General features: G+C 48.4%; 74 protein-coding genes, 1 tRNA gene and 2 pseudogenes. 35 read left to right on the top strand and 42 right to left on the bottom strand.

The window, feature by feature from the left end:
- Window positions 1-527 precede the first annotated feature (527 nt).
- The 4 genes from BWI93_RS28540 to topA all read right to left on the bottom strand — a co-directional run bounded on the left by BWI93_RS28540 (window position 528) and on the right by topA (window position 5,663).
- On the bottom strand, window positions 528-1,448 hold the full coding sequence (locus BWI93_RS28540; protein WP_094809054.1) for a S8 family serine peptidase: 921 nt from the start codon (window positions 1,446-1,448) through the stop codon (window positions 528-530).
- 113 nt (window positions 1,449-1,561) lie between these two features.
- On the bottom strand, window positions 1,562-2,146 hold the full coding sequence (locus tag BWI93_RS28535; protein ID WP_094809053.1) for a S8 family serine peptidase: 585 nt from the start codon (window positions 2,144-2,146) through the stop codon (window positions 1,562-1,564).
- A gap of 112 nt (window positions 2,147-2,258) precedes the next feature.
- Window positions 2,259-2,942 carry an NAD-dependent deacylase gene (locus BWI93_RS05040; RefSeq protein WP_094809052.1) on the bottom strand — a complete coding sequence of 228 codons (684 nt, stop codon included), beginning with the start codon at window positions 2,940-2,942 and terminating at the stop codon, window positions 2,259-2,261.
- A gap of 213 nt (window positions 2,943-3,155) precedes the next feature.
- A complete protein-coding gene (gene topA / locus BWI93_RS05035; protein ID WP_094809051.1) occupies window positions 3,156-5,663 on the bottom strand; it encodes a type I DNA topoisomerase in 2,508 nt (835 codons plus the stop codon).
- Window positions 5,664-5,944: 281 nt separating this feature from the next.
- Between topA and BWI93_RS05030 the strand changes: the two genes are divergently transcribed.
- Together BWI93_RS05030 and BWI93_RS05025 are read left to right on the top strand one after the other, a co-directional pair.
- Window positions 5,945-8,212, top strand: coding sequence for an aconitate hydratase (locus BWI93_RS05030; protein ID WP_094809050.1), 2,268 nt, complete (start codon window positions 5,945-5,947; stop codon window positions 8,210-8,212).
- Window positions 8,213-8,818: 606 nt separating this feature from the next.
- Window positions 8,819-9,640 (top strand): universal stress protein, encoded by an 822-nt coding sequence (locus tag BWI93_RS05025; RefSeq protein ID WP_094809049.1) that lies wholly within the window; start codon window positions 8,819-8,821, stop codon window positions 9,638-9,640.
- A gap of 215 nt (window positions 9,641-9,855) precedes the next feature.
- On the opposite strand, the gene BWI93_RS05020 is transcribed toward BWI93_RS05025, so the two are convergent.
- Window positions 9,856-12,339: a PIG-L family deacetylase gene (locus tag BWI93_RS05020; RefSeq protein ID WP_094809048.1), complete on the bottom strand. Its 2,484-nt coding sequence runs from the start codon at window positions 12,337-12,339 to the stop codon at window positions 9,856-9,858.
- A gap of 212 nt (window positions 12,340-12,551) precedes the next feature.
- Here BWI93_RS05020 and BWI93_RS05015 point away from each other — a divergent pair, with 212 nt between their 5' ends.
- The 3 genes from BWI93_RS05015 (at window position 12,552) to BWI93_RS05005 (ending at window position 18,501) form a co-directional block, all read left to right on the top strand.
- Window positions 12,552-12,815 (top strand): hypothetical protein, encoded by a 264-nt coding sequence (locus tag BWI93_RS05015; RefSeq protein WP_141217357.1) that lies wholly within the window; start codon window positions 12,552-12,554, stop codon window positions 12,813-12,815.
- Between the two features lie 590 nt (window positions 12,816-13,405).
- A complete protein-coding gene (locus tag BWI93_RS05010; protein ID WP_094809046.1) occupies window positions 13,406-16,909 on the top strand; it encodes a SusC/RagA family TonB-linked outer membrane protein in 3,504 nt (1,167 codons plus the stop codon).
- An 11-nt stretch (window positions 16,910-16,920) separates the two neighbouring features.
- On the top strand, window positions 16,921-18,501 hold the full coding sequence (locus BWI93_RS05005) for a RagB/SusD family nutrient uptake outer membrane protein (RefSeq protein ID WP_094809045.1): 1,581 nt from the start codon (window positions 16,921-16,923) through the stop codon (window positions 18,499-18,501).
- Window positions 18,502-18,563: 62 nt separating this feature from the next.
- Here BWI93_RS05005 and BWI93_RS05000 read toward each other — a convergent pair whose 3' ends face one another.
- The 6 genes from BWI93_RS05000 to trpS form a co-directional block, all read right to left on the bottom strand.
- Window positions 18,564-20,435: a CocE/NonD family hydrolase gene (locus BWI93_RS05000; protein WP_094809044.1), complete on the bottom strand. Its 1,872-nt coding sequence runs from the start codon at window positions 20,433-20,435 to the stop codon at window positions 18,564-18,566.
- A 142-nt stretch (window positions 20,436-20,577) separates the two neighbouring features.
- Window positions 20,578-21,132 carry a 50S ribosomal protein L25/general stress protein Ctc gene (locus BWI93_RS04995; RefSeq protein WP_094809043.1) on the bottom strand — a complete coding sequence of 185 codons (555 nt, stop codon included), beginning with the start codon at window positions 21,130-21,132 and terminating at the stop codon, window positions 20,578-20,580.
- 42 nt (window positions 21,133-21,174) lie between these two features.
- Window positions 21,175-22,116, bottom strand: coding sequence for a ribose-phosphate pyrophosphokinase (locus BWI93_RS04990; protein ID WP_094809042.1), 942 nt, complete (start codon window positions 22,114-22,116; stop codon window positions 21,175-21,177).
- Window positions 22,117-22,226: 110 nt separating this feature from the next.
- Window positions 22,227-22,646 carry a DUF2147 domain-containing protein gene (locus BWI93_RS04985; protein WP_233207741.1) on the bottom strand — a complete coding sequence of 140 codons (420 nt, stop codon included), beginning with the start codon at window positions 22,644-22,646 and terminating at the stop codon, window positions 22,227-22,229.
- A complete protein-coding gene (locus tag BWI93_RS04980; RefSeq protein ID WP_094809041.1) occupies window positions 22,643-23,191 on the bottom strand; it encodes a phosphatase PAP2 family protein in 549 nt (182 codons plus the stop codon). The genes BWI93_RS04985 and BWI93_RS04980 overlap by 4 nt, the downstream gene beginning before the upstream one ends.
- 93 nt (window positions 23,192-23,284) lie before the next feature.
- The gene (gene trpS / locus BWI93_RS04975) at window positions 23,285-24,253 is read right to left on the bottom strand and encodes a tryptophan--tRNA ligase (RefSeq protein ID WP_094809040.1); all 969 of its coding nucleotides are present in this window, start codon (window positions 24,251-24,253) and stop codon (window positions 23,285-23,287) included.
- Window positions 24,254-24,591: 338 nt separating this feature from the next.
- Here trpS and BWI93_RS04970 point away from each other — a divergent pair, with 338 nt between their 5' ends.
- Together BWI93_RS04970 and trxA are read left to right on the top strand one after the other, a co-directional pair.
- The gene (locus tag BWI93_RS04970; protein WP_176454136.1) at window positions 24,592-25,266 is read left to right on the top strand and encodes a DUF2461 domain-containing protein; all 675 of its coding nucleotides are present in this window, start codon (window positions 24,592-24,594) and stop codon (window positions 25,264-25,266) included.
- A 209-nt stretch (window positions 25,267-25,475) separates the two neighbouring features.
- Window positions 25,476-25,798, top strand: a pseudogene (gene trxA / locus BWI93_RS04965) (thioredoxin).
- 129 nt (window positions 25,799-25,927) lie between these two features.
- Here the strand turns inward: trxA and BWI93_RS04960 are convergent.
- The 6 genes from BWI93_RS04960 to BWI93_RS04935 form a co-directional block, all read right to left on the bottom strand.
- A complete protein-coding gene (locus BWI93_RS04960; RefSeq protein WP_094809039.1) occupies window positions 25,928-27,130 on the bottom strand; it encodes an aspartate aminotransferase family protein in 1,203 nt (400 codons plus the stop codon).
- 24 nt (window positions 27,131-27,154) lie between these two features.
- Window positions 27,155-28,348, bottom strand: a complete 1,194-nt coding sequence (locus BWI93_RS04955) for a hypothetical protein (RefSeq protein ID WP_094809038.1) — start codon at window positions 28,346-28,348, stop codon at window positions 27,155-27,157.
- A gap of 29 nt (window positions 28,349-28,377) precedes the next feature.
- Complete coding sequence (locus BWI93_RS04950) at window positions 28,378-29,190, bottom strand: type 1 glutamine amidotransferase (RefSeq protein ID WP_094809037.1); 813 nt, start codon at window positions 29,188-29,190, stop codon at window positions 28,378-28,380.
- Between the two features lie 107 nt (window positions 29,191-29,297).
- Window positions 29,298-30,398 (bottom strand): carboxylate-amine ligase, encoded by a 1,101-nt coding sequence (locus BWI93_RS04945; RefSeq protein ID WP_094809058.1) that lies wholly within the window; start codon window positions 30,396-30,398, stop codon window positions 29,298-29,300.
- A gap of 200 nt (window positions 30,399-30,598) precedes the next feature.
- Window positions 30,599-31,555, bottom strand: a complete 957-nt coding sequence (locus tag BWI93_RS04940; RefSeq protein WP_094809036.1) for a RimK family alpha-L-glutamate ligase — start codon at window positions 31,553-31,555, stop codon at window positions 30,599-30,601.
- Between the two features lie 46 nt (window positions 31,556-31,601).
- Complete coding sequence (locus tag BWI93_RS04935) at window positions 31,602-32,306, bottom strand: esterase family protein (RefSeq protein WP_094809035.1); 705 nt, start codon at window positions 32,304-32,306, stop codon at window positions 31,602-31,604.
- Between the two features lie 285 nt (window positions 32,307-32,591).
- Between BWI93_RS04935 and BWI93_RS04930 the strand changes: the two genes are divergently transcribed.
- Window positions 32,592-33,353 (top strand): esterase family protein, encoded by a 762-nt coding sequence (locus BWI93_RS04930; RefSeq protein ID WP_255157731.1) that lies wholly within the window; start codon window positions 32,592-32,594, stop codon window positions 33,351-33,353.
- Window positions 33,354-33,637: 284 nt separating this feature from the next.
- Window positions 33,638-36,199, top strand: coding sequence for a DUF5686 and carboxypeptidase regulatory-like domain-containing protein (locus BWI93_RS04925; RefSeq protein ID WP_176454135.1), 2,562 nt, complete (start codon window positions 33,638-33,640; stop codon window positions 36,197-36,199).
- Window positions 36,200-36,266: 67 nt separating this feature from the next.
- On the opposite strand, the gene BWI93_RS04920 is transcribed toward BWI93_RS04925, so the two are convergent.
- A complete protein-coding gene (locus tag BWI93_RS04920; protein ID WP_094809032.1) occupies window positions 36,267-37,286 on the bottom strand; it encodes an acyl-CoA reductase in 1,020 nt (339 codons plus the stop codon).
- Between the two features lie 125 nt (window positions 37,287-37,411).
- On the opposite strand from BWI93_RS04920, the gene BWI93_RS04915 reads away from it, so the two are divergent.
- From BWI93_RS04915 to BWI93_RS04905, 3 genes are all read left to right on the top strand, one after another.
- Window positions 37,412-37,759, top strand: a complete 348-nt coding sequence (locus BWI93_RS04915) for a 4Fe-4S dicluster domain-containing protein (protein WP_094809031.1) — start codon at window positions 37,412-37,414, stop codon at window positions 37,757-37,759.
- 444 nt (window positions 37,760-38,203) lie between these two features.
- Window positions 38,204-39,457: a porin gene (locus tag BWI93_RS04910; protein WP_255157730.1), complete on the top strand. Its 1,254-nt coding sequence runs from the start codon at window positions 38,204-38,206 to the stop codon at window positions 39,455-39,457.
- A 58-nt stretch (window positions 39,458-39,515) separates the two neighbouring features.
- Window positions 39,516-40,856, top strand: a complete 1,341-nt coding sequence (locus BWI93_RS04905; RefSeq protein WP_094809029.1) for an ammonium transporter — start codon at window positions 39,516-39,518, stop codon at window positions 40,854-40,856.
- Between the two features lie 113 nt (window positions 40,857-40,969).
- On the opposite strand, the gene mtaB is transcribed toward BWI93_RS04905, so the two are convergent.
- Window positions 40,970-42,295, bottom strand: coding sequence for a tRNA (N(6)-L-threonylcarbamoyladenosine(37)-C(2))-methylthiotransferase MtaB (mtaB, locus tag BWI93_RS04900; RefSeq protein ID WP_094809028.1), 1,326 nt, complete (start codon window positions 42,293-42,295; stop codon window positions 40,970-40,972).
- A 224-nt stretch (window positions 42,296-42,519) separates the two neighbouring features.
- Entirely contained in the window at window positions 42,520-43,542 is a 1,023-nt protein-coding gene (locus BWI93_RS04895) for a glutamine synthetase beta-grasp domain-containing protein (RefSeq protein WP_094809027.1), read from the bottom strand.
- A 483-nt stretch (window positions 43,543-44,025) separates the two neighbouring features.
- Here BWI93_RS04895 and BWI93_RS04890 point away from each other — a divergent pair, with 483 nt between their 5' ends.
- The 5 genes from BWI93_RS04890 to BWI93_RS04870 all read left to right on the top strand — a co-directional run bounded on the left by BWI93_RS04890 (window position 44,026) and on the right by BWI93_RS04870 (window position 49,274).
- Window positions 44,026-46,233 carry a glutamine synthetase III gene (locus tag BWI93_RS04890; protein ID WP_094809026.1) on the top strand — a complete coding sequence of 736 codons (2,208 nt, stop codon included), beginning with the start codon at window positions 44,026-44,028 and terminating at the stop codon, window positions 46,231-46,233.
- A 138-nt stretch (window positions 46,234-46,371) separates the two neighbouring features.
- The gene (locus tag BWI93_RS04885) at window positions 46,372-46,932 is read left to right on the top strand and encodes a hypothetical protein (protein WP_094809025.1); all 561 of its coding nucleotides are present in this window, start codon (window positions 46,372-46,374) and stop codon (window positions 46,930-46,932) included.
- Between the two features lie 48 nt (window positions 46,933-46,980).
- Complete coding sequence (locus tag BWI93_RS04880; protein ID WP_094809024.1) at window positions 46,981-47,697, top strand: 16S rRNA (uracil(1498)-N(3))-methyltransferase; 717 nt, start codon at window positions 46,981-46,983, stop codon at window positions 47,695-47,697.
- A gap of 3 nt (window positions 47,698-47,700) precedes the next feature.
- On the top strand, window positions 47,701-48,369 hold the full coding sequence (locus tag BWI93_RS04875; protein ID WP_094809023.1) for a DUF4159 domain-containing protein: 669 nt from the start codon (window positions 47,701-47,703) through the stop codon (window positions 48,367-48,369).
- A gap of 128 nt (window positions 48,370-48,497) precedes the next feature.
- Entirely contained in the window at window positions 48,498-49,274 is a 777-nt protein-coding gene (locus BWI93_RS04870) for an acyl-CoA desaturase (protein WP_094809022.1), read from the top strand.
- A 651-nt stretch (window positions 49,275-49,925) separates the two neighbouring features.
- Here BWI93_RS04870 and BWI93_RS04865 read toward each other — a convergent pair.
- Both BWI93_RS04865 and BWI93_RS04860 read right to left on the bottom strand, forming a co-directional pair.
- The gene (locus tag BWI93_RS04865) at window positions 49,926-51,242 is read right to left on the bottom strand and encodes a dihydrolipoamide acetyltransferase family protein (RefSeq protein WP_094809021.1); all 1,317 of its coding nucleotides are present in this window, start codon (window positions 51,240-51,242) and stop codon (window positions 49,926-49,928) included.
- 60 nt (window positions 51,243-51,302) lie between these two features.
- Window positions 51,303-52,562: a competence/damage-inducible protein A gene (locus BWI93_RS04860; protein ID WP_094809020.1), complete on the bottom strand. Its 1,260-nt coding sequence runs from the start codon at window positions 52,560-52,562 to the stop codon at window positions 51,303-51,305.
- 192 nt (window positions 52,563-52,754) lie between these two features.
- On the opposite strand from BWI93_RS04860, the gene BWI93_RS04855 reads away from it, so the two are divergent.
- From BWI93_RS04855 to BWI93_RS04845, 3 genes are all read left to right on the top strand, one after another.
- Entirely contained in the window at window positions 52,755-53,519 is a 765-nt protein-coding gene (locus BWI93_RS04855; protein WP_094809019.1) for a DUF4197 domain-containing protein, read from the top strand.
- Window positions 53,520-53,688: 169 nt separating this feature from the next.
- Window positions 53,689-54,042, top strand: a complete 354-nt coding sequence (gene gldC, locus BWI93_RS04850; RefSeq protein ID WP_094809018.1) for a gliding motility protein GldC — start codon at window positions 53,689-53,691, stop codon at window positions 54,040-54,042.
- Between the two features lie 6 nt (window positions 54,043-54,048).
- Window positions 54,049-55,074, top strand: a complete 1,026-nt coding sequence (locus BWI93_RS04845) for a thioredoxin family protein (protein WP_094809017.1) — start codon at window positions 54,049-54,051, stop codon at window positions 55,072-55,074.
- A gap of 58 nt (window positions 55,075-55,132) precedes the next feature.
- On the opposite strand, the gene uxaC is transcribed toward BWI93_RS04845, so the two are convergent.
- The 6 genes from uxaC to BWI93_RS04815 form a co-directional block, all read right to left on the bottom strand.
- Window positions 55,133-56,557, bottom strand: coding sequence for a glucuronate isomerase (uxaC, locus tag BWI93_RS04840; protein ID WP_094809016.1), 1,425 nt, complete (start codon window positions 56,555-56,557; stop codon window positions 55,133-55,135).
- An 89-nt stretch (window positions 56,558-56,646) separates the two neighbouring features.
- Window positions 56,647-57,198, bottom strand: a complete 552-nt coding sequence (locus BWI93_RS04835; protein WP_233207717.1) for a tetratricopeptide repeat protein — start codon at window positions 57,196-57,198, stop codon at window positions 56,647-56,649.
- An 8-nt stretch (window positions 57,199-57,206) separates the two neighbouring features.
- Window positions 57,207-57,566: an MmcQ/YjbR family DNA-binding protein gene (locus BWI93_RS04830; protein ID WP_094809015.1), complete on the bottom strand. Its 360-nt coding sequence runs from the start codon at window positions 57,564-57,566 to the stop codon at window positions 57,207-57,209.
- 22 nt (window positions 57,567-57,588) lie between these two features.
- Complete coding sequence (locus BWI93_RS04825; RefSeq protein ID WP_094809056.1) at window positions 57,589-57,783, bottom strand: DUF6728 family protein; 195 nt, start codon at window positions 57,781-57,783, stop codon at window positions 57,589-57,591.
- Window positions 57,784-57,850: 67 nt separating this feature from the next.
- Window positions 57,851-59,824 carry a (E)-4-hydroxy-3-methylbut-2-enyl-diphosphate synthase gene (gene ispG / locus BWI93_RS04820; protein ID WP_094809055.1) on the bottom strand — a complete coding sequence of 658 codons (1,974 nt, stop codon included), beginning with the start codon at window positions 59,822-59,824 and terminating at the stop codon, window positions 57,851-57,853.
- Between the two features lie 302 nt (window positions 59,825-60,126).
- Window positions 60,127-61,350: a sugar MFS transporter gene (locus tag BWI93_RS04815; RefSeq protein ID WP_094809014.1), complete on the bottom strand. Its 1,224-nt coding sequence runs from the start codon at window positions 61,348-61,350 to the stop codon at window positions 60,127-60,129.
- 400 nt (window positions 61,351-61,750) lie between these two features.
- On the opposite strand from BWI93_RS04815, the gene BWI93_RS04810 reads away from it, so the two are divergent.
- The 3 genes from BWI93_RS04810 (at window position 61,751) to BWI93_RS04800 (ending at window position 63,938) form a co-directional block, all read left to right on the top strand.
- On the top strand, window positions 61,751-62,173 hold the full coding sequence (locus BWI93_RS04810; protein WP_094809013.1) for a 6-carboxytetrahydropterin synthase: 423 nt from the start codon (window positions 61,751-61,753) through the stop codon (window positions 62,171-62,173).
- Complete coding sequence (gene folE, locus BWI93_RS04805; protein ID WP_094809012.1) at window positions 62,130-62,828, top strand: GTP cyclohydrolase I FolE; 699 nt, start codon at window positions 62,130-62,132, stop codon at window positions 62,826-62,828. Before BWI93_RS04810 ends, folE begins: the two co-directional genes overlap by 44 nt.
- A gap of 168 nt (window positions 62,829-62,996) precedes the next feature.
- On the top strand, window positions 62,997-63,938 hold the full coding sequence (locus tag BWI93_RS04800) for an SPFH domain-containing protein (protein WP_094809011.1): 942 nt from the start codon (window positions 62,997-62,999) through the stop codon (window positions 63,936-63,938).
- Here BWI93_RS04800 and BWI93_RS04795 read toward each other — a convergent pair whose 3' ends face one another.
- A complete protein-coding gene (locus BWI93_RS04795; protein ID WP_094809010.1) occupies window positions 63,939-64,934 on the bottom strand; it encodes a cation diffusion facilitator family transporter in 996 nt (331 codons plus the stop codon). It lies immediately after the preceding gene.
- Between the two features lie 96 nt (window positions 64,935-65,030).
- Here BWI93_RS04795 and BWI93_RS04790 point away from each other — a divergent pair, with 96 nt between their 5' ends.
- From BWI93_RS04790 to BWI93_RS04780, 3 genes are all read left to right on the top strand, one after another.
- On the top strand, window positions 65,031-65,579 hold the full coding sequence (locus tag BWI93_RS04790; protein ID WP_094809009.1) for an NUDIX hydrolase: 549 nt from the start codon (window positions 65,031-65,033) through the stop codon (window positions 65,577-65,579).
- Window positions 65,580-65,823: 244 nt separating this feature from the next.
- The gene (locus tag BWI93_RS04785) at window positions 65,824-66,471 is read left to right on the top strand and encodes a LysE family translocator (protein WP_094809008.1); all 648 of its coding nucleotides are present in this window, start codon (window positions 65,824-65,826) and stop codon (window positions 66,469-66,471) included.
- A 27-nt stretch (window positions 66,472-66,498) separates the two neighbouring features.
- Entirely contained in the window at window positions 66,499-67,788 is a 1,290-nt protein-coding gene (locus BWI93_RS04780; RefSeq protein WP_176454133.1) for a CapA family protein, read from the top strand.
- A gap of 100 nt (window positions 67,789-67,888) precedes the next feature.
- Here BWI93_RS04780 and BWI93_RS04775 read toward each other — a convergent pair whose 3' ends face one another.
- The gene (locus BWI93_RS04775; protein ID WP_094809006.1) at window positions 67,889-69,466 is read right to left on the bottom strand and encodes a GH3 auxin-responsive promoter family protein; all 1,578 of its coding nucleotides are present in this window, start codon (window positions 69,464-69,466) and stop codon (window positions 67,889-67,891) included.
- Window positions 69,467-69,562: 96 nt separating this feature from the next.
- Entirely contained in the window at window positions 69,563-70,339 is a 777-nt protein-coding gene (surE, locus tag BWI93_RS04770; protein ID WP_094809005.1) for a 5'/3'-nucleotidase SurE, read from the bottom strand.
- A gap of 77 nt (window positions 70,340-70,416) precedes the next feature.
- Between surE and BWI93_RS04765 the strand changes: the two genes are divergently transcribed.
- Window positions 70,417-70,911 carry a GNAT family N-acetyltransferase gene (locus BWI93_RS04765; RefSeq protein ID WP_094809004.1) on the top strand — a complete coding sequence of 165 codons (495 nt, stop codon included), beginning with the start codon at window positions 70,417-70,419 and terminating at the stop codon, window positions 70,909-70,911.
- Between the two features lie 109 nt (window positions 70,912-71,020).
- On the opposite strand, the pseudogene BWI93_RS04760 reads toward BWI93_RS04765, so the two are convergent.
- A pseudogene (locus BWI93_RS04760) lies at window positions 71,021-71,985 on the bottom strand (rhodanese-related sulfurtransferase).
- 239 nt (window positions 71,986-72,224) lie between these two features.
- Between BWI93_RS04760 and BWI93_RS04755 the strand changes: the two are divergent.
- From BWI93_RS04755 to BWI93_RS04745, 3 genes are all read left to right on the top strand, one after another.
- Window positions 72,225-72,836, top strand: coding sequence for a deoxynucleoside kinase (locus tag BWI93_RS04755; RefSeq protein ID WP_094809003.1), 612 nt, complete (start codon window positions 72,225-72,227; stop codon window positions 72,834-72,836).
- 105 nt (window positions 72,837-72,941) lie between these two features.
- Window positions 72,942-73,244: a hypothetical protein gene (locus tag BWI93_RS04750; protein ID WP_094809002.1), complete on the top strand. Its 303-nt coding sequence runs from the start codon at window positions 72,942-72,944 to the stop codon at window positions 73,242-73,244.
- A gap of 102 nt (window positions 73,245-73,346) precedes the next feature.
- Window positions 73,347-74,075: a DUF3891 family protein gene (locus BWI93_RS04745; protein ID WP_094809001.1), complete on the top strand. Its 729-nt coding sequence runs from the start codon at window positions 73,347-73,349 to the stop codon at window positions 74,073-74,075.
- 6 nt (window positions 74,076-74,081) lie between these two features.
- On the opposite strand, the gene BWI93_RS04740 is transcribed toward BWI93_RS04745, so the two are convergent.
- The 3 genes from BWI93_RS04740 to BWI93_RS04725 form a co-directional block, all read right to left on the bottom strand.
- The gene (locus BWI93_RS04740; protein WP_094809000.1) at window positions 74,082-74,990 is read right to left on the bottom strand and encodes an exonuclease domain-containing protein; all 909 of its coding nucleotides are present in this window, start codon (window positions 74,988-74,990) and stop codon (window positions 74,082-74,084) included.
- A gap of 2,317 nt (window positions 74,991-77,307) precedes the next feature.
- The gene (locus BWI93_RS04730; RefSeq protein ID WP_094808998.1) at window positions 77,308-78,075 is read right to left on the bottom strand and encodes a PAS domain S-box protein; all 768 of its coding nucleotides are present in this window, start codon (window positions 78,073-78,075) and stop codon (window positions 77,308-77,310) included.
- Between the two features lie 520 nt (window positions 78,076-78,595).
- Window positions 78,596-78,679: transfer RNA gene (locus BWI93_RS04725), tRNA-Leu, on the bottom strand.
- A gap of 131 nt (window positions 78,680-78,810) precedes the next feature.
- Here BWI93_RS04725 and BWI93_RS04720 point away from each other — a divergent pair.
- Entirely contained in the window at window positions 78,811-79,182 is a 372-nt protein-coding gene (locus tag BWI93_RS04720) for a DUF3127 domain-containing protein (protein WP_094808997.1), read from the top strand.
- A gap of 66 nt (window positions 79,183-79,248) precedes the next feature.
- Here the strand turns inward: BWI93_RS04720 and elbB are convergent, their stop codons facing one another.
- From elbB to BWI93_RS04700, 4 genes are all read right to left on the bottom strand, one after another.
- Window positions 79,249-79,935 (bottom strand): isoprenoid biosynthesis glyoxalase ElbB, encoded by a 687-nt coding sequence (elbB, locus tag BWI93_RS04715; protein ID WP_094808996.1) that lies wholly within the window; start codon window positions 79,933-79,935, stop codon window positions 79,249-79,251.
- Between the two features lie 70 nt (window positions 79,936-80,005).
- Window positions 80,006-82,075, bottom strand: a complete 2,070-nt coding sequence (locus BWI93_RS04710) for a ComEC/Rec2 family competence protein (RefSeq protein WP_094808995.1) — start codon at window positions 82,073-82,075, stop codon at window positions 80,006-80,008.
- A 79-nt stretch (window positions 82,076-82,154) separates the two neighbouring features.
- Window positions 82,155-83,486 (bottom strand): zinc metalloprotease, encoded by a 1,332-nt coding sequence (locus tag BWI93_RS04705; protein WP_094808994.1) that lies wholly within the window; start codon window positions 83,484-83,486, stop codon window positions 82,155-82,157.
- Window positions 83,470-84,438 carry a PhoH family protein gene (locus BWI93_RS04700; protein ID WP_094808993.1) on the bottom strand — a complete coding sequence of 323 codons (969 nt, stop codon included), beginning with the start codon at window positions 84,436-84,438 and terminating at the stop codon, window positions 83,470-83,472. Before BWI93_RS04700 ends, BWI93_RS04705 begins: the two co-directional genes overlap by 17 nt.
- Window positions 84,439-84,640: 202 nt before the next feature.
- On the opposite strand from BWI93_RS04700, the gene dnaB reads away from it, so the two are divergent.
- A complete protein-coding gene (dnaB, locus tag BWI93_RS04695) occupies window positions 84,641-86,254 on the top strand; it encodes a replicative DNA helicase (protein WP_094808992.1) in 1,614 nt (537 codons plus the stop codon).
- Window positions 86,255-86,460: 206 nt separating this feature from the next.
- Complete coding sequence (locus tag BWI93_RS04690; RefSeq protein WP_094808991.1) at window positions 86,461-87,909, top strand: flippase; 1,449 nt, start codon at window positions 86,461-86,463, stop codon at window positions 87,907-87,909.
- 9 nt (window positions 87,910-87,918) lie between these two features.
- On the opposite strand, the gene BWI93_RS04685 is transcribed toward BWI93_RS04690, so the two are convergent.
- Window positions 87,919-88,584, bottom strand: a complete 666-nt coding sequence (locus tag BWI93_RS04685) for a DapH/DapD/GlmU-related protein (RefSeq protein ID WP_094808990.1) — start codon at window positions 88,582-88,584, stop codon at window positions 87,919-87,921.
- A gap of 176 nt (window positions 88,585-88,760) precedes the next feature.
- The gene (rlmD, locus tag BWI93_RS04680; RefSeq protein WP_094808989.1) at window positions 88,761-90,179 is read right to left on the bottom strand and encodes a 23S rRNA (uracil(1939)-C(5))-methyltransferase RlmD; all 1,419 of its coding nucleotides are present in this window, start codon (window positions 90,177-90,179) and stop codon (window positions 88,761-88,763) included.
- Between the two features lie 101 nt (window positions 90,180-90,280).
- Between rlmD and BWI93_RS04675 the strand changes: the two genes are divergently transcribed.
- Together BWI93_RS04675 and BWI93_RS04670 are read left to right on the top strand one after the other, a co-directional pair.
- Complete coding sequence (locus BWI93_RS04675) at window positions 90,281-92,518, top strand: gliding motility-associated C-terminal domain-containing protein (RefSeq protein WP_094808988.1); 2,238 nt, start codon at window positions 90,281-90,283, stop codon at window positions 92,516-92,518.
- Window positions 92,519-92,564: 46 nt separating this feature from the next.
- Complete coding sequence (locus tag BWI93_RS04670; protein ID WP_094808987.1) at window positions 92,565-93,377, top strand: SDR family oxidoreductase; 813 nt, start codon at window positions 92,565-92,567, stop codon at window positions 93,375-93,377.
- On the opposite strand, the gene BWI93_RS04665 is transcribed toward BWI93_RS04670, so the two are convergent.
- Window positions 93,374-93,808 carry an SH3 domain-containing protein gene (locus BWI93_RS04665; RefSeq protein ID WP_094808986.1) on the bottom strand — a complete coding sequence of 145 codons (435 nt, stop codon included), beginning with the start codon at window positions 93,806-93,808 and terminating at the stop codon, window positions 93,374-93,376. The two genes, BWI93_RS04670 and BWI93_RS04665, sit on opposite strands and share 4 nt — an antisense overlap.
- Window positions 93,809-94,209 lie beyond the last annotated feature (401 nt).

The raw sequence follows: 94,209 nt of genomic DNA, 5'->3' as shown, positions 1-94,209 counted from the left end.
GACGGGTTGTCCGTAGCATTTGCTACGGATTTTTAATTTGTAGGCTGTGCCTACTGGGTGGTTCAGTTCCCCGCATTACATACGGGGCTATTGAAATTGAACCCTTCAGGGTTGGCGAGTCGGTATGCAAGCCTGGATGAAAAAGGGGGCCGTGTAACCCCGGAGGGGTTTCATTTGTTTAGCCATGGGTGCAACCCATGGTTAGCTTACCGATTTGATTCCGCTACATTGTATACGGAGCTTAATGTTATTGAACCCCTTCAGGGTTATAATGCCTAAGATGTGCTGTACTAGTGCCGGTTTCTAAACCTGTACCTACCATGTGGTAGTTTCCAACTGCCCAGTTATGGCAATAAATAAACGAAAAAGGCAGGTTCTTACCTGCCTGATTATCGCACCAGTGGGCTCTCTCGAATTAAGTATGTAACAAAAATAAAACCGGAAGTCCAGATTTCTTCCTCATCAGAAGACCTCCAAACTTCCCGGTTGTCACAGTTAATTGAAAACGGTAAACTAAAAACAGTACACTATTTAATCTTACCCGCTTTTTCCCATTCCAGGGCCAATTTTACGGCATTATAAGCGTTTACTTCACCGCCTGAATTAGAAAGTTCGCCAAAAGCAACCTGACCTTCGCCACCGGGCTGATTTACCTGTTGTTCCGGAAACTTCACGGTTGATTCAATCAGCAATTGCCGTAACTGGGCGGCCGTAATTTTGGGAAAATAAGATTTCACCAGAGCCGCTACACCCGCTACTACCGGAGCGGCCATCGACGTACCGTCCAGCTCTTCGTATTTTGAACCGGGTACGGTAGAGTACAGAGCCACGCCGGGGGAGAACAAATCCACGCCTTTTTTACCGTAGTTCGAGAAGTTGGCTACTTTGTTGGGTTCCCAGCTCAACGCACCTACTTCAATCCAGTTGTTAGGCTCAGTACCCGATTTGAGTTTACGGTTCGGGAAGTTAGGCTCTACATCCGTGTTCTGCGATTCGTTACCAGCGGCGTGAACCAGCAGTACATTCTTCGATTCTGCGTATTTCACGGCTTCATCAACCGCTTCTTTCTGGGGTGAATACGCTTTACCGAACGACATGTTGATAATCTGTGCTCCGTTGTCGACGGCATAACGAATGGCATTAGCCACGTCTTTGTCACGCTCATCGCCGTCCGGTACGGCCCGTACGACCAGGATTTTTACGTTATCAGCGACGCCCTTCATGCCCAGATCATTATTACGGTCGGCACCGATGATACCCGCTACGTGCGTACCGTGACGAGCGTCAGGGCCAATCACGTCGTTATTGCCGTAGTTATGATCTTTGGTATCTTCCGGATTATCACCGATGATAGTCTGACGGGCGTTGTAATCCGGATTAAGTTGTACTTCAGCTTCCGTCTTGTAGTGATCGTAAGCTTCCTGCAACTCTTTCTCGTTATAACCCATCTGGAAACCGCGTTCGTAGGCGGCAATCGCCCGCTTCAGTTTGCCATCGGCGGTCGTTTTATCGATTTTAGCTACATCTTCCGCCGTAACGGTATCCTTCTTCAGGTACTCCTTCAGCGTTGCACCAGCTCCGTATAAGACTTCAGCAGGTTTTCAATCAACGGAAGCATCATTTTAGACTCCTGAGCTTTCTCGTTGTAGGCAATTTTTAATTCCTGATAGTACGTGAAGGCGTCTTTCTGATCGGCAGCAATATCGGCTTCCGCTTTTCCGTCGAAAAGTTTCTTGTACTTACCGTATTCCCGGGTCAGTTCCAGTCCTTCCTTATCGACGTTCTGTCCGTCTTTATTGCCGAGGAAGCTCCAGCCGTGTACGTCATCCACATAGCCGTTGTTGTCGTCGTCCTTACCATTACCCGCAATTTCCTTGGGGTTGGTCCAGATTTTCGATTTCAGATCTTCATGGTTGATATCAATTCCGGAATCGATCACCCCTACGATCACGGGCGATGATTTACGTTTTTTAACTAATTCGTAGGCTTTCTCTGAACTTACGCCGCGGATTTTATCGGCTGAATAGTCAAGATTAAACCAGTTGGTTGGGGCTTTCGTCTTTACCGGTTCCGTAACAGGAGCCTGATTCTGAGCGGTTGCTAAATGGGCAGCAAGCAGTGCTACCGGAATGAACCATTTACGCATATCAAATCGTGTTAATGAAATTTCACCTATAATAACTCATAAATAGGAAGAAAAGTCCAGCAAAGCCTACTAATTATTGTTAAAAGGCCCAGATTCCGGACATTCGGGTATTTTAAGGCTGCAATTGATTTTGAATCATTTGCAAACCCAGACTGGCTTTCTCAGGAATATACGTTACATTCTTCCGACGCGAGACGGAAGGTAGATTCGGATCGACTACGTAAATGGGCGTATTGGGCCGAACAAAATCAACCAGACCTGCCGCCGGATATACCTGTAAAGAGGTGCCAACCACGATGAATACATCTGCTTCTTCGCAGTACGGAATCGCCTCCTGAATGGCCGGAACTTCTTCACCAAACCAGACAATATGCGGTCGCAACTGGCTGCCCAGTTCGCAGTGATCGCCTACATTGAGAGCCCAATCCTCCAGTTCATAAATCAAGGCCGGATTTTTCGTCGAGCGGGCTTTGAACAACTCCCCGTGTAAGTGTAAGACGTGTGTACTGCCCGCCCGTTCGTGGAGATTATCTACGTTTTGCGTAATGATCTGAACTTCGAAATTTTTCTCCAGTTCGGCTAGAATGTGATGAGCTGCGTTCGGTTCGGCAGTCAGGGCCTGTTTGCGGCGTTGGTTATAGAAGTCAAGCACCAGAGCCTGATCTCTTCGCCAGGCCTCTGGCGTAGCTACGTCTTCGATCCGGTAATTTTCCCAGAGACCATCTGAATCCCGAAACGTTTTAATGCCACTTTCAGCGGAAATTCCGGCTCCGCTTAATACGACTACTTTTTTCATAGAAAATGAAGAGGGTTTGATTGGGTTTGAGCGAGTTTAAGGTTTGAATGGGTTTGAGTTCGAAAGACCTTTGATGATCCAAAATGTACTGTCCAGTGAACTTTTTCAAACTTTCAAACAACTTCAAACCTTAAACCCATTCAAACCCCTGAAAACAATACTGCAGCGTAGGGCTGGCAGTATTGGTTTTCAGTAACGGTAAGTAGAGGCAGCTTATTTTTTAGGTGCCGCTTTCTTACGAGTCGTTTTCTTTTCTTCCGTAGCGGCTGCCGGGCTTTCGCCTCCTAACTCGAGGCATTGTTCCAGAGTCAGAGAAGCGGGCTCGGTTCCCTTGGGAATTTTCACGTTCCGCTTGCCAATCTGGATGTATGGACCATACTGGCCGTTGAGTACTTTGACGGTCGTATTTTCCGGAAACTCCTTGATAATTTTATTGGCTTCGGCGGTTCGTTTATTCTGGATAATCTGAATCGCTTCGGCCAGCGTAATCGTATCCAGATTCATGCCCCGGGGTAGGGAATAGAACTTACCATCGTGCTTCACATACGGACCAAAGCGGCCTTTACCCTTCGAAATGGGTTGACCTTCGAACTCACCAATGGCGTCGGAAGCTTCGGCTGCCCGTTTTTCCTGAATCACCTGAATGGCTCGTTCTTCGTCAATCGTATACGGATCATCGCCTTCGCTCAGATTGTAATACTTCTCATCGAACTTGATGTACGGACCCAACTTGCCGATGTTCACCAGCAGCTCCTTGCCTTCCAGTTCACCAACGGTACGCGGCAGTTTAAAAAGCTCAATGGCTTCTTCCAGCGTAATGCTTTCCAGTAATTTATCCTTGGGAAGGGGAGCGTACTGCGGCTTTTGCTCTTCTTTGGAATCACCTAACTGAGCGAACGGACCATATTTGCCTAAGCGAACCGAAACCATACGGCCGGTTTTGGGGTCGATACCCAGTTCGCGGGCCGATTTCACGGAACTACGTTCGGCAGAGGAGCTTTGCTCAATCGTCAGGTGAAAATTCTTGTAGAAGTTGTCGATCATGCGTTGCCATTCGATTTGGCCTTCCGCAATTTTATCGAACTCTTCTTCCATATCCGCCGTGAACTTGAAATCGACGACGTTATCGAAATTATCTACCAGAAAGTCATTAACGATCATGCCGATGGTGGTCGGAAAGAGTTTCGCTTTTTCCGTACCATAGGTTTCCTTGCCCGTCTTCTCCGTGAGTTCATCATTTTTCAACGTCAACTCCTTGAAGTTCCGCTCTTTACCGGGTCGGTCTTCCTTGACGACGTACTCCCGCTTGATGATCGTTGAGATCGTCGGGGCATAAGTGGAAGGACGTCCAATACCGCGTTCTTCCAGCTCCTTTACCAGACTGGCTTCCGTAAAACGGGCAGGAGGACGGCTAAACCGCTCGGTCGCTTTCAGCACATCCAGATTCAGAATCTGACCGATGGAAAGCGGGGGCAACATCCCTTTGCTTTCTTCGTCTTCATCATCCTTGGATTCCAGATACACTTTCAGGAAACCATCAAACTTAATGACCTCACCCTGGGCGATGAGTTCTTCTGAAGTAGTAGAAATGCCAATAGTTGCTGTGGTACGCTCTAATTGGGCATCGGCCATTTGCGAGGCGATACCACGTTTCCAGATCAATTCATACAAACGCTGTTCCTGACGGGTTTCGCCCGCTGAAGGTACGGAGAAGTCCGTAGGCCGAATGGCTTCGTGAGCTTCCTGAGCCGAATCATTCTTGGTTTTGTACCGACGCTGCTGCGAGTATTTCTCACCAAACTGCTCGATGATCGAAGCTTTCGATTTAGCTAAAGCTTCCTCGCTCAAGTTGGTTGAATCCGTACGCATGTAGCTAATCTTACCGGCTTCGTACAGTTTCTGAGCGTATTGCATGGTCGCGGCTACGGCGAAACCCAGTTTGCGGCTGGCTTCCTGCTGGAGGGTCGAGGTAGTAAAGGGCGGAGCGGGAGACTTCTTGGCTGGTTTAGTCTCCAGGTTCCGGATGCTGAAGGTAGCACCTTTACACTTTTCCAGGAAAGCCCGGGCCTGAGCTTCCGTTTCGAAATTTTTCGGCAATTCGGCTTGTAATACCTTATTACCGTCGAGCAGAAACTGAGCAACTACCTTGAAGCTCGATTTGCTCTGGTGCTGGTCGATACTACGTTCGCGTTCAACCACCAAACGCACCGCAACGGACTGTACACGACCCGCCGAAAGACCGCGTTTTACTTTTTCCCACAAGACTGGCGAAAGTTCGAAGCCAATCAAACGATCCAGTACCCGGCGAGCCTGTTGAGCGTTCACCAGATCCTGATTGATGGTACGCGGGCTTTGGATGGCTTTCTGAATGGCCGTCTTGGTGATTTCCCGGAAAACGATACGTTTAGTCGTATCAGGTAAGCCGAGGGTCTCTTTGAGGTGCCAGGAAATGGCCTCTCCTTCGCGGTCATCGTCGGTTGCTAACCAAACTTCTTGCGAAGATTTTGCCAGTTGCCGCAGTTCGTTGACCACTTTTATCTTTTCGGGAGAAACTTCGTACGTCGGTAAAAAACCATTTTTGATGTCAATAGCGAGGCCTTTATCGGGCAAATCCCGGACGTGTCCGTAGCTGGATTTAACCTGAAAATCAGCTCCTAAATAACCTTCAATGGTCTTTGCCTTCGCCGGTGACTCCACAATGACGAGGTTCTTTTTAGCCATAGTTAGTGGTAGTAGGGGTATGGGAAGTGTCTGCCAAAGTAAAGGACAAAATTCCGAAACCACTGCAATTCGTGCCTTTCAAGCCTAAACTTATTGGCAGATTTGCTTGTTAAAATGATATAAAACTACATGCCAATAGAAACGGCGGGATTGTCAAATGCAGTAGCTATGTATAATAGTTAAGCAGGATTTTCAGATTTTATCGAAATATGACCCCGCATGTTTTGTATTTTTGAGGGCGAAACCTGTTCCTTCATTTATTTAAACGATTAGATACAACGATGGCTTTTGACATTGAGATGATTCAGACCGTGTACGCCCGGATGCCCGAACGAGTGGCCGCCGCTCGGCAAGTACTCGGTCGACCCCTGACCCTCTCCGAGAAAATTCTATATTCTCACCTTTGGGAAAATCCTCTGGAAAGAGCGTACTCACGGGGAAAAGATTACGTTGATTTTGCACCCGACCGCGTGGCAATGCAGGATGCAACGGCTCAGATGGCTCTGCTTCAATTCATGCAGGCGGGTCGTCCGCAGGTAGCCGTACCTTCAACGGTACACTGTGACCACTTGATTCAGGCTAAAGTAGGAGCTACCGAAGACCTTAACAATGCAGTACAACAATCGAAGGAAGTATTTGATTTCCTTTCTTCGGTTTCCAATAAATACGGAGTTGGTTTCTGGAGACCCGGAGCGGGTATCATTCACCAGGTAGTATTGGAAAACTACGCGTTCCCCGGCGGTATGATGATCGGTACGGATTCACACACGCCTAACGCGGGTGGTCTGGGCATGATCGCCATCGGGGTAGGTGGTGCCGATGCCTGCGACGTTATGGCGGGTCTGGCCTGGGAATTGAAACAACCTAAACTGATTGGTGTAAAACTGACGGGTAAACTCAGCGGCTGGGCTTCTGCCAAAGACGTGATTCTGTGGGTAGCCGGTCAGTTGACGGTAAAAGGTGGTACGGGTGCGATCGTGGAATACTTTGGCGAAGGAGCTGAAAGTATGTCTGCAACCGGTAAAGCAACCATTTGTAACATGGGTGCTGAAATCGGAGCAACGACGTCCATCTTTGCTTACGACGTACGCATGGCCGAATACCTGCGAGGTACGAGCCGGGCCGATGTAGCTGATCTGGCTGACAGTGTAGCGGAATACCTGCGTTCAGATGACGAAGTATACGCTGATCCCGCGAAATACTACGATCAACTCATCGAACTGGATCTGTCGACGCTGGAACCCCACATCAACGGTCCCTTCACGCCGGATTTGGCCTGGCCGCTTTCGAAGTTCGCTCAGGCGGTACAGGAAAACAACTGGCCCGCAGAACTGGAAGTAGGTCTGATCGGATCTTGTACGAACTCTTCCTACGAAGATATTACCCGTGCGGCTTCCGTAGCTCAACAGGCCGTTGATAAAAAACTGAAACCCCGGGCAGAATACACGATTACGCCGGGTTCAGAACTGGTTCGTTACACCATCGAGCGTGACGGATACATCAGCATCTTCGATACGATGGGTGCCGTTGTGATGGCGAATGCCTGCGGTCCCTGTATCGGTCAGTGGGCTCGTCACACGAACGATCCTACCAAAAAGAACTCCATCATTACCTCTTTCAACCGGAACTTCAAAGCTCGTAACGACGGCAATCCCAATACGCACGCGTTCGTAGCTTCTCCGGAAATCGTAACGGCTTTCGCCATCGCGGGTGACCTGACGTTCAACCCGATGACGGATACGCTGATCAACGAAGAAGGTCAGGCCGTGAAACTGGATGAGCCACAAGGTCTGGAAATGCCGCCCCGTGGCTACGCCGTGGAAGATGCGGGCTACCAGGCTCCGGCGGAAGATGGTTCAACGGTGGAAGTGATTGTATCACCCACTTCTGATCGTCTGCAACTGCTCGAGCCGTTTACGCCTTGGGAAGGTACGGACATCACGGGCCTGAAGCTGCTCATCAAAGCGAAAGGTAAGTGTACAACGGACCACATCTCTATGGCGGGTCCCTGGTTGAAATACCGTGGTCACCTGGATAACATTTCCAACAACCTGCTCATCGGTGCGACCAACTTCTTCAACGAAAAAGCGAATGAAGTGAAGAGCCAGCTGACGGGCGAGTACGGAACGGTACCCGGTGTACAACGCGGTTACAAAGCAGCAGGCGTAGGAACGATCGTTGTAGGGGATGAAAACTACGGTGAAGGTTCTTCTCGCGAGCACGCAGCTATGGAGCCTCGTCACCTGGGTGTTCGTGCGATTCTGGTGAAATCATTCGCCCGTATCCACGAAACGAACCTGAAGAAACAAGGCATGTTAGCTCTGACCTTCGCTGACGGCTCAGATTACGACAAGATTCGCGAAGACGATACAATCGACATCGTTGGCTTGACGGAGTTTGCTCCCGAAAAACAACTGACGATTGTACTCAATCACGCGGATGGTTCAACGGAAGCGTTCCCGGTAAATCATACCTACAATGCTGCTCAAATCGAGTGGTTCAAAGCAGGTGGTGCCCTGAACATCATCCGTCGCGGCGTAGGAGCGTAAGCTTTCTGTCCGATATAGTTAAAGAAATACCCTGGCTTACGAGTCGGGGTATTTTTTTGTTTATAAACGGGCGGATGGGGTTTGGCTTTGGACGGCTACTAGAGGAAACTTGCACCAGATGTCATACGGTTGCGACCAGCCCGGTAGGCACAGCCTACTAACGAGAAAGTCCGTAGCGGATGCTATGGACAACGCGTCCCGCTCGAGTTACCGTATCTTTACTAAGAAAATGGAAGATTGAGATCGAAGCTTCAAAATGGTAAGTACAATGTAAAAGCGTGCAGCCCCTTTTTTGAATTGAATACCCAACCCCGAAGGGGTTCAATCTGACTAGCCCCGTATGCAATGCGGGGAAAACTGGATGGTAGATACAGGTTTGGTAACCTGCACCAGTCACGAATGTCTAGCGTAATGTAAAAACTCGCAGCCCCTTCTTCAACCGAACACCTAACTTCGAAGGGTTCAATTATGCCATGCAGGAATTTCTATACAACAATAAATAACCAATCAGGAAAACTGATTTTTATCACCAGATCACCTTACACCTGACATTCTTAGAGAGACCATTCTGTCGTTGTTTTGGGTATCCATTTAAGACGCAAAGCAATGAAAAGCATACTCGTTCCCACTGATTTTAGCTCATTATCTCTGAAAGCACTGGACTTAGCCGTTGAGCTGGCTCAACCGATGCAGGCTTCTGTTCGGTTACTGGGGGTACTTAAATACCCGGAGCCCGTTTTACAGGAAAGCTTGTTCATGAAAGATACTGACGATGCTTTTGAAGAACGGATCGAAGGGGTGGAGAATCGGCTTCGCTGTCTACTGGATCAGCCTAAATATCATAAAGTACCGGTATCGGCTTTGGTCGATCGGCAGAAAGGGACGATTGGCGAAACCATTGCTGCCAGTTCAGTAGATTTGATCGTAATGGCGTCCGAAGGAGCTTCGGGCTGGAAGGAACAAACGACGGGATCAAACGCCGAACGGGTAGTCCGACAGGCGAAATGCCCGGTTCTGATTGTGAAAAATGGAGACCCGCTTGAGCTCAAAACTATACTGTTCCCAACGGATTTTACGAATATAGAGTCCATTCGACAGTTTTTAACGTTTCCCGGGGTTGCGGAAGCTAATCTTCATTTTTTAACGGTAAATACCGGTTTTCTGGATCGTACGTTCGAAGATTTGGAAGAAGAAATGGGTCAATTAGCGGAAAAGCTGGGAATTGAAAAATACGAATACACGATCATTGACGCGGTAAGTGAAGAAGCCGGGATTGTCCGGTACGGCCGCGAAATCCAGGCGGACCTGATTGCCCTCTATACCCATGGTCGCAAAGGGTTGAGCTATTGGTTTCACGGTAGCATCGCCGAAAAGGTAGTGAATCATTCAGCCATTCCCGTACTGACGGTAGTCCAGCACGAGCGATGAGGGGTTATGTTGCATTGGTTTGAGGTTTGATGTTAGTTTGAAGTTTAAAAAGGTTTGATCAGCAGTCATTATGCTGTCAGGCGGCTTAAATGAAGATCATCTAGTAAAAAACGGGTTGAATGATCGTGCGACTGAAACGCAAGAATCATTCAACCCGTTACACCTTAAACCAATTCAAACCTCAACCCATCTCAACCCAACTGAAACGCTCCAGCTCACTTTCCTAACGAAATCAGGTTGGCAAAGAGGCGATAGGCTCCCGGTACACCCGCGGGTAATTGCCGGAAGAATGCGTAACCCGTAAAAACGTACCAGCCTTTTCCGTAAGCAGTAGCCAGCATACCACCGTCCAGCGGCTTTTCATTAGGATCGTTACTACTGAAAATGGTTTGGTACTGCGGATCCCACTCATCGGAGAAGTACAGGCCGCGTTCCTGAATCCAGCCGTTGAAGTCCTGATTGGTAATTTTATTAGGCGTATTCAAAATCGGATGTTCGGGTTTCAGGAATCGCATGGGGGCTTCTTCCACCGTTACCCGATCCCGCGACAAGTGAAAGGGGTAGGGACCCATTCCCTTACTCAGCGGCTGAATGCCGGAATTGACCTGATACTGCACCACCATTGTGCCGCCGTTGTTCACGTAGTCCATCAGAAGGGGCTGGTAATAGCTCATCCGATCGTTAACGTTGTACGCCCGTACGCCCACGACAATCGCGTCGTAAGCCGCCAGCGAGCCGGTTAATTCTTTTTCGCCCAGATTCACCACCGTACAACCCATCTGACGCAGGGCCGCCGGAATTTCATCTCCGGCTCCGGGAATGTACCCAATCAGCTTAGCCTTGTTCTTTATTTCCAGCCGGACCAGTTTACTTTCCGCCACGGGAAATACCGTAAGAGCCGGAATGTGTTCGTATCCAATTTCGTACAGGCCGCGATTACTGGTTTGATTGGCCGTCTGAACTTTTACCTGAACGCTGGCTTCGGAAGCCTGAGCTGGTGGAATCAGTTGAAAGGAAACGGTTTGTTCCTGAAATTTCGAAGTAAACTGAAAGGGAATCCGAGCCGGCTCCGACTTCCATCCTGCGGGCAATTCCAGGCTCACATTCCCAGATGCACCCGCCTGCGACGCTTTTAACATCACGGTATACGTCTTCGGTTGATCGTCCGCAAAAACCAATACTTTTTCAGTTGGCGTAGCCGTTACGCTCGGGCGTACTTCAAAGGGACGGTACAATTCGCCGCGAACCGCATCCGTGTATTTATAACGAACGGGGGTTGTCAGCGTTAGCGGCAGTCCACCGATGGTTACGGAAAAAAGAGCCTGAAAGTCGGAAGGCTTCTCGGGTAGACCGTTCAGGGCTTGGTCATCCACGCGATACATGCCTTTGCCCATTTTCGGCTGCATGAGCCAGTAGGGCTGGGTAATAGTTTGATTTTGCGGAATGGTAGTCTGAAAAACCAGACGTTGCAATTCATTGTTAGGAATTGACACATTGAGTGTAGTATCCTTATTGAAGCTGGTCCAGCGAATGGACTGAAGCGTGACCGGAGCCTCGGAGCGTTTGATGAACGTGGTCGTCAGCTGCACGGGTTCGCCACCCGCTACAGCATACTCGGAGGGATTACTTTCATACCAGAGCCCGGCACAGGCAACCAGGAGCTGGGAGAGTTCTTTTTTCTTCTGTTCTTTCCAGTAGGCATCGTCCAATTTATCGACGAGTCGATAGGCCTGTACAAGCAGAGGAATGATGGCGGCGGGCTGATCGGGGCGAAATTGTTCGATAGCCTTGTTGACTATAGCCTGTACAGCCGCACCTCCCTTGACACGGTTCCAGCTGGTTTCTACACCGTCAAACACGTCTTTCGTGGCCTTTTCACCCGCTTTATGTACCAGATATTCAATTTTCACGCCCCGGGTTCTGGGTACACCAAACCCCTGCGATTTATGCTGCGAACGGCTTTCAGCGGCAAGTTCAGAATAGGAGGTCGCCAGTAGAGGATTGTAGCCGCCAATTTCGACCGAAATCCAACTACCTTCCGCTGGCCGCTGAGCCGGGTTTACGCCAAAGGCAAACGTATTCCAGACGATTCGCTTGGGTTGCCAGGGTTTTACATATTTGAGTTGCTCCGGAAATTTGCTGGCGTCTCCCGCTAGCTGAAAGGCCTCTTCAGCCAAAGCAGCCGAAGCGGAGTGGTTGCCGTGGCCCGCCCGGGAATCCGGTGGAAACCGGCAGATTAACACATCCGGACGGAAATTCCGGATCCGCCAGACGATGTCGGCCAGTACCGCATCTTTACCCCATACCTGTAAAGTTTCGTCTGTATTCTTAGAAAAGCCAAAGTCGTTGGCTCGGGTGAAGTACTGCTCGGGACCATCAATGGAGCGGGCAGCTAGTAATTCGTAGGTACGAATCAGACCCATTAGTTCGCTTTGCTCTGAGCCAATGAGGTTCTGGCCGCCATCACCCCGGGTTAATGACAGGTAGCCCGTACGCACCAGTCGCTCTTTGGCGAGCCAGGCCAGCATGACGGTGTTCTCGTCGTCGGGGTGAGCCGCAATGTACATCGCCGAACCCAGTACGTTTAAACGTTTGAGGTTCAGCAGAATCTCGCCGGGGGGTAAAGGTTTGGGTGCCTGAGTGAAGCCAAAAGTATACGATAGGTAAAACAGGGCGAAGAAAATAAACCGTGACCTCATCAGAAATTTAAGGTTAGCAGAAAATGATTCAATGATTTAAAAGTACCAAAGTCTCGCCAGATGTCCCCCATCGTAGCTGCGACAGAAGAGGTTTCATTAAAAAAACTTAAAACTTTGTTGTAAAAATCATAAATAAATCGGGTAGGCGTTTGGTTAGCAGAAGGATTGTCATACATTTGTTTTACACCCTTTTCACCAAAACTCTTACGTCTATGCTTGTGTTAACGATTGTTTTATTGAGCTTGATAGCCTTAGGGTGGATGGAGCGAAAAACGCTCCGTGCGAATCTACTCATTGTACAGCCTGCACAGGCCGGACGAATGATCGCAGCCGTAGGAGTAGCCTTGGGTTTGTTAGTAGGTTTGCATTACTTCATTAGCGAACATCGGTTTGAACGTAATAATGCCGCTAAAATCATTCATCATCAAAGTGGCGTTCAGCAGCACGTAGCCATGGCTTTGAAAAAAGTACGATAAATTCAATTCATAAAAGAACAAAACTTGGTTCAGAAACTAGAGACAATAAGTAACAAATGTAACGGTGTCACACTTAACCTCTAAACTAATTTACGGCGTATCCAAGCTATTTGTATAAAGAAAAAGCAGCCCCAAAGGCTGCTTTTTTTGTGGCTTATTGGTCGTTTCATAATCTGACAGAAAGAAACTTGTTAAATAAATATATCGATATTAAAGGTACCCGTGGGCATTGATCCAGCGAGTGATAACGTCTTCATTGACTGAGTACTGGAAAGAATTGCTTGATTTTAGATAAGGGAATTAAGCAAACATAAAACCTAATACACGTAAATAATCGTAAGTAATTTTTGTAGCGTTCTTTTCTACAAGTAGGCCTGTAAGTTCAGGAGTTAGCGAAGTGGAATAATTTTTTTTAACAAGTTCACTCGATTTTACGCAGCTTCAATATCCACGCCAGTCCTGAGCTTTAAAAGACTATTTATAATACAAATTACCTGCGAATCTTGCCGACGCTATCTGACATTTACTGAGTGTTTAGGATACGTATTAAGAAAAATGGTAGTGCATCTATTTGCTCTGATACTCGTTCTATGGAACCTCTTCAACCCCTTGAAAAAGTCCGGCCCAAAACCGGTTCTTTCATCGTTTGTGCCAGCCTTTTACTCGGTATAATCCTGACCGATGAGATACAGGCTCAGCAAACGAAACCGGATCCACTGGCAAAGCCGGATACGCTGGTTCTTCCAGTACCCAAAGCCGATACGATTCCCAAACCACGCGTTCGACCCGACTCAACGCCTACGCCCCGCCGGGTAATTCAACAGGATAGTCTGGTGATTCCATCCAACACAGTCCCGAAACCAGCGGCTCGGCCCGTCCGTCCTAATTCGGTCAAGACACCCCGCCGCGTCACCCAATCCGATCGTTTAGTCATACCTACAGACACAATTCCTAAACCGGCTAATGTACCTAAGCCAGCCCATACAGCGAAACCCGTAACGGCAGATTCACTACCTGTAACGCCGCCAAATGCCCAGGTTGCGGCGGATAGTTTGCCCGGCGGACGCTTCGTAAAAGGCCGGGTTACGGACGAAAAATCGGGCGGTCTGCCTGGTGTAGGAATCACGGTTAAAAACACAAAAATCCAAACGATTACCAATACCGACGGTTCTTACCAGTTAAAAGTGCCCAACGATCAGGCCATCCTGGTCTTTAGCTTTACCGGATACAAAGCTCAGGAACAACTCGTAAATCGGCGTCCCGTACTCAACGTACGGTTGGTACCAGATGTCAAGGCTCTCAACGAAGTCGTTGTCGTAGGGTATGGTACGCAAAGCAAAAGAGATCTGGCTACGGCTACTTCCCGGGTCGCCGCTACGGAGATCAAAACGGCCGTTGTCAATACCGTCGATCAGGCTTTGCAGGGGCGGGTTACGGGCGTACAGGTAACGGAAACTTCCGGCGAACCCGGAGCGGCAACCGTCGTACGGATTCGGGGCAATAACTCGTTGAGCGGAAACAACGAACCATTGTACGTGATTGACGGCTTTCCGATGCCGCCGTACCGCGAAGCTTCGGCCAACTTTACCGGAGCCTATGCCCAGAATGGACTTTACGGCATCAATCCAAACGACATCGAAAGCATGGAAGTGTTGAAAGATGCCGCGGCTACGGCCATTTACGGTTCCCGGGGAGCGAATGGAGTGATCCTTATCACTACGAAAACGGGTAAACGCGGGGAAGGACGGGTAGAACTGGTGAATCGTACCTCATTCGGACAGATTTCGAATCCGATTCGTATGATGAACAGTCGGCAATACGCGGAGATCATGAATGAATCCTACGCTCTGACAAACCGGGAAGCACCCTTTAAAGATCTGAATGCACCTTTGACCAATACCGACTGGGTGAAAGCCATTACGCAGCCCAGCTTCCGGCAGGACATTACGCTGGGCGTTTCCGGCGGTAGTCCCAAGTCATCGTATTACATTTCCGGCAACTACCTGTTCGAACGCGGTACCATTATCAATTCTGATAATAACCGGGCCAGCTTACGGGCGAACATCAATACAGATGTGAATGACTGGTATACCCTTCGGGGGCAGTTGTCGTTTGTACGACAAAAGTCCAACCGGGCGATCACGTCCGGACGGGCCTGGCCTAATTCCGGTGGTCTGCTGGATGGCTTGAAAGCCCCGCCAACTATTGAGCTGAATTACCTGGGTTTTAACAGCTCGGGCATTCCCGGATATTCGGGCTACTACTTTGCCAATCCCTATAATGAGTTAACGTCCAAGACGGACGTTTCGCAAAATGACTACTCCGTCATCAATCTGGAAAACTGGTTTACAATCGCTAAAGGCTTACAATTCGTCGTCAGCTTAGGAACGAACCAGAACCTCACCCGGCGGCAGGTCTTTCTACCCCCGACTACCGCGGAAGGATACGCCTCGAAAGGAAGCGGGAGCAGCGGGCTGGCCAATACCTATAGCTACAACGTAAACGCCTATTTTCTGTACGAAAAAACCTTCGCCGAAAAACACTACCTCAATACAACGCTGGGGGGGGAATACAACAGCCAGATTTTCGAACAGCTCAATACCATTTCCAGCGGTTACGCCATTCCGGCGTTTGGCGTGGATAACATCGGCAGTGCCCAGAATCAGAGTATTGGTTCATTCAAGGAAACCCGAACGCTGCAATCGGCTTTTGTGCGGGTCAATTATTCCTTCAAAAGCAAGTACGTGCTGAATACTTCCCTGCGGCTGGATGGAGCTTCTCCTTTCGCCCAGAACAAGAAATACGGCCTCTTTCCGGCAGTAGCTCTGGCCTGGAATCTGAACGAAGAAGGCTTCATGAAAGACGTAAAATTCGTGTCGAATGCTAAATTCCGGGTTTCTTACGGCGAAACGGGAAGTCAGGCCATCGGGCCTTATTCCTCGCTCACGCAGTTTTACAGCGGTTTCTATCAGTATGGGCAGGAGGGAGCCATTGGAACGAGCTTGTACTCCACCACGATCGGTAACCCCAACCTTTCCTGGGAACGCACCCGGCAACTTAATGCGGGTTTAGATTTTAACTCCGCCAACGACCGCTTTGTATTTAGCTTTGATTTCTACAACAAGCGGACGCTGGGTCTTTTGCAACCGCGTACACTGCCCTCGCAGTCGGGCGTGAGTACTATTCTCGACAACTACGGTTCGATGGAAAACCGGGGCGTGGAAGTCAGTGTACAGGCAAATATTATCCAGAAGAAAAACCTGGTACTATCTTCCCGCCTGAACCTCTCCCGAAACATCAATACCTTGCTGGATTTGGGGGAACGGAAGACGCCCGATTACGTCAACATTAGTGGAAACTTGCTGGGTGGTACTTCGGGTATTCTGATACCGGGGCAGCAAGTGGGGCAGTTTTACGGGTTACGGGTTGTTGGATTGGCTCAACCCTCGGATTTTAACAACGAAGGCAGTCCCCAGTATCCCTATGCCATTCTCACGGATCAGATCCCGGGCACGTGGAAGTACCAGGACTTGAACAATGATGGAAAGATCGACGCCAGCGACCGGCAGGTAATCGGAAAGTCCAACCCGGATTTTATTTTCGGCTGGACGAATGACTTTACCTGGAAAAACCTGAGTGTAACGGCTTTCTTCACGGGATCAGTTGGGAATGACGTATTAAACCTGACGCGTTTTTACCTGAATAATGGGCTGCTGGATTACCAGGGGGTCATCTTCAATCAAACCGAAGACTGGTACTACAACCGCTGGACTGCCGATAGGCCCCATAACAACGTCCGATATCCGAGTACGCAACGCGGCATCAGTTCGAGCGACATCAATTCGGCGATTCTGGAAGATGGCAGTTTCGTTCGCCTGAAGATGCTGACGATTTCGTACGGTTTTCCGAAAATCGGACCGGTCAAAAACCCTCGGTTATTCGTAACGGGTACCAACTTGTTCACGCTGACCAAGTATACAGGTTTCGATCCCGAAGTAAGTTCCTTCAACCAGTCACTCCTACAGCAGGGCATTGATTACGGAGCCTATCCGGCCCAAAAGTCTTTTACGATTGGATTGTCCTGTAATTTTTAATGAGCCAACCTATGAAATCAATAGTCTTTGCTTTAAGCCTGCTCACCTTCGGGCTGGTGGCCTGTCGGGATAATCTGAAGGAAGAACCCTTTTCATCGCTTTCCGAAGATCAGGTATTCAGCGACGAAGAGGGCCTGAGTAAGGCGACGCTCGGCGTGTACCAAATCTGGACTTCGGCCAACTATGCAGACGTTTGGAGTCGCTTTATTCTAAGTGAAGCCGGACAACGGTACACCACGGGCGGTATTCTCGGTCCCGGTGGCGACCCTTTCTATCGCTATGGACATTTACCTTCGGCGGGTGCTTTTGATGCCGTGTGGAGCCGCATGTACAAGGTAGTGTACCGGGCTAACATCGTGATTGATAATGCCCGTCGGGCAGTAACTAACGACACCCTGGCAACTCCCTACATCGCCGAGGCCCGCTTCTTACGCGGCTATGCGTACTTCAATCTGGTGCGGGATTTCGGCAACGTTCCCTTGTTGCTGCGTCAGATTGTTTCGCTCAACGACCGGGATCTGATTTATGCTCCGAAAGCAACCACGGAAGAAATTTACGCCGCTATTGTTGAGGATCTGACGTTCGCAGAAAATAACCTTCCCGATCAGTGGACGGGTGAAAACCTGGGCCGTGTTTCGGCGGGTACGGCCAAGGCCATGCTGGGTAAAGTCTATTTGCAGATGGCGGGCCGACCCCTGAATAAAACGGAATACTATCAGCGGGCTGCCGAGAAATTTCAGGACGTGGTAGGGGCGGAAAACGAAACGAAGTACAACTTCGGGCTTATGGACGATTTTCGGGACGTGTTCTCACTGGAAAATGAACGCAACAAGGAGCTGGTCCTGTCCTTCGGTTATTTCATCAATTCCTCGAATCCGAACGGGAACATCTTTCCATTTAATCTTTTTCCGCGAGGATTAGTGAATGGCGATGAACAAACGAGTTTTGGCTATACCTACGATTTCTATAAACTCTACGAAAAAACCGATACCCGGCGGGACTTTACGCTGGTCGATCGCTACGTATTTCGGGGCATTGCCAATGGTGGGGCTCAGCCGGGCGACAGTATCATTTATGACCCGCAAACCTGGCATTACCGGGTGAAACGTACGGGCGAGATTTTCCTGCAAAGCAATTTTGAATGTGGCGTGGCGTATGGAAAACTGGCCCGGGTCGCTCGCCCGGAAGGATCACCCGCCCAGGGCTACAGCTCGGATTTGATTGAACTGCGGTTCTCGGACGTACTGCTTGGTTTGGCGGAAGCCTACGTCGAAACAGGAAAACCCGCTCAGGCTTTGCCACTCTTAAACCGTGTACGAAGCCGGGCCAAAGCGACCTTAGTACGAGCCAGTGATGTGGCTTCCCTGAGGCAAGCGGTTCGTCGGGAACGACGACTGGAACTAACGGGAGAATTTACCACCGTCTACGACATCCGTCGTTGGGGAACGCTGAAGGAAGAAATGGACGCCATCACGCCCCGGCAGATCATCAACAGTGTACTGGCTCCGTACAGTACCAAGTTTGAAATTTATCCGATTCCGCAGTCACAGCTGGATGCGAATCCCAATTTGCGACAGAACGATGGCTGGTAGAAACACCAAGAAAAAGCCGATGGTTGATACAACCATCGCTTTTTCTTGGTGCTAACGCGAAACTATTTCTTCAGGATCGGCAGCAGAATTTGACTGGCAGCCGTACTGTTATGAAATACTTTGATGTTTGCCTTTTGAAAGTCAGAATCCTTGGCCTGATAGATGTCCACAAACTTCTGCGGATTGCGATCCACCAGTGGGAACCAGCTACTTTGAATCTGTACCATGATCCGGTGGCCTTTTTTGAAGGTATGAGCCACGTCGGGCAAGGCGTATTTCACCTGCGTTACTTCATTGGGTACAAAGGCTTCCGGCTTCTCGAAACTCTTCCGGAAACGACCCCGCATCACTTCACCGCGTACCAGCATTTGGTAGCCATTCATAATGTAGGAATCTTTATTGGTGTACTGGAAATCGTCGGGAAATACGTCGATGAGTTTTACCACGAAATCAGCATCTGTACTGCTCAGAGCAACTTGTAAGTCGGCCAGGAGCGTACCCGCCAGCGTAACGTCTTCGGTGAGTTCATCCGTCTTGAATACCAGAACATCGGGGCGAATGGCGGCAAATCGCTGATCGTCCGTCATATATTCCCGCGTACGGGAGCTTTTCACCCCTTCTGCGTAGGGAACGGGTTTCGCCGGATCACTTACGTATTCGGTAAAGGTACCGGGAGCGTTCGGCTGTTTAAAGCTCAGTTTGCCGTTCGCCTGGAGGTACAGCGGCGTTTCGGTAATGCCCTTGGGAGGCCATACATCGAAGGTTTGCCACTGGTTTTCTCCGGTAAAGAAAATCGTAGCTTCCTTGAACGAAGCGACCGAACCTTTGCCTTTCAGGTAGTAATTAAAGAAGGGTACTTCTACTTTTTCGGCGTAATACGTACTGGTAGCACTACCAAACTGCACGTTCCCCAGGGAAGAACCATCGCTGCCGCGACCTGCCCACTGGCCGTGGAACCAGGGACCCATGATGATCTTATTGTCATTTTTGGCTTTCTTCTCGATGGCCTGATAGGTGGTCCAGGCACCAAAGCAATCTTCGGCGTCGAACAGGCCTCCGACGACCAGTGTCGCAATGCCCGCGGGTACTTTATCCGCGAAATTGCGAACGTTACGGGCTTTCCACCAGGCATCCATATTAGGATGCTGCATCATTTCATTCCAGAAACGTACGCTGTCGCCAGCCATCTTTGTGAAATTCGGCAAGGCTCCTGTCCGCAGGAAAAAGTCGTAGCTATCGTCCGTAGGCAGGGTCATGCCTTTCGGTCCGACGCTGGTGGGTTTAGGGTGCGGATAACCGAAACCCCGGGCGACGTAAAAGTTGAAGGCATCCATGAGCATAAAGGCTCCGTTGTGGTGAAAATCGTCACCTAAGAACCAATCCGTTACCGGAGCCTGCGGGCTGGCTGCCTTGAGGGCCGGATGATTACTAAGGGCGGCCATCGTCGAGTAAAAGCCGGGATACGAAATACCAAATACGCCTACTTTCTGGTTGTTGTTGGGCAGGTTTTTGACGAGCCAGTCGATGGTATCGTAGGTATCACTGGCTTCGTCAACGTCGGTTTTAGCTTTTTTGCTGGGATTAAAAGGCCGAACATCCTCAAAAACGCTCTCGCTCATCCAGCGACCCCGTACGTCCTGAATCACCATGATATATCCTTCTTTCAGGTACTCTTTGTAATGGTTGACGTAAAAAGGCCGATACACATCCGCACCGTAGGGGGCACAGGAGTAAGGCGTCCGGGTCATGAGGATGGGATGTTTCTCGGACTGATCTTTCGGCAGGTAAATGGAAGTGAAGAGGCGAGTCCCATCTCGCATCGGAATGTACTGCTCCAGCTTGGTGTAGTTGTTGCGGTACCAGGTAGAGTCGGCGTTCTGAGCCTGAGCCAACAGGGGTAACAGCCATACCAGTAAGGTACGAAGGTGTTTCATAAAAGGTAGGTTTGTAAGAGAAGAAACGAAAACGTGAAGTTACACGGATTTGGCACGATTAGAGCGAATGCCGATTTTGAAATTTTAGCCATAAAAAAAGCCCGACCGAAGCCGGGCTTTTTCAGCAGAAAGTCTGAAAAGACTATTTTCCACGCAGTGAACGAGGGATATCGATCGTAGCGATAGGAAGACTTCTCGCGTTCAGGATTTCAACGTTTTCAACGTTTACTTCGGCAACCCGTACGGATTTACCCAAGTCAAGTCCTTCGATGCTTACTTCTACGAAATCAGGGATGTTTTCAGCCTGACCACGCAGCGTAATTTTACGGAGTTTCTGAACCAGTTTACCCCCTTTGATAACCCCTGGAGAGTTACCTACGAATTTCACGGGAACGTTTACCTTGATAGGCTTGTCCGTGATTTCCAGGAAGTCAGCGTGCAGCAGTGCATCGTTAACGGGGTGGAATTGCGTGTCCTGAAGAATGGCTTTGCGAATTTCACCTTCGATGTTCAACGTTACTTCGTACGCATCGGGCGTGTACAAAAGATCACGGAACAGAATGGTAGGAGCAGAGAAGTGAATTTGCTCGCCACCTCCGTATAATACCGATGGGATTAGTCCTTCGGCCCGAAGATCTTTCGATTCTTTCTTGCCGAGATTCGCTCTTTTAAACCCTACAATCTCGAGTTTTTTCATTGTGTTTGGTAATAAAAAGCTCCGGGCGAACCCGAAACCACGTTAGTAATGAATAAAAAGGGAACTGATTGATTCGTGATCACGAATGCGTCCAATGGCTTTGGCAAATAGCTCGGCCACTGACAATACCGTTACTTTGGGGTTGTCCTGTTTCTGAGGAATGGTATCCGAAACGATCAGCTCTTCGAGTACGGAATTGTAAATATTGTCGTGAGCTTTTCCGCTCATCACCGGGTGAGAACAGATGGCCCGTACGGATTTGGCTCCTTTGTCGAGTAACAGCTGAGCTGCCTTGCAAATGGTGCCTCCCGTATCAATTAAATCATCGACTAAAATGACGTTGGCATCCGTAACGTCGCCAATCAATTGCATGGAAGCAATTTCGTTGGCTTTCTTCCGGAACTTATCCACGATTACCAGGTTCGATCCGGGGAAGAAACTGGCGAATTTCCGGGTCCGGGCTACGCCCCCTACGTCGGGAGAAGCAAAGACCAGATTATCCAGATTTTTCGAGCGGATGTACGGAACGAAAATGGATGCTCCTTCCAGATGATCCACCGGAAAATCAAAGAATCCCTGAATTTGTCCCGCGTGTAAATCCATCGTAATCAGACGATCGGCTCCGGCCGCTGTCAGCAGGTTGGCCACCAGCTTGGAACCGATGGAAACCCGTGGCTTGTCTTTCCGGTCCTGGCGAGAATAGCCGAAGTACGGAATCACTACGGTTACGTAGTGAGCGGAAGCCCGGCGGGCCGCGTCGATCATCAGCAACAGTTCCATCAGGTTTTCGGCTGGTGTGAACGTGCTCTGGATGAGAAATACATCGCAACCCCGAATGGATTCGTCGAAACTCGGGGACATTTCACCGTCGGCAAAACGTTGCACGGTGACGGTTCCCAAATCTTTGCCGTAGAAACGGGCAATTTTTTGGGCTAGATATTGACTGGAACTGCCTGAGAAAATTTTTACCGGATTGGAAGCCATCGGTCTCCTTGGAAATTGAGCCGCAAAGGTAGAAAAAAAACGAACGAAAAAACCGGTTGACTTAAAAAAAGCTTGTTTTTAGTCAACCGGTCGAGGGATGGAAAAGCCAATTATTCGGCTTTTGTGAAGGTTGTGGTACGGCCTAACATGGGTGTACCGATGTAGCCGCGAACGGCTAACTCGCGATCCGAAACTTTGGTGATTTTGCAGGAGTAAGTTTTTCCGTTTCGGGGATCATAGATTTTTCCACCCGACCAGACTTTTTCGCCATCAGATTTGAAATTAGAGAGAATAACCATTCCCATCAACGGTCGACTGCGTAGTTTCTCGTCGGGATTATTGACATCCTTTTTAGGCTGATTAGCCTGTACTTCCTTAATCCAGATGATCTTTCCGAAGTACTGGTCCCCCTGCTTGTAAATCTGAATTTTTGAGGTTTTTTCTTCATTGAACCAGACCCCTTCAATATCGGCGGCCCATGCCGAGAGCAGAACGGAAAAGTACAAAAGGCCTGTAAGCAGCATTTTCATCGTTGAACGGAGAGTTTTTTATAAATCAACGTAACCAGAAAAGCAAAAAGTATGCCTACGGCGGCTCCGGTCAGTACGTCGAGCGGGTAGTGGGCCCCCACGTAAATGCGGCTGTACGAGACGAGAGCTGCCCAAACAAACAGCCATTTAATCCAGGGATGTTCTTTGCCAAACAGGATCGTCAGAACCATTACAAAACCAAACGTATTGGCGGCGTGACTGGAAGCGAACCCGTACTGGCCGCCGCATTCCCACACGACGTGAACCATTCGCTCAATAGAAGGTTCGTGACAGGGCCGCAGCCGGGCCACCCAGGGCTTGAGTACGCTGCTGGTAAACTGATCTCCTAAGGCAATGGTCGCTACGCAGGCGAGTACCACGCCGATGGCTTTCTTTTTGAAACGCCAGAAAAGCCAGGCTAAAATCAACGCGTAGAAAGGGTACCAGAACTCCTGATCGGAAATCCAGTACATGGCGTGATCGAGCCAGGTGGCGTGGGCTCCGTTAAGGGCCAGAAATAATTCCGTATCGAGTTGGTTAAGCATAAGGGGCGTTGATCAGACGGATAAACAAACTTCCCGAAAGCGGCGTTGCCTTCGGGAAGTGAACGAAGAAGGGATGCCTGGAAGTACTAGGATTTAAAAACCCAGTACTTCCCGAACCCGCTTGATGGTTTGCTGGGCAATAACCTTGGCTTTTTCTTCCCCCATGCTTAGAGCTTTTTCCAGCTCTTCGGGATTTTGCATGTAATAGGAGAAACGCTCCCGCTCGGTAGCAAAGCGTTTCAGAATCAGTTCGTACAAGGCCTGTTTGGCGTGACCGTAGCCGTAATTGCCACCGGCGTAATTTTGACGCATTTGTTCGGTTTCTTCGGGCGTCGCCAGGAGCGAGTACAAGGTGAACGTTGTATCGCCTTCCGTTTTCTTGGGTTCTTCGAGTGGCGTCGAATCCGTTACGATACTCATGACGGATTTGCGAAGCTCTTTTTCGGGCAGAAAAATGTTGATGTAGTTGTTGTAGGACTTCGACATTTTCCGACCGTCCGTACCCGGAATCGTCATGACTTTCTCGCTGATCCGGGCTTCGGGTAAAACGAGAATATCCCCGTAGCGATGGTTAAACGAAGAGGCAATATCCCGCGACATTTCCAGGTGTTGTCGCTGGTCTTTACCCACGGGTACCAGCTCGGCATCGTACAGGACGATGTCGGCGGCCTGCAAGACCGGATAAACGAACAGCCCTGAGTTTACGTCGGAGAGGTTTTCCGATTTGTCTTTAAACGAGTGAGCATTGGCCAGCATTGGGTAGGGCGTGAAGCACTCCAGATACCAGGCTAGTTCCGTATGTTCAGGGATTCGTGATTGCCGGAAAAAGACATTTTTCTCCGTATCAAAGCCACAGGCCAGCCAGGCGGCAGCGATGGCGTACGTATATTGGCGACGGGCTGCACCGTCTTTCAGTGAAGTCAGCGAGTGTAAATCGGCAATGAAAAAGAAAGATTCATTGGCCGGTTCCTGCGAGAGTTCAATCGAAGGGAGAATAGCACCCAGAATATTTCCCAGGTGAGGAAGTCCGGAACTTTGGATACCCGTAAGGATGCGAGCCATCAGAAATGAAAGGATTGATTGTGACGTTTGCCCGTAAAAAGAGCTTTCTAATTTTACTGCAAAACTGCAATCTACGATCCGCAATCAAAAATAAGTACCGGGATGTTTGTTCTTTTTCGAAAGACCAGGGGTAGAGGGCTAGGCAATTGGATTTGTTTTTTGAGGATCTGAATAAGCTTATGTTAGGCATGAGCTATCTTATTAAGATAGCAGCAGGTCCGTTTGTCGGCCCGCTGAGAAGGCTGGTCATTTCTATCTCTACGAACCTCAACCCCTTTTCAAACGTTATCAAACTTTAAACAAACCAGGCCATTCAAATCCCAAAACACTCCTTCATTATGCCCCAGATTCCGGCTTCGACCCTGAAATTTTTAAAAGAATTAGCTCAAAACAATACGCGTGAGTGGTTTCAGGACCACAAAAAACAATGGGAGGGAGTTAAATCAAATTTTGAAGTAACCGTCCAGGATCTGATTTATCGCATTGGTCGGTTCGAAAACCTGGCGGGCATCCGCGTACAGGACTGCAATTACCGGATTGCCCGCGACGTACGTTTTTCACCCGATAAATCACCCTATAAAACCTGGCTGGCGGCCAGCTTTGGTGAAGGTGGACGTAAATCGTCCAAGATGGATTATTACCTGCATATAGCCCCCGGCAAATCGTTTTTGGGTGGAGGCATGTGGGAATCAACGCCTTCGCAGTTAGCCAAATTTCGTCAGGAAATTGATTACAATCCCCAAGAAATCAAAGGCATTATTGAGGCTCCCGCTTTTAAAGCCCATTTTGGCGAACCTGAAGGAACCTCCCTGAAAACCGCTCCGAAAGGCTATCCAAAAGATCACCCTGAAATTGAGCTACTTCGTCGGACGCAGTTATTTTTTTCGCATTCCTTTACCGATCAGGAAGTGCTATCTCCTACTTTTACCCAGAAGGTGGAAGAAAGCTGTTTGATCTTAAAGCCCTATCTGGATTTTCTCAATCTTATTTTTGGAGAAAGTACCGACGAATAAGGCTTGAAATTAATTCGAAAGAAAGATTTTTGAGTGGAAACAAACCGAAGGAATATCTTCTCTTCTAGTGAATTAATTTTTAAATGGCCTTGTTCTATCTCTGTACGAGAGCGACAAGCGGAGCAAGTTTCTAGGCATTGGTTGAACTTTCACGAAGCGAATCCGTTTTAACCTTCGAATCATCTAAGCATTTTTAATATATTAAGGAAATGGCACACAAGACAATTGAGGCGACCGACTCTAATTTTGAGCAACTTATCAACTCTGATAAACCCGTTTTAGTAGATTTCTGGGCTGAATGGTGCGGACCTTGCAAAATGATCGGACCCGTAGTGGAAGAATTAGCCGGCGAGTACGAAGCAAAGCCGTAGTAGCGAAAATGGACGTAGACGCTAACAGCACGACGCCCTCTAAATTTGGAATCCGTAGCATCCCTACGCTGATGATTTTCAAAAACGGAGAACTCGTTGATAAAGTAGTTGGAGCAGTACCCAAACCCGTACTGGCTCAGAAACTGGCTGCTCAATTATAATATAAAGTTTGAGTTCGTTTGAAAAAGGTTTGAGCGATTGGTTCTCAAACCTTTTTTGTTGGTAGATAAACGAATGACCCGAAAGTTTACAGGCTTTCGGGTCATTCGTTTATCTAGTAATTGATCTGCTTAGAGTGCCTCTATCGCCCGCAGAATCACATCACAGGCCTGACGAATTTCGTCTTCCGTAATCGTCAAGGGAGGAGCGATTCGCATGGAGTTGTCGCAGAACAAAAACCAGTCGGTAACTACTCCGTTTTCGATTCCGTGATCGATAATGGCTTTCAGTTCGCCGAAATCGGCAAATTCCACGGCCATCATCAAACCCTGATTCCGGATTTCCTTGATTCGGGGATGTACCAGATACTTTTTGAAGAGTTCGGCTTTAGCCGCTACGGATGCACACAGGTTTTCTTCCTGAATGGTTCGAAGTGTAGCCAGTGAAGCCGCCGCACTGACGGGATGTCCGCCAAACGTAGTAATATGTCCCAGAATAGGATTATTCTTAAAGACGGCCATGAGCGGCTGCGGAGCCATGAATGCTCCAATGGGCATACCGCCGCCCATTCCTTTGGCTGACAGCAGAACGTCGGGTACAACACCAAATTGTTCGAACGCCCAGAAGGAACCCGTACGACCGAAACCCGTTTGTATCTCGTCGAAAATTAGGAGCGTACCCGTTTCGGTACAGCGATCGCGTAAGGCTTGCAGGTACTCCTGCGAAGGAACGCGAATACCCGACTCAGCAGAAATGACTTCAATGACAACGGCTGCAGTACAGGAAGTAATGTACGCCAGATCAGCCAGTACGCCGTGGTGAATATGCCGGATATCAGGGAGTAAAGGGCGGAACTGACGTTTGAAAAAGTCGGCTCCCGCCAGACTCAGGGCTCCCTGCGTAGAACCGTGATACGCATTAAAACAGGAAATGATTTCGGTACGACCGGTGAACCGCTTCGCCAGTTTCATGGCTCCTTCTACGGCTTCCGTACCCGAGTTAGTCAGGTACACATTGTCAATCGCGTAGCCCGAAGGCGTACGGTAAGCGGCTAGCGTTTCGACCAGAGCCTGAGCCAGTAAGACTTGCGGAGCCTGTACATATTCGCCATAAACCAGCGTATGCAGGTAATGATCCACCTGATGTTTGATGGCCTGAACCACTTTCGGATGCCGATGACCGACGTTGGAAACACCGATGCCGGAAATCAAATCCATATACGCCTTTCCGTCGGGACTGTATAACCAGATTCCTTCGGCTTTTTCGATTTCCAGAGCCAGCGGAAAATCCGACGTTTGGGCCAGGTGATTTAAGAAAAGCTGTCGTTGATGCATAAAAAGGTAATCACAAAACCCGCGTTAGGGTTCAAAAAAGCAGGCCGTTCCGCCTACCCAGGTAAAATTCTGGTTGAAGCGAACGCCAATCATTTCGCCGCGACTCAGGCGGCTTAAACTCGTGAGTAACTCGGGCCGTTTCGCCTGATCGGGCCAAACATACAACATCCGGATTTCACACTTCACCCCACCGTCGGGAGCCTCAATGACGGGCTCGTACTTCACTTTTTTCTGGAGAATGTAATGTTCCGGATCAGGAAGAGCAGCTAGCAATTCGGCCGTTGGATGTAGATTGACGCCCATCCCCGCGAAACTGAACAGGGGTTTGAGTACGTAATCATCCAGATTTTCGGGAAACTGACCCTGAAAATCGCTCACGTACCGTGCCTGAGGTACGTACGGAGAATTCAGCAGGGGAAGAATGTATTTCGAAATCCGGAAAAACCAGTTGGGATGCCCCACCCAGGTGACATCTACGTCGTCCGTCAGTTGATAGGATACCGGCATGTCTGGATAGTGCAACAGATCATCAAAAATCAGTCGGTTGTACATCCGGCGAATCGGTGTTTTGACCCCATCCCGGTCGTAATAAAGCGTTCGACCTTCTTTTTGAATCTTGGTAAAGCAAACCGACCGGATTCCCAGTAGCTTTTCCGTAACGGCAAAATCCACGCGGGTTTTCTGTTTTTCCGGAAAGATTTCCAGCAGAACGCAGTGAGCGGGATCTTCGCCGTCCAGAATGAGGTCTTTAAGTTTCGTTACATAAGCCTCGAAATCGTACCCGCCGAAATTCCAGATCAGCGAGTCCGGGATCGAAAAGTGCTCTTTAAACTTCTCCGGTAAATAGCCCTGAAACGCAAACAGCGAAGGGAAGCCCTGCAATTCAATCAGTTGGGGTACTAATTCGCCGTTTTCATCTTTGCATACGGCAAAGTCAATCGCCAGGAAATGCGTATGTTCATTTTCATTAGGAACCCGCTGATCCGGTGGAATGGCCGCCTCGGTCTTTGCTTTGAAATCCGGAGCGGTGATGGTATCAATAAACGATTCGCAGGCCGTAACGAGCTTTTCGCGTAAGGAAGCCGGAACAAATACGGGCGTTTCGGCCAGACGGAATTCCAGTTGGTTGGGCCAGTCCTGGTGAATCGAATCCAGAAATTCCTGGTACTTTTCTTCCGAAAAAGCGGCATTATAACTCCGACGAATCGTTGAAATCATAGCGAATGGATAAAGAGTGCGGTAGGGGATTAGTTAGCAGCCAGTTTATGGTAGGCATCCCGCAAAAACGTCGGAATAATAACCGATTCCGTCAGCAGAATTTTATCCGGATCGTTGAGGTGATCGACCATGTTCTGGTACTTCTCGTAACCGTGCTCATCAATGACCTGTTTCTGTTTCTCGGGCTGCTGGAAGTAGCGTAACATCCCCACGGCATCAGCTTCGGGGTGAAACTGCGTACCGAATACTTCGCGTGAAAACCGTACCGCCATAATCGCCCGTTCCAGCGGCACGTGCGGACGAATTTTTTCCCGGCAAAGTACTTTTGCTCCGATGGCATCAATACGGGAAAAGTTGGCATTGATGATCTGGTAATCCCGCGAATCCACGGCCCAGAAGGGATCAGGGAGTAATTCCAGGTACGGCTCGTCGTAGCCATTGGCCGTTTTATGAATTGGGAATGTACCGAAGCTGGTCGATTTGCGACGCGTTACCGTACCAATGCCCAGGTGATGACTCACCATCTGGAACGAGTGACAGATAAGCAGTAAAAATTTCTTGGCAGTCTGCGTTTTGTTGTGTTCAAAAATCTGATCAATCAGATCGAAATAAGCCGTACCCCAATCACCCGTTTCGAGTGGATTTCCAGGCCCGCCCGTCGAGATGAAAATGTCAAAATCGGCCAGAGCGGGTAACTCACCTTGCTGCCGAACGTCAAAAATTTGCACGACGCAGCCGCCAATTTCCTCCGAAAATTCCTGTACTAATTGCTGAATACATCGCATTCCTTCATTAGGAACACCATTATATAAATCCAGAATGGCCAACCGTATCTGCTTCATAAAACCAAGTTAATCTACTCGTAGTTAATGACTTATCACTTTTTGTGGTTCAAAAAGCTGAAAAATAAAAGGTAAAGATCGGTATACGTTCGCAAAAACACAGCCTTTTATCGAATCCCGTGCCGGGTTTCTTCGACGATGTAATCCACTACACTTTTAAGGTCTTGCGTCCGTTCCCAGACGGCCAACTGCCGGTCGGCTCCCGTACCCATCTTCAAAATCGTATTGATGTATTCCACCTCTTTGCGACTGCCGAGTTCATCGAGTACGTCGTCCACAAACTCCATTAATTCCTGAGCGAGCGTTTCGTAAGGTACTTCTTCCTGACGGCCGAAATCAATCAGTTTACCCGAAATTCCGTACCGGGCAGCCCGCCATTTGTTTTCACTGATAAGAGCCTTGCGGTAAAGCCGGAAGTTCAGATTCTGCCGCATCAATTTGTAAATTTTCACCACCAGAGCCTGCATGAGAGCCGCCAAACAAATGGTTTCATCCACCCGCATGGGAATGTCACAGATGCGAAACTCAACCGTATCGAAATGCGGATGCAGGCGAATGTCCCACCAGATTTTCTTCCCGTCGTCAATACAATTAGTCTTGACCAGTAAGTTGATGTACTCGTCGTATTCGTTGGCGGTATTGAAAAACTCGGGAATACCCGTACGCGGGAACTTGTCGAATACCTTGGAACGGTAGCTTTTGAAGCCCGTGTCACGTCCGCACCAGAAGGGCGAGTTGGTACTTAAGGCATAGACGTGCGGAAGAAAATACCGGACGGCATTCATGATTTCCAGTCCTTCGTTGCGGCTCGGTATGCCGACGTGCACGTGCAGGCCAAAAATGAGGTTGGAACGGGCAACATCCCGCATTTCGCTGATAAGCTGGTCGTACCGGGGATTGGGCGTAATGAGCTGATCCACCCAATCAGAGAAAGGGTGCGTACCCGCCGCCGCAATCCGCAGATTCTGCTTGTCGGCCAGCTCCATGATTTCCCGGCGTAAGTACGTGACTTCCTCGCGGGCTTCCTGAATGTTGGTACAGATGTTCGTACCCACTTCCACAACGGCCTGGTGCATTTCTGCCTTGACCCGTTCCTGCAGGATAATTTTTCCACCGTCCACAATCTTGCTCATGTGCGAGCGAAGTTCGCGGGTTTCGGGATCTATGGTTTGAAACTCTTCTTCAATGCCAAGGGTAAATACGGGCATAAGGGCTGAGGAATTGGAATGATACAGAGGTGGACTGGGGTAAATTTGAGTGGGTTTGAGGAGGTTAAAGTTTGAAATGGTTTGATGAACGTTCAAGGTTTGAAAAGATTCATACACAGGCAGTTTCAAACCATCAAATGTGCTTCAAACTTTAAATCTAATTTCAAACCTTAAACCCGCTTAAACTCCTCAAACCTCCCCTAAAAACTCGTCAGCGGCTGATTCGTTACGCCGGCTTTGGTGAAATCGCCCCAGGTTAAATTGAGTTTGCCTTCTTCATAAGTGAGTGCCCGTTCGATGGCATAAGCTGCGGCCGTTTCTACCACCCACTCAAAGTTGGTTTCTCCTACCGAATACACATCGGCATCGGGAGCCGGATTGCAGAAGTCGATGGCAATAGGTATACCATCCCGCACGGCAAATTCGACCGTATTGAAGTCGTAACCCAATGCCCGGTTGAGACGAAGGACGTAGTCTTCCATCGTTTTCATTAACGCCGGGTTTTCCGGGAAATCTGCGGCGTAGCGGAGGTGATGCGGGTTACGGGGCTCATAAGGCATGATTCGGACATGCTTGCCGCCAATGCAATAACAACGATAGTACGATTCGAAATCAATGGCTTCCTGCAGAAGCATGACCAACTGACCCGTTTCATCATAGGCCTGGAAGAGTTGGTCCGGATTATCTACTTTATAGACATTTTTCCAGCCACCGCCCGCGTGCGGCTTCATGAAGGCCGGAAATCCGATGTACTGGTAAATCTCCTCCCAGGGCATCATGGCCAGATTTCGGAATGAAGTTTCCTGCGTGTCGTCGGGTCGTACTTTCGAGGGCAGCAATACCGTATTCGGCACCGGAACGCCAATTTTGGTAGCCAGAGCGTTATTAAAAAACTTCTCGTCCGCACTCCACCAGAAAGGATTATTGATAACAATAGTACCCGTGAGAGCCACATTTTTCAGGTACGAACGATAAAAAGGGACATCCTGTGAAATCCGATCAACAATCACGGCATACTCACTGGCTTCACCCTGTACTACTTTCCCAACGCTGACGGGCTCAGCCCTAATTCCTTCGGGGGCGATCAGATTAACTCGTTCCACAAAAGCCGCCGGGAAGGTGTTTTCCATACCGTGGAGAATACCGATTTTTTTCATAAGAAAAGGGAGTGGTTGGGGTCCGTTAGTACGGATGCTAAAGGGTTTAAATTTTTGCGAGGTATTCGGGAAACATTTCCCGCCAGATGGGCCAGTCGTGGGTACCGTGCCACCGCACGTCGAGCCAGTGTGGAATTTGTTTGGTACTCAGAATTTGCGAAAGATGCTCGGTAGAAGGCCGGCAAAAATCGGAGATACAGGTACCCAAAATAATCTGCATCCGCCACAGGTTTGCGTCATGGGAATGGGGCAGATAATCGGGTGGATTATTGAAATAGACGTTGTCATCGTAATAGCCGTCCATGAAATTTCGAATGTCAAAAGCGGCTCCCATCGTAAAGAGATGCGAGACTTTCTCGGGATGGCGAAACGCCACGTTGGCCGCATGAAAACCACCGAAACTACATCCACTCACGGCGACGGTAGGCGTATGGTTTTCGTGTTGCATCCAGGGAATCAGTTCTTCGTTCAGAAAACGGTCGTACAAACTAGCCTGATAGACCCGGTCCGAAGGGTGTAAATGCCGGGCGTACCAGGAATCCGAATCAATCGTATCGACGCAGTATAACTTGATTTTACCGGCTTCAATGAGCGAGCGGGCGGATTCTACCAATTGCACATCTTTCGCTTCATAGTAACGATGCTGGCTGGTCGGAAATACTAAAACCGGATAGCCCCAATGTCCAAACACCAATAACTCAATATCCCGATGGAGAGAATGCGAGTAATACTTAATGTACTGTTCGTTCACTAGCTGATGAAGTTAGAGCCTACAAGATTATTTCGATTTTTAAAGAATCCAAATAATTAATGGGTTTTTAAGCTTGTTTTGCCTCCAATAAAGAAGTAAATCAAGTTTGAGTAAAATTTAATTTGGTTTACTGCACTTGTTCGGTCTTGAAATAACTCGTAACTTACCCATTTTTACCCGCCGTGTACTGATTTCCAGCGGAAAAGCACGTCGACTGATTTTAATTCTACGCCCTTGCATCTATTCACTGTCACGAGTCATGCGGTAACGCTAACTTCCCATTCCTTGGAGCGACCAGTTTCCCTGACGTTTTTGCTCCCCCCGGATTATAAATCGTCTACCCAGCTGTACGCCACCCTGTACCTCAATGACGGGCAGGATTTTGAACGGTTGCGGCTTCAGGAGACCCTAGAAAAGTTATACCAGAAAAATCAAATGCCCGGTTTGCTGGTCGTGGGCATCCATGCGAATGAACGGCGGCTTTCGGAATACGGAACCGCTTACCAGCCCGACTACAAGGGGAGGGGTGATCGGGCAGGTGCTCATACCCAATTTGTACTCCATGAACTGGTGCCGTACGTTGAAACGCACTTTCGCGTTCGAAAAGAGCGGGAGAGCCGGGTGTATGCGGGCTTCTCACTGGGTGGACTTTCAGCTCTGGATGTGTGCTGGAATCATGCGGACGTATTCTCGAAGGTGGGCGTTTTCTCGGGAGCACTCTGGTGGCGAAGTCGGGCGTATGACGAAGGCTACGATGATGCCAATGACCGGATCATGCACGTTCAGATCCGAAACACGATTGGGAAACCCGCTCTAAAATTCTGGTTTGAAGCGGGAACCGATGATGAAAAGGACGATCGAAATAACAATGGTATCATTGATGCCATTGACGATACGTATGATCTAATGTATGAACTGGAAAGGAAGGGGTATATACGGGAAACGGATTTTATTTATCTGGAAGTAGAGGGCGGACAGCATAATCCGGAAACGTGGGGAGCCGTAATGCCAGCCTTTTTACAATGGGCTTTCAACGATCAATTCTGATACGTAGCAATTACATTCAGTTTTGATTTATTAGTTTTTATAACGTTTTAGTAACGTTTAATTTTGATATAATCACGTCGATTGATAGTGGTATTGTTTTGAAACCCATTGGAAATCAGTAACTTTTGATGGCAAAGTGTAAAGCAATGAGGGTTGGTGATAGGACCGGGCAGGGGGAGTGGGTTTTTCATTTTCCTATGATTTTGTGCCTGCCTGAATCCGAGTCCATGCAACCCTTTCGTTGTTTTTTGCATATTGACGAAAGACCATTAAACCGTTTTCCGGTGAAAAAACTTCTCTTCCTTATTTTTATCTGCTTTCTTTTCAGTCATGCCCGGGCTCAGGGTATCCGGGGAACGATTACCAGTAAAAGTGGCGAAATACTTCCCTATGCTTCCATTCAGGTAAAAGGTACTTCGACGGGAACCATGTCAAACGGAGAGGGGAAGTACGAAATTGCCCTGAAACCGGGTGCGTACGAACTACAGTTTCAGTACCTCAATCACCAGACCGAAACCCGAAAAGTAGAGGTCTCCGCCGACTGGCAGAACCTGAACGTAGCTTTGCAGGAAATCGCGATTAAGTTAGCCGAAGTACGAATTGGGAAGAGCAAGGAAGACCCCGCTTATACGATCATGCGGAAGGCCATCGCTACGGCTCGTTTCCATCAGCTGGAAGTAGATACCTGGTCGGCTCGCACATACGTGAAAGGAAATTTCCGGATTGAGAAAGTTCCTTTTCTATTTGAGGATGCCCTCAAGAAAGCCAACCTGCAGGTAGGGACCACGTATATTCTGGAATCAATCAATGACCTGAACTTTCGCCAGCCCAACCAGGTGACCGAAAAAGTAGTATCCATTCGCTCGAATTTACCACCGGGCAGCAATCCAGCCATCAATTTTGCCCGTCTGAGCTTTTATAATCCGATGCTGGGCGAAATCGTCTCTCCTCTGTCGCCGAAAGCGTTTGGAATGTACCGCTTCGAATACCTGGGTTTCTTTAATGATCGGGGATTGGTCGTCAACAAAATTAAAGTAACGCCCCGCAGCAAAGGCCTCAACGTATTGGATGGTACGCTGAATCTGATCGAAGGGAGCTGGAGTATTCATAGTCTGGACTTTAACTTTCAGGACGAAACCGGGACGCAGTACGGCATCCGGCAATTATTCTCACCTTTTGAGGGCGTCTGGATGCCCGTACAGCTGGAGACGACCGCCAAAATCAATATTCTCGGAGCAAAAGGCGAAACCCGCTACATTACGTCGGTTCGTAATTATCAGGTCAAGCTGAACCCCAGGTATCACCAGATTCCGGAAGTAGTCGATGAGAAAATTGATAAGGAAATAGCGGCAACCCTGCGTAAAGCCAACACACCCGCACCCACGCAGGCGACTCGTAAGCAGTTGCGAAAAATGGTGAACCAACTGGAAAAAGAAGACCGGAAGGAGCGGAAAAAGGCGGGGGAAGACGTTACCGTCACGCGGAACTGGTCGTTCGAAATTGATACCCTGGCCCGCAAACGACCTTCAACTTTCTGGGAAGGGGAGCGGCAAGTGCCCCTGACGAACCTGGAAACGCAGGGCTACCAGCGAGCCGATAGCCTGTACAAAGCCAACGAAGTGAAAATTCGGAAAGATTCCATTCGAAACCTGCCCAGGTTTAAATTCATGCAGTTACTCACCGGCCATACGTATCGGTATGGGCAACGAAAGGAGCTGGAGTGGTATCCACGGGTACTAACCTTTGAGTCGCCCGTGTTTGATCTGACCAAAGGTGAATTTTTCAATGCCGTGGAAGGATACGTACTGAAAACCAGACTCAGTTACGTGGAACGGCTCTCGAAGGTCAAAAGTTGGAATGCTTCGTTGGCGGGGCGGTATTCGTTTGCCCGCCAGCGACTCAACGGGGGACTTTCCCTGGGGTACACCGTTGAAAATACATCGGTACGACTCAGTGGAGGCCGCAATGTGTTTCAGTTCAATCCGGCGAATCCCATCCCGGAATCCCTGAATACTTTTTATACGCTTTTTCAGGAACGGAATTACATGAAGCTTTACGAAAAGTCGTACCTAACGCTAGCCGGAACGCAGAAATTGGGGAACCGGCTCTCCGTGTCGGCGGCGTTGAGTTGGCAGGAGCGGAATGCCCTGACGAATAACGTTTCCCGAGGCTGGGTAGACCGGCCGGATGTTGCCTTTACTTCCAACGATCCTGAAAATAGAGCGTTGGCCAACCAAACGGCTTTTCCTCGTCATCAGGCCACTGTACTAACGATGGACTTTTCGTACCGACCTCTGGCCAAAGCAGCCATTATGAATGGACGACGGTATACACTTTCCAACCGCTCACCCGAGCTCACCGGAGCGTATCGACACGGCTGGACGGGCGGGCAATCATTTAATCAGATCGAATTGGGGATACGGGATGAGCTTAGCATTCTGCGAAATTCCTTCTCATACGCTGTGCAGGCGGGTACGTTTCTGAATAAACCGCTGTACTTTACCGATTACCGCCACTTCAACGGAAATGAGATCATCTTTCAGAATCCGGGCCTCAACAACTTCCGCAACCTTCCCTTTTACCGATTCAGCACGGCTAGCCGTTACCTCGAAGCTCATGGGCTGTACGAATTCCGGAAGTTTCTGCTTACGCAAATTACACCCCTCCGGTTATACGGCATCAAGGAAAGCCTACAGGTCCACTTTCTCAACACTAAAGAAGTTAATCATGTAGAAATTGGTTACGGGTTTGGGGGCATTCTGAAGGTGTTCGGAGCGGAAGTGCTGGGTACCTTTCAAAATGGGCAGTACAAGGGACTGGCGTTCCGGGTGCGAACCAACTTATAAAAAAACGCTTCCGAAAACAGGACGTTTTCGGAAGCGTCGAACTGAATGGAAGTAATGATTGAGTAGGTTAGGGCAGCTCAATCAAAAACTGAAGGGTATCCACGCCGTCGGCGTAATCCCAAAGTTCGGGCGATTGGGTTTGACCGAAGGGAATACTAGCTGGAATCGTAGTACCGACCACGCACTGAATCTTCTCCGATTGCTCGGCAAGTTTGGCCTCGACCTCGGCAACGGTACCATAGCGTTCGTAAAACAATACCGAAATAGGAGAGACCAATGTATCACTTGCGGTAACGGACAAAAAGCCGTTATCAAGGAAGGGCACGCGGTTCACCAGGTAAATGGAACGATTGTAGTCGTAATTATGAACGTACTTATGGTTGTTGCTGACGGTTTCCAGCGAGGCAATTGCCTCAAAGAAGGGCGTGAAGTCGTATTCGTTCGGCACGTATACTTTCGAAACATTCCGGCAGCCGAGTCCGTAATACGTCAGAATGTCACGGCCCAAACCCAGTAGTTCTTCGGACGTTTCGTTACCCGAAAGCACCGCTACGGACGTACGGTTTTTCCGAATCAGGTGCGGTTTATGGGCAAAGTAGTAATGGAAGTGCCGGGCGGAATTGTCAGAACCCGTTGCGATAATGGCGTCGATTTCCTTCATTAATTCCGTGTACGTCAGATAATTGGCAAACCGTGGTTCGAACTCTACCAGTCTTTTCAGTAAAGCCCGGATCAGAATTTCATCCTGTGAACTAGGCTTCAGGTACGCATGATGCCCGGCAATGAGTACACAGAGAATATCATGAAAACCAACGGCGGGAATATTGCCCGCCAGAATCAAACCAACTTTCCGGGGGCTACGCTCCTGGGCTAACGCAGGGTAGCGATCCGCCCAGGCAGTCAAATGATCGAGCGTGAGAAAGTGCTGAGCCAATTCCTGTAAACTCTTCACGACCAGTTCCGGAATAAACCAGCCGTTTTTACGATACGCGATTTCGGCCCATTCCTGCTGTTCCTGTTTGCCGCTCTCGCTGCTGAGCCAATTTCCCAGTTGGACAAACGCCTGTATTCGATCCGATAATTGCATATTTTATCTTCAATAAGTGATAACCGAGTCGGTTTGTCGAGTTTTTTTTGAGACCCGAACTTTATTTAGTTACATTTGTAACCCGATTGGATTAATAGGCTACGAAATTACTAAACGCGACTGACATGGCCATCATGATTACCGACGAGTGCATCAATTGTGGTGCCTGCGAACCCGAATGCCCCAATACCGCTATTTACGAAGGCGGGGTTTCGTGGACGTTTGCGGGAGGTACTGCTTTGGTGGACGTCGAATTAGGCGACGGGACCGTGATGAGTGCGAAAGAAACTCAGAGTCCCTTTTCTGAAGAATTTTACTATATCGTTACGGATAAGTGTACCGAGTGCATCGGGTTTCACGAAGAGCCCCAGTGTGCAGCGGTATGTCCGGTAGATTGCTGCGTGCCTGATCCCGATAATGAAGAGGATGAGGATACGCTTATGGCCAAAAAATCATGGCTGCATAACGAATAGACAAGCATACAGGTATTTATGAAAACCGTCTTCTCAGGAGGCGGTTTTTTTATTGGGATTGAGTATTGACGCCGCTTGGTTTTCCCTCTCTACTTCCCAAAACCTTTGAAAAAAGAACGGCTCGAACGGCCGTTCTTTTTTTTGCACTATACGAGGAGTGACTAACATAGGTTAATTTTTAAAATATTTTGTAAATTAACTTACAATCGAAATAATATGTTTGCATACTATTTGATATATGTATAGTAAACTAACAACTTTTTATATTAACAATTAAAGAATATTCAAATTTTATTCGGTAAATGCTTTATATTTGAACATAAAATTTGCGTGTTATCAATTTTGAATGAATATTTGAATCGTTTTCAAACCATTCTTTACCTGACACGTAAACAGAATTATATAATGAAAAAGGCCGTAATTTCAGTTTTTTCTTTGTTTTGTTTGAATCCCGTATTTGCTGAAGTTTATCCGGATTATACGGATAAACCGAAAGCTAAAACACAACCCAGCTCAACGCAGCCTACGGACGAAAAGAAACCCACCGAAGAGCAGGAGAAAAAAGAGAAGAAAGAAGAAGGAAAAATTACGTTTTCGGGCTATCTGGACACCTATTATATGTTCAACTTTAATAACCCCGCCTCCCGTAGTAATTTAGGTACATCCGGCCCTAGCTCTGATGTGCCGTCAGTAATGACGCCGGGCAATGCCCGGGCCTTCGATCAGAAGTCGGGTCAGTTTTCGCTGGGTTTGATTCAAACGAAAGTCGCCTATACGAATGATAAGATTGATGCCGTGGCCGATCTGACGTTTGGACCCAATGCCGATATTGGTAACTATGGTAATGTGGTTGGTCCCTTAGGTGGTGGTGCTACTTCTACTTCATTAGCCATCAAACAGGCCTATCTAACATATAAATTCTCAAATAAATTTTCGGTGACGGCTGGTCAGTTCGGTACACACATCGGGTACGAAGTCATTGATGCCCCGGTGAACTTTAACTACTCCCTCTCGAATCTCTTCAATAATGGTCCTTTCTACCACGTTGGGGCCAAAGCTCAGTATTCCTTTAGCGATCGGGCGTATTTGATGGCGGGGGTAGTCAATAACATTGATAACCTGAACGATAATAATAAAGCCAAGGGAATCATTTCTCAGTTCTTCTTCTCGCCGGCAACGAACTGGAATGTTTACGTGAACTGGATGGGTAGCAATGAGCGAACGGCAACTGGAAAAACACCCAAAGGCTATTACTATTCTTTATTTGATTTAACTTCTACCTACCAGATTAGCGACAAATTTTACCTGGGTCTGAATGCGGCTTACGGTACAAACAAAGTGGAAATTACTGAAACCAATACGGCCCGTTCGCAGACCAATAAGTGGGGTGGTGCTGCTATCTACAGTAATTACGCTTTTTCTGAAGTCTTTGGCTTAGGCGTTCGCTACGAATATTTTGATAACAAGGAAGGTGACCGGGCCGTAGTCGATGCTACGGGGAAGGGCACTTCGGTAAATTCCTTTACCGTAACCGGAAACTTTACCCTGGCCGATGGTCACTTGATCATTAAACCTGAGTTCCGCCTCGATGCGTATCCTAAGCTGGCTGGATCGGTACAGAAGTTCGAGGATAGCGACGGAAATTATACCAAAAACAGTCAGTCTACCTTTGGTCTACACGCCATTGTTAAATTCTAACCAGTTGATCTTTTTCATACACAACTCCTCATTTCGTATCAGTAAATCCTAATCTTCTATGCAAAAACCATCGTACGTTCCATTGCTTATTCTGACTGCGGTCTGTATTCTGGGTGTGCTCATGCCTACCCTTCCTGCTCAAATCAATACCGAAGGGCTTAATTCCGGTGACATGGCCTGGATGATTGTTGCTTCAGCTTTTGTACTGCTGATGACGCCCGGTCTGGCGTATTTCTACGGCGGAATGGTGAACGCGAAAAACGTGATTTCCACCATGTTCCAGAGTTTTATTGGTATGGGAGTCATTTCCGTACTGTGGGTAGTGATTGGCTTCAGTCTGGCCTTCGGTGATTCGATTAAAATTGGTGATTACGGTTTTGTCGGTAATCCCATGACCTATTTCATGTGGAATGGCGTACTCGAAAGTAAGCCCTGGTCACTGGCACCCACCATCCCTCTGGCTTTGTTCGCTCTATTCCAACTGAAATTTGCTGTAATTACCCCTGCCCTCGTAACGGGTTCAATGGCCGAGCGGATCAACTTCCGTAGCTACGTACTGTTTATGATTTTGTTCAGCATTTTCGTGTACAGTCCATTAGCTCACATGACCTGGCATCCTGAAGGTTTCCTTTTCAAACTGGGTGTACTGGATTTTGCTGGTGGTACCGTGGTACACATGTCGGCTGGTTGGGCTGCTTTAGCTGGTGCCATGTACCTGAAACGTCGGAAGTCACACATGGAAGCGAACTTCCTGCCCCCCGCCAACATTCCTTTCGTACTGTTAGGTACGGCTCTGCTGTGGTTCGGCTGGTTTGGTTTCAACGCGGGTTCAGCGGTAGGAGCTACGCCTTTAGCCGTATCCGCTTTCGCTACGACTAACTTTGCAGCCGCCACGGCTGGTCTGGCCTGGGTACTGTTTGATGCAGCAAAAGGTAAAAAAGTATCTTCGCTTGGTTTCTGTATCGGTGCCGTAGTAGGTCTGGTCGCGATTACACCCGCCGCTGGTTTTGTTACGATCCCCGTTGCTCTGTTCATTGGTTTGATAGCGGGTATTACTTCCAACTACTTTGCTCACCTGAAAGCTAAAGGTTCTCTGGATGACACGCTCGACGTATTTCCCTGCCACGGTATCGGTGGTATGGTTGGTCTGATCATGACGGGGATCTTCGCCAGCGGCAAAGTAAACTCTGCCGTTGCCGTAGATGGTCTGGCTTACGGAGCTTTCGACACCTTCAAAGCACACATGATTGCTCTGGTACTGGTATCGATCTTCGCCTTCACACTGTCGTACGCCTTACTGTGGCTGACGGACAAAATTCTGCCCCTGCGTGTGAATGACGATGACGAAAAACTGGGTCTGGATGTAAGTCAACACGATGAATTTTTAATGGAGGCCTAAGCCTCAACCCCAACAAATCCACCGGTTTGCCGGTGGTTTTGTTGCATAGAATAAGGAAGGGAGTCCTGCATTGCGGGACTCCCTTTTATTATTCCAGTACCAACGATTGGTTACTAGCTATGTACGATCATCAATTCCGGTTCGCTTACTTGTACTAATCCGTTTTCGGCGATGGTGGTCAATTGTACGGTTTTGATTTCGTTGATCAGCAAGGGATCATATTGAGCCGTGATCCGAACGTAGTTTTCCGTCCAGCCCTGCATTTGTCCGTTTTCGATTTCTTCTTCAAATAAAACATCGGATACGCGGCCCAACTGGCTTTCGTAAAAAGCCCGCCGCTTTTTCTCGGATAAAATGTGCAGCATTTTTGACCGTTCGGCCCGTTGTTGTGAAGGAACAATGGGCTTAATGTCCAGGGCGTGGGTAGAGGCCCGCTCCGAATACGTAAACACGTGCAGATACGAAATCGGTAATTCCTGCAAAAACTGATACGTTTCCAGAAAAAGCTCAGGCGTTTCACCCGGGTGCCCCACGATCACGTCCACGCCAATGCAGGCGTGCGGCATGAGTTCCTTGATTTTGGCAACCCGGTCGGCGTACAGTTCGCGTTTGTACCGACGTTTCATCAGACCCAGCACTTTGTTACTTCCCGATTGCAGCGGTACGTGGAAATGCGGTACGAAACGCTGGGAGGTACTAATGAATTCCAGAATCTCGTCCGTGAGCAAATTCGGTTCGATGGACGAAATGCGGAATCGTTCAATGCCTTCTACGGCGTCCAGGGCTTTAACCAGGTCCGCAAAACGTTCGTGACGAATGCCGTTTTGGATCCCGAAGTCGCCGATGTTCACTCCCGTCAGTACAATTTCCTTCACGCCGCGTTCGGCAATTTCGCGGGCGGCTTTGACCACATTTGCAATGGTATCACTGCGGCTTGCCCCACGGGCCAGGGGAATGGTACAGTAGGAGCAGGGGTAATCACAACCGTCCTGTACCTTCAAAAAGGTACGCGTCCGGTCGTTGAGGCTGTAGCTGGCGTGATAATCCAGTACTTCTTCAATATTCGAATTATACACCCGGGCCGTTCCGGTAGGTTCCTTGCGAAAATCATCGATCAGTTCCATCAGCCGGAATTTTTCCGCCGCTCCTAATACGGCATCCACTCCGGGAATGGTGGCAATTTCCTGGGGTTTCAACTGAGCGTAACAGCCCAGAATCGCCACGTATCCATCCGGGTTGATCCGCTGAGCTTCCCGTACAATCTTCTTGCACTTCTTATCGGCGTTTTCCGTAACGGAACAGGTATTGATAATGAAAATGTCGGGATTCTGATTAAACTCTACGCGTTGATAACCCTTCTCTTCGAAACTTCGGGCAATCGTCGACGTTTCGGAAAAGTTTAACTTACAGCCTAGGGTATAAAATGCTACTTTTTTCATGGTGACCTCTTCCTACGCGGAAGAATAAAGGGATGAACAGGGGAGTGGTAGCTAGTACGAACCCGAGCTTATATAGCACAGCCATTCGAAAAGATTCCTGAGCTAAAGCCCCCCTACGGAAACGTAACTTTCCTATAAGGTGCAAAATTACCTAATTTGTTCAGTTAGAGCTAAAAAAAAAGCCCCCGATCCAAATCGGGGGCAAAATCTATTTGGGGGAAATGTTATTCCACTTCAGCACTCTTCACCGTTTTGATGATACGAGCGGCTACTTTGTAAGGATCGGCAGCCGAATTCGGACGACGATCTTCCAGCCAGCCTTTCCAGCCACGTTCTACCGTAGCGATGGGGACACGGATGGATGAACCACGATCGGAGATACCCCAGGAGAATTTGTTGATGGCAGCCGTTTCGTGCTTACCCGTCAAACGGAGGTGGTTATCAGGACCGTATACAGCAACGTGCTCTTTCACAACAGGGCGGAAGGCTTCGAGGATCGTTTCGTAAGCTTCTTTGCTACCTGACGTACGCAGTACCGTGTTCGAGAAGTTGGCGTGCATACCTGAACCGTTCCAATCGAGCGTTCCCAGGGGTTTGCAGTGCCAGTTGATAGCTACATTATATTTTTCGCCAACGCGTTCGAGCAGGTAACGAGCGATCCAGGTTTCATCACCAGCCTGTTTGGCACCTTTGGCGAATACTTGGAATTCCCACTGACCCATGGCTACTTCAGCGTTGATACCTTCTACGTTCAAACCAGCCTGAAGGCAAAGTTCGAGGTGTTCTTCTACGATATCGCGACCTACGGCCTTACCCGCACCTACGCTGCAATAGTAAGGACCCTGAGGACCGGGGTAACCACCCGCGGGGAAGCCCAGAGGTTTGTTGGTAGCGGGATCCCACAGGAAGTACTCCTGCTCAAAACCGAACCAGAAATCGTTGTCATCGTCGTCAATCGTTGCACGACCGTTTGATTCGTGAGCCGTACCATTTGCGTTCAGTACCTCACACATCACCAACCAGCCATTGCCACCCAAACGAGCAGGGTCTTTGCAAACAAATACCGGCTTTAATAAGCAATCAGAAGAGCGACCTGGAGCTTGCTCGGTAGAACTACCGTCAAAAGACCACATGTCGAGTTCTTCCAAGTTACCCGAAAAGTCGTCAACGATTTTCGTTTTGCTGCGGAGGCTTTGCATGGGCTTGTAACCGTCGAGCCAGATATACTCCAATTTAGCTTTTGCCATGGTTTTGTTATAAATGTAAAATGAAACGATCCGTTCAATTGATGGTTCAAATCTAATCCGGTTTATGCGTATTTTCCAAATCATTATTTGGCTAAATCTCAATATTTCTATCAAAATCTTTCGATTTATATAAAATATGCAACAAAATCTTTATATAATCACTATATATTTTTGTTGAAGACTGAAAAAATCTGATTTTTAACTAAATTTTCATTTTTAAGCGGTAATCATGATCAAATCGAACGAATTTTAACAAATTAAAGCCGATTTTAAGGGCTGTACTTAAAAAATAGAATCTATTATTTACATTAGTAGAGAAATCAGTATATGGCCATTTTGCTTAGTTTAAAATTGTATTTTACCAAGAAGATGGCTAGGGAAGAGTTATTTTTTGCAGTTTTGCATTTCGACTGATTACCCCATTGGCCGCTGGCCAAACTAAACCCGTTTTATTTTCAATACCCCGACACTAATCCCCATTTTATGGCATTAGCACGTTTTAAAGCGTTAGATCTGGCACAGTCCCGCCAGTTAACTCCTGTCAAAGTCCCCTCGGAAAAAGTGACCGAGTACTTTGGTAGTTTAATCTTCAACGAAGAGGCGATGCGTTCCCTGCTGAGCCCCGATACGTTTCAGCGAATTACGAAGTCCATTAAAGAAGGACATAAAATTGATCGTGATACGGCCGATGAAGTAGCCGCTGCGATGAAGTCATGGGCCGTTTCGAAGGGAGCATCCCACTATACGCACTGGTTTCAGCCCCTGACGGGTACTACGGCTGAGAAACACGATGCCTTTTTTGATATTGTACCGGGAACGGGTAAGGCGATTGAGAAATTCAAAGGTTCGGCTCTGGTACAGCAGGAGCCCGACGCCAGTTCATTCCCCAACGGTGGAATCCGGAGTACCTTCGAAGCTCGTGGCTATACGGCCTGGGATCCTTCGTCGCCCGCCTTTATTATGGAAAATGCGGCCGGTACCTCTACGCTTTGTATTCCGAGTGTGTTTGTTGCCTACACGGGCGAGGCTCTGGACTACAAAACGCCGCTGCTGAAATCCATTGAGCTGATTGATAAAGCAGCCACGAAAGTGATGAGCGAGTACTTCGACCGGAATACGGAGAAGACCATCCCTACGCTCGGAGCCGAACAGGAATATTTCTTGATTGACGAAGCCCTCTTTAATGCTCGTCCTGATTTATTAATGTCGGGTCGTACCGTATTTGGTCATGCTCCGGCTAAAGGTCAGCAACTGGAAGATCACTATTTCGGCTCGATCCCTCCGCGGGTAAATGCCTTTATGGTGGAGTTTGAAATAGAGGCTCAGCGTCTGGGTATTCCCGTGCGTACGCGTCACAACGAGGTAGCTCCGGCTCAGTTCGAAGTAGCTCCTACGTTTGAAGAAGTAAACCTGGCCTGCGATCACAACGCCCTGCTGATGGATTTGATGCAGAAAGTGGCCGCTCGGCATAAATTCAAAGTACTCTTCCACGAGAAGCCTTTTGCGGGCATCAACGGATCGGGTAAACATAATAACTGGTCACTGGCCACGGATACGGGTATCAACGTACTCGGCCCCAGCACGAAACCGAAGGAAAGCCTGCGTTTTGTAAGCTTCCTGGTCTGCGTGGTGAAAGCCGTACACGATAACGCCGATCTGCTGCGGGCTGCCATTGCTACGGCGGGTAACGAACACCGTTTGGGGGCGAACGAAGCTCCTCCGGCCATCATGTCGGTCTTCCTGGGTTCAGAAATGAGCCGCGTGATTGATACGCTGGAAAACATGCCGCCGATGACCGAGTTCAAACTCGAAAAAGGCGACAACGTATACATGAAACTGGGTATTAACAAAGTGCCTTCGCTGTTGCTCGACAACACCGACCGTAACCGTACTTCGCCTTTTGCCTTTACGGGTAATAAATTCGAATTCCGGGCGGTAGGTTCTTCAGCGAACTCTGCGTCGGCCATGACGATCCTGAATACGATTGTAGCCGATCAACTGATTCAGTTCCGCAAAGACGTGGATGCATTAATCGATACGGATCTGAAGAAAGAGCTGGCCATTGTCGAAGTGCTTAAGAAGTACATCAAGTCTTCGAAGCGAATCATTTTCGAAGGCAACGGCTATTCTGACGAGTGGGTAGAAGAAGCCGAACGTCGCGGTCTGGCGAACATTCGTTCGGCCCCGGAAGCTCTGGGCGTATACACCCGCAAAGAAGTAGCAGAACTCTTCGAGAAATACGATATTTTCACGGAGAAAGAACTGCACGCCCGCTACGAAATCGAGCTGGAAAACTACATTAAGAAAATTCAGATTGAGTCACGGGTGATTGGCGATCTCGCCATCAACCATATTCTTTCTACGGCTCTCAAGTACCAGTCGCAACTGGTGGATAACGTCAAAGGCCAGAAAGACATTGGGATCGAGGAGAAGTACTACGCTCCGACGGTGGAAACCATCAAACGGATTGCCGAGTACACGGCCAAAATTCAGATCCTGGTTGATGAAATGACTGAAGCCCGGAAACAGGCCAATGCCATCCAGGATAGTGCGGAGCAGGCTCGCCTCTACGGAACGAAAGTGAAGGGTTATTTTGACGAGATCCGTTACTACGTTGATAAGCTCGAACTGATTGTAGACGACGATGAGTGGCCGCTGGTGAAATACCGTGAGTTACTGATGCTTCGCTAGATAAACTTGAAATCAGAGAGGACTCAGGGTTTTCAGGAGTCGTTTTTGAACAAATTCTTGCGTAAAAATCGAGAAAAGCCCGCTTGACTGCGGGCTTTTTTTTCGTACTTTGGCTTTCAAACCAATGCTTACACCCTTATGCCGACCGCAGAAAACTCCGGCTATTCCTCTACAGACATTCAGCAACTGAAAGACGAAATCCGCTCGAGCGGCCATTCTTTCATTTATACGGAAGACCCTGATATGGACGAGCCCACGGGCGATGAGTTCGCTCATTTCCAGTTTGTGGGGGTTCACGAAGGAAAAGAAGTAATCTACGACGCCGTTTTGTATACCTTACGTTTACACCACAGCAGTTTGGTGTACGAAGAAGCCGAGCGTCAGGCGATGCAGGAACATCCCCTGTACGTACCGCTGGATCAGCGGGATGAAACCTATCAGGCCAATGATGAAGTGGACGAGGAAGTGGAACTACTGATTACGGAAATCATCGAAGAACTGGAAGAAAACGAAGAAATCAAGGTAACCGAGCACCTGGAGACGGAATACAGCGAGGAAGGTAGCGTCGAACTTGATATTTGCCTGAACGTAGAAGCCGTTAATGACGAAGTGATTGAAAGCTTCATCAAAGACTTTACGTCCGGTCAGTTAGAACTCGACACAACGCTTTATTCCTTTAAAAGTCTGGAAGAAGAATAATTTTATGCCGCAGTGAGTACAAAAACTCGCTGCGGCTTTACAGTACCTATGCACTTATTCTATGAGCCGGACATCCAGCAACGGCTATTTTTATCCGAAGAGGAGTCGCGGCACGCGGTAAAAGTGCTTCGTTTATCAACGGGAGATACGTTGAAAATTGTGGACGGAAAGGGTTTCCGCTACGAAGCCGAAATCGTCGATCCCAATCCCAAACGCTGCTCCGTACGGATTCGCTCGGTGGAGCAGGAGGCTACGGCACGATCATTCTCCATTCATCTGGCGATTGCCCCCACCAAAGATCTGGATCGGATCGAATGGATGCTGGAAAAATGTGTGGAAGTAGGGGTGGACCGGGTGAGTTTCATCCGTACCCGTCGTACCGATGAGCGGTACTGGAAAGGAAAATCCATTCACCTGGACCGACTGGAAAAAATTGCGGTTTCAGCTCTGAAACAGTCCCTGAAACTGACGATGCCGCTGGTAGAAGGCCTTATTCCCTGGGACGCATTCTTGGAAAATCTTCCCGCCGATCGGCAGAAATTGATTGCACACCTGGAGAATGAAGATCGCCAGTTGCTCAAGCATCGAGCTACGCCGGGTGGCTCTTACGTAATTCTGATCGGTCCGGAAGGAGATTTTACCACACAGGAAATTGCGGAAGCAAAAGAAAAAGGATTTTTAGCCGTTAGTTTAGGTGAAAGCCGGCTCCGTACGGAAACCGCCGGCCTCATTGCCGTACATACGCTGGATCTACTCAATCAATAAGGCATGAAACGACTCGGAATGCTTATGGGCCTTTGGCTGGCAGGCCTTTGCCTGAACACGGTACCAGCGATGGCCCAAACGATTCGCATTGCTAAGCTGAAGTACGGAGGTGGCGGCGACTGGTACGCGAACAAAACGTCTTTGCCCAATCTGATCAAATTCTGCAATCAGAACCTCAAGACCAACATTGCGGCCGAAGAAGATATCGTGGAGCCGGGGAGTGCGGAGCTTTTTAATTATCCCTTTGTCCATATGACGGGTCATGGTAATGTCGTTTTCACGGACGCTGAGGCCCAGAATATTCGTAAGTATCTAATCGCCGGAGGCTTTTTGCACATTGACGATAATTACGGCCTGGAGAAATTCATTCGACGCGAGATGAAGAAGGTGTTCCCCGAGCTGAATTTTGTGGAAGTACCTTTTAATCATCCCTTGTACAAAGCCAAATACGTCTTCCCGAATGGTTTGCCCAAGGTACACGAACACGACGGCAAGGCTCCACAAGGGTACGGCCTGATCTGGCAGGGAAGGCTGGTTTGCTTCTTCAGTTACGAATGCGATCTGGGAAACGGTTGGGAGGATCAGAGCGTATACAACGATCCGGAACCCGTTCGGCAGAAAGCCTTACAGATGGGAGCCAATTTGGTTTATTACGCCATGACCACTTTTTAGCATTAAATTTGTGAGTTGAACAGGATTTTTAGCCAATTTTTCAAAAAAAATAAACTTTTGCAACTAAGTATTCAAAGCTTAGGTTAGACTATTAACTTTGTACTTGGTACTTCATTAAATCTGCCGAAATGCAACTCATTCTTCCAGCGTTCATCATTCATTGGTACCTGTCGCTTTTTAGCCAGACCTTTTTCTTGCATCGTTACTCTGCTCACAAGATGTTTACGATGAATAAGTTCTGGGAGCGGTTCTTTTACCTGCTCACCTACATCTCACAGGGATCCAGCTATCTGAGTCCGAAGGGATACGCGATTTTGCACCGGATGCACCACGCTTTCAGCGACGGACCACGTGATCCGCACTCACCTCACAACTCTACGAACGTCTTCACCATGATGTGGAAGACAAAAGACATTTACAACGCCATTTTGTTTGGTCGTACGAAAGTTGAGCCTCAGTTCGATAAAAACTATCCGTACTGGAGCACGATCGAAAAAATGGGCGATTCCTGGATTTCACGCATTGGCTGGGGTACGGCTTATTCTTTGCTGTACATTGCCGCATTCATCTGGTTTGATATGCACTGGGCGTTTTTCTTCCTGTTGCCGATTCACTTCCTGATGGGCCCCGTGCACGGAGCAATCGTAAACTGGAGCGGTCACAAGTACGGCTACCAGAACTACGATAACAACGATAAATCGAAAAACTCTCTGGTACTGGATTTCCTGATGATGGGCGAGTTGTTCCAGAACAACCACCACAAATTGCCTAACCAGGTAAACTTTGCTTCAAAGTGGTACGAATTTGATCCGACCTACCCGGTCATCAAAACACTGCACTGGATGAAGATCATCCGTCTGAAACCCGTAAAAGTGCGGGCTCAGCACGAAGAAGTAGAAGCGTAAGCGAATTACGATTATAAAAAAAGGACGGCTTAGTTAAGTCGTCCTTTTTTTATAATTCAATTTTTTTGTATGACCAACAAGGTCTAAATCTGTCTTAAAACAGGGGATACAGATAGACTAGAACCACTAGAAAGAGGACATAACTAAAATAGAAACAGTAGAGATAGATGCTGTTTTTAAAATAAAGAAGTCTTAGGCTTCTATGTTTCAAGATTCTGATCAGTACAACCGTTACTACTATAAAAAATAGAACGGCACTTAGTCGTGTAAAGCCCTGTACGTAAGCCCGTAAGGCAGGAGCAGAAGAAAAGATCCCATTCAAGGAGCTAATTATAAAACTAAGACAGATCCCAGTAAAGCCGATGACCTGCGGAACGCGGTATTTTCTGACATTCAGCATAAACGTTTTTGAATAGATAGGAGGCACTGCTAATATAAGTATTTATACTAGGAAATTGATCCTGCAAACGCTTTTACTAGCGTACGTATTTTCGATATTCTCAGTTCCTTTTACCGGAGCAGGCCAGGCTGGTCAATGTATACCGGATGAAAGAGTCGTGACGCTGCCCATCCGTATTAAAAAGGGGGAGATGGTAGCCCAGAAACCCGGATTTGCCCTCTCCCCGCTGTATAGGGTGCACGAGGTACCAGTTAAATCAGTTTTCGATCCGCATCAAACGCTTCCAGATAATCCGAAACGCGTTTCACGAACTGCCCACCCAGTGAACCATCGACGATCCGGTGATCGTACGAATGGGAAATGAACATTTTGTGACGAATACCAATCAGATCTCCTTCGGGGGTTTCAATGACGGCCGGTTTTTTCTGGATTGCTCCAAAGGCCATGATGGCTACCTGCGGCTGTACAATGATGGGTGTACCCATAAGATTTCCGAAAGTACCGATGTTCGAGACGGTATAGGTACCATCGGCCAGGTCATCGGCTTTGAGCTTGTTTTCGCGGGCTCTTTTGGTAAGGTCGTTGATTTTCTTGGTTAATCCCACCAGATTGTACTGATCGGCGTTGTGAATCACCGGTACAATCAAATTGCCACTGGGCAAAGCCACGGCCATACCTACGTTTACTGCTTTTTTGATGAGAATACGATCCCCCTCCACCGAACTGTTAATCATCGGGAAATCCTTGATGGCTTTCACTACGGCTTCGATCAGTAGCGGGGTATAGGTAAGGTTTTCTCCATATTCTTTCTGGAATTGAACTTTCATGCGTTCACGCCAGCGAACAATAGCCGTCATGTCCGTTTCGACGAAACTGCTGACGTGCGGAGCAATGCGTTTGGAATCCACCATTCGTTCCGCAATCAGTTTCCGCATACGATCCATCTCCTGAATTTCTACGTCACCCATACTAAAGCTGGGCTTGCTTACGGCGGGAGCTGATGCTACTGGAGTCGGCTTGGGCTCGGGAGTAGCGGGCGGCGTTGACCGTCGGGCAACGTAGTCCAGCATATCGTTTTTGGTGACCCGACCATCCACGCCCGTACCGGGAACGGTATTCAGCTCGTCCATGGAAATCCCCTCCGTCTGACTGATCGTCAGCACCAGCGGCGAATAATACCGGCCTACGTTCGCAGTATTTTCCGTACGAACCGGTTCACTAATGGCCGTCTGTACCTGATTTTCGAGGTAACTGGCGGCTTCTTCCGTATCGCTTATTTCTTCAGGAGCTTTCGGTTGCGGTGTAGTAGCTTCCGAAGATGTTGTACCCACGGCATCGGTTTGGACCCGGCAAATGGGTTTGCCAATGGTCGCCACATCGCCTTCCTGCACGAGCCATTCTTTCAAGATACCCGCCTGGGTTGCCGGAATTTCCGTATCTACTTTATCCGTCGCCACTTCCAGCAAAGGTTCATCCATTTCCACACGATCACCCGGCTTTTTGAGCAACGTGAGTACCGTGGCTTCATGAATGCTTTCGCCCATGGCAGGCATAAGAATCTCAGTCATAGATTGATTCTGTTTGGCGTTTCGGGCAAAGGTACTAGGTACTTCTGCCCAATTCACGTATTAATCCAAGGGAAGGCCTACTAGCACTTTCCGCAACAAATTTAAGAGAGAAAGGGCCGTTTGATGAATATTCTGTAGACGGTCCCCCCCTAAAGTCAGTTTTTTCGTAATGGTTTGCTCGGGAGATGCCAGGGCAATCCAGATGGTTCCTACGGGTTTTTCGGTAGTACCACCGTCGGGACCGGCAATGCCACTGGTAGCGAGTCCGAAGGTAGTTCCGAAGCGTTCGCGTACGCCTTCGGCCATTTCCCGGATGGTTGGCTCTGAAACAGCTCCGTAGTCCTCCAGCGTAGCGGATTGGACGTCGAGCGTATTCATCTTGGCCGCATTGGAATAACTCACCACGCCTGCCTGAAAATACGCTGAGCTTCCCGGAATTTTTGTAATCAGGTGAGAGAGGTATCCACCCGTGCAGCTTTCGGCAATGGCTAAACTATGGCCGGATTCACGTAGTAAGCGAGCTACTACGTCTTCAATCTCATCGCTATCGTAGCCATATACGTAGGTAGAAATCAGCGGTAAAACCTTGGCGATCTCAGCGTTCACTTCTGCTTGCAGGACCTCCAGCGATTCGCCGGTGGCCGTCAGCCGAAGTTTCACCATACCCATCGAAGGTAAGTACGCCAGTTTGATGTGTGAGGGCAATGCATCTTCCCAAGCTTCGATACGTTCGGCCAGAAAAGATTCACCAATACCAATGGTACGCAGCATTTTATGGTGAATAACTGGTAAGGGAAACGTCGACTTAATGCGGGGTAGCACCTCATCCATTATCAGACCCTTCATTTCGTGCGGAACGCCGGGTAAAGAAACAAATACCGTACCGCGTTCATAGAACCACATGCCCGGAGCCGTACCCCGCGTATTGGGAAGGTAGGTGGCATTCAGGGGCAGAGAAGCCTGTAACTTATTGATTTCGGTAAGTTCCCTCCCCCTTTTCTGGAAAAATTCGGTTACGAATACTAACGCTTCCGGGTGGATGGCCTGGCCGGTATTAAAGTATTCACAAAGGGTAGTTTTGGTGATGTCATCTTTGGTAGGACCTAAGCCGCCTGTTAGTATGACAATGTCAGCTCGTTGTTCGGCTTCGCTCAAAATACTCAAAATAGCGGCTCGCTGGTCACCCACCGAGCTTTTGCGAACGGTACGTACGCCGATGGCTGACAACTCAGCCCCAATCCATTGCGTATTCGTATCGGTGATTTGGCCAAAAAGGATTTCATCGCCAATCGTTATAATTTCTGCCGTAACGGGTCTCATGAGAGTAAACTTGAATGTCAATAATCAAGAAAGTAGGGGACTGGCATAGATTCTTGAGTACCCTTACGCAGCTGGACTATCGAAAGTCTGATGTGATGTTTTCGATTTTGGTCTATTTTTGCGGCTTAAAACTACATAAAAAACGAAGTTTAACCGTTTAAATCTACAACCACCTACTAGAACAGAAACCCAATGAAAAAGGTTATAGGAAGTTTACTTGTTGTATGCTTATCCATACAGTTAGCTCAGGCTCAAAGCGATAGTACACAGAATACGCAGCGGAAAAGTGGTTGGGGTGGGATTTTAGAAAAAGCAGGGAGTATATTAAAACAAGGCTCCCAGGGGACATCCAGTTCGGACGAGATTGCGAATGGGTTGAAAGAGGCTTTGACCTTAGGTATTAAAAAGGGCTCCGAACAGGCTTCAAAGACGGATGGTTTCTATAAAAATGCACTCATCAAAATTTTGCTGCCTCCCGAAGTACAAAAAGTAGAAGGAACCTTACGAAAAATTGGCTTAGGCAAACAGGTCGATCAGTTTGTACTCACGCTAAACCGGGGAGCGGAGGACGCATCCAAGAAAGCATTCCCTATTTTCGTGGATGCGATTACTAAAATGACGATTACGGATGCAATTTCGATTCTGAAAGGAGAGAAAAACGCCGCCACCGAGTACCTGAAGCGTACATCGTTTGATGCCCTCTACAAGGAATTCAACCCGATCATTCAAACTTCCATTGATAAGACGCAGGCCACTAAGTATTACGGAACGATTGTGACGGCCTATAATCGAATTCCTCTGGTCCCCCAGAAACTCAATCCTGACCTGGATGATTACGCCACCCGTAAAGCCATTGACGGATTGTTTTTGCTAGTCGAACAGGAAGAAGCAAAAATTCGGGAGAACCCCGCCGCCCGCGTAACTGATTTGCTGAAGAAGGTATTTGGGCAGCAGTAGCGGCGGTTTTGAGTTTTGATAAGGGTGAGTTAGTCTAAAAAACAACACACCGAAAACCAGAATAGACGATTCTACCCTGAAAACTCAAAACGCATCCGGAACTTATCGGAAGTTTTCAGTCTTTACTTACCTGATTTAATTCTTTGTAACGGGCCTTGTGCCATATTGTATGAAAAAAGCAGAAATCCATTTCGACATTGAGCTTGACGAGAATAACGTTCCCAATAAGATTTACTGGGACGCTTCGGATAACCCGAATGAGGGTCTCAATGATACACAAGCCATTTCGATTGCTACCTGGGATCGCTATCACCGGGCAACGATGAAACTGGATTTGTGGACCAAAGACATGGAAGTAGGAGATATGAAGCAATTCTACATTGAAATTATGTCGGGTGTGGCGGATTCCGTAATTTCTGCTACGGGCGACAAAAAAATGGCCGAACAGATTCACGACGTTTGCAAAATCCTGAGTCGTAACCTGAAGGCCGAACTGGAAGAATTGCAGCGTAACAGTAAATAAACGAGCATGGGAAACCTGAAAAAGGCCCTGCTCTTCGGCTATTTTAGCCTGTTGATGGGGTCGGTGTGGGCTCAGGGCGTATCCTTTGTTCAGGGTAACCTCCGTACGCCTTTTACGCAGGCGAAAGCTCAAAAAAAGGCGGTTTTCGTGGAAGTGTATTCACCTACCTGCCACGTTTGCGAGAGCTTCAAACCCACGTTTCAGCAAGCTTCAGTAGGTGCCGCTTACAATGCCCGTTTCATAAGCTACAAGCTCGATATTAATTCACCCGAAGCTCAGGCTTTTCTGGCTAAGCAACACTTAGTGGTACCTTCTTTGCCACTGTTCTTATTTTTTGATGCGGACGTGAAATTACTACATGCTCAGAACGTGAGTAATTCAGCTAAAGAGGTGATTTCTGTAGCTAATACGGCCCTAGACGCTACGAAACGGAGCAGTGGGTATGTCAATCGTTTTAAAAAAGGAGAACGTACCGCTGACTTTTTGCTGGAGTATGGCTCGTTTACGCGAATCGTCCGGGATACGGTAGCGAATGTACAGGTGATGCAGGCGTATGCTAAAGCCTTACCCAGCAGTGCGTACACCAGTAAACCTGCGTTCACGGCGTTGCAGAAGGTAGTAATGGATGCGGAGAATCCACTTTTTACGTACTTCATGTCGCATTTGGCGGCGTATAAAGGAAAATATCCTCCGCAGGAAGTGACGAAAGCCGGGGAATCCATTGTGATGAATACCTTGTACGCAGGTCGGGCGGCGTTTATGGCTCCGGAACGAATCCAGAAAATTGGATCGTACCTGACTACCCTGGGACTGGATGCAAAATCAGTAGAAAACCGAACTCTAATACCAGACCTGAATGCCCTGGTTCGGGCTCAGCGGTGGGGACAATTGCTCGATCGAATCAATCGGTACGAGAAAGTGGGTGGTCCCGGTGCGGCTGAATGTTCGTACCTGGCTTCGTATCTGCGAAGTAAATCGAATAACCCGCAAATTCTTCAAAAAGCGGCTGCATTAGCCAGCCGGGGAAATTGATAATAGAAAAAGGCCTGCGATATCGCAGGCCTTTTTAACTATAGGCTTCAAAACCCTATTAAAACTGGAAATATTCTTTCGCGTTGCGGTAGCAAATGTTCTGCACCAGTTGACCCAGCCATTCGATATCCGCCGGTAACTCGCCATTTTCCACGTCGTTGCCAATCATGTTACACAGAATACGGCGGAAATACTCGTGACGCGGATAGGAAAGGAAGCTGCGGGAATCCGTAAGCATACCCAGAAAACGACTCAACAAGCCCATGTTGGAAAGAGCGTTGATTTGCTTTTCCATCCCGTCTTTTTGATCCAGGAACCACCAGCCCGAGCCCCACTGGACTTTACCCGGCGTGGTACCATCATTGAAGTTTCCGATCATCGTAGCGAACACCTCATTGTCGGCCGGGTTCAGGTTGTACAGAATCGTCTTTGCCAGTTTGTTCTCGTTATCGAGCATGCCCATGAACGTGCTCAACGAACGGGCCTGTGGGAAATCCCCAATGGAATCCCAGCCCGTATCGGGGCCGAGTTCGCGTAACAAACGCGTATTGTTATTCCGTAAAGCTCCCAGGTGATACTGTTGCGTCCAGCCTTTTTCCCAGTCCATGATGGCAAACTCAATCAGCATGGCCGATTTGAATTTCTGCCGTTCTTCAAACGTAGGTAACTGGCCGCTACGGGCTTTGGCGAAAATGGTACGAATCTCAGATTCAGTATATTCAGCGGCATAAACCTGCTCCAGACCGTGATCGGACAAACGTCCGCCCAGGGAAGCGAAGAAGTCATGACGTTGCCGCAGAGCCGCTACGTATTCATCGTAAGTACTAACCGAGAGGTTCGAAACGGCCTCAATTTTATCAACGTAGGCGTTAAACTCCGCCGGATTATCGATGGAAAGCATGGCCTTGTCCGGACGGAATGTCGGGAGTACTTTCAGGTCAAGGCCTTCGGCGGCAATTTGCTGGTGGTATTTCAGATCATCGGAAGGATCGTCCGTGGTACAAACCACTTCTACATTCATGCGGCGAAGTAGGTTCCGTACGGAATAGTCCGGCGTATTGAGCAGGGCGGTGGCTTCGTCGTAAATGTCTTTCGCTGAAGCCGCATTCAGTACCCGGTCAATGCCAAAATACCGCTGCAGCTCCAGGTGAGTCCAGTGGTACAGGGGATTCCGCATGGTATACGGAACCGTCTCGGCCCATTTCTGGAATTTCTCGAAATCCGAAGCATCACCCGTACAGTATTGTTCCGCTACGCCATTGGTACGCATCGCCCGCCACTTGTAATGATCGCCATACAACCAGATTTGCGTCAGATTGGAAAAATTTTTATCGGCTGCAATCTGGTCGGGTGGAAGATGGCAATGGTAATCAATGATGGGCATGGCCCGGGCAAAATCATGATATAAGGTACGAGCGGTTTCAGTTTGAAGGAGGAAATCTTCGCTCAGGAACGGCTTGACTGACAATAAGGTGGCGTTCATACGAATAGCGTTCTTTCTGTCAAGACCTGACATTTGAACCCTATCCCTGAAAAAAGAATGAAAATTAAAATCAATTTAAGCAAAAGCCCTTATTTCCGCAGCTGAATGGGTTTACCAAAGTGCGTTTGAAGATAGTAAGCCGCATTTTCGTCACCCAACTGAGCAGCCTGTTCCCAATCCATGCGAGCGGAATCGAATTGTTTGAGACGGTACCGGGCTTCCCCCCGAAAACGGAGTACATTGGCATTCTCCGAGCGGGAATGCCACACGGCTTTGTCCAGTTCCAGAAAGGCCTGATCCGTTTCTTCCAGTTCCAGATGAGAAAGGCCTTTGTAGAGAAAACATTCCCACAAGGTATTATCGTACGCCGAAGAGTGCGTAAAATCGTATAAAGCCGAGTAATAGTTGCTCAGGTAGTAATTACAAATACCCCGATACAGATAAGCAACGGCCGATTTCGGATACCGATTGACTAACAGGGTAAAGTACGCGTGAGCTTCCTCGTATTGCTTATTCTGCACCAGTTCAATACCCTCGGCAAAGCGTTTGCGGTCTTTATCAGCGGGTGTGTCATGATCTTCCGTAAAATACCGGATGATTACATAGGGAATCAGCAATAGTATGAGAGCAATGGTTTCCATATACTGAACTAACCGTTGAGCGACTGAGCCAGCTCAGCCTGTACTTTCTTGGGTAAACTCGCCACAACCAACGCGTACGAGTGGTCAATCAATTCACGGAAAAGGACCTGATTTCGATTGGCTTTTACCGTATTCCAATGTTTTTTATTCATGTGATAACCCGGCACAATCCAGTCGTGTTGCTCGCGTAACTCCAACGCCCGCTCCGGATCACATTTTAAATTACAGGCAAACTCTTCGGCATCCAGCGAAGTCAGAGCGAATACTTTTCCCATGACTTTATACACCAGCGTGTCGGGTCCAAAGGGTGTTTCTTCCGACACCCCGGCTTTACGAAGACAATACTCGCGAAACTGTTCTAAATCCACACACTTAAACGGATAAACGGTCTTAACGGGTGAGAGCACGCACGAGCATCACCACCAGACAAAAAAGGAACATGATAATACTGATCCGATTGATGCCGTGCATCATGCGGAGATTGAAACTATCCGGTCGGGAAGGATCTTTCTTCCCAAAAACCCGAAAAAAGTATCGAAAGGCTTCTCCGAGTTTAAATTGGTTTTTGATGCGATTGCTATCCATGGTATCCTCATTCAAGTAAATAGATCAACCTGAAAAAGAGAGCATTCCAGGTTCTATTCCTATACTGTTAAGCCAATAATGCAGCTTCCGGTTCCCGCCAGACGCCATCTTCCCGCATTAATTCAATTAATTCATCCAGAGCCCGATCGGCGGGTACAGAGCGTTTCACGACCTGCTGACCCCGGTACAAAGCAATCTTGTTTACACCCATGCCCACATAGCCATAATCGGCGTCGGCCATCTCGCCCGGACCATTGACAATACAGCCCATGATGCCGATTTTAATGCCTTTGAGGTGATCCGTACGCTGACGAATCTGGGCAGTGGTGTCCTGTAAGTCAAACAGCGTACGTCCGCAGGAAGGGCAGGAAATGTATTCCGTCTTGCTCATCCGGGTACGGGCCGCCTGCAAAATGCCAAACGCCAGGGAATTCAGAAATTTACTCTGCTGACCGGGATTCTCGACTGAAGGTTTGAGCATCAGGCCATCCCCCAAACCATCCACCAGAAGTCCGCCGCAATCCGTCGCCGCGTAGAGCGTGGTGGCGTCCGCCGTAGTCTGGCCCTGCGACCACTGAATGACCACGGGCAGGTTGATGCGTTGCTGAATCAGTTTGAAGAACAGACGACGAAGCTCCGGCATGGCATGGCTGTTGGTCGTTTCAACCAGCAGGACAGCATACGGATCTTCCTGTAAATAACCCAGTAAATCCCCTTCGCAATCATCCAGACTTAGCCGTACTACGTGCAGAAAGGGAAAAGCCTGTTGCTCCTGAATACTGGTCAGATATTCGGTCGTAGTAAAGACCGGAAACTTGTGAGCCTGCTCACCAAGGGTACGCCAGATGGGATAATCGATCAGTTCCTTCAAGCCGTTTGGTAACATAAAAGGTACCGAACGCGAACCCGTATAGAGGTAGTCCGCTCCCAGATCGTTCATGGCCCATTTGTCCGTAGCGGGCAAGTAGAAATGCCCAATCGGTTGTAAATCCGCCGGATTGTTAATTTCCTGCGTTGAAAAATCAGCAATGACCCGGGGTACATTCTTGCCGCCGAAATTCTCGACTTCCGCCGTGATTCGGCGGGTGTACGCAAACGGATTGATGGGCGACGTCGTAAGGGCTTCGATGGGCTGTGCCGTCGCTGCCCGTTCGGCATAGCGATCTACCAGCGTACGGGCGACGGGAATTTCAAATTCGGGGTCTTCCGTCAAACTCACGCGTACGGTATCGCCCAGGCCGTCTTCCAGCAGCGTACCGATGCCCATGGCTGACTTGACGCGACCGTCTTCGCCTTCGCCCGCTTCCGTTACACCTAAGTGCAGGGGGTAGGGTTGCAGGTTTTCATCCTTTAATTTCTTGACCAGCAGGCGATACGCCTCTACCATGACTTGAGGGTTGGACGACTTCATCGAAATCACGATGTTCGTGAAGTGTTCGTCCTCGCAAATGCGTAAAAACTCCAGAGCCGATTCCACCATGCCAATGGGCGTATCGCCGTAGCGACTCATGATGCGGTCGGAGAGCGAACCGTGGTTCGTACCAATCCGCATGGCGGTTCCGTATTCTTTGCAGATGCGGACCAGCGGAACAAACTTTTCGCGAATTCGCTCGATTTCGGCCTGGTACGCGGCTTCAGTATAGTCTACAATCTCAAAACGTTTCTTATCGGCGTAGTTGCCGGGGTTAATCCGGACTTTCTCCACCAGACGAGCCGCCAGTTCAGCCGCGTTGGGCGTAAAGTGAATGTCCGCACAAATGGGCGTCCGGTAGCCGCGTCGGTTGAGCTCCTTGCGGATATTGTCCAGATTTTGAGCTTCCTTCACACTTGGAGCCGTAATCCGAACCAGTTCACAACCCGCCTCAATCATACGGATGGACTGTTCGACGGAACCCAGCGTATCCATGGTATCGATGGTAGTCATGGACTGCACCCGAATGGGGTAATCCGATCCCATCCATAAATCACCAACCCGAACCTGCGTGGTTGGTCGGCGGGAGTAAGCCGTTAATGATTGACAATATTCTGATCCAGCTGCCATTAAATCAGGCATTTGTAGTTCCGAAGTGACTTCCATGTAAAAAATAAAACGCTCGTAAGACAAAGGTAGCAGGGGGGAGGCGTATAGCCACGGAATTTTAGAAATTCTCGCCGAATTCTTAACGCTGCATTCGGGCGAATTGTTCTTAAGATCTTACGCTTATTTTAGCCCCATTTCTACGCTGAATGCAGACCGAATATATGAATGTATATTCAGTCATGCGTTGTAAGGAGTTGTGTATCAGCAAAAGAGGCCGCTCCTTTTAGGAAACGGCCTCTTTTGCTGATCTTATCTTGCTATTCTTACCAAGACTGTCTTTTATGACCGATCAACGCGTAGTAAAGAATATAAGCATACAGCGGAATAAGCATACCATACGCGAGTTGAGGACTAACCGTATCCGTTAAGTAGCCATGCAGCAGAGGCAGAATGGCACCGCCCGTAATACCCATGATAAGTAATGCCGAAGCGAACTTGGTAAACTTACCCAGTTTATTCAAAGCCAGCGGCCAAACTGCCGGCCAGATTGGAGCATTGGCAAAGCCAATCAAAGCGATGCAAAGTACGGAAGTGAAACCCGTTGTGAAGATAGCTCCCACCGAAAGTACCAGACCCAGAATGGCTCCGATCCGCATGGCTAGTTGCTGGGAAAGAAATTTAGGGATGAGAATAATACCTAGAATGTAGCCAGCCAACATACCGTACAGGGTGTAAGCTGTGAAATACTTAGCCTCGTCATTACTGAAACCAATGGACTTACCGTAGTTAATGATGGTATCCCCGGAAATAACTTCAGCACCTACGTAGCAGAAGAGGGCCAGTACACCCAACACCAAGTTGGGGAACTGCCATACGCTCGTACGCGTAGTCGTTACGGCCTGAGTAGTATCGACTTCATCATCTTCTTCAGAAACCTCAGGCAGATTCGAAAACCGAATCCAGATGGCCAGTACAATCAATACGCCCGTCAGAATCATGTAGGGTGTCACCACTTTTTCGAGCGAAGCCGCCGCTGAAACGGTTCCGGCACTGGAAAGCAGAATGCTACCAAAAATCAGCTGACTGGAAATACCCGCCAGTTTGTTAGCGACTCCCATGAAACTGATCCGCTGAGCGGCACTTTCGCGGGGTCCTAGAATCGTCACGTAAGGGTTCGAGGCCGTTTGTAGTACCGTAAGGCCAATACCAATCAGGAACAAACCCACTAGAAACAAAGGGTACGAGACGGATTTGGCGGCAGGAACGAAAATCAGCGTACCGACGGCCATCGTAATCAGTCCGAAAGACATCCCGTTTTTAAAACCCGTTTTTTTCAAAACCCAGGAGGACGGGATCGCCATCAGAGCGTAGGAAATAAAGAAAGCAAAGGCAACCAGGTTCGAGGAAAAGGTACTGAGCTGGAAGGCTTCTTTAAAAAATACGATCAACACACTGTTGACCCAGGTTACGAAACCAAAAATGAAGAATAGGACTCCAATAATAAGCAGTGGGACTAAATACGACTGCGGTTTGCCTGGTTGAGCCATAGAAAGTTAGGTATAGAAAGGGAATGATGGAGTGTGTGATAGCGTTTGTAAAAGTTCGTGAATTTATAAATAATTTTAATAAATAGAACTTTCTGTGGCTAAAGACTTCCAAATAACGTTTGGAAACCCGTTCAAAAATAAACCTCATGTCATTTATTTTAAGTCGGAAAACGAATATTCCTCGGTGAAATCAGGTTTTTGCCAATCGACTGTTGTAGCACTGAAAATCAGCTAAATCAAAGTTTTTAAAGAAGTCCTGGAACATTTGTTTGCCGACTTCCGTTATTTTGAGACTCACAAACCACGCTTTCCTGATGGGCAGAAGTGTTGCTGACAAACTTTCAGACGACTTTCCCATCACCGATCGTAACCAGTACCTGTAGATTGAAACCCATAGCTTATGGAAGAAAAGAGAGTTGCGGTGTTCCGCAAGGAGCATTTCAACGCTGCTCACCGATTGCATAATCCCCATTGGTCGGATGAAAAAAACAAGGCCGTTTTTGGATTGTGTAACAACCCCAACTATCACGGTCATAATTACGAGCTGATTGTGCAGGTGACTGGACCTATCGATCCGGAAACGGGTTACGTGGTGGATCTTAAGTATCTGTCTGATCTGATCAAAACGCACGTAACTGACCGCTTCGACCATAAAAATCTCAATCTGGATACCGAAGAGTTCGCTCAGCTTAATCCTACGGCAGAACACATTGCCATTGTCATTTACGAAAAGCTCAAGGCGAACCTTGCCCCGCAGCTTGACCTAAAAATTCGCTTGTATGAAACCGAACGAAATTTCGTTGAATACCCTGTTGTCGGATAATTCAATCGTATTTTCTGACGAAGAAATCGGAGAAGACCACATTGCCACTTCGATTCAGACGCCCCTACGGGCTGATGCCTTTGATCTGACCGACGAGCAGAAAATCGACAAAATTCAGGAACATTTTCGGGAAATCATGCTTACGCTGGGCCTCGACCTGAACGACGACAGCTTGAAAGGTACGCCCCGCCGGGTAGCTAAAATGTACGTACAGGAGATTTTTAGCGGCCTCAATCCCAAAAATATGCCGGCAGCTACGCTGTTCGACAATAAATACCGCTACCAGGAAATGCTCGTGGAGCGGGATATTCAGTTCTATTCCAACTGCGAACACCACTTTGTTCCCATCATTGGTAAAGCTCACGTTGCCTATATTTCCAACGGTAAAGTCATTGGTCTGTCGAAACTGAACCGCCTGGTTCAACACTTTGCCAAGCGTCCGCAGGTACAGGAACGGATGACGGTGCAGATTGCCCGTGAACTGCAACGCGTACTCGAAACGCCCGACGTAGCCGTACTCGTGGATGCCCGTCACCTGTGCGTGTCCATGCGGGGAATTGAAGATCCGACCTCCTCGACGGTGACGTCCTTTTACGGAGGTAAATTTGAAGAAGAAGCCAAAAAGCAGGAATTTTTGAAATACCTGCAATTGTAAGAATAACCCGATAAAGACTTATCGAGACGTCTGCTGACCAGCAGACGTTTTTTTTTGTACTGATTTTTGACCATTTACCCCGAAAAAATCTCGACTGCCTTAAATTGGGTATGGTACATGCGGTCTGGATACGGACCTTTGAGTTATTCTATTTTAACCACTACTGCTATGACCTTTGTACCTGGTGCTTTTGTATTTTTTGGGCTGATCGCTCTGGTTGTGTTTTTGTCCGTCGTGATTGTACAGCAGGGAACCGTTGCTGTCATTACTATTTTCGGAAAATATCAGCGGGTCATGACGCCCGGTTTAAACTTCAAAATTCCTTTTATTGAGTACGTCTACCGCCGTATTTCCATCCAGAATCAATCGGTAGAACTGGAGTTTCAGGCCATCACCAATGATCAGGCGAATGTGCGATTTAAAGCGATGCTGGTGTATTCGGTACTGAATCAGTCGGAAGAAGCCATCCAGAACGTTGCCTTTAAGTTCGTCGATCAGCGGAGTCTGATGCAGGCCTTGATTCGAACCATCGAAGGTTCCATCCGGAGTTATGTCGCTACCAAGAAACAGGCCGAAATTCTGGCATTGCGTTCGGAAATTGTATCTCACGTAAAAACGGAGATTGACGAAATGCTCGTTACCTGGGGCTATCACCTTATTGACCTGCAACTGAACGACATTGCTTTTGACGAGGCCATCATGCGATCTATGGCTCAGGTCGTGGCGTCGAATAACCTGAGAGCCGCCGCCGAAAACGAAGGACAGGCTCTGCTGATTACCAAAACCAAATCGGCCGAGGCGGAAGGAAATGCCATTAAAATCGCCGCGGAAGCCGAACGGGTAGCCGCTCAGTTACGCGGGCAGGGGATTGCTTTATTCCGGGAAGAAGTTTCCAAGGGGATGGCTCAGGCCGTGCAGGAACTGAAAGATCGCAACATGGACCCCTCGCTGGTGCTGTTCTCGATGTGGACGGAAGCCATTCGCCACTTTGCCGAACACGGAAAAGGGAACGTCATTTTCCTGGACGGTTCAAACGATGGCTTACAAACCACGCTCAAGCAGTTACAGGGGCTGATTCAGAAAAATGCAAACGATGAGCTGACGGAGTAATCAATCCTTGAGAGCTTCGAGAAAGTGCTTTTGATTGAGTACCAGATTCTGCCGGGTCCAGTTGATTTCCTTCTTGCGGGGAAACTGCCGGACCGGGCAATCTTTTAACTGACAGTGATGGCAGCAGGCGGGCAGGCAGGGATCGACGTGCACGAAAATCTCCACGCGGGAATTGAACTCTACTTCCAGAATGGCTTCAACTTCGTGTACCGCCGTATGCACCTTCTCCAGATCCCAGTAATAGGGGAGCGTCAGGTGGCAGTCGATGTGCAGATCGGCACCGTAATGCTGGATCCGCAGGTTGTGAATATCAATCCAGTAGTCTTTCCGATGATCTCTGAGAATGTCCACAACGCGTTTGACCGTGGAGTCATCCGCTTCGTCCATCAAACCGCCCGCGGATTTACGGGCAATCTGAAAGCCATTAAAAATCAGAATCACCCCGAAGACCACCGAAATCAGACGATCCAGCCAGACGAAGCCGGAAAGTAATACCAGTCCAATACCAAAAAGCAAAATCAGGGTAGATAAGGCGTCCAATTGCAGATGTTTTCCGTCCGCGATGAGCGAAGGAGAGCCCTGCTTTTCGCCTTCTTTCTGAACGTAATAGCCCACCACGTAATTGACAATCATCGTAATACCAACGAGGATCATCCCCGTATCCAGTTTCTGAATCGGTTCGGGGTAAATCCATTGCCGAATGGCCTGAACGATGATAAAAATACCGGCTAGCAGGATGAGTACGCCTTCAAGACCCGCGGAGAAAAATTCAATTTTCCCGTGACCGTAGGGGTGGTTTAAATCACTGGGTTGGGAGGCCAGGTATACGCTATACGTCGCAAACCCACTCGCCAGTACGTTAACGATTGACTCCAGAGCATCGGATAAAATGGCACTGGAACCCGTTAGCCACCAGGCGACAAATTTGAGCAGCATCAAAATGACACTAACGCCAAAGGAGAGCCAGATGAGTTGCTGTTTACGACTAATGGACATGACTTAGGGAAAAAACTATAAGTCGCCGGGGGGCGAAATAGTTGCAAAATTACGGAATTAAATGCCCTTTCTACCGTCATCGTATATTTTTGCACCATGCAAACGGATCAATCTCCCTGGAAAACGGTTTCATCGACGGTCGTTTACGACAATCCCTGGATTCGTCTTCGTCACGAAGAAGTCATCACCCCCGCTGGTACGTCCGGCATTTACGGGGTCGCTCATTTCAAAAATAAGGCCATCGGTATCATTCCCATTGATAACGAAGGCTATACTTGGCTGGTGGGCCAGTATCGGTATCCACTGGAAGAATATTCCTGGGAAATTCCCATGGGCGGTGGCAGTATCGACGTGGATCCGCTGATCTCGGCCCAGCGTGAACTGAAGGAAGAAACCGGTCTGATCGCTCTGGACTGGCAGATGATTGGTCGGATTCATACCTCTAATTCGGTTACCGATGAAGAAGGCTTTATTTTCGTAGCCCAGGACCTGGAGCAGGGCGAAACGGAATTCGACGAAACGGAAGTACTGCAAATCTGGCGACTACCCCTCAGCGAAGCTATCGAAATGGTGATGGATAATCGCATTACCGACTCGCTGAGCGTATACGGTCTGTTGAAAGTCGCCCGGCTGAAAGGAATTTAAGTTAGTATAAGGTTTGAAAGGGTTTGAGAAAAGTGGCAGGCAAGCCGTAGTAACTTTCTGACACGCGTATTCCCTGGCCTTGTTTAACGTTTGAAAAGGTTTCAGGTTTAAGTAAAGTAAAAGGTAGGTTGTAGTGACTGCTAAAGAACGTCTCCCTTCTCCGCTTCAACCTCAAACTTTTCAAACCTCAAACCTGAAAACCTTATCACCCAACCACACTACATCATTGCAATAATTTTACTAAATGAATTGGCAGTTCTGGGAAGCAATTTTCCTCGGTTTTTCGTCGGGCTTTGTGATGTGTATTACGTTAGGAGCCGTATTTTTTGCCCTCATTCGCAATAGCCTTGATTACGGTTGGACGAGCGGCTTACGCATTTCCCTGGGCGTAATCATCTGTGATTCGATCTTCATTTTCGTAGCTCTCACGGGTACCTCCTTCATTCCCAACTTCCCGTACTTTGATACCATTTTACGGCTGGGAGGAGCTATTTTCCTGACGATCATGGGGATTAATACAATCCGTAAAGCCCGTGTGCAGGAAACGACTGCTCAACCCAAACGTAAGTTTTTCCGCTTTCTCAAGTACTTCAGTATCGGCTTTACCCTAAACGCCACCAATCCCGCGAATTTCATTATCTGGGTATCTGTATCGGCCTACGTCAAAGGCGTACTAAAATACGCCCTGGATTTACGGATTGCCTATTTCGTGGCCTGCTTACTGGCGATTTTCCTGACGCAGGTTTCCATTGCCTTCTTTGCCCAACGCATCAAACGCTTTCTCAACGAGAACGTCATCATGTGGATCAACCGGGTAAGCGGGGGCGTATTTGTCGGTACGGGCGTGTATCTATTGTACCGTCAACTCGAAATTTGGATCATGGGTCACTAGATCCCTTGGCGTAGGGCTGAAGCGGTTTTGAATCAATATGAAAAAAGATATTCGGAGGCGACGGTATTTCCCGTCATGCCTTATACGGCCAAGGGCGAACGTTTGTTACGCACGCTCACTCGGGTGTACCGTCCGTTGCACTGGTTGCGGAAAGGAACGTGGCAAGTGCCGATTAAAGATTTTGAAGAAAATCCCAAGCTATCGCCTTACGTGGGAGCGGCGTATTTGGGCTACAAATACTACATTGCTCCACCAGTACAGGCACAGGGGAATCTACAAGCCCATTTCCGCTCGCAACGGCTGGATTTTACGCCTTCTCCGGCCTTCCAGAGTCAGGCGAAACTGACCTTATCGGCGGGGGGCGATCTGATGCCGTACGAGCGAATCAACCCGCAGGCCACGCAACACTTGTGGGACGAAGTAGGCGAGTGGTTTTTCAACGCCGATCTGGTGGTGGCGAATCTGGAAACGCCGATGGTGGAGGACAAGCCCGCCGCCGCCGTACCCGAGATCATGCTCAACGACATGCATTTCAACGGTTCCGACGAAATGTTTCGCATTTTTTCCGGGAACGGAAAATTTCGGGGCTATGACCTGCTATCCACAGCCAACAATCACAGTTTGGATCAGGGGGAATCGGGCGTACACGAAACCATAAAATTTCTACGCAAAAAAGGGGTTGCTTACGCAGGCACGGCAGCTTCGGCGAAAGAAGCCGATCAGCCTGTAATGCTGGAACGGAACGGCATTCGGATTGGCTTTCTGTCCTGGACATCGAATCTAAACAAATTCGAAACCGAGCCAGGAAGCGAATGGCTGGTTAATTACGACCGCCTCAACCGGGCCGGAGCGGATGTCTCCCGGATCAAAACTCAGGTGCAGACCGCTCGTGAGCACGGGGCGGATGTAGTCGTATTTCTCTTTCATACGGGCAATGCCTATCAGGCGTATCCTTCGGCTCATACCGTCGAGATTTACCACCGCGTATTCCGGGAGTGTGGCGTAGACATCATTCTAGGGAGTCACCCGCACAATCCGCAGCCGATGGAACGCGTGGAATTCAACGATCCGTTTACGGGCGAAGCCAAAGCCGGATTTGCGATTTACTCCCTGGCAGACTTCGTAGCCTACGACATTTTTGTCTGGGACCGACTGATACCGTTACTGAAACTGACCATCGAAAAAGGAACGGAAAACGGACAGCAGAAAACCTTACTGACGCAGGTACAGGTGCTACCCGTGTACAACTGGGGGGCCAAGCAATCGCAGACGGATGAAATGCGTTTTCTGGACTTAAAAAAACAGTCCGCCTCGTGAAAGACGGACTGGCTCCTCAGTACCTGAGTGAAGTATGTCAGCGGGAATTAATGCATCTCAACTGGTTCTGCGATACTCATTTTCTCCCGGAAAAAGCGGATCATTTGCTGGCTTCTACGGGAGCGTCGTATCCCCGTTTGACCAGAAATTCTTCCCATTCCTGAATCATCATTTTGCGTAATACGCGGGGGAATTTGTGCTGACCGCCCATTTTCCCCTTCGATGCCATCCAGTCGTAAAACGCCTGAACGGGCAATACCGTAACCATGACGTCCTTCAGTGCGTGCGTACGCTCCACGGCGTAATCGTCGTTGAGGTCTTTCAGTTTTTGATCGATGAGGTTACGTAATCGCTGGGCATCCACTGGATCATCGGTGCCTACGTACCAATGGTGAGCAAACAGCGAATCGTGCGGAACGCCCGCTACCGTGAATTCGGGTACCGAAATGCGTAATTCCTGACAGGTCAGTTCCAGAGCCCGGTTCATGTTATCCACGGAAAGGTGCTCCCCGCAGAGGCTCAGGTAATGCTTCGTACGACCCGTAATGGTGATTTCGTAGCGTTTTTTATCCGTGAACCGAATGGTATCCCCAATCAGGTACCGCCAGGCTCCCGAGCAGGTCGAAATGAGCAGGGCATACTCTACGCCTTCCTCCACGTCATCAATCATCAGGGTTTTGGCATTGGGCTTTACTTCGCCTTCACCATTGAAATTTTCATCCGTAAACGGAATAAATTCAAAGAAAATCCCCTGATTCAAGGCCAGTTGCATCCCCTTGGCGTTGGGTCTGGACTGATAGGCCATAAAGCCTTCCGAGGCCAGATAGGTCTCGATGTAGGTAATGGGTTTTCCCAGCAGCTTCTCAAAGCCCACCCGGTACGGCTCGAAGGAAACGCCCCCCCAGCCGAACACTTCCAGATTGGGCCAGATTTCGTGGATGTGCTTGAGCTTGTAATGCTTGATGATGCGTTCGAGCAATAACTGAATCCAAGCGGGTACGCCCACGACGTAGCCAATGTCCCAGTCTTTGGCTTGCTTGGTAATTTCGTCGAGCTTCTGTTCCCAGTCGCGAATCCGGGCGATTTCCTTCCCCGGTTTGTAAAAACGTTCGAACCAGAAGGGAATTTGCGAAGCGTTGATTCCACTCAGATCGCCTTCGAAGTAACGACCGCTGAATTTCAGATCGGTACTACCGCCCAGCATCAGGTACCCTTTTTCGAACAGCTCGTTGGACAGGTCCTTGAACTCGGAAAGAGCGATGATTTGCCGGATACTGGTGCGTTGCATGGCTTTCACCATGTCTTTGGTCACCGGAATGTACTTGGAGGCAGCTTCGGAAGTACCAGAGCTAAGAGCGAAAAACTTCACGCGACCCGGCCAGGAGACGTTCTTTTCGCCTTCCTTGGTGCGGTGCCACCATTCCTCGTACATTTTGTTGTAGTCGTGAATGGGCACGTGCTGTCGGTACTGTTCGTAAAACTGATTGTCTTTGCGGAAAAGAGCCGAAGAAAGAATATCTTCGAAGTGATACTTCTCCCCGAAAGCGGTATAGCGGGCTTTGTTAAGTAACTTGATAAAGGCTTTACGCTGTGATTTCGATCCATTGACTCGGCGTCGGCGTATGACAGTACCTGTCAACCCAATACCTCTTTTCAATAGACTTCCGAGTACGGCCATAACTTAAATGGATATATTTCAAACACTACGGATAATTCAAAAATACACGTTCAATGGGGGAAAAGGAAAGAATCGTTCGAGGAGCGATACCGAACATTAGAACTCCCAGCTTTTTAAGTCTTCCAGCGTCGAGTAAGCAGTCAGATCGCACTTACAAGGTACAACAGAAACGTAATTATTCAATAAGGCCCATTCATCCGTATCCGTACCTTCGTCGAAATTTACGAAATCACCGTCCAGCCAGTAATACGGACGTCCGTAGGGATCTTCGCGTTGCTGAAAACTTTCCAGGTAGCGGGCGTCGGCCTGACGGCAGACCCGAATGCCTTTCAAAGGTTCCTCTGACTTCGCCGGGAAATTGACGTTCAGAGCGACGTGCTTGGGTAAGCCCTTTTCCAGTACCTGACGGGCAATGGTCTGAATGGCTTCGACCGTATGCGAAAAGTCGGCTTCGGGGTGGTAATCGGCCAGCGAAAAACCAATCGCCGGGATGCCCTCGATAGCAGCCTCCATCGCGGCTGACATCGTACCGGAATATAGAATGCTGATGGCGGTATTGCTCCCGTGGTTGATGCCACTGACGACCAGATCGGGCTTCCGATCTTTCAAAATCAGGTGTTTGCCCATCTTCACGCAGTCGGCGGGCGTACCAGTCGTTTCGTAAGCCACGATGGCATCTTTAAAGAAACGGGCTTTCCGGATACGAACGGGATTGTTGATGGTAATGGCATGGCCTTGTCCGGACTGTGGACGGTCGGGAGCAATGACGATCACTTCTCCCAGTTCCTGCATCGCCTGAGCTAATATACTGATGCCTTTGGCGGTAATATCATCGTCGTTGGTGACGAGAATAATGGGTTTCTTTTCGGACATAATCTATTCGTAAACTCGCAAAGCTGCCTTTGCAATTTTTAACTTAGTGGCTGGATTGCCTTAAACTTTATTTCGCTATGCTGCACATTCGTACTGCTCAATCGTCCGATGTTTCCACCATTCAATCCATTGCCTATGCTGCCTGGCGTCCTACGTACGGAGCTATTCTTTCCGAGGAACAGTCGAAGTTTATGCTGGACTGGATGTACAGTACAGAAACCCTGACGAAGAGCTTTACAGACCAAACCGTTTTTCTATTGGCGTATGATGACCAGGAAACGGCGGTCGGTTTCGCTGCCTTCGAACTCAAAGAAAACCAACTCGTCAAGCTGCACAAAATTTATTTTCTACCGGATCAGCAGGGGCGGGGATACGGACGGCAGCTTTTGGAGGAGGTGTTCCGGCAAGCTCTGCAACGCGGCGGGCATTTTCTGGAATTGAACGTCAACCGGAGTAACTCAGCCCGTCAGTTTTACGAAAGACTAGGCTTCGAGTTCTCGCGTGAAGAAGACAACTACATCGGCAGAGGCTACTGGATGAATGATTATGTGTTGAGAAAGGAGTTGGTCTAGTTTACTGTTGTCAGTTTTCGGTTTACAGTTTTCAGTGATCTTCGAATTTACACCCATGAATAGATCTGAAATATTTCGATCAACTGCTTTACTGAAAACTGTAAACTATTTACTCTTTTCTGAAGCTTCCCTGAGCACTCTTGAAACCCATGACCGGCGTATAATCTTCGAATTTTTTCGGATAATAGCCTGGCCGTTGTACGGACGTTTGCGGGGGTGCGTCCGGCAGGTGTCTGAGCAGGCTCCGTCCATGTCCCAGCCGCATTGCTCGCAAATGGGCAAGTGCTCGTTACACTCGGGGTTCGCACAGTTAACCATTCGACTCGTCGTCGTACCGCACACATGGCAGGTCGAAATGATCTCTGGGTTGACGTGATTGACCGGGGCCGTTACTCGGCCATCGAATACGTAGCATTCGCCGTCGAAATTCTCACCGCCTTCTTCCAGTCCGTACCGGATAATACCGCCGTGCAACTGGTACACGTTTTCAAAACCCTGGTGGAGCAGATACGCCGAGGCTTTCTCGCACTTGATACCACCCGTGCAATAGGTAATGATTTTCTTGCCGGAGCCCTTCAGGTGTTCGATCTCAGCTACGTGATCGGGTAGTTCGCGGAGGTTCTCCATATCAAACGTGATGGCTCCCTTGAATTTCCCTACGTTATGTTCGTAATTTGAACGCATGTCGACCAGTACCACGTCCGGATCGTTCATGAGCTGACGAAACTCGTTCGGCTCCAGGTGAACGCCCGTTTGTTTGAGAGGATCAACGGGTAAGTCGGAATTGACAATTTCTTCTTTGACCCGTACGTGCAGCTTGTGGAAGGCGTGCTGCTCGTGTTCTTCAATCTTGAACTGGATCGCCGCAAAACGCGGGTCGGCGTGCAGCCAATCCATGTACCGCTGGCAATCTTCAGCCAGTCCGGATACCGTACCGTTTAATCCTTCCGGTGCCACAATGACCCGGCCCAGCAGATTGTTTTCCAGACAAAAACGGTGGTGTTCTTCCCGATACGCCAGGCAATCTTCGATGGGCGTATAGAGGTAATACAATAAAATGCGATATGCTTTCATAAAATAAGTAGAAGCCACCTGTAAAGTGGATCATTCGGGTGCAAAGGTAAGCTTTTTTGGCTGTAAAAGCAGGTTTTAAGGACGTAGGTACGGGATTAGAAAAGTTTAAGAACCTGCGTTAATGACATTTTCATCGGTAATTTCTCACCGAACGACGAACTTGCCTAGCCACAAGGCCGTTGCGTTGTATCTTTGTTGCCCCAAAATTTAGTGATCCGTATTCTTAACTTTTTTCCCTCATGCATATTGCCGTTACCGGTAACATTGGAGCCGGGAAAACCACCCTGGCCCGCATGCTGGCCGAGCACTTTGGCTGGGAGGTTTTCTACGAAGCCGTTGAAAATAATCCGTACCTCGCTGACTTTTACGAGGATATGGAACGCTGGGCCTTTCACTTGCAGATTTACTTCCTGCGAAGTCGATTTGATCAGGCCCGACAGATCATGCATTCGACCAAACGTATCATTCAGGATCGTACGATTTACGAAGACGCTCACATTTTCGCCAAAAATCTGTATCGGTCCGGCTACATGAGTGCGGTCGATTACGAGACGTACTTCTCCCTCTTTCAAACGATGATGGACGTGGTGAAACCACCGGATCTAATGATCTACCTGAAAGCGGATTTACCCAAGCTGCTGCATCAGATTCAGAAACGGGGTCGAGAGTATGAATTGAATATGAGTGTGGAATACCTGACCGATCTGAATGCTCATTACGAAGAATTTATTGCCAGTTATACCGACGGAAAACTACTGGTTCTGGACGTGAATCACCTGGATTACGTCAATCGCCCGGAAGATTTTGAATTCATAATCAAAGAAGTAGACCGAGCTTTGTTGTACGGTTAACCAGTAAGCCTGATTCGATGCGGATCAGGCTTACTTTTTATAGATCGTACGGAAAGGTACATCACGGTTAAAATCCCTGCGTATTCCACTTAAACCTATAAAGCTATGGACGAGAACCTTGCCAATATCGACGAGCTATCCCGCATCAATGAGCAGATTCTGCGTCAACCCGCAGCACCCGCCCAGGAAAGTAAACCCACTGGAACCCTGGCGACATTGCTGCATAACATTGACCTGTACAATCTTACGAAAAGCGAAAAAGTAGAGGCCGCCTTTCGGGCTGCCATACCCGCTCTGGTGAAGATGGGCCTGTTTTCACTGTTTCCGCCGGAAGAGTGGATGCAGGGGAATAATCCGGGCAGAAAATTTGTCGGACAGGCTGCTTTAGAGTATTTACAGGAACAGTAAACCCCTACTTCGGAATCCAGGCTGAAGAACACGTTTTTGATCGTACCCTTCAGCCTGGGTATAGCTTTTGTAGTCTTACTGAACTAAACAAAAACGTACGGCATGATTGTTAAACCAACTTCTTCGGGATGGGAGATTATTCATCAGCAGGCTCACGGTATGCTGGCATTGCAGCTAGCTCTACAGTGGCCCGTTAAGAAACGGCCCATGCACTGGATCAAGACCATTGTGGCTCTTACCGAACATGATGATGGACAGGAACCCTGGGAAGGCAAAAACCACTTGAATGAAGCGGGAGCACCGCTGAATTTCCAGATGATGGAATATTCCGTTGAGCAGTGCCGTAACGTTATTCAGATTGGTCTGGAAAAAAGCCGCTGGAATGCCCTGATGGTCTCCATGCATACGTCCTATCTATACGAACCCAAGCGGGGAGTCAGTAAGGAACTGAACGACTTTCTGGACGAACAGAAACGGAATCAGAAGGACTGGTGTGCTCATTACCAGATTACCCGCGAGGAGGCCGAATACGCGTACAGCTTTATCCAGTGGTGCGATGCCTTATCGTTGATCCTTTGCCAGGACCAGATTCCAGCGGGTGAACGTCGCCTGGAAATCAGTCCCGGCCCCGATGGCACCAGTTACTACATCTTTCAACGCAGTAATGGAACGGTTGGTGTGGAGCCCTGGCCGTTCAGGCAGAAAGCATTCACTGTAGAAGTAGAAAGCTATGACGTGGATCAGATGATCTTCAAAGACGATAAAGAATTGTTTAATGCCATGCAGCAGGCACTCATTACCGAAGAAAAATGGGTATTTAAAGCCAAATAGAACGTCTTACAGCATGGCCAGGAATTCTTCTTCATTCAGGATAACCAGCGGAAAACCACGGCTAAGGAGTTCTTCCGCTTTTTTCATTTTGGAAGACATCAGCTCTTCACCAACCAATTGAGCGTTCTGTTTGCCTACTACCATGTAGTGCGTAGTGTAGGAAAGATTTTTAGCTGCAATACCGCCACACTGCCAGACCAGCTGTTGAGCCTCCGTACGTCCCAGTCCGGTAAGATCACCGGTAAACACGACTGACTTTCCGTAAAACGGGTGCGTAACATTAATCTCCGCATGCAGATTCGGAATGAGCGGTGTTTGTTGACGGGTACGGGGCCGAGGTTTCAGCGTGGCGTAAGTTCCGTCGAAGTTTCGCTTGCTGACCTTCGTACGATAAATCAGGTCATCCACATCTTCGGCTTCGTGTAAATCAGCCATTCGCAAAGCCAGCTGGGCACAGACCCGGGCATCATCATCGGCCCGGTGATGCGTAAACGTCAGCTGATTGTAATAAGCCAGATAACCCAACGAATGTTTAGGTTCATTGGGCCAAGTCGCACGAGCCATATCTACCGTACAGGCGTATTGCAGGGACTGAATAGACAAGTGATAGTGTTCAAACAAGCCGCGTAGGAGATTTAAATCATACGCCGCATTATGGGCAAGTATCGTTTTACCTTCCAGAAACGGAAGCACCGCTGGCCAAAGCTCGTCGAACGCCGGAGCGAGGGTAAGCGATTCAAGCGGAATTTTATGGACACGTTGCTGATAATAGCCCATCTCGAACGGATGGGGCTTGATGTACCAATGCTTTATATCGGTAATAACGCCTTTTTCTACCACGGCAATGCCCAACGAACAGGCACTGGATTTGGCATTGTTAGCATTTTCAAAGTCTATAGCAATAAAATCAAGCATAGGGGGTAACAAGGAATGGGCTGATCATCTGTAATATACGTACCACAAACACGAATAAGTTAACAGCCAGCATACAGATAACACTAACGTTTATTCTTAAATAAAATTCGGCCATAAGCCGTTCTTTTCACCGGTTACAATAAACCTCATCAGCAAGGCCAATGAGGTTATACTAATCCTTTTTCAAATAATTCGCAAATTTACGAATTAAATGAGAGAACTCCTCTGAACATCGGATAGTAAATAGATATGATAAGGCTATCAATGCGATAACCTATAGAAAAAAGCTATGAATTGGCTAGTGAAATGGACCTCGCAATAAACCCCTTTCGGAAACCAAAAGGGGTTTGGGTAATACAAGTGTTTACAAGTAAATCAATTAAGACTATACGTCAAATATGACCAATTTAATGTTAACAATAGTTTATTATCACTTTATTTTTTGCAGCTTACTAGTTTTTACTACCAAATGTTAATGGGTTGAGTATGGTCCTTAAAGGACTACTCTTCGCATTAAACATCTAATTTAGGAAGCCTACTATTCCGTTAATTAAACGTAATGATAAATCCGGATCAGCCCGTGATAATTTTAATCAAAGCAAAGGCTAAACAAGTAAGAACTTTGCAAGCTAAGGTTAGGAATAAGCAGGAAGTCTATGCGTGATGCCGAACAGACCTTTTTCAGATTATTCCTTTCCGTGTCAATTTACGAGAAAAGGCTATACCATTCCATAGAAAAAATACAAAATTCCTGTAATTAAGTCCGGGTTTTTCTATAAAACTAAGATTAACAAACGGCAATAGGTCTGGGATGGTTCCGGGTAGACTAGTTCTCTGCACGTAGTTTCAGGGCTGACTCACAAGTTATTAAGTACGGATAGAGGTGAGCCACTGATGCTAAAAGAAAGAACGGAGCAGATTGCGGGGGAGTCATGAACTGTTTTCACGCCAGCCTGAAGGTGATAAACGGCTACGATGGTCTAAGCATTCCGGATTTGGGCATAATAAATCCCAGCCAGATGCCAGCTGAGATTTATCCTTCGCCAAAATAAAACGCAGCGTCTATACTGACCCGCGATCATCATTATTCGCTCACAAAGATGTCCCAATGAATTTCCACAAAAAATGACTTTTCGCATCGGAAAACGACAAAGTTGAACGTACAACGCACATAAGCCCTGAACCAAATAAATCTCAGCCAGATGCTGGCTGAGATTTACAGTCAAACCATGAAAACGACCGAAGGAACCACCCGTCCAAACGCCTCTTTCGATAGCTCTAAATTGGCGATTGCATACCTGTAGATCAATGACTTTTCGCATAGGAATTTGTTAAAACGTAGGCATGTATGCAGGGTTAATTTCTTACGGCGACGACCATGCGGGTTTTACAGCAATGGACCCATTTCTGAATGCAGGGGACTCTCCACCCTACCCAAGCAGGAAGGTACAGCTAATCAGATGGGGTAACAGAAAAGCGATAGGAATGGAAAAGGTTGATTACTCAGGCATTGATTAACTAACAAGCAACCAACCTTCTCGAAATCGGGGGCTGACCATTGGGCAGCCTAGTAGCACTCAACCTCTGAAAAGACGGGCGTGTCGTCACCCTTCAGAACGGCATGGCCGATATGGGGAGAAAACAAGCACAGGTTGTACGTATTGACCTCCATGATTTAAAAGGTAATAGCGAGTGAAGACGGCCTGTTTTCCCTCCATGGGTTCAGGGACACGTAAATAATAAAGTCCCTGCTCCTGAAGTAGCTCGTAATAGACGATATCATCACCCCACTGGTAGGGTTTTGATCGAATCCCATAACGGCTGGGGGTACTCAGTGGCGGATCGGAAAGCTGGGCAAAGATGGTTTTTTGAAGTTGGCGGTTTGATTGGAAACTAGTGGCTGTGTAGACCATAAATACAAAGGTTTAAGGTTCAATCACTACTACTTTTCAATGCCTTACGTAAACATACCCAGGGGTATTCATCTATACAACTAGTACCCGAGGAAATAGCGTCAGAAAAACACATTTCTTAAAAATAGAACCGTAGAGCGTGGCAGAAGGACGGGAATGCTGAAGATGAAACCCGATGGCTTTAGCCGAATGGATGGAATATACAATCGAGCGATGCTGGAGGAAAGCCTTTCGCATCGCTCGGTGAAAAGATGATCCTTTCAAGGTACCTTTTTCAGTGATGGGACCACAACTTTCCTAGGCTCCGAATCTGGAGTAGCCTCTAAATACTTGGTGAACGAACTACTTTCCTTGCGAGGTGCGGCGAGCCTGTACCAGAATGGTGACATCTATAGCCGTAACCATCACGCCGTATATTTTTTTTTCTCGTTAACCAATGGTGTATACGTGTAACTGAACCAGTATTCTTGTAAACAGCCTTCTTTCAGGATCGCTATTCTTCCTTCCGGATCATGGTAAATGTGGCCCTGTTCAAGAACGCTTAGGGCCAGGCCAATCATCGGTTGACTTTCAAATTCAGGAATGGCTTCCAGGAGGTCTTTGCCCAGGATGCTTTCGTCTCTTCCAATGATGTCAAGCATGGCTTTGTTCGCCGCCTGGACATTCATTTCACGGCCGATGAGGACGGCTGTAGGAGCGGGCGAACTTTCAATCATACTACGCCAGTGGCGTTCACTCGCCTCTAACTGCTGGCGGGCCAGTACCAGCGAGGTAATGTCCTGCATAATGCCCGAAAAACGGTAAGCTTTTCCATGCTCATCAAAGAAGGCCTGCCCTTTGGAGTGCACCCAGCGTAACTTATAGTCTTCGCCGCCAATGGTTCTAAACTCTATGTCGTAATCTCCCAGGGATTTCGGATTCAGTGCCCAGGTAACGGCCTGATCTACCCGGCTCTGATCGGCGGGATGGACGTACTCAAGGGAAGTCTCGTAAGCAACTTCCACTTCTTTAACAAACCCATGTAGTTCCCGGCATCGCTCATCCCACCAGACTTGCCTGCGTTCCAGATCTAAATCCCAGGTTCCTACCTGAGCGGCCTGTAGGGCAAAGGAAAGCCGCTCCAAGTCGGAAAAACGACTTTTGTTAAGCGGAAGCGAAAACTGACGTTTCATGCTAGATACTCTATGATTAACCTGGATTGAATAACCTTGAGCAGAAATAGGGTAGTGCTACGGATCTATGCCTACAAAAGAAAAGGCACCTCCATAAGGGCTAGTAAGTTAATGATAAAGTAACAATAGATAATATACGGTAAGAATATATATGTTTAAAGTTTGCTATAACCGATAAAGTTCTAAGCTGTGAAGTAGAAAGATTCTGATTTCTTCTCAGGAAAGGAGCGTAAATGTACTACGTGTACCAATCAATGCTTTCAATCAGTTTTCTGGTTTTTCGAGAGTGGAGTAGGTATTTGTAGCTTTTTTATATGTGATCATTGAGAAAAAGCACGGGTGCCCCACAAACCAGAAGAAGTAACGAGGATCCATCGTTTCGCTAATTTCCCTTAGGAGTATCGGCTATGATGGTAACTAGGTGGGTAGGAGATTGTCGCAAAAAGCTAAGTAAAGTATCACAGCCCCATTGAAACAAGAAAAAACCCGTTCAGATTGCTCCGAAACGGGTTTTTGACTGTGACGTTGGGGAGACTCGAACTCCCATGCCGGAACCGGCACTACCCCCTCAAAGTAGCGTGTCTACCAATTCCACCACAACGCCCCTTGATGAATGTGGTGCAAAAGTATATTTTTTTGAAAGCAAAAGCAAGTATGGAATGTTATTTTTGCATCGGCATAGGGCCGGTTTAGTGCCTACGTGCTGATAATCAAATCCTCTTATCGAAAAAATAAATGGCATTAGAAATTGAAGGTGTGCTGCAACAAGTGCTGCCGGAAGTGACGGGTACCAGCAAGAGCGGTAATTCCTGGGTAAAACAGGATTTTGTAATCGAAACGGATGAACAGTATCCGAAGAAAGTGAACTTTTCTCTCTGGGGAGATAAAGTAGCTGAATTCAAACAATACACTCCTGGCGATAAAATCAAGGTTTCCTTTAACCTTGAATCGCGGGAATATAACGGTCGCTGGTACACGGAAGCCCGGGCCTGGCGAGTGGATGCGGTCGATACCAACGCCTTTATCGGCGGAAGTGAGCCGACACACATGCCGTCTTCGCCCACCTTGCCTCCGGCTGACAACGATACGGACGATCTTCCTTTCTAGAAGACACATCATACAAAGGGTGGTTAGCCGTAGCTGACCACCCTTTGTTACTTTTGATTATAGAGACTACCCGATGAGCTCGAGTAATCGCTCAACGGCCTGCTTCGTATTGGCCCGAATGCCTAAAATGTCGGTTTCCATCATGTAACAGGGAGCCGTTACAATTTTTAAGGCAGGGTCTACCCAGACTTCTTCAATACTAGCCGATTGGGCTACAGCTCCCACGCTTTCGATACCTGCCGAAAAGCCAGCAATATCGTAGGGCGATGCTTGTTCAGTTGTACCGAGCGTAAGCTGAGCGTGATATTCGCTGCCTTCTAAGGCTTTTGCAACTACTACTGGACTCACGCAAAGCGAAGCAATGGGAACCTGTTTGCGAACCGCCGCCAAGATAACGTCTTTGATTTGGGGTAGTACCTGACCAGCGGGTCCGTCGAAGGCCCAGGTTGACAGATTCTTAGCCGCTCCAAAGCCGCCCGGAATTAGTAGACCATCAACTGCGTCGAGGTTCAGTTCCATGAGATTTTTGATTTCACCCCGGGCAATGCGAGCGGATTCCACCAGCACATTCCGTTTTTCGGGCATTTCTTCTCCCGTCGTATGATTGATCACGTGGTATTGATCGACATCGGGGGCATAGCACTCGTATACCGCTCCGGCTTCCCGAATTGCCAGGAGCGAAAGCGTCGCTTCGTGAATTTCGGAACCATCAAAAACACCGTTGCCGTGCAGAATAACACCAATTTTTTTCATTTGCTTTCGTTCGGTTTGTACCGCAAATTAATTCAGCTTGCTCCAGCCCGGTAAGATCATTGGGTTATTTTTACCAGGAGGCTACGAAAGCTCCCCGCGTACGAACGTCATAACAAGCAATATTTCGATCAGCACAGAACGTTCGCCAGCGTTCGGCCACGTTTCGACTGTTGGTAACATCCAGTACAATTTGCCGGACAGGGAATTCATTCAGCCAGTCCGGCGGGTAGCGGAGGGCATTGTTGGTGATGAGTACAAGGTCAATCGGTTGCTGACTACGTAAAATTGTACGGCGGGGAAGGGGATTCCGAATCCAGAGTACGCGTTTACCCTGCCAGCAGAGGGCTTGTCCAAAAGGGGTGAGAGTTCGAACGAGGGTATGGTGCGTTTGGTGAATACCCCGAGCCGTCCAGAATTGCTCCAAATGAAGCTCCTGCATACGGCGGTCCGTATACAGCAGGGAATCGGCCAGCAAGTGTAACGCACGTCCGTGAATAAAGCTGACCGCCGTATGTTTCTTCAGGTGATGGACCACCAGCCAGTACTGTTTCCGCTGCTGCTGGTACGCGTACAGTTTAGTCATAGCAAAGCCGAACGCCAGGGCCATACAAGGCCATAGATAGATTTTTCTTCGGGTTGCAAACAGTACTACGAACAGAACAAGAATGCCGTAGAGCAGCAGTAACTGAACGTCCGAAAGCATCAGGCGATTCCATCGGGCACCGGGCCAGTTTTCCGTATAAAAGACGAGCTGATTAAGTAACCCAAAGGAGAGTTTGACGCAGTATAACAGAAAGTCGTTCAGCAAAGGCACGCTGTACAACAACAGGTATAACATTCCCACAATCAATCCCAAACTCGAAAGCCCTAAGACGAGTGGATTGACGAGTAAAAAATACGTTGGGAATTGGTGGAAGTAATACACCGCCAGCGGGTAGGTAACCACCTGAGCAGCCACCGCTCCGCAAGACAAACTCCACAGTTCCGCCCAGAGCGGATTGGCTGGTTGCCAGAGCCAGTGAAGCCTGGGATACAGGTACAGAATCCCCGCTACTGATAGATAAGACAGTTGAAAGCCCATCTGAAATAAAGCGTAGGGATTAAACACCAGAATCACCAAGGCCGAGAAAGTCAGCGTATTGAATGAATTCCGTGAAAGCCGAAAGGTATCGCCAATGACAAATACGCTGAGCATGATTGCCGAACGCAGTACCGGAGCAGACAGCCCCGTGAGTAAGGCGTAGCCCCATAAAAAGGTAAAAACAATCCCAACGAACACCCACTTCTTGTACGACGAACCTTTGCGTAAGGGTTGCAGAAACCAGCTCAGTACTAGAAACAAAATGCCGACATGCATACCCGATACGGAAAGCGTATGCACCGCCCCCGCAGCCGAATACGCTCGCAGCAAATCACTGTCGAGTTCGTCGCGTACCCCCAGAAGCATGGCCGAAGCAACGGCTAGTTCGTTTCGGGAGGTCAGGTGTTGGGCTAGTAGGGCCGTCGCGGATTCATTAACCTGAAGGGCCAGTTGTACCAAACGGGAAGGTGGACGTTTGCTCAATCGTACAAACTCGCCGACGTGGAGGTACTGCTGGTAGGCGATACCCTGGTATTTCAAATACTGTTGGTAGTTAAATTCATTTGGATTGTGCGGCGGCTCCACGCGTTCGGGGGCTTTCCGTACCAGAAGCTCATCGCCGTAAGCGGGCTTATGTGGAACGTTGCGGTCTATAAAGAGTAATACGTTGCCACGAGCGGGCATCCAGCGGGAATGAATGCGTACCTGTTCTACCTGAGCCGTGACCCGAAACGTATTGCTTTTCGTTTCCACCGCCGAACTCAGCACCGCCCGGTAACCTTCAACGGGTCCCGGAAGATGAACAAGATAGTCAGGACGCGTACTATCGTCCGCCTGTGCCGTAAAGAGCCAACCTACTATCCCGACCGTTACTAAACCAGCCGGTCCACTCAGCCAGGATAGCTGTTTTCCCAGAAAATGGAAATAGAGGTAAAGGCTTAGGGTGACGAAGCCGGTAAGGACTAGAGCTATGAAAGGCAGTGAAGTCTGCGTATAAAGAATGATTCCAGCCGTAAAGGCCAGCGTATACCGAATAAGCGGGTACGAATTCCAGAACATGGGTCAACAAAGAGGTAGGCCCAAAGATGGAATTCGTACCCACACGGTACAAAGGAAAGGCGAGTATTTGAGGTAACGGTTACTGCACCACAAGACGCGTACTAAGGGTCTCAGCCCCAGCGGTAAAACGCAAAACGTACACAGCAGGAGCTAAATGCACCCCCGAAATCGAAAACAAACTGCTGGGCTGGCTGCTTTGACGGGCGGAGTATACTACATGGCCCTGTAGATCCAAGAGCGAATACTCAATGAGTTGAATGCCCTTGAAGGTCGCTTCAAAGGTGATGGTCTGGCTTCGGATGGGATGGTTGTATACCTTCAGTACCAGCTTTTCGGTTTCTTCCAGCAAATTCGTAGTAGCTACCAGTTGCCGACGACGCGGACTCAGTTCCAGTACCGCCCGTACCCGACTTTTCTGATCCTGCGTAAAGGTATTCATGCAGGCGTCGGGGGAGTAATCAAGAAAGTTCTCGATCATGTTTCGGGTGCTCTGACCGCTTACGCAGGTTGAATACCGATCATTACAAAACCGCGTGTTGTTCGCCGACTCGGTGGGCGGCGTGTCATCGCAGTAATCCGTCCCGCAGTACTCATCTCCCCAGGTATGAATCAAACCCAGCCAGTGACCGACTTCGTGCGTAAGCGTACGGCCATAACTGTAGGTCTCATCGGCCAGATTCCCCGTATCCCCAAAATACTGGTGAGCAATGAATACGCCGTCGGTTTGCGGGAAATCTTCATAGTAAGCGTTTAAGCCTTCCACGGACGTAGAAGCCGGAAACTGCCCGTAACCAAGATAGTTACGAATATCCGGCAAGACCCAAATGTTCAAATAGCGATTGGAAGGCCAGTAGCTAAGGGCACTGACGGTTTCAAGGTCGGACTGAATGTTATAAACGGCCTGATTCCGGTAGCGACGAACGATTCCGTTGGTAGGATTTCCATTTGGATCGCGGTTGGCCAGGTAAAACTCAATTTCCATATCCGCTCCCACGGGATTGGTATTATAGCCCCGCGTACCTTCCTGCCGACGGTAATCTTCATTAAGCACCCGAATCTGTGATTCAATCTGGGCTACTGAAATATTGGCATTGCCCGTTCCACCGATTCGGTTTGAATCCGCCGTATTATGAATGATGTGAACGACCACCGGAATCCGGATGATTCGGTCCGCCGTACGGCCACCCCGGTTTTTTCGTTGCTCAACAAAGGCCTGAATGGAATCCTCAAAAGCCTGTCGCCGTACAGCCGCGGCCTTGATTTTCTGTACGTGTTGCTGGTAAACGGGGGAAAAGGCACAGTCCCGTACGCGTTGGGCCCAGGTGGCGGAGACACTGAGCAGGCAAAGCAAAAAGCCGCATAAGAGCGGCTTTTTACAGAAATAGTACGATTGTTTATTTTCTGGACTCATGCGTAGCTTCCGACTTTTCGTAGGCTTCAATGATCAGACGAACCAGCTTGTGACGAACCACATCCCGGCCATCGAGTTGAATAAAACCAATACCAGGTACGCCATCCAAAATGCCCAGGGCTTCACTAAGTCCTGATTTCATTTTAGTCGGAAGATCCACCTGAGTCCGGTCACCCGTAATAATGGTCTTTGACGTGGGACCCATCCGCGTCAGGAACATCTTCAACTGCATCGTCGTCGTATTCTGGGCCTCATCCAACAGAATAAAAGCGTTGTTGAGAGTACGACCCCGCATGTAGGCCAGTGGAGCAATTTCAATGGTCCGGTTCTCGATGTACAGTTTCAGCTTTTCAGCCGGAATCATATCATCCAGAGCATCGTAGATCGGTCGCAGGTACGGATCAATTTTCTCTTTCAGGTCACCCGGCAGAAAGCCCAGATTTTCACCGGCTTCTACGGCGGGGCGAGTGATAATGATTTTACGTACTTCCTTGTTCTTGAGAGCTTTTACGGCAATGGCGACGGCCGTATACGTTTTACCCGTACCCGCCGGACCTACCGCAAACACAATGTCGTGTTTAGCGGCTGCTTCGACCATCGCCAGCTGGTTGGCCGTTTTCATCCGAATGACGACGCCTTTGTTTCCGTAGAGAAATACGTCATCGTCCGTAGGAGGAGCAGTAGCTACTGGCTCATCCTCGGTCTGATTGAGGTAGGATTTTACGTTGTCGGAGGTAATCTTACCGTAGCGTAGGTAATGCTGCTGGAGTGACTCCAGAATTTCCGTAATACGATTAATTTCTGACGAAGTACCGCGAATGGTAATTTCATTACCCCGCGAAATAATTTTACTCATCGGGAAAGCTGCCGAGAGCTCCCGGATATTCGTATTCTCGACGCCTAAAAAATCAACTAAGGAAACTTCGTCGAGTGTGATGGTTTTTTCGATCAAACTATAAAGAGGTTTTGTGAATCGTTTCTTTGCCCAAAGTAATCTTTTTTTCTAACGATTTGCGGGCTCGTTTGTTATTTTTTTTAAACCCGTAAACCCAACCTTTCGTTCAATTTTCAGTATCAGGAAGTTATAGATTTTGGATAAAAAAATGCAGGACGATCCTGTAAATTAGACCCTCTTTTTGCGTAACATTGTAAGTATGGACGATAAACGAAAAAACATAACTGCAAGAAAACCAACGACTTCAGTAGGAGGGCTTGCCAACGGTAATCGTTGGCTGGATACGGGCTTAGGAAAGATACCCCCGCAATCCGTTGATTTGGAAGAAGCCGTATTAGGGGCGGTTATGCTGGAAAGGGATGCTCTGACCAACGTCGTGGACATCCTGAAGCCGGAAAGTTTTTATCGCGAAGCCCACCAGAAGATTTTTTCGGCGGTACTCACGCTCTTTAATAATTCCGAACCCGTTGACTTGCTAACGGTAACGCAACGCCTGCGAAATGACGGTACGCTCGAATTTTCGGGAGGATCGGCCTATCTGGCGGAGCTCACCAGTCGGATCAGTTCGGCGGCGAACGTGGAAGCCTACGCTCGCAAAATTGCCGAGAATTCCATCAAGCGGGATTTGATTACTTCGTCCAATGAAGTACTCAAGCTGGCTTACGAGGATACCACCGACGTATTTAATCTGCTTGATAAAGCCGAGCAGGACTTGTTCCGTATCTCTGAATCGAACATTCGGAAGAATTTCTCGGACATGAATGCGGTCGTAAAGCAGGCTCTGGAAGAACTCGAAGCCAAGAAACACCTGCAGGATGGACTAACGGGCGTAGCGTCCGGCTTTACGGCTCTGGACCGCGTAACGGGCGGTTGGCAGAAATCCGAATTAATTATTATCGCGGCTCGTCCGGCCATGGGTAAAACGGCCTTTATTCTGTCTGCCTGCCGGAATGCTGCGGTTGACTGGAATCAGGCCGTGGCTATTTTCTCGCTGGAGATGTCTTCCGTACAGCTGGTGAATCGTCTGATTTCAGCGGAGGCAGAGATCGAAAGTGAAAAAATCAAGAAAGGCAGTCTGGCCAACCACGAGTGGGCTCAGTTGCACGCCCGAATTGGTAAACTTAACTCGGCTCCGATTTTTATTGACGATACGCCCGCTCTGTCCATTCTGGAATTGCGGGCCAAGTGCCGCCGTCTGAAACAACAACACGACATTCAGCTAGTGGTCATCGATTACCTGCAATTGATGCAGGGGGATAGTAGCAAAGGTGGCGGAAACCGTGAACAGGAAATTGCCTCGATTTCGCGGGCTCTGAAGAACCTGGCCAAAGAACTGAACGTACCCGTAATTGCCCTGTCGCAGTTGAGCCGGGCTGTAGAAACGCGGGGCGGAGAAAAGAAACCCCAGCTTTCGGATTTACGGGAATCGGGTTCCATTGAGCAGGATGCCGATATGGTTATGTTCCTCTACCGACCCGAATACTACGGGATCACGCAGGATGAGAACGGTCAGGCAACCACTGGCGTAGGGGAAGTAATCATTGGTAAAAACCGTTCGGGTTCGACGGAAACGGTACAACTCCGATTTATTAACAAGTTTACCAAGTTTGCGGATCTGGGTGGAGGTGACTTCTCGATGATTGAAGCTCCGCGTTTCAACACCGTAGAAACCAGCGATTCGATTGGTTCCTTTGAAAGTCAGGCACCAGCGAAAACTTTTGGTAGTAAGGTCAATCAGCAGACGCAGACCCCCCCCCGGGTGAGTTTGGTAGTTTCAGTACGAATATGGGTGACGTTCCCTTTTAAGTATTAGTTTTTATAAAAAAGTGCCAGTTAGTAGTAAAACTACCGACGGGCACTTTTTTTATGAGTAATGATTAGGTATTAGTTGTTAATACTTAATCGATAAATAAAAATACAGCAAAATGGGTTAGGGGGTTTAGTAAACTTCTGTAATTTTTTAATTACATTTAGTGCCAGGATTTGCTTTCGCAGCTCAATATTTGGTAGCCCCACCTTATGGATCGTACGATCGGAAAAAACTTTATTTATAATTTTTTGCTCTCCGCGAGCCAGTTGTTATTGCCCTTAATCACCTTTCCGTACGCTTCTCGCGTGTTACTTCCGGAAGGTATGGGGTCGATTAGTTTTGTCGAAAACCTGACGCAATACTTCATGCTATTCAGTGCTTTAGGTATTCCTATCTATGGCGTGCGAGAAATTGCCAAAGTCAGGCAGGATAAGGAAAAAATGAGTAAGCTCTTTTCGGAACTGCTCACAATCCATTTTCTGGTTTCGATGCTAATGGCTCTGTGTTACTGGCTGCTAGCCATCAACATTGCCAAGCTGCACATGGATCTGACGCTGTGTAAAATTGGAATTGGCTTTGTCATCAGTAACGTATTTACCATCGAGTGGCTATTTACTGGTAATGAGAATTTTAAACTGATCGTTTTCCGGTCTTTAGCTATACGGGTCTTTTGTATTGCCTTATTATTTCTGTTTGTCAAAAGTCCGGAAGACAAATCCATTTACTACGGAATTAACTTATTCAGTCTGGTATTTACGGCAATTATCAATATGTACTTCGCCAGACGGTACGTAAACTTCCGATGGAAAAATCTTCTGCTGGTTCCTCATATCAAGCAATTACTGATTCTCTTATCCATTACGATCATTACCAGCCTGTACGTGCTGATGGATACCGTATTATTAGGATTCTTTTCGACGCGTATACAAGTTGCTTTTTACGCGGCTTCCCTAAAAATCAGCAAGTTATTTTTAATCATTATTGGTTCTTTAGTGGGGGTGCTGTTGCCGCGTTTATCCAGCCTGCTGCATGACGATAAACGGGAAGAGGCGACCCTGTTATTAAATAAAGCCCTTCGTTTTTCGCTCTTAATCAGCGTCCCATTAGCCCTGGGAATCATCTGCCTGTCGAAAGAACTGGTGATGTTAATTTCAGGAAAAGACTTTGCGGAAGCAGCGTTATCGCTGAAGATTCTGGCGAGTGTAGTCATCATTATCAGCCTGGCCCAGATCTATTATCAAATTCTAATTCCGCTCAATAAGGAGAAATACATCATGTTTGCTTCGCTGGCTGGCGTAGCGGTCTGTGTAATCTTTAATTTAATTCTGATTCCTATCTACCAGCACATTGGGAGTGCCATTAGTACGGTACTGACGGAAAGTATCGTAACGCTTTTGTTGTTCATCTTTTCACAGCGATTGATTAAACTAACGTTTCCCTGGAAACTGTTACTGCAAAATATGCTGGTTGGGTTTCTGTTCTTCGGAATTCGTAATCTTACCTATCTGTACACCGAAGATACACTAACCGTATTGATCGTTACGGTCAGTGGTAGTGTAGTGGTGTACATGCTGCTCCAGTGGTTCTTTATCAAAGACCACGATATTCGGGAACTAGTGCAGATTGCTTCCCGCAAATACGGAAAAGTAAATGTATGATCAGGACATCTATACCTGCCAGTAGACCTCTTCTTTGAGTACCCGAGCGGGATTTCCTCCCAGAATGACGTTTTCGTTGAGCAGTGTTTTGTTGATGGTTGTACCAGCGGCTACGACACTGTTTGAGCCAATCGTAGCTCCTTTTAAAATGGTGCACCGGCAACCAATCCAGACGTGATCGCCTACTATAATTTCTTTGGGGGCATTGATTAGTTCTCCCTGGGCATTGCGGATGGAATGTAGGTCCGTATCCATCATAAGGATGTTCCAGGAAAGTACACAGCCTGACCCAAACGCAATTTTTTTATAACAAACCAGGGAGCTTTCGGCGGTAATGGAGAAATCTTCTCCGAAAATAACTTCCCCGTGATCACCTACGGAAATTTTAGAGCCATGGCCTAGGTTACAGGCTCCTTTGAAGATTACTTTACCGGCTACCTGCCAGATAGAACGGGATTTATGCTTATCGAATATGCCAATTTCACCGTATCCAATTTTCACCTTTCCGGGCCATAAATGGCCTTCAATTTTTATCTCACCCTGAAGATTGCTGAGATACACTTGTTTGGCGACGAAAACGGGAAAACGAATGGCTTGATTAAAGGGCAAATACCTGAAATTGAATCGAATCGTATTAAGATTCAACTGGGAAAGGATACGCAATATACGTTTCATGATTACCGCACGTTACGGTGCTCTTTTTTAGGTGACGATTATGGGGCTAATTTATTAAATTAATCCTGATAAGCGTTTTAATTCCTGAGGCCGTTGTGCAGAAATGAATCAATAAAAAGAAACTATTCCGGTGTTCTATAAATGAAAAAAGGCCTAAACTTTAGGCCTTTTTTCATTTATACGCTTTTCTTTTCCAGCCACATCACGTTCTCTACGTGATGCGTGTGCGGGAACATGTCTACGGGTTGTACCGCTTTGACTTCGTAATGCTCCGCCATCAGAGCTACATCGCGGGCTTGCGTAGCCGGATTGCAGCTCACGTAAACAATGCGTTGGGGGGCGGCTTCCAGAATGGCTTCGACCACATCCGCATCCATGCCCGCCCGTGGGGGATCGGTGATGATCACGTCGGGTTTGCCGTGCTCCGCGAAGAAATCGGGTTTCAATAGCTTCTTCATGTCTCCGGCGTAGAAGGAAGTATTGGCCACACCGTTGATCTCGGAATTAATTTTGGCGTCCTCAACCGCTGAAGGTACGTACTCAATGCCTACTACTTTGCGGGCCTGGTGAGCCACAAAGTTGGCAATTGTTCCGGTACCCGTGTATAGATCGTAAACCAGCTCGTCGCCTTTCAATTGAGCGAAATCGCGGGCTATTTTGTAAAGCACGTACGCCTGCTCTGAATTCGTCTGATAAAAAGACTTGGGGCCAACGCGGAAGATCAGCCCTTCCATGGATTCTTCAATGTACGGCGTACCGGCGATGTGAATGATATCCTGATCCTGAAAGGTATCATTGACCTTTTGGTTGACGACAACGTGCAAGGACGAGATTGTTGGAAAACGCTCCTGAAGGAAACGCATCAGCTCATCAATTTTTTCCCAGTCGGGCTGCCCAAACTGTACAATCACCATTACCTGTCCCGTACTGGCCGTCCGGATGACCACGTTACGCACGAATCCTTCGTGCTTGATGAGGTCATAGAAAGCCCAGTCGCGTTCTTCCGCGTAATGCTTGATGGCCAGACGAATCGCATTGGAGGGTTCCGGCTGCAAATGACACTGCATGATATCCAGAATCCGGTCGAAACGTTTAGGGATGTGGAAACCCGCCGCCCGTCGCTCCAGCGTCTCACCCGAGGCGATTTCGGCATCTGTATACCAGCGGTTCGTCGAGAAGGTAAATTCCAGTTTATTCCGATACCCATATTCGTGGGCTGAACCAATAATGGGACGGATGCCCGGATGCGGGATTTTAGCCAGGCGTTCCAACGAATCGCGTACCTGACGGGTCTTGAAATCCAGTTGGGTTTCGTATTGTACGTGCTGCCATTTGCAGCCACCACAGGTGCCAAAATGCTGACAACGGGGTGTTTGGCGGAGGTTGGAATACTCTCGTACCGCAACGGCCCGGCCTTCGCGAAAGCTGGACTTGGTTTTATATATGCGAACATCGACCAGATCACCGGGGGCTACCTCTCCCTCAATGAAAATCACCTGCCCATCGTTACGGGCCAGGCATTTTCCTTCGGCGGCAAAATCTTCAACCCGGAGATTTTCCAGAATCACCGGGGCTTTTTGTTGTTTCTTTCTCATTGATCCCGCAAAATTAGACATTTTCCGGAGCCTCTCCGCTATTTCAGTCCCCGCATCGTCGGATTCTTTGCTGATTCAGCCCTAAACCGTAAATTCCGTAATTGATCCTGTTGTACTATGAAAAAATTTACCTGACTTTTTTATTACTGTGGAGTGTACTGCTGGCCCGGGCTACGCACATTGTGGGTGGAGAGTTGCAGTTTGAATCACTGAGAAGCAGTATCAATGGAGCTACACACCGCATCTCGCTGAATCTGTACTTCGATGACATTAACGGCCAACCCGGAGCCAATGATTTGACCGTAGTGATTTCGGTTTTTCGCAAACGCGATAATGCCCGAATGGGTGATCTGGAAATGCCCCGGGTGGCCAGTGCCCTGATTCCCTACAGCAATCCGCTCTGTACGTCGGCAGGAGCTTCCCTGCGTACGCGACTCATTCGCTACAGTTCCGACGTCATTTTCCGGCAACAGGAATTTGATGATCCGCAGGGCTATTACATCGTCTGGGAACGCTGCTGTCGGAACAACATCATTACCAACATCGTACGACCTCAGGATGCGGCTACCGTATTTTACCTCGAAATGCCACCGCTCTATCAGAATAGTCGGCCCTACGTCAACTCTTCTCCCCAATTTACGACCGTAAAAGGGGATTTTATCTGTCTGAATCGTCCCTTTACCTTTGATTTTAGTGCCATTGATCCCGATGGGGACAGTTTGCGATACTCCCTTGTTACCCCGCTGAATGGATATAGCAACACCGTAAATCCCAGGCCAATCGCTCAACCCAGTTCTTCGTATCCGGCGATTACGTGGGGGGCGGGCTTTTCGGCGACGACGGCCATTGTGGGCAATCCCCCGTTAGCCATCCACCCCGGTACAGGACAACTTTCAGTAACGGCTACGCAACTGGGACTGCACGTGTTTTCGGTGATGGTGGAGGAGTTTCGGGCGGGTAAACGCATTGGTCTGGTTCGCCGGGACTTCCAATTGAAAGTGATCGACTGCCCCATGAGTGCTCCTCCCGTAGTAATGGCTCGGGAGCAGGGGAAAAGAGAATTCTATAAACCGGGCCAAACCATGGAGATGACGGTGGGCGAGCAGCGGTGCATTGATCTGTTTTTTACGGACAAAGACCCCAATTCCCGCCTGAATTTAAAGGTACAAGCCTTGCATCCGAACCCGCTACAGTATACCATTACCCCCACCCAGGTGACGCTGACGACGGGTAGTGATACGGCTCGGGCTCAAATCTGTCTGGGGCAATGTGCCGAGAGTGTCGATAGCCGTCCCTTACGGTTTCAAGTGATCGCCAGTGATGAAAGTTGCCCCCTTCCGCAACACGATACGTTAACGATCAGCGTATTCGTCCGGCCCAGAGCCAATCAAAAACCGAAGGTATCGACAACCTTAGCCAATAACCGGGCTACGGTCGTCGTAGGAACCAGGCTTGATTTTGACATCGACGGCCTGGACCTGGATCCGGACAGTATCCGGCTGGAAGCCCGAGGGCGTGGTTTTTCACTGGCTAATGCAGGGATGAACTTTACACCCTCCCGGGGGTTGGGCAAAGCTCGTTCGCCCTTTAGCTGGACGTTGCCCTGTGCGGCCGTACGCCGGGAGCCGTACATCGTTGATTTCTACGTCATCGATCTTCGCTGCGGCCGTAACCTGACGGATTCGGTCAGCGTTGAGTTAACGACCACGGGAAGGCCTAGTCAGCCCCCGTCGGTAGCAACGACCTTACCCGGCAATACGGCTACCGTGACCCTGCAGGGAACCACCGGGCAACCCATTCGTTTCCAGGTCAATGCTCAGGATCCCGAACGAGATCCTTTGGTACTGCGGGGGCAGGGACGGGGCTTCACGCTGGGCGGAGCGGGTATGCAATGGAATGATCAGTCGGGTACAGGTACGGTGAGTGGTCCGTTCGAATGGACACCAACCTGTGAACTCATGGAAGGTCTACCCGAGAAAACATTTATTGTGGACTTCATTACCGAAGATAACTCCTGTAATCCCAACCGGTACGATTCCGTAAAAGTGGAACTGGTGGTGCGTGATCAGCTGGTGGACTATGAATTTCTGCCACCCAACGTATTTACGCCTAACGACGACGGGAAAAACGATCATTTTTCAGTGGACGATCTACCGCTGGACAACTGTATTGAGCAATTCCAGTACGTCGAGATCTTTAACCGCTGGGGGAAACGCGTCTTTCGGGATACAAAAGTCAATTTCCGCTGGACGGGTGAAGACTTCTCCACCGGACAGTATTATTACGTCATCAAGTATTCCAAACGTCAGTTTAAGGGGGTAGTAAGTTTGCTACGCTAGAGTGTAGAAAGGCGGTAGTAGGGCCGTTTTGAACGAAAGGAAAGCAATGAAAGATAAAGTGGTACTCATTACGGGCGGTTCTTCCGGAATTGGTAAAGCGTTGGCAGTAGAATTTGGCCGAAAGGGTAGTAAAGTAGTGATTACCGGTCGGGATGCCGGGAAGTTGGGCGAAGTCGAAAAGCTCTTGAAAAGCGAAGGTATTTCCTGCCTGAGTCTGGTTGCTGACGTTAGTATACAGGCAGACCATGAAGCCGTGATGGCAGCGGTTATGGTTCAGTTTGGTCAGCTCGATGTACTGATCAACAATGCCGGTATTTCGATGCGGGCCATGTTCGAAGACCTCGATCCTGAAGTCATTCGTAAAGTCATGGACATTAATTTCTTCGGCAGTGTCTACGCAACTAAAGCAGCTTTGCCACACCTGCTCCAGAGCAAGGGCAGCATCGTGGGTATTTCCTCCATCGCGGGCTATCGGGGCCTGCCGGTACGCGTAGGGTACTCGGCTTCAAAGTTTGCCCTGAATGGATTTCTGGAAGCCTTACGTACCGAGTTACTGCATTCGGGCGTACACGTGCTGACGGCCTCGCCAGGCTTTACGGCTTCGAATATCCGCGTCGCCTCGTTGGGGAAAGACGGGCGGACCCTGGGGGAGACCATGCGTGATGAAGCGACGATGATGTCGGCGGAGGAGGTAGCCGCTCGTATTTACAAGGCCATTGTCCAACGCAAACGGGAGTTGATTCTGACTTCGCAGGGTAAACTCACCGTATGGCTGAATAAGCTTTTTCCAAAGTTTATGGATACCATGGTCTACAACGAGCTGGCTAAGGAAGAGAACTCACCCCTGCGGAAACGTTAGCGTACAATCCAGACGTCGGAGGATTTGACGTATACCAGCTGATTCTCCCAGAGCACCTGGTACCAGATATCCGATTTTCCGACCACTTTCAGGCGGTGGCCTTCTTTGACAATCTCGGTAGGAGGGGCCGCCGCCGAAGGATCACTCCGAAGAATCGAACCCTCTTTTCGAATGATGGCCTGTCGGTACCGGCCCGGCAGATTAACTAATAGAGCAACGCCCGCCCAGTAGAAAAAGAAGATCATTTTGTGCCGGAAGGGAATGTACTGATGCTTGACTCGTTTACTGAGTAAAACGGCAAAAACGTACACCCCGATGACCAGGAATAGCCCAATGAGATAGCCTGAGTACTGCTTGAAGAGTAGAATGAGCAGATTAAAATCATCCAGCTCGTATCCTTTCCAGCCCTGATCGCGGGCAATTTCATTCATTTTTCGCAGTACTCGCTCGTCCGGAATCTGTTCGTAGTACAGATTGAGGTAGTATTGTACCTGAAGCCAGTCTTTTTTTTGTTCGTAGAGATAAGCCAGTTTTAAATAAATCGCCGGAGAAATGCGGGGCGAAGTCTTTAGAATTTGTTCATAGGCCCGCGTTGCTTTCCGAAAACTATGAATTTCGAACAGAGAATCGGCGTGAATAAGTCGTGATGCGACATTCTGAGCAGCAGACAGTTGCAGGCTGGCGAAGAAAAAAAGATAGATAATTGTAAATTTTTAAGTCGTAACACTTGCGTTCGGCTGCTGATAACACTACTTTTGCACTCGCAAAAACGGAAAGAGTTTCTGTCAAGCAAAGATAATGATTCTGTAGCTCAGCTGGTAGAGCAATACAC

It is taken from the genome of Siphonobacter sp. BAB-5385 (assembly GCF_002261125.1).
GTDB lineage: Bacteria > Bacteroidota > Bacteroidia > Cytophagales > Spirosomataceae > Siphonobacter.
Note: the sequence above shows the minus strand (reverse complement) of the source record. Positions and strands in the feature narration are given on the sequence as shown.

Coding starts and splice junctions, on each gene's coding strand:
- BWI93_RS05010 (WP_094809046.1), top strand. CDS start 13,406: ATGGAACCTCTTCAACCCCTTGAAAAAGTCCGGCCCAAAACCGGTTCT.
- BWI93_RS04990 (WP_094809042.1), bottom strand. CDS start 22,116: ATGGCTTCCAATCCGGTAAAAATTTTCTCAGGCAGTTCCAGTCAATAT.
- BWI93_RS04670 (WP_094808987.1), top strand. CDS start 92,565: ATGAAAGATAAAGTGGTACTCATTACGGGCGGTTCTTCCGGAATTGGT.
- BWI93_RS04825 (WP_094809056.1), bottom strand. CDS start 57,783: ATGGATAGCAATCGCATCAAAAACCAATTTAAACTCGGAGAAGCCTTT.
- dnaB (WP_094808992.1), top strand. CDS start 84,641: ATGGACGATAAACGAAAAAACATAACTGCAAGAAAACCAACGACTTCA.
- BWI93_RS04775 (WP_094809006.1), bottom strand. CDS start 69,466: ATGGCCGTACTCGGAAGTCTATTGAAAAGAGGTATTGGGTTGACAGGT.
- BWI93_RS04945 (WP_094809058.1), bottom strand. CDS start 30,398: ATGCCCGTATTTACCCTTGGCATTGAAGAAGAGTTTCAAACCATAGAT.
- BWI93_RS04845 (WP_094809017.1), top strand. CDS start 54,049: ATGGGAAACCTGAAAAAGGCCCTGCTCTTCGGCTATTTTAGCCTGTTG.
- BWI93_RS04895 (WP_094809027.1), bottom strand. CDS start 43,542: ATGGCAAAAGCTAAATTGGAGTATATCTGGCTCGACGGTTACAAGCCC.
- BWI93_RS05015 (WP_141217357.1), top strand. CDS start 12,552: ATGCTTGTGTTAACGATTGTTTTATTGAGCTTGATAGCCTTAGGGTGG.
- elbB (WP_094808996.1), bottom strand. CDS start 79,935: ATGAAAAAAATTGGTGTTATTCTGCACGGCAACGGTGTTTTTGATGGT.
- rlmD (WP_094808989.1), bottom strand. CDS start 90,179: ATGAGAAAGAAACAACAAAAAGCCCCGGTGATTCTGGAAAATCTCCGG.
- folE (WP_094809012.1), top strand. CDS start 62,130: ATGAAACCGAACGAAATTTCGTTGAATACCCTGTTGTCGGATAATTCA.
- BWI93_RS04740 (WP_094809000.1), bottom strand. CDS start 74,990: ATGCTTGATTTTATTGCTATAGACTTTGAAAATGCTAACAATGCCAAA.
- BWI93_RS04800 (WP_094809011.1), top strand. CDS start 62,997: ATGACCTTTGTACCTGGTGCTTTTGTATTTTTTGGGCTGATCGCTCTG.
- BWI93_RS04915 (WP_094809031.1), top strand. CDS start 37,412: ATGGCCATCATGATTACCGACGAGTGCATCAATTGTGGTGCCTGCGAA.
- BWI93_RS04665 (WP_094808986.1), bottom strand. CDS start 93,808: ATGAATGAAATTGCCCGCGATCAGGGCTGGAAAGGATACGAGCTGGAT.
- topA (WP_094809051.1), bottom strand. CDS start 5,663: ATGGCTAAAAAGAACCTCGTCATTGTGGAGTCACCGGCGAAGGCAAAG.
- BWI93_RS04690 (WP_094808991.1), top strand. CDS start 86,461: ATGGATCGTACGATCGGAAAAAACTTTATTTATAATTTTTTGCTCTCC.
- BWI93_RS04810 (WP_094809013.1), top strand. CDS start 61,751: ATGGAAGAAAAGAGAGTTGCGGTGTTCCGCAAGGAGCATTTCAACGCT.
- BWI93_RS04815 (WP_094809014.1), bottom strand. CDS start 61,350: ATGGCTCAACCAGGCAAACCGCAGTCGTATTTAGTCCCACTGCTTATT.
- BWI93_RS28535 (WP_094809053.1), bottom strand. CDS start 2,146: ATGCGTAAATGGTTCATTCCGGTAGCACTGCTTGCTGCCCATTTAGCA.
- BWI93_RS28540 (WP_094809054.1), bottom strand. CDS start 1,448: ATGGGTTATAACGAGAAAGAGTTGCAGGAAGCTTACGATCACTACAAG.
- trpS (WP_094809040.1), bottom strand. CDS start 24,253: ATGGCTCGCATCCTTACGGGTATCCAAAGTTCCGGACTTCCTCACCTG.
- BWI93_RS04785 (WP_094809008.1), top strand. CDS start 65,824: ATGAATTGGCAGTTCTGGGAAGCAATTTTCCTCGGTTTTTCGTCGGGC.
- BWI93_RS04995 (WP_094809043.1), bottom strand. CDS start 21,132: ATGAAAAAACTCGAGATTGTAGGGTTTAAAAGAGCGAATCTCGGCAAG.
- BWI93_RS05020 (WP_094809048.1), bottom strand. CDS start 12,339: ATGAGGTCACGGTTTATTTTCTTCGCCCTGTTTTACCTATCGTATACT.
- BWI93_RS04885 (WP_094809025.1), top strand. CDS start 46,372: ATGCCGACCGCAGAAAACTCCGGCTATTCCTCTACAGACATTCAGCAA.
- BWI93_RS04865 (WP_094809021.1), bottom strand. CDS start 51,242: ATGACTGAGATTCTTATGCCTGCCATGGGCGAAAGCATTCATGAAGCC.
- ispG (WP_094809055.1), bottom strand. CDS start 59,824: ATGGCAGCTGGATCAGAATATTGTCAATCATTAACGGCTTACTCCCGC.
- BWI93_RS04970 (WP_176454136.1), top strand. CDS start 24,592: ATGCCCCAGATTCCGGCTTCGACCCTGAAATTTTTAAAAGAATTAGCT.
- BWI93_RS04855 (WP_094809019.1), top strand. CDS start 52,755: ATGAAAAAGGTTATAGGAAGTTTACTTGTTGTATGCTTATCCATACAG.
- BWI93_RS04870 (WP_094809022.1), top strand. CDS start 48,498: ATGCAACTCATTCTTCCAGCGTTCATCATTCATTGGTACCTGTCGCTT.
- BWI93_RS04750 (WP_094809002.1), top strand. CDS start 72,942: ATGGACGAGAACCTTGCCAATATCGACGAGCTATCCCGCATCAATGAG.
- BWI93_RS05000 (WP_094809044.1), bottom strand. CDS start 20,435: ATGAAACACCTTCGTACCTTACTGGTATGGCTGTTACCCCTGTTGGCT.
- BWI93_RS04985 (WP_233207741.1), bottom strand. CDS start 22,646: ATGAAAATGCTGCTTACAGGCCTTTTGTACTTTTCCGTTCTGCTCTCG.
- BWI93_RS04940 (WP_094809036.1), bottom strand. CDS start 31,555: ATGAAAAAAATCGGTATTCTCCACGGTATGGAAAACACCTTCCCGGCG.
- BWI93_RS04890 (WP_094809026.1), top strand. CDS start 44,026: ATGGCATTAGCACGTTTTAAAGCGTTAGATCTGGCACAGTCCCGCCAG.
- BWI93_RS04955 (WP_094809038.1), bottom strand. CDS start 28,348: ATGATTTCAACGATTCGTCGGAGTTATAATGCCGCTTTTTCGGAAGAA.
- BWI93_RS05025 (WP_094809049.1), top strand. CDS start 8,819: ATGAAAAGCATACTCGTTCCCACTGATTTTAGCTCATTATCTCTGAAA.
- BWI93_RS04875 (WP_094809023.1), top strand. CDS start 47,701: ATGAAACGACTCGGAATGCTTATGGGCCTTTGGCTGGCAGGCCTTTGC.
- BWI93_RS04790 (WP_094809009.1), top strand. CDS start 65,031: ATGCAAACGGATCAATCTCCCTGGAAAACGGTTTCATCGACGGTCGTT.
- BWI93_RS04685 (WP_094808990.1), bottom strand. CDS start 88,584: ATGAAACGTATATTGCGTATCCTTTCCCAGTTGAATCTTAATACGATT.
- BWI93_RS04705 (WP_094808994.1), bottom strand. CDS start 83,486: ATGAGTCCAGAAAATAAACAATCGTACTATTTCTGTAAAAAGCCGCTC.
- BWI93_RS05040 (WP_094809052.1), bottom strand. CDS start 2,942: ATGAAAAAAGTAGTCGTATTAAGCGGAGCCGGAATTTCCGCTGAAAGT.
- BWI93_RS04795 (WP_094809010.1), bottom strand. CDS start 64,934: ATGTCCATTAGTCGTAAACAGCAACTCATCTGGCTCTCCTTTGGCGTT.
- gldC (WP_094809018.1), top strand. CDS start 53,689: ATGAAAAAAGCAGAAATCCATTTCGACATTGAGCTTGACGAGAATAAC.
- uxaC (WP_094809016.1), bottom strand. CDS start 56,557: ATGAACGCCACCTTATTGTCAGTCAAGCCGTTCCTGAGCGAAGATTTC.
- BWI93_RS04745 (WP_094809001.1), top strand. CDS start 73,347: ATGATTGTTAAACCAACTTCTTCGGGATGGGAGATTATTCATCAGCAG.
- BWI93_RS04765 (WP_094809004.1), top strand. CDS start 70,417: ATGCTGCACATTCGTACTGCTCAATCGTCCGATGTTTCCACCATTCAA.
- BWI93_RS04960 (WP_094809039.1), bottom strand. CDS start 27,130: ATGCATCAACGACAGCTTTTCTTAAATCACCTGGCCCAAACGTCGGAT.
- BWI93_RS04980 (WP_094809041.1), bottom strand. CDS start 23,191: ATGCTTAACCAACTCGATACGGAATTATTTCTGGCCCTTAACGGAGCC.
- BWI93_RS04880 (WP_094809024.1), top strand. CDS start 46,981: ATGCACTTATTCTATGAGCCGGACATCCAGCAACGGCTATTTTTATCC.
- BWI93_RS04905 (WP_094809029.1), top strand. CDS start 39,516: ATGCAAAAACCATCGTACGTTCCATTGCTTATTCTGACTGCGGTCTGT.
- BWI93_RS04720 (WP_094808997.1), top strand. CDS start 78,811: ATGGCATTAGAAATTGAAGGTGTGCTGCAACAAGTGCTGCCGGAAGTG.
- surE (WP_094809005.1), bottom strand. CDS start 70,339: ATGTCCGAAAAGAAACCCATTATTCTCGTCACCAACGACGATGATATT.
- BWI93_RS04950 (WP_094809037.1), bottom strand. CDS start 29,190: ATGAAGCAGATACGGTTGGCCATTCTGGATTTATATAATGGTGTTCCT.
- BWI93_RS05005 (WP_094809045.1), top strand. CDS start 16,921: ATGAAATCAATAGTCTTTGCTTTAAGCCTGCTCACCTTCGGGCTGGTG.
- BWI93_RS04730 (WP_094808998.1), bottom strand. CDS start 78,075: ATGAAACGTCAGTTTTCGCTTCCGCTTAACAAAAGTCGTTTTTCCGAC.
- mtaB (WP_094809028.1), bottom strand. CDS start 42,295: ATGAAAAAAGTAGCATTTTATACCCTAGGCTGTAAGTTAAACTTTTCC.
- BWI93_RS04920 (WP_094809032.1), bottom strand. CDS start 37,286: ATGCAATTATCGGATCGAATACAGGCGTTTGTCCAACTGGGAAATTGG.
- BWI93_RS04835 (WP_233207717.1), bottom strand. CDS start 57,198: ATGGAAACCATTGCTCTCATACTATTGCTGATTCCCTATGTAATCATC.
- BWI93_RS04860 (WP_094809020.1), bottom strand. CDS start 52,562: ATGAGACCCGTTACGGCAGAAATTATAACGATTGGCGATGAAATCCTT.
- BWI93_RS04710 (WP_094808995.1), bottom strand. CDS start 82,075: ATGTTCTGGAATTCGTACCCGCTTATTCGGTATACGCTGGCCTTTACG.
- BWI93_RS04755 (WP_094809003.1), top strand. CDS start 72,225: ATGCATATTGCCGTTACCGGTAACATTGGAGCCGGGAAAACCACCCTG.
- BWI93_RS05030 (WP_094809050.1), top strand. CDS start 5,945: ATGGCTTTTGACATTGAGATGATTCAGACCGTGTACGCCCGGATGCCC.